Below are 89,471 nucleotides of genomic sequence, written 5' to 3'. Positions count from 1 at the left end.
GCAGAAGGTCGCCGCTTTTTGATGAGGTGCTCCATGTGCCTGTGCCTCAATCAGGGCATGAACGGTTTGATCTGATGGCACGTCGAGGACAGGCCCTGACCATTCGCCGAGCAATTCTCGCTGCTCTTGCGGTGATAATAATTGCATTTGATCTAACGATTGATCTGGCGCTGACACCATTTGTTCAATCAGATAAAGGAAATACTCCTTCCACTTCTCAATTGACGACTGATGAAAGATAGAAGAATTAAAATCAAACACAAGCTCAATCTGATCAGCAGATTCGTTTCCAGTTAAGGTCAAATCAAATTTAGCGATATTCTCTTCAAATGGTTGCGGAACAATATGAAGTCCAGCCATCGACAAGTCACGGATATCCGCATTTTCCATTGAGAACACCACATCAAAGATTGGATGACGGCTTGTGTCTCGAACCGTTTGCACTTGGTCCACCAATTCTTCAAATGGATACAGTTGATGTTCGTTTGCCTCTAACACGAGCTGATGAACATTTATCGCAAATTCAGCAAATGTCTGATGTCCTGCTGGCTTCGTTCTAAGTGCCAGCGTATTCACAAACATGCCGATCACAGATTGAATATCAGGATGGGTTCTGCCCACAATCGGAGAACCGATCATGATATCTTCTTGTCTCGAAAGCTTGCTTAAAAGGGTACTGTAGCAAGCTAGCAGGACCGTATAAGTCGTACTGTTGAGTGACCTGACCAACTCATCCAATTGTGCTTTAAGCGGACCATCGATCGTGAATGCGATGCGACCTCCTGCGAATGTCTGCACTTTTGGCCTTGGCAGGTCTTCAGGCAATGCCAGTACAGGCAGTTCTCCGTGTAATTGCTCCAGCCAAAATGCCTCTTCAGCATCCTTTTGTGCAACGGATTCCTCACTTTTTGACCAAACCGCATAATCCTTGTATTGAACAGGTAAGTCCTCTAGTTTGTCTCCTCGATACAAGATCGAAAGCTCATCAATTAAAATACCGACAGACGCACCATCTGAAATGATGTGGTGCATATCAATCAGTAAATAGTGTACATTTACGGAAACAGACACAAGACCCACTCTGAGTAGAGGTGCTCTTCCTAAATCAAACGGACGGATAAAATCATTCATCAATTCTTGAATATCTCGACCGTTCCCTTCGATTCTTTCAATATCCAAAAAGACATTTTCTTCAATTCGCTGAACAGGTTCATCCTGAACAAAATCAAAGCTCGTTCGGAAAGCCTCATGACGATGAACAAGCTGTTCAATGGCTTTTTCAAATCGTTTTTCATCAAATACGCCTTCAAGCTTTAAGACAGCTGGCATATGATAGCTTTGCTCAGCATTAGTCATTTTCTCCAGAACGTACAGTCTTTTCTGAGCAGACGTCACTGGATAATAGGCTGCCTCTTCCGCTTTCTCCACTCGCTGGATCTCCGTTAGATCCGCTTGATCAACCGCAAGAGCAAATGCCTCTAATGTTGGGGATTCAAATAAAGACTTCAAGGTGAGCTCCACCTGCATCTCTTCGTACAGCCTGTTCAGCATTTTCATGCCGCGCAACGAATGGCCCCCGCACTCAAAGAAATGATCGTGCCTGCCGATTCGCGGCACTTCAAGTACTTCCTCCCAAATGTGTGCCAACGTACGCTCTGTCTCCGATTGAGGAAGGACGTATTCATTTGCTGCCTGCTCACTTAGATCAGGCACCGGTAAAGCCCGTCTATCTACCTTGCCGTTACCCGTCAGCGGAAGCTCGTCTAATTGCATGAAGAATGCTGGCATCATATATACAGGTAATTCACGTCCTACTTGATCACGTAAATCAGCTAATGAGACAGAACCTTCTGCTGTGAAATACGCACATAATGTATCATTCGATGCTGCAATTACGACGGCTTCCTTCAGTTGCGGATGTCGCAGCAGCTGATGTTCAATTTCTCCAAGTTCAATTCGCTGTCCTCGAATCTTGACTTGATGATCGATCCGTCCAATGAATTCAATATCTCCATTTGACAGCCAACGTGCAAGATCACCCGTTTTATACATGTTCTCACCAGGGCGGAAATGATTCTCTACAAACTTTTCGCTTGTGAGTTCTGGCTGCCCATAATATCCTTTCACCAGTCCATCACCAGCAACACACAGCTCTCCTGCAACACCCGGCGGCTGCACATGACCAAATTCATCAACAATATAAATGGCTGTTTGGCTCACTGGCTTTCCGATTGGAATGGATAACGCCTGATCATCGATGTAATCCACAGGATAATACGTGGTGAAAATCGTGCTTTCAGACGGTCCATACATATGAACAAGCTTGTCCTCCCCAACCGTTTCAAGCGCTGACACGACATGAGGTACAGAAGCTCGCTCTCCGCCAAACAGAACTTTTCTTACATTCTTCAGGCTGTCTTTTTTCATATCAATGAGTAAGTGAAAAAGAGCTGTCGTGATCATTAAAATGCTCACTTTTTCTTTCTCGATCGCTCCAGAAAGCTTATTCATGTTTAAAATGGTGTCTTTGGGCAGAACAATAAGCTTTGCTCCGTTTAATAAAGAACCAAACACATCAAACATAAAGGCATCAAATACATAGTTTGAGAGGCTCATCACCGTGTCTTCATGATAAATGGTGAGATAATTCGATTGCTTCACCGTTCTCAAAATGTTCCGGTGTGTCACCATATTTCCTTTAGGCTTGCCAGTTGTACCAGATGTATAGGTCAAATTCGCCAAGTCCTCAGGTGAAATACGTGCATCTATATTGCTAGCTGATTGCTGATCAATAGTCTGATCTTCTGTTTCTATGATTGTTCCCTCAAAAGCAGTGAGCACCGAGCGATGACGCAGCACATAATGTGTCAGTAAAAATTGTGCATCGCTATCTGTCAAAAAGTGCTTTACGCGCTCATCAGGGAAATCGGGATCGATTGGTACATAGACACCGCCCGCCTTTAGTACAGCCAGAACAGACAACACCATCTCATTGGATCGTTCAAAGAATAAGGCCGCTTTCATTCCTTTTTCAAAACCATTTTCACGCAAATAATGAGCCAGCTGGTTCACTCGGTCATTCAGTTCTTGATAAGAAAGAACCACATCTTTACATTGCAATGCAGACTTTTGACCGTATTGCTGCACCTGTGCTTCAAATTGCGTCACAATAGTTTCATCCGCCGGATAAGGCGTAGGTAATGGGTTCCACATATTCAATTGAGCTTCCGCCTCTTGTTCAGACAGTAAACGATAGGAATGAATAGCTTCCTCCGGCGTTTTGACCATCTGTTCCAGAAGATAAACATAATGCTTGAGCATCTGCTCTGCTGTACTACGTTTAAATAATGCCGTACTGTAATCAAGAACGAAGGATAAACCATGACCCGACTCCATCGCTTGCAGTGTTAAATCAAATTTAGCAATGTGGAAATTGGTTTCTTCGACTTCGACTTGCATCTCTCCAATATACTGGGCTGTTGAATGATCCGGCGTCAGCGTAAAGACGGTATCGAACAACGGATGGCGGCTAAAATCTCTTTGCACATTCAGCTTTTCAAGCAACCTCTCAAATGGATATTGCTGATGCTCAAATGCCCGCATCGTCTTTTCCTTTACCTGCTCAATCAACTCCGCCATTGTTCTGTTCGGATCAACCTCTGACCGCAAAGCAAGCGTCTGGACAAACATGCCGATCATGTCATTCAGATCTGCATGCACACGTCCTGCTGTTGGTGTCCCGACCACAAATTCCTTTTGACCTGTGTATTTCGCAAGCAATGTATAGTAAGCAGAAAGCAGAACCGTATACAGTGTCGTGTGATGATTCGCTGCAAGCTCATGTAATTGATCTTTTAACGCTTCATCTATTTCTTTGATCACACGATCCCCTGCGAAGGATTGAACAGCTGGACGCTGATCATCTGTTAGCAGCTGTAAAGCAGGAATATCTCCCGAAAATTCTTGCAGCCAGAATGCCTCTTCTTTTTGAAAACCTTGGTGTTCTTGCCAAACAGCATAATCTTGATATTGAAGCTTAAGTGGCGCTTTCACCGATCCCTCATAAGCATCTGACAGCTCACGCAGCAGCAAATCGATCGAAAGACCATCCGAAATCAGGTGATGCATATCGAAAAAGAGCAGATGCTCCTGATCGTGTATTGACTGCAAGCCAATACGAAGAAGTGGTGCACACTCAAGATCAAAAGGTCTAACAAATTGCTGCATGTTCTCTTCCATCGTGCCGCCTGTCAGTTGCTCCATTTGAAATGGCACTGATGGAGCTATCCGCTGACGAGGGACACCTTTGATTGTATGAAAAGAAGTGCGCAGCATATCATGACGTGTGATCAGTCTTTCAAAGGCTTCAGTCAGCTTTTCTCGTTGCAGTGTTCCTTTTAACCTCACAACAGCTGGCATATGATATGCGTTGCTCTGCTCCAATTGACTCACCATATAGACGCGCTGCTGTGGAGGTGACAATGGATAATCGGCTGCAATCGGTGCTTTCGGTATGACCATTTGAGCAGATTTTTCCGCTTGCTCAATATAGGCAGCCAATGCGGCAATCGTTTGCTGTTCAAATAAAACAGACAACGGCACCTCTACTTGAAAAGCTCGCTGAATATGTGTGAGTACTGTCATCGCTTTGAGCGAATGCCCGCCTTGATCGAAGAATGAATCATATACACCGATCTTCTCTTGATCAAGAACTTCTTCCCACAAGCGAACAAGCTTCGTCTCCACATCGTTTCTAGGCGCTACATAAACAGCACTGCCAGCCTTGTCCCCTTTTAATGCGGCGAGTGCACGCCGGTCGACTTTTCCGCTTACTGTGAGTGGAAATACATCGAGTTCTTTAAAATAGAGAGGCATCATGTAAGCAGGAAGCTGCTGTTTGATAGCAGCTTGCAGTGTGTCCACTGACACACCTTCTTGATGGACCTGGTAATAAGCGCTTAACGCCTTTTCACCATCCGCCTCATCAACCACAAGTACGACAGCCTGATCGACTCCCTCTACCTGCTCCATCACCGCTTCAATTTCGCCTGTTTCTATGCGGTAACCCCTTATTTTCACTTGATCATCCATTCTGCCAAGATAATCAATCGTGCCATCTGGAAGCCATCTGACTAAATCCCCTGTTCGATACATTCGATCATGTGGAGAAAACGGGTCTGCTGTAAATACCTGCTCCGTCAATTCAGGTTGATTCACATAGCCTCGTCCAACACCTATCCCCGCAATGCATAGCTCTCCAGCAGCCCCCTTCACCTGTAATTGATTATGTTCATTTAAAATATAAATACGGTGATGACCAAGTGGCTTTCCAATTGAGACATAACGCTGTTCGGATAGTTCCCGCAGTTCATTGAGATCTAGGCGATGAACCGCCGCATCCACACACGTCTCTGTCGGACCATACACATTCCATAGAGCAAAGTCAGGCTGACTCATACGAACAGCTTCGATCAGAGACTGCGCCGCTTTCGCAGGCAATGCTTCTCCTCCAATCAACATGTGAGTCAATGACAGCCCACTCAAATCCGCTGCAAGTAAAAGCTGCACATGTGCCGGTGTTCCATCCACTGCTTCAATTTGATGTTTTTGATAATAAGCCGCTAACTGCACACCATTTCTCGTCGTTTCTCTTGGGACAATATGAAGCGTATGCCCAAATAAAAGGGCTGCAAAGATTTGTTTCACCGATGCATCAAAATGGAATGGTGCAAGAAGCGCCATTTGAAGCTCACTAGCACCCTGATACATTTCATGATGCAAAGCATGGACCAAATGATGCAGCTGAAGATGCTCGATCATGACGCCCTTCGGCTTTCCCGTCGTACCCGATGTATAAATCATATAAGCCAAATCCTCGGGTGCTATCTGATCTACGAGCTCAGGCAGCAAGCCATCATCTAATAAAATATGCTGCTGCACGATCATTTTCTCCGAGAGGACTGGGTACTGCTGAGCTAACAATTCCTCTGTTAACACAATGGAAGCACCTGAATCCTCCACAATAAATTGAATACGCTCCTCAGGTAATGCCGGATCAATCGGTACATACGCCCCGCCAGCCTTTAATATGCCGAAGATCGCCACCATGGCATCTACCGTTCGATCCATTAAAACAGCAACAGGTACATCACGCGAAATACCTTTCATTTGTAAAAATCGTGCAAGCTTTTCTGCCTTTTGAGACAGCTCACCATAAGTAAATGTTCCATTTTCCGCTACAACGGCAACCCGCTCTGCATACTTGTTTGCCGATTCATCAAATAACTGATGAACCGGTTTCGCTGCTGGTAGTTCAAACGATTCTCCCTCAGATAATTGCAGCAGCTCCTTTTGCTCACCTGCTGAAAGTAAAGGCAATGTCCCGATCAGCTGATCAGGCTGAGAAACCGCCGCTTCCAGCAAGATCGTGAACCGATCAAACATCTTACTCATATCTTTTTCACTGAATAAATCTGTACGGTAATCCAAATCAATGGTCAATGTATCTGTATCCCAGCGGTCTTTCACATGAATTGAAATATCATTCATTCCGCTCCCACTAAAAATCGGTTCAGTAATGAAAGACAGATTCTCTTTTTTCTGCCACTGCATGACCTGATATTCTAAAGAAATATCAAAAAGGCGCCCTGTAAACCCTTCTCTTTCTCGCAAATCATTCATAAGCAGATTGTAAGGATACTTTTGGTGACGCAATATCTTCATTTGATCCGCCATGACCTGTTTCACAAAATCAAGAAAGGTTTGTGACCCATGAACAGATGCGCGCATTGGGATCGTGGAGACAAACATACCAATCATCTTTTTTTCTTTGGCATTCGTCCGGTTGCCCATAAAGGTTCCAAGGACCACGTCCTCCATGCCGCTAAATCGATGTAAATATATATAAACAGTGGACATAAACATAGAAAGCATACTGACTTTCTGTTCTTCACAAAAGACACGAAGCTTCTCCTTCAAAGAATCTGGAATATCCCCTGAAAATCGCTCCGCATGTAAACCTATCTCGTATCCCTTATGCGGTTTTAAAGAAGCGAAATCTGGAATATGATCAAATTGCCCGTTCCAAAAAGCTTGGTCTTTTTGAAAACGTTTAGAAGATTCATAGGCTTGCTCATTCATCATGTGATCAACGAAGGAAATCTCCTCAACTGGCGAGATGTCTCCCCCGTGCAGCATGTCATGGTATAAGTCGATGATGCGATTTCCCATCAAGATAATAGAAATACCATCTGCCACAATATGATGCGCTTTACAGAACAGCCAGCACTCTTGATCACTGATTTGAAAGACCGTAAATTCAATCAAGGGGCTGTCAATCAACGGCATCGGCTCACGAATTTGCTCGTTCGCCCAAGCCCTCACATCCTCTTCACTCCAGCCTTTCACCAGGCGAATCGGCTGCTTCTCATATGGTTTGATATATTGAACAGGCTCCCCCTGTTCATTTCGATACACAAGCCTCAAACGAAGAGAGTCAGTTTGGCGAATGTACTCTTGAAGAACGTCAACGACCAAAGAGGGATTCAGACCTGATACCGATCTCAATCTGGCGAATCCACCCAAATTAGAAATACTTGTACCTGGATAAAATCTTTCCGTGTAGAATACTCTCTTTTGCGCATGTGTTAAGGGGTAATAAACTGTATTCATTCTTATCCTCCGCCTCTTCTATGTTTTCTCCACCAACATGAAACCTTGCACCCTCTATATCAAAAGAACCAAGTCTATTTCATTAAAATAGACGGAATAACGGAAAAGGAGCCCACCCCGAATAAAACGGAGAGACTCCCATTTTGATTCGGTAGCCTGCCGACCTTAGCAAAAAAACAACTTTTACCTTAGGACATGGCTTTGCGTCTCTATGTTTCCATAGATTTGCCTTTTTCTTCTTTTCTTTTAGATATTTTCTATTTACGTCCACTTTATATGAAATTATTGTTTTTTTCACCGAAAAATGGGTGTAAAGATTCATGCGTTATGCCGAAGGGATCACATCATAATTTACGATATTTACCGAAAATAACTAATAATAGTTGCGTATCACCGAAAATAATCGACTAAATACCGCAAAAATTTCATGTTTTCCCTTAAATTTTGCAAATATAACCGAAAATGTAGGAGAGAGGTCTCCTTTCGTTTCTCGCAATTTCTTAAATCTTAAGAACTATATTCCCTGAAACTCCGAAAATTTTTACCATAAAAACAATACAAAAAGAGCTGCCATTTCAAATGACAGCTCCTTGTTTCTTCATTATATTTACATCACCTTAGACAGACCAATCGTTTTCTCAATAATGAGCAACGCAATGATAGAAATGATAATAAATATGACAGATATCGCATTGACACTTGGATCAAAGGTTTGCTCAATGTAATTAAACGTCCTCACTGGAATCGTAATGGTTTGGGGAGAGGAGACGAACAAACTGATCGATATTTCCCCAAATGACGTCACAGCTGAAAACACTCCGCCTGCAATGATCCCTGGCTTAATCAAAGGCAGCGTCACTCGAAAGAATGTACGAATGGGTCCTGCGCCAAGATTCATTGAAGCTAGCTCAAGTCGTGGATCAAGATTCGAGACACTGACGCCTACCGTTCGAACCACATATGGAAAACCAATGATGACGTGACCAATGACTAGCGCCCACAAAGAACCTGTAAAGCCCATAGCTGTAAACAAATAAAGCATTGCAATCCCTAACACCACCTGAGGAATCATGAGAGGTGAAAGAATAAAGGCTTGGATGGCCTCTTTTCCCTTAAAGGAAAGCCTCGCTAAAGCATACGAAGCCATTGTTCCTAAAAGAACAGTAAGAGGCGTCACGATAAGTAGCAGAATGACACTGATACGCAGAGATTCCATCCATTCTGGATTTGACACCACCTCATGAAACCAACGAACGGAGAACGATGTCGGTGGGAATTCAGGAAATGCATTCGGGCTAAAAGCAGAAAGAACAATGACAAGAACAGGTATGGTTAAAAAGAGATAAACCAATGAGCCAGCAGTCCAAATCAGGATCGAAAGCAAGCGGTCACCAATTGACTTTTTACGCATGCATCCTCGCCTCCCAACGCTTCAATAGATAGCTTAGTAGACTGACCACCACAAGCACACACACCAACAAAGTAAACGACATGGCAGCAGCAAGAGGCAAGTTATAGACCTGCATGACTTGCTGATAAATAGACAGCGGCAATAGCGGCTGCATCCTTCCGCCGACTAAAAGCGGGGTGATATAGCTGCCTGCTGCTAGTGAGAAGACAATAATCGCTCCAGTGATCATGCCTGGAATGGTAAGTGGTAGAGTCACATGAAAAAAGGTTCGAATACGGCCAGCTCCAAGGCTCATAGAAGCCAGTCTTAAATGACGATCCATATCGGTCAAGCTTGTTGCGATAGGAAGCACTGCAAAAGGCAGCATGACCTGAACATAAGCAATAATCACCGCATTCATATTCCAGAGCATAGATAGCGGCTTCTCAATCACATGTAAATCTAATAACATGCCATTAATCAGACCATTTTGCGAGAGAAGAACGATCCATGCAAACGTCCGAATAACAACACTTGTCAAAAGCGGCGATACAAGTAAGATATAGAAAAATGCCCGTAGCCGTCGGTTAGGTGCCTTGACAAGTAAGTACGCTGCGGGATATGCCATCAATAAACAAATCACCGTTGTCTGCAAGGCCACCCACACTGTACTTCCGATCGCCTTCACATATGCATCTGTCGTGAACACATGAATATATTGAGAAAAGCTGTATGTTTGTAATGTATTCATCATCGAATCAACATCACGAAAACTGAGGACGAACATCATCACAAGTGGAGCCAGAAGAAATACAACAAGAAACAAACAGGCTGGCAGCAGCATAAACCAATGAAATCGTTGATTCTTTTTTTTGATTCGCATCACGTATGCACCTTCGAATCTAAGAAAACGACATCTTCAGGCTGCCAATTGATATGGACAGTTTCTCCAACCTCCGGCAACTGTGGAAATGCTGCATCTGATGCATGTACTATGATTTCACCTTTATCAAGCCCCACGACCAAACGTAATGAGTGCCCGATATAACTGACATCTGCTAAAACACCTGTGACATGGTTTGGCTGAAATTCCTCTTTGACAGAAGATATGCTGATTCTCTCAGGACGCAGCATGAGTAGATACTTCTCTCTCTTTCTTTTATGCCCTGCAGGCTTCAGCTGAACATGCTGTCCGTTTGACTGGGTTAAATGCGGAACAGTGAATGTGGAACCAGCTTCATCATACACTGCCTCAAATAGATTGACCTGTCCGATAAATTCAGCGACAAATCGATTGTTTGGCTGACGATACACTTCTAAAGGCGTCCCAATCTGCTGGATTCTTCCCTCTCCTAAAATCCCAATCCGGTCAGATAGACTTAAGGCTTCTTCCTGATCATGTGTCACGAGAATGGTCGTAATCCCGACATTCCTTTGAATATTTCGAAGCTCAGTCTGCATATTTTTTCTTAGTTTTGCATCTAGGTTGCTGAGAGGTTCATCAAGAAGAAGAACAGACGGCTGAATCGCAAGCGCCCTAGCAATGGCTACCCGCTGCTGCTGACCACCGCTCAATTGGTGCGGCATACGTTTCGCATATTCCTCCAATTGAACAAGAGATAAACTCTCCATGACCTTTTGTTTGATTTCTGCCTTCTTTTTCTTTTGAACCTTCAACCCGTACGCCACATTATCAAATACGGTGAGATGAGGGAAAAGCGCATAGCTTTGAAAGACCATACCCGTTTTTCTTTGATAAGGCGGTAAAGCTGTCACATCCTGATCGCCAATATAGACGACTCCTTTTGTCGGTTCTAAAAAACCGCCAATGATGTTTAATAACGTTGATTTTCCGCAGCCACTAGGGCCAAGAAGGGAGAAAAACTCTCCCTCATGCACCGTAAGACTGACATCATCAAGAGCAATCTGCTCACCGAAATGCTGGCTGATGTGTTCTAAATGGATTCCACTCATGCGATCACCTATTTTCCTCCGCCTAATACTTCGTTCCATCGATTTGTCCAATTACCAAGCTCCGAAGTCGCTGTTTCGTAATCTACCCAAGTCAGCTTGCTATAATAATTCTCTCCAACCTTCACTTTCCCCTTAATCTTGTCACCGTATTTCACATCAGAATTCGACATCCCATAATATGATTTTTCAGAGAAAGCCTCCTGAGCTTCTTTTCCGCTTAAATAGTTTAATAGTTTGTAAGCAGCTTCTTCATGCTGACTTCCTTTCGTTAAAGCCCAGCTCGCAACAGCTGCAACAGCGCCTTCCTTCGGATATGAGAAACCAATATCCATCCCTTCTTCTTCAAGGGCAAATGATCGGCCATCCCAATATGGAACTGCCGCAACGTCACCACGTTCTAACAAGGTTTGAATAGACCCTGGGTTATCGGGAAAAGCAGCTACATGCCCTTTTAATTGTGCTAGGCTTTTAAATGCTTTGTCGATATCCTTAGGATTCGATTCTGTTCCCCCTTGAGCGTGGACAAGTGCAGAGAAAAATTGCAAGCCGGCTGAATAGGTCGGAGAAGAAATAGCCACCTTCCCTTTAAGCTGACTGCTCCAAAGGTCTGTCCAGCTGTTTGGCTCCTGCTTGACAAGGTCTTTTCTATAAGCAATTCCTAGCTGCCCCATACTAAAGCCTGCTGCATATTGTTTTCCGTCAACAGTGAGCTTCTTTTGAACAGAACGATAAAGTTTTTTCACATTCGGTGCTTGATCTTCGTCAATAGGATTAAGTACGTTTGCTGCAATGCCTCTTTGAATCGTATCAGGCTGTAAAATCAGCAAATCATACGGTGGGTTTTTACCATTTGATGCTTTTAATTTCGTAAACCATTCAGAATCCGCCCCAGAGACGGTTTGAACTTTTATTCCCGTATCTTTTTCAAACTTTTCAAGGATTGGCTTAATATTCTTTTCCCAATCGCCGCCGTATACGCCAACGATGACAGTCTGCTGTTTGCTTTGATCCTGTCCATTTCCACCGCAAGCAGTCAGCAATAGAACCATTGATAGGATGCCTGCAAAAATAGTGATTAATCTTCTTTTCATGATTCATTTCCCCCTTTTTGTTCATTCATTTGACGAAGTGCTTGAATAACATCTGTCTTTGTTAACGGTCCATTTCTATGACTGAAATGGGTATGAACCGCATGTTTATAGTGCGAACGTTCATTAGCTGGGTATGAACGCAGCTGAATAGCAAGTTCGCTGCTTGCTTCGTCCGTCCATACTTTCTCATAAGCTGCTCTTTGTTCTCCAAAATCCCACACGACGTCAGTATCATCATCAATCTTTTCGCGAAGCCACTTGCTCTGCTCTTCGTCAATTTTCCATTCATTTTGGTCTCGATAGACTTTGACACCATATTGTTCCAGCGCTCGTTCTTCACTTAAAAGACCTGCTTCCACTTCCTGAAGGACTTTTTCTTTCTTTCTAGCAAATGGGTTCCCCCAGCCTCCTCCACTTGGTGAAACCAATTGAACAATATCGCCTTTTTCAAGACGCAGGACATCTATTTTTGGCTGGTCTTGTTTTTCCCCATTTGCTGTGATCAGCTTTACCTCACCAACAGCTCCCGCTCGGCCGCCCATTAATCCCCAAGGTTGAAACTTCATCCGCTCCATTCCTCGTGCTGTCACCATGGATTCAGGCTTGATCATCTCAAATTCCAAACCGATCGCATGCCCGCCTCTATTTTCTCCCGCTCCACCTGTGTTCGGCAGAAGCTCATATCGGTGAACATGAACATCAATATGCTGTTCCAAGCTCTCAATCGGTGTATTCTTTAAAAAGCCTGATGAATGATCAATACCATCCACTCCATCAGCACCTTTTTGAGCACCACCGCCTCCACCTAATGGTTCGACAACTGACATCTTCCTGCCTCCTGTTTGATCATCAGGAACAGAAAGAACAACAATGGCAGATTGACCAGCACCTGCTGCAGGTACTGCTTCAGGTAATAGTTTACCAATGGCGCCTAACACGACATTGTAAAGCCTCATCGTAATCGAATGCCGAATACCGACAGAAGCTGGATATTCTGGATGTACAAGCGTTCCTTTAGGAGAAATCACTTCGATTGGATATGTAATCCCACCATTGATCGGTATAAAAGGATCTTTACTAATGATGTAATTAATCAATCCTTGATATAGGAAGGAATGCTTCTGACCATTGGTGACAAGGTTAAAGGCCGTTTTTACTTGCGGGTCACACTCAGAAAAATCGAGCGTCAGCTTATTTCCTTTGACCGTTAACGTGATTTTCAATCGGATAGGCACGTCTGAGATCATATCATCATCCAAATAATCAGCGAATTCGCTCGTTCCATCAGGAATAGCTTCAATGACCTTTCCTGCACGATCCTCGGCTTGCTTCAGCAGGTCAATCATTCCTTGTTTCACTTCGTTTTTCCCAAATTTCTCGATCATTTCTTTTAACCGAATATCCGCTGTATTTACTGCGGCAATCATCGCATTGATATCCCCATCATTTAAATGACTGGTTCGACTGTTGGCTCTTAAAAAGGTACGAACGACCTGATTCTCTTTTCCACCTTCATAAATTTTCACTGGCGGTATTCTTAATCCTTCTTGATGAACATCCGTCGCAGTCGGTGAAATACTCGAAGGCACAAGTCCGCCCACATCACTTACATGAACAAAAGACCAGGCATAGCTTACAATTTCTCCATCTACAAAAATAGGTTTAATGATATGGATATCTGGCAGATGAGTCGCTAAACCATCTGTTGTATAGGGGTCATTTGTGATGATAATATCTCCTGGCTGCATCGGTCCGCTTTCTTCAATCGCTTTTTTTAGACTCAGCCCTAGAAAGATCGTCACACCGACTGTCTTCGGATAAACAAAGAAATCACCAGAAGGCGTGGCTAATGCTGTCGCAAAATCAGCAGATTCTTTTACGAAGGTCGTAAATGACGTCCGCTCAATGACATGCCCCATGCCTGATGCAATCGCATTAAAATAACTGCGCATCATCTCAAGCTTTGCTGGATCAGTTCTCATGTAAAGCCGCCTCCCTTGAAATCACTAAGTTTCCTGATGGATCAATACTGCCTAACCAGTTTGGTAGGATCAATGTTGTCGTATCATCCTGCTCAATAATGGCGGGTCCTTTTACGACAGAACCTACTGACAGAGTATCTCGGTTATAAACAGATGCTTCGTACTCTTTTTCTTCTATAAAGATACGTCTACATTCATGTGGCTCCAAAGACTGTCCGCTGCTTTCATGAACAGGAGAGAAAGGCAGCGGCGGCGTCTCGCCTATGACTCGAACTCGTAAATGCGTAAATTCAATGTTCGCCTGATCGTCTCTATGTCCATATTGACGCTTATGCAGTTTGTGAAATGCTTCAGTGAGTTGATCGATGTCTTGTTCTTGCCTCAGCCAATCAGCTGATAATGGCAATTCAATCTCAAATGCCTGCCCTTGGTAGCGTGCGTCCGCTAATAATAGAATAGATGTCTGGTTGATATGTTGAATGTTTTGCTGACTGAACCAATCAGTTGCTTTACGTGAAAGCATCTCATAATCTTGTTTTAATTGATCTATCGTATAGTCTTGTAAACATATTTTTTTAGACAACACCGCATCATGAATAAAATCAGCTGTGAGAGCACCTAACGCACATAATGTGCCAGGACTTGGAGGAACGACCACATTTTTTGCATGAATTTCTCTTGCAAGGAAATTTGCCACAACAGGTCCTGCGCCGCCAAACGCTAGCAAACTAAAATCTCTCGGGTCAAACCCTTGCTGCTCCATGACATTGCTTAATTCCGTGTACATATTGGCTACAGCTACTTGAATCAGCTGGTCAGCCGCCTGTTCAACCGTTTTATGAAGCTGATCTGCAATTGGCTGAAAAGCCATTTTCGCTGCAGACAGCTGCAATTGTAAATGTCCGCCGGCAAAACGTTCTTGATTGAGATAACCGCATATGAGAAACGCATCGGTTAAAGCTGCTTTCTCTCCCTTTCCATACGAAGCTGGACCCGGCTGCGAGCCAACGGATTCCGGTCCTGCTTTTAAAAGTCCGCCCTGATCAATCCACGCTACAGAACCTCCACCTGCTCCTATTGAATACATCGCAACAGATGGAAGAATGATAGGAAAACCTGAAAGCTGATTTGATTGGGCCATTGTAGGCTGCCCATTTTGAATGATCGAGATATCCGCACTTGTACCCCCAACATCAAAAGTGATCAGATTGGATTCGTTCGCAGATGCTGCGATTCTTGCTGCACCAATGACACCAGCTGCCGGACCAGAAAAAAGGGTTTTAACGGGTGAGGTTGCTGCACTTTCTGCATCCATCAACCCACCATTTGATTGCGTAATGTATGGAGAAGTTGGTACACCTTCTTCTTTCAAGCGGCTTTTCAATGTTTGTAAATACTGTTTCACCTTTGGTTGAATGTACAAATTGACAACCGACATCACTGTACGCTCGTATTCCCTCATTTGAGGCCATAATTCAGATGAAGTAAGGACTTCTAACTGCGGGTAATGATGGTTGATATAGGATTTTGCTTGTAATTCATGAACTGGATTTTGATAACTATGTAAAAAAGAAATGACAATACCTGCTAGCTTTTTGGATATGACCTGCTGGACAGCATCATCTAATTGCTGCAGATGGAGAGGTTTTTTTATCGTACCATCGTGTATCAACCTTTCAGAGATTGGATATACATGCTTTCGTGGTATCAATGGTTCTGGCAAACGAGAATTGAAGTCATAAGGAATGGGTAATCGTAAACGTTGTAGTGACAAAATATCTTGAAAACCTTCCGTCACAAAAAGAGCTAGATCTGCTCCTTTTCGCTGCAATAATGTATTAAGACCGATTGTCATTCCGTGTACGAGATATTGGATTTTGGATAAATCAACACCTCTCTCTTTTAGAAGATTTAGCCCATTGATAATCCCCTGGGCTGGGTCATCAGTCACTGTGGGTGTTTTGAGTTCGGTCAGCTCCCCTGTTGCTTCATTCATGAGCGATAAATCAGTAAATGTTCCGCCTATGTCTATTCCGAGCCGATAAGAGACATCCGCCATTTGTACTTCCCTCCCGCAATGTAAATGGAATCATATTTTGATAAATTACGACATTTTTTGATATTTGACTCCATATTATTAAAGCAGATCGGTCTAGTCAATTTTATTTTTTTAAAATTTCTGTATGTTAAAATCTTGAAATTAGCCCAAAAAGCAGTGATAAAGCCGTTTTGCATAAGCAGAATCATTTTATGAGCAGCAAAATTAAAATTTTTATGATTTTCTACAAATATGAAACAAGAAAAAACGATTAAAAAGCGTTTTTAGAACTTTAAAAGACGTTTTTTCAAAACCAGGAGAAATTGGTAAGTAATTCTGCTATACTTCTGTTTACAAAATAAGAAAGAGAGCTAGCATCTATGAAACTTCTTAAAACCATTCTCTTGCTTTTATTGATTGTCATTGGTGTAGCAACAGGCTATATCCAGCTGGAGCAAAGTAAACAAGAGACGACGAATTCATCTTACGATAAAACCATTCACTTTCCATCAGATCGTTATCCAGAAACAGCGAAGCACATTGAAGAGGCAATTGATGAAGGTCAATCCTCCATTTGTACGATTGATCGTAAAAATAGCGATGAGCAGAGAGACCGATCACTTCGTGGCATCCCAACAAAGCGCGGATATGATCGGGACGAATGGCCGATGGCGATGTGTAAAGAAGGAGGCACAGGAGCTTCTGTTAAATATGTACGTCCTTCAGATAACAGGGGAGCAGGCTCTTGGGTAAGTCATCAATTATCGGATGATCCTGATGGCACAAGAATTCAATTTATCATTGATTAGTCCCTTTCATCTTTTCTACATTAAAAAAAGTTTCACGTAACTGTATACAGGTATTTTAAACATTTTTTTCATGCCGATAATCCTTAAGGAGGGATACCCTACCTTATACCTAAAGGAGTCAAAAAGCATGAAGAAAAAGGGAAAACTGAGGCTTGGTGCCAAAATAATGGTGATCTTTTTAAGTGTCCTCATCGTATTTTCAGCGGTTGTTGGTTATGTGGTGAATCGCGAAATGACAGAGAACATCAAACAAATGGCCACCGAAAAAGCAAAAGGTGATTTAAAACTAGGATACGCCTACCTAAATGAAAAGGTTGCTGGCTCATGGCAGATTAAAGAGGACAAGCTATACAAAGGCGATACCCAAATCAATGATCATGACACATTGGTTGATCAATTAGCCAATTACACTGGAGATACAATCACGATTTTTCAAGGAAATACCCGTGTCGCCACGAATGTCATGGTAAATGGGAAACGAGCTGTGGGTACAGAAGTCTCACCTGAAGTAAAGGCCACTGTTTTAGATAAAGGAGAAAATTATTACGGAACAGCAAATGTTGCCGGGAAAGACTATCAAACGGCGTATATGCCCATCAAAGATGAAGCAGGCGAAACGATTGGTATTTTTTATACCGGTGCAAATCAAAGCATGATTTCACAAATGCTTCAGTCATTCTATATTCAATTTGTCATTGTCCTGCTGTTAAGTCTCATCGTTTCTGTTATCATAATTTCTATTTTCACAAAACGGATTCAGACACGCCTCAAGCACATGGCTTCTGCTATTAAGAGTGCAGGCGAAGGAAATTTGACAATCAATGTGACAGATCACGCAGGCGATGAACTTTCTGAACTGGCAGGTCATTTTAATAAGATGCGGGAAAAATTAAATCAAACCATTTTAAATGTCATGAATACGTCTGATTTAGTAGCCACCTCCTCTGAGCAGCTATCAGCTAGCGCAGAAGAAACGAGTGCAGCATCAGAAAAAATCACTCACACCATCCAGGAAGTTGCTCAGTCGTCAGAACAGCAATCGGATCAAATGACAGCAAGCGAACACACGATGATTCAAGTATCCAATGAGCTGACAAACATCACTAACAACGCGGGACAGATGGCAGCAAGAAGTCAATTCGCACAAGAAATGGCCCAAAAAGGTGTACAGAATATTGGAGAAGTGAACTCACAAATGACGTCTATTGCAAAATCAATTGAAGAGAATGGTACAGCGATTCAAGCACTGGAAACACGTTCAGTCGAAATTGATCATATTTCCAAAGTCATTACAGACATCGCCAACCAAACGAATCTTCTTGCTCTTAATGCAGCAATAGAGGCAGCACGAGCAGGTGAACATGGTAAAGGGTTTGCCGTTGTCGCAGACGAAGTGAGAAAGCTCGCTGAAGAATCTCAAGCATCATCAAACATGATTTCTCACCTCATTTCTGAAATACAAAAAGAGATGACTCATTCGACGAGTGCAATAAAACGAGTAAAAGAGGAAGCCGCTCAAGGGGCTGTTCTCATTTCTCATACAGAGGAATCATTTATTGATATCCAGCAGGCAATGAGAGAAATGGCAGATGGCATTAATCATTTATCAAGTGCATCACAAAAAATTGCAGCTTATACAAACGATGCGAAACAATCCTTTGCCTCAATCACAGAAGGCGTTAAACTGACAAGTGAACATTCACAGCAAGTAGCCGGTTTAACAGAAGAACAATTTGCTGCAATGGAAGAAGTAACAGCTTCCTCAGAAGCTCTTGCCCATTTAGCAGGAGACTTAAAAGAAATGGTCTCACAATTTCGCATCTAGATCCCTCAAACAGTAGCGCAAGACGGCGACAATCGTCTTGCTGCCTAACATTCCCTTTTTCACGTAAATCCATTAATAAAGGAGTTTTTTATATGAATGACTTAAATCAAACCCATTCCTTATCGATCTCCTATCACCAAATCACCGTATACGCTGGAAGCGATACACCCCCTGTGATTGATTGGACAGATGATGACATTCTTCAAGGATTCGCAACTGGAGATCAGGGTGTTTCTTTTGAAGGCGTGAACAATGGACAGGCTTTTGTGATCGTGACATTAAATGAAAATGAGCCGCCAGCATCCGTTGATAGAGTCATAACGGTGCCATTTACACATTCAAGCGATCAAGTTCATATCACAAGCGTCATGGCACAGGTTCTGTCTTTCTCCATTCCAAAAGGAGACTATCAGCTCACCTGCTACACCTCACATCAACCTGATCAAGATCTCTATTATTTTGATTTCCAAACTGTGTAGATCACGACTGGTCGTACTGTTCAAGCCACTTTTCCGCAAAGTCTACCGATTCTCTCACCGGTAATAAATACGAATTGGCAAGCCCGATTTGACCGCGATAATGGGTATATCCTGAATGTAAAAAATCACGACCAATCTGTTCAAATAGTTCTTCTCTAGTAATGATATCCTGATACTCTTTCCATACCCGCCATCCATTTTCTAAAATAGGGGCACCTCGCGTCATGAGGTCTTGCTGAGAGATTCTATATTCAGCTAAGTGGAAAGCTGTATGACTCTCAAATGACGTACCAATCAGCAGCACTTGAGCATCAAGATCGTACATGCGCCCAAGAGGCGAATTTTCTCCTAAACCATAAGAAAGCGCATGGTGTTTCAGAATTTCATGTTTCCTTTTCCCCCAAGCTGTGAATGAAAAATTAGGATGATTGCTTCTCGACACGCCTGGGTACTTCCAAAACGTTTCCGCTACCTTTCCCATTGCTGTTGGCGTCGTGTAAACCGGATCAAATGCAGGCATCGTCTCTTTGATCGATTTCCACCATGAATAGGGAACGGGCGGATCAATCCAATCGGCGGGGTCAGAAAGTTCTAGCGTTTGTGCCGGCATAACCAGTGTTCCCTCTTCTGTTAGGGTTTCCATTAATGCTTGTATGACGGCTACAGCGCCTCCATTCACCCAGCCGATAGATGATAAAGATGAGTGAACACATAAAATCATGCCTTTTTTCACACCAAGTTGAACCAAGTCTGCTTTGATTCTTTCCTTTGTCATCGGTTCAGCTTGATTTTCGATTAATTTTTGCATTATTGATTTCCTCCTGCGGCTCTTCTATTACTGATGGATGAGACGTTTAACCGCAATAGACAATTTATAATTTGCGTAATTTGTCAGCTCCGTTAAAAACTGATCAAGCTCATCATGACTGGAGAAATGTCCTTCGGCCATATAACAGCCCTCTCCACTTATTTTAAATAGATTCTTGATTTCTTCCTTTTGATGAAGAAACGACAGCAGTGGTTCATGATGAAGGCTTCGGGTATAGAGCTGCATAAATGTTTGGATGGTCTTCTGAGTCCGCCAATCTATCGAAATGGTATATGCTTCAATCACACCATCTTCTTCTAGCTTTAACACACGATTTGCAACCGCTTGACCGGTTAAATGAACTTTTTCACCTAGTGCTTTCATGGTTAATCGACTGTTCTTTGAGAGTTCTTTTAAAATGTCCATATCTGTTTGATCTAGCATTGGCTCACCTCTTTCAAAAATCAAGTCCTTCCGCTGAAAGACTTTCATGTTCCTCTGTCACATGAAGCTCTTTTAATATACTGTAAACTTAATCAGAAAAAAAGGAGGCCTTTTTGATGAAAATAACACTCATTCGCAATGCTACTTTATACCTTCACTATGGTCAGTCAACTTTCTTAATTGATCCCTTTTTAGGAGCAAAAGGAACATATCCACCGTTCCCTCATACAGCGAATCAACATTTGAATAACCCCATTGTCGATCTGCCTGTAAACATTGATTTAGACAAGATGTTACAGCCGGATGCTGTCCTGCTCACTCATTTACACGTGGATCACTTTGACGATGAGGCGAAAAGGGCATTAGCTCAAGATCAACCAATATATACTCAATCGGAAAAGGATCGTAAAGAAGTCAAAGAAGCTGGCTTCCAGCATGTCACATGCATTGAAGATGAAATGGATATTTGCGGTGTTCATATTAGACGTACAGGCGGGCAGCATGGAACAGGAGAAACCGCAAAACGGATGGGACAGGTCAGCGGTTTTGTTTTCTCTCATCCTGATGAACCTACCCTTTATATTGCGGGTGATACCATTTGGTGTGATGAGCCGAAGGAGGTTGTGGCTACATGCAAGCCAGATGTCATTGTGGTCAATAGTGGGGCTGCTCAATTTTTAGAAGGCGATCCGATTACAATGACCAAGGAAGAGATTTTAGACATTCACCGCTCTCAACCAAATGCTCAAATAATCGCTTGTCATCTTGAAGCTGTGAATCATTGCTTGTTAACAAGAGCTACATTGGAAGCTTACATTCAAGAGCATCATGCAGATCAAGCTATTTTTGTCCCTAAAGACGGTGAGACTCTCACCTTCAGATAGGATCGATAAACAAGATAAAACCGGCACCTCTTTGCCGGTTTCATCATTATGGTCGATGGTGCTGTGGTTTTTTCAGTAGTGGAACAAATCCGTTATTTTTTAAGTGATTGTAATGTTCATCCATTCGTTTCGTGATGTGTGCGCCTTGTTCCTTTGTTAACACACCATACTGAACGTATTTCTCAATGACTTCTTTTCGTTTAGAAAGAATTTGCTGCTCCAGCAATTCGATTTGTTTTTGTTGTTCTGTCGTTAATTTTACTTGATGCGTCACTGGACGCTTTTCCATTTGTGGTGTTTCTCCATGGGCCGTTTCCATATGAAAACCAAATAACAGCATCATTGTTAATAAGATCAAGCCACTTATTTTTTTCATCTCTTTTGTTCCCTCCTTTATTCGAATTTATTTTGTACGCCCTTTCCTTTTTTATACATTCTTTCACACGTCAAATTGCACATAATATTCTTACTTTTTCGCTTTTCGTCTGAAAACGTTGTCCTAACAGAAAAAGCGTGCTATGTTTTGTTTTGTATAAAAAATAGAGGAGGATTCTTAAATGAGTCGTTTTTATCATAGAAAATCTATATGGGCGATGCTTGTTGTGTCTGCTTTCATGCTTGTCATGTCTGCTTGCAGTCAATCAGGCTCATCTCAGTCTGGAGAATCAAAGTGGGATCAGATTCAAAAGAAAGGGAAAATCGTGGTTGCTACTTCAGGCACCCTTTATCCTACGTCTTACCATGATACATCTAACGGCAAGGATCAGTTGACTGGCTATGAAGTTGAAGTCGTCAAAGAAGCTTTTAAACGCCTTGACGTGAAAGTGGAATTTAAAGAAATGGGCTATGATGGGATGCTGAGCGCCATTAATTCTGGTCAAGTGGATGCCGCTGCAAACGATATCGACATCACAGATGACCGGAAGGATAAGTTTGCATTTTCAACTCCTTATAAATATTCCTACGGAACGGCTATCGTACGGAAAGATGATTTGTCTGGCATTAAAACTTTAAAAGATTTAAAAGGCAAGAAAGCAGCAGGTGCTGCAACGACCATTTACATGGATGTCGCCCGTAAGTACGGTGCAAAGGAAGTCATTTATGATAATGCCACAAACGAGCAATACTTAAAGGATGTCGCAAACGGCCGAACAGATGTCATTTTAAATGATTATTACTTGCAAACACTGGCTCTTGCTGCATTTCCTAAATTAAATATTACGATACACCCTGACTTGAAATACATGCCGAATGAACAAGGTTTTGTGATGAAGAAAGACAACACAGAGCTTCAAAAAGAATTGAATCGTGTCATAAACGACATGAAAAAAGACGGAACCATGAAAAAGATTTCTGAGAAATTCTTTAATCATGCAGACGTCTCAAAGAAAATTGATGCTGATGTCGAAGATGTCGACATTTCCAAATAAGGAGCCGCAATCGTGGGAGATATTCATTTAGAATATATATTTAATCCTGCACTGGCAAAGGCGTCGTTTCCGTTTGTCATGAAAGGCATCTGGCTGACGCTGCTCATATCCTTTGTGAGCATGTTTTTTGGCACGATTCTTGGCTTTTTTATTGCCCTTGCCAGAATGGCGAATACATGGGTTCTTCAGCTACCTGCACGGCTGTATATCTCATTCATGCGAGGCGTTCCCATTCTGGTGATTTTGTTTATTCTTTATTTCGGATTCCCTTATATCGGCATTGAGTTTACAGCTGTCACTGCTGCCATTATTGGGTTCACCTTCAATAGTGCTGCTTATATTGCAGAAATCAACCGAGCGGCCCTCTCCTCTGTTCCTAGTGGTCAGGTGGAAGCTGCTAAATCACTAGGTCTCAGCTATTGGCAAACCATGCGTGGGGTCATTTTGCCTCAATCCGTTCGCATTGCACTGCCACCATTGACCAATGTCATGCTCGATTTGATCAAAGCCTCCTCACTGGCAGCAATGATTACTGTGCCAGAGCTTTTCCAGCAAGCAAAAATTGTTGGCGGACGAGAATTCGATTATATGACCATGTATATTTTGGTCGCATTGATTTACTGGGGTATTTGCAGTGTGGTCTCATTGCTGCAAGACCATCTGGAAAAACGCTATGCGAAATATCTGTAACAAAAAAGAGCAGATCCAATCGATCTGCTCTTTTTTTATATTCAGCGTAGATAAGATCTGCACCTTCTCTTTAATGGATCAGCCATAACCACACATATAGCCCCAATAAAGTAAGGATCAATGTTGGGATGGTCAGAATGATTCCAGCTTTCATATATGCGCCCCAAGAGATATGGACGCCTTTTTTCTTCAAGACATGAAGCCACAGCAATGTCGCCAATGAGCCGATTGGGGTCATTTTTGGACCAAGGTTTGAGCCGATGACATTGGCATAAATCAGTCCGTCTCTCATGACGCCTGCTGTATCTGTGTGACCAATGGCAATTGCATCAATTAAAACGGTTGGAAGGTTGTTCATCACAGAAGATAGCACTGCGGCAAGCACTCCCATAAACATCGTTCCTGCAAGCAAACCATGCGATGCCCCTTGTTCAATCCAAGCGGCCAATATCTCTGTAAGACCGACATTCTTCAGTCCATATACGACGACATACATGCCGATAGAGAAAAATACAATGGACCACGGTGCTTCTTTGATCACTCGTTTTGTCGCCACTTGCGGACTTCTTTTCGCCAGCCACAAGAAAGCAAGGGCAATGCCTCCTACAATGATTGACACGGGAATCCCAATCAGTTCCCCGGCAAAATAACCAACAAGCAGACAGCCGAGCACATACCAAGACAAGCGGAACATGCGAACATCTCGAATCGCAGATGCTGGTTCCTTCGCCTGTGACAGATCGTATGTTTTTGGGATAAGCTTTCTATAAAACACATAAAGAACAAGCATGCTCGCTCCAAGCGACACAAGGTTTGGCACAAACATGTTCGCTGTATATTCGAGAAAGCCAATATGAAAATAGTCGGCTGATACAATATTGACGAGGTTGCTAATGACAAATGGCAAGGAGGTGGTATCTGCAATAAAGCCGCTTGCCATCACAAATGGCAGTACCATACGCTCATCCAGTTTCAACGCTCTCACCACAGATAAGACAATAGGGGTTAAAATAAGTGCCGCTCCATCGTTGGCAAAAAAAGCTGCCACCACAGCGCCAAGCAATGTTAAATAAATAAACATGCGGACACCGTTCCCTCTTGCGGCTTTTGCCATATGCAGTGCAGCCCATTCAAAAAACCCGATCTCATCTAAAATTAACGAAATGATAATAATGCCAATAAATGCAAAGGTGGCGTTCCATACAATTTGCGTGACTTCCCACACGTCGCTCAGATGAACGACACCAAAGGCAAGAGCCAGAATGGCTCCACCACATGCTGACCATCCAATGGTTAAACGTCCTGGCTGCCAAATGACAAGGACGAGGGTCATGATGAAAATCAAAATGGCCAAGGTGATTGATCCCAAAGGGTGGCCCCCCTTTCGCTTTTCTCATAAAATCTTTATCTATCATACAACGAAACGCAGCAGTTGTATGCCATTTTCGCATAAAAATCCGCAGGTCTCCCTGTGCACCTGCGGCTTCCATGATTATTGATCTTTTTTCATCAGCATCAATTCAATAAATAACTCACATCGCTGACTAAAATGACTCAAATCAATCGAGGTCATATCAAAGATTTGTTTCATTCGATAGTTTAATGTATTTTGATGAATAAACAACTGCTCCGCAGCTGGCTTTAGCTTGCAATTATTCAATAAGTAGACCTCAAGGGTTTTTAAAAAAGAGGTTTGGCTATCGCGGTCTTTTTCCTTCAAACGTAACAAATCTGGATTGAAGTCATTTTTCTTTTTTTGATGACTGTAAATCGAGTCTAAGAAACGGAAGACCCCCAGATTCTCGTAATCATAGGGAATCAGTTCCTGTCCCCCCACAATTTTCACAGCCTTCACGACCTCTATCGCTTCAAATCGACTTGTGCTCATTTTCATGACATCGCGATACTCTCTTCCCATCCCAATATACAAAGGGGATGGATGTGAATGCGTTTTCGATTGCAGATGAGCGATAACATCCGCGGCGGTCGCTTTCGGTGAGTGCCGGTCTGATAGACTGCCTAATATGACGACGATGTCTGCTTGAACAGAATAGACATGGTTCACCTTATCCTCTAGCTGCAAATATGTTCTAATGACATCCTTTACATCTTCCGCCGTTTCACTTTTGTTATCGGCAGCGTGAACAACCATGACGGTAAAGACAGCCGGGAGGGGAATGCTTAAGTTCTCAGCCTCCCATTTCAGCTCTTCTTCTGTATAAAAATGATCATCCATGACCTTTTTGAAAAATTCCTCAATTTTGCCTTCCTTTTTCTCCAGCTGTTTTTTATTTTTATAAATAACTTTTCCAACCTGAAAGGAAGCTTCGTGCAAAAATTGCAGCTCCTCCTGGGAGAGGGAATCCTCAATGTCCTGCACCCAAATAAAGCCCACAACCTCTTGTTTATGCTTTGCGCTCACAGCCACCCGGCGATTAAACCCAAGCTCCTCATGACCACTCACATAAAAAGGGTTAGAATCTGCGAGAAGCCGCTCGATCACCCCTGTTTTTTTTAACCAATCGACCACAGACCCTGGGCATTCCTTTGAGAAAATCGTTTGCTGATTGACTGGGTCAAACTGCTGAATGCTGTAAGAATTATAAGCAATCAGCTGACATTCTGTGCTTTCTAAAATGACTGGTTTTTTTAAATAACCGCTAATAAATGCTATTAATTTATCGACATCAAAAAATGTATGAAGCTTTTCTAATATCTCTTCCATCCCGATTGCTCCCTGAATAAGTGATACATTTATCATACTGCTTTCCAGTCAGATTTGTATAGAAACAAGTCGCAGACAAGCAAAAAAAGCATGAACCTGCCTGCACAGGTCCATGCTTTTCCATATTAAAACATTTCACTAATCGTTTTTGCCTGCATATGCAGTGCTAGGTAATCTGGACCGCCTGCTTTTGAATCCGTTCCTGACATTTTGAATCCGCCGAATGGATGGTATCCAACGATGGCTCCTGTGCAGTTACGGTTAAAGTAAAGGTTCCCCACATGGAACTCCTGCTTCGCACGGTTGATGTGATCACGATTATTGGTAATAACCGCACCTGTTAATCCGTATTCTGTGTTATTGGCTACTTCAAGTGCCTCATCAAAGCTAGAGACTTTCGAGAAGGCCAAGACTGGTCCAAAGATTTCTTCTTGCATCAAGCGGGACGTTGGCTCAAGATCTGCAAAAATGGTTGGGTGGATGAAGTATCCTTCCGAATCATCGCTCGTTCCGCCAGTAACTAGGCGTCCTTCCTGCTTGCCAACCTCGATATAGTCCGTAATCTTGTCAAAGGAAGCCTGATCAATGACAGGTCCCATGTAGACATCAGCAGATAGAGGATTGGCTGTTGTTTTCGTTTCTGTGATTTCCTTCACTCGCTCGATCACTTGATCATACAGCTTCTCGTGGACGACAGCGCGAGATCCAGCCGAACATTTCTGTCCTGAAAAACCGAAGGCTGATGTAAAAATGGCGTTAGCTGCTAGTTCAACATCTGCATCCTCATCTACAACAACTGTATCCTTACCGCCCATTTCAGCAATGACACGTTTTAAATGCTGCTGTCCTGGCTGTACTTTTGCCGCACGTTCAAAGATACGTGTCCCTACCTCTCTTGAACCAGTGAATGTAATGAGGCTTGTTTTCGGATGATCCACTAAGTAATCTCCCACCTCTGCACCGCTGCCTGGTACAAAGTTGACAACACCCTTCGGAAGACCTGCTTGTTCAAGCTCTTCCACAAAGCGTGCAGCGATGACAGGAGTAGCACTTGCAGGTTTTAAGACGACTGTATTCCCCGTTACGATTGGAGCTACTGTTGTTCCTGCCATGATCGCAAACAAGAAGTTCCACGGCGGAATGACGAGCGTCACGCCAGTTGGTGTGTACACGTATTGATTTCTTTCGCCCTCGCGGCTGTTCACTGGTTTGCCTTTCGCCAGCTCCAGCATTTGGCGGGCATAATACTCTAGGAAGTCGATCGCTTCTGCTGTATCTGCATCTGCTTCATTCCAAGGCTTTCCTGCTTCTTTTACAAGAAGTGCTGAATACTCATGCTTTTTACGGCGAATACTTGCCGCAGCACGGAATATGACGCCTGCTCTTTCTTCTGGAGAGGTATAGCGCCATGTTTCAAATGCTTTTGCCGCAGCTTGAACCGCTTGTTCCGCCTCTTCCTTCCCCGCTTTTGACACAGTTCCAACGACTTCATCCTTTTTCGCTGGATTGATCGAGACAATCTGGTCTTTTGTTTCGATTCTTTCTCCGTTAATCACTAGCGGATAGGTTTGACCCAGAGATTCAGTTACTTTTGCTAACGCTTGTTCAAACGCTTGACGGTTTTCTTCCTGGCTAAAATCCGTGAATGGTTCATGTTTATAAGGTGTTGTCATCTTTGTCACGCTCCCGTTTCAAATTATTTTCTCGTCATCCCTTTTAAAGCAAATGCAATGTTTGCCGGCCGTTCTGCAAGACGTCTCATGTAGTAGCCATACCACTCTCGTCCATACGGGGTATAGACCCTCATTTGATAGCCTTCTTTCACAAGCGCCTGCTGCGTTTCTGATCTCATGCCATACAGCATTTGAAATTCGAATTGACTTGTCTGTATGTTGTGTTTTTTCACAATATGTTTCGTGAACTCGATCATTTGATCGTCGTGAGTCGCAATGGCTGTATAATTCCCTGTGAGTAATTGCTTTTCGATCAGCTTTTGATAATTCTGATCGACGTCTTTTTTGTTTGGATACGCCACCTCGGCGGATTCCTTATAGGCACCCTTTACAAGTCTTAAAAATGGCTGTAACTCATTTAGGTCATCAAGATCCTTTTCTGTTCTGTACAAATACGCCTGCAAGACCGTACTGACATACTCATATTGAGATTTCATCTCTTTAAATATGTCCAGCGTTTTTTGACAGCGCTGTTCATCCTCCATATCGATTGTTACCATGATACGGTGTTTCTCTGCCGTATCTAAAATGCTTTTCATATTGCGATACACAAGGTCATCGTCAATATCCAAGCCAAGTGACGTCATTTTGAGTGATACGTGGGAATTGAGTTTCGCCTCTGCAATTCGCTGAATGGTTTGAATACATTCATTCGTCCGCTCATTTGCAATCTCTGCCTTTGTGACAAACTCACCAAGGTGATCGACCGTTACAGCCATACCTTGTTCATTTAATCGTTTGATGACAGGAATAGCGCTTTCAAAATCCTTCCCACCGATGATTTTCTTTGATGCAACAGCACTTCCCCAATTACGAGCAATATGGTTCAAGAGACTGCTCTTTGACAAAAACAAGAAGAAATTTCTTGTGACCGACTCCATAAAGGGCACCTCCCACTCTTTGTAAGCTATGTCTTTATTGTAAGGCTCATGAGCTGTCCGCTACAATATTTGAAGATGACAAAAATTCTGACTTTTTTTGTGGTTTTATCACAATAAGAGATCAAAAAGAGCCAGCCGCTAATCGGCTGGCTCTTGATCACTTACGCCCATACCTCATCAAGGGTAGACTGCAGTAGCTCATTTAATTCTTCAGTTAGATTGTCTTTCGGCTGATTGTAGCTTTTCACCAATTCATGAAAGTGAGCCAGCCCTTTGTCGATAAATGGATGGACATGCGCAAGACGGTTCTCTACATCTATCTCTACACCGTCCATTTTGCGTTTGAGCAGTTCATGAATTTCAGTTAAAAGCGGTCCATCCTCCACAAGCTCTTTCAGCAATTCATGAAAATCCATCGGCGGAACCGTCCGGTAGCGTTCAATCCACTGACAGGCAAGCAGCGGACGAAGTACATAAAAATACTTCTTGATTCGGACTTGCTCTCCTCGTAAATATTGACTCTCATTCCGCTTCGCCATATTGAGATAGTGATACATCAAAGCTGCAGGATAAAAGGCTCGATCCTTTAAGTTTCTTAGCTGCTTTGCCAACGAGAAGGATTCAGCATAGATGATGTCAGAAGACAGCCATTCCATGATGGACGGATTCGACTTATTGAATAAGCGCAGCGCCTTTCTAAGCTCCCAGCCGCTTATATCAAGCATGTCATCAATCGGCCGTTCAATGACATCACGATGCTCTTCCATCGCCCAATACCATTCCTTCCGAGGAACGTATAAAAAACGAACATCATAATCACTATCAGTCGAAGGAAATCCCCATGCCCTGCTGCCTGATTCGACTGCGAGGCAAATCTTTACGTCATACGTTTCTTCGATGATTTTCAGCTCTTCCTTAATTCTCTCTCTCAAGCGTCCACCAACTCTTTCTATAGAATTCTGCATGACTTCTTCACGTTTTGGGAAAATACGAATAAGACATATAAAAAAAGGAGTTGGACCTGATGTCTATATCTCGCATCATGAAATGGATCACCGGAATTTTTGAAGCTTGTCTTGCCATCCCTGTGATTGGAGGATTATTTGTTATCAGCAATGGTTATTCACCGCTCATGGTCATGCTTATTCTGCATATTATCACACTCGTCTTATCGAAGCGAGACCAAGGACCAATGATTGGAAGTATCATCGGAATTGTCACATCATGCCTCGCCTGGATTCCGATACTCGGATTCATCCTTCATATCATCACAGCTCTTGCCCTCATTATCACGGCGTTAGTGCCTGATGAGAAAACGAGACAGAATACGAGTTATTAAAAAAGAGGCCCTCCTAGAGCGGCCTCTTTTTTCTTTTATTTGAGCAAATGCTTTTGTAAGAAGGCGAGCTTCTCTGTTTGAAAAGCCGGGATATATTCGTGTCCAAAATAGCGATACACCTTCAAGTCTTTATCTGTTTCTAAATGGTTGTATGCCGCAAACACAGTAGATGGCGGGGTTATTTTGTCAATCAGACCGATCGCCATCAATGTTGGCTGTTTCACCCATCCAGCTAAATTGATTAAATCAAAATAGCTTAATGTCTCAAATGCCTTTTCCTCCGCTTCCGGATCACTATTTCTCCGAAAGTACGAATTGATTTCTAAATAAGGCTGCTCCAATGCCACATCCACTGCACGCTCGAAGTTTGATAAGTAAGGATAATCTGCTGCTACGACCTTCGGAATGTCTGAAAGGGCTGCAGCGGCTACCGCTAATGCACCTCCCTGACTTCCTCCAATCACGCCGATTCGGTGTTCATCTACTTCGGGGAAGGATTGAACCACTTCGAGTGCACGAACGGCATCTAAATAAACGCCGCGATAATAGTAAGTCTCCTTGGATAAAATGCCTTTTGTCATCCATCCCAAAGCGTGACCGCCTGGTGTCACTGCCTGATCTTCACTGCCGCCTTGACCGCGGACGAGCATACCAAATGTTGCATAGCCATGCAGCGCCCAGTTGACGATGTCGTGAATGCCGCCATCATAGCTGGCATTATAGCCATGAAAACGAACGAGCGCTGGATGCGGACCTGATTGATCTGGTACCGCGTACCAGCCTTCAATTCGAGAATGTCCAAAGCTTTGATACGTCAGGCGGTACACCTTGACCCCTTTCACTGGATAGTCATAAGCTTCAAGCGCTGGATCTGCCTCCACTTGACGCAGTTCTTCGAGCGATGCCTTCCAAAAGTCTGAGAAATCAGGACGTGCTGTTTTCTTTGGTTTATATTCTTTTAGCTCTTCTAGTGATAAATCGAACAATTGCATAACCTACTATTCCCCTTTGTTTTATTAGTTATATGTATCATAACACTCATTTCTCGATCGAGAAAGTCATTTAACAAAACCTTCTGACATTTCTATTGGCAAAGATGATGGAAACCTTTATGATAAAGAAACTGGCCATGAAGACTAGATGTTCTCAGGCAGAATCATTCTATACATATATTCATGAAGATGATCGATCGTTCATGAATTTTCACATGACATATAGCGAAAAAAGGAGGAACCCCTATGAAAATCGCCCTTATCCAAATGGATGTACAAATTGGAGAACCTAAAGTGAACTTTCAAAAAGCAGAAGCGTTTTTAGAAGAAGCGGTCCGCGAGCAGCCTGACCTGATCATTTTACCCGAAATGTGGAATACCGGATATGCGCTAGAACAGGCAGATCAGCTTGCCGATGTAAACGGAGAACGTACAAAACAGCTCTTCTCTTCCTTTGCCCGCAAACACCAAGTGTATCTCATCGCAGGAAGTATATTGAATAAGCGTACAGAAAATAAAGACACCACTAATACAATGTATGTGTTTAACCGTCAAGGTGAGCTTGTATTAGATTATAATAAAATTCATTTATTCCGCTTAATGGATGAGCACAACTATTTAACCGCTGGTGATCAGCTTGGTTTATTTGACTATGGTGAAGATGTGAAGATCGGCGCAATGATCTGCTATGATCTCCGCTTCCCGCAGCTTTCCAGAACACTTGTGAACAAAGGTGCGAAAGTGCTCGTCAATACCGCCCAATGGCCGTCAGCAAGAGTGGACCATTGGCGCAGCCTGCTCATCGCAAGAGCGATCGAAAACCAATCATTTATGATTGCTGTCAACCGGACGGGCACAAGCAGGGACACTGAATTCCCTGGACATTCCATGGTGATTGACCCACTCGGCCGTATCCTGCTTGAAACAAGCCATGACGAAGACATTTATTATGCAGAAATTGAGCTTGAGCTAGTGGATGAAGTGAGACAACAAATTCCTGTCATGACAGATCAGCGTCTGGACTTATATTAAAAAACGAAATCTTCGTGTTTCATTAAACGTTTGTTTAACCCTTTTCTATATAGAAAAAAGTCTACCATTGAGTAGACTTTTTATTTCGAGTATAAATCCCAGCCGTGTCCACAATATAATTAGTCCTTTATGAAGGGCATATATTTCACGACACACTTCAATCAAGCCTCGGCTTTTATCACATGCATGAATTACGGTGCAATGTCCTCTAATACTTTCTCTCGCGTTTCTATCATTTTAAAAGCAAGGATCGCCCCAATCACGGTAACACTTGCAAAGAGAATGAAAATGGTTGAAACACCACTCACCTCTAAAATAAAACCAATCATAATTGGAGCTATCGCTGAAGCTAATCTTAGCCAAGCTGTTGCAAATGCTGTTCCAATAACCCTCATACGTGTTGGATAAATTTCAGGTGTATATAAATATAGAAGAACTGTAATTGTCCCCATCATACCGTACGCAGCAGAGCCTAAAAAAATAACACTTTCTGGGGAACTTGCTCCGTTAATCCATAAAGCAGTTAATAAAGCACCTGTTATCATAAAAGCAATGGTTGCCCAACGCTTTCGTCCCACCTTATCGATTAAAAATGCACATGCAAATACCCCAATTGTTTGTAAAATGTTTGTTATCGATGCAGCTCTAAGCGAGTCCTCAACTGGCAAATGATACACTGTATTATAAAGACTCGGCAACCAGTTATTTAAACCATTTGACACAAAGTAGGCAGAAAACCATAATCCCCATACGATCAATGTTCGCCTACGGTAAAAAGTTGAAAATAGTTCTTTCCAGTCACCTTTTGCATTACTACTAGATACTTTCATCTGAACAGGCACTCGTTTATCGGTACTTGCTTCAATTTCTTCAATAATTCTTTCTGCGTCATCTAACCTACCTTTTGATATAAGCCAACGTGGGGATTCACGCAGCATGAAAAAAAATACAAAAACGATTAATCCTCCAATGCCTCCAATTAAAAACATCCATTTCCACCCAAAGCTAGGCACGATAAATGCGCCAATTTGAGCTGAGATCATTAATCCTAATGGAAAAATCATCTCATAAAGCATAAAGAATCTACCTCTTCCTTGCGCCCGAGACAACTCATTGATATATGATGCTGCCACGGGTACTTCTCCTCCTACCCCAATCCCTTGTATAAAACGAAAAATAAAAAGAGCCATAAAATTCCCAGAAAAAACGCAGGCGATACTCATGATTGACATGAGGAACACCGTCCACTTTGCACTAAATACTCGACCATACTTTTCAGCTAACCACCCAAAGAAAATGGCACCAATCGCTTGTCCTATATAACCAGCTCCAATAAGAAGACCAATTTGAGCAGGTGATAGATTCCATAGTCCGATCAGAACCGGGAGAACAAACGCTAAAGACAGGGCATCAAAAGCATCAAAAAAAGTGGCAGATCCCATAATGATACGAGGCTTTAAATGCCATCGAGAAAAAGGAACACTCTCCATCCTAGTCAATAATTGTGACGCTCTATCACCAGCTTCTCTATCTTGAGATACGATATTTTCATTGAATTCTGATGTCATTTTATCTCCTCCTTAATATAGAGGAAATGATGCAAAAGTACATACTGAAGCACGCCTCTAAGAAAACGCTTACATTAAATTGCAAAGTAAACTTTAGAGGTGATCATTTGAGTTTTCAGCATTTATCTTTTCATTTTTGGCGTACCTGTAGTGCCTCGATCTACATAGTGCATAGGAAAGATGTATTCCTTCTTCTCTAACTCCTTCTCTTCCAACAACTGTGTCAGTATAGATACTGCTTTTCTCCCCATCCCAATTAAATCTACATGAACAGAAGATAAAGAAGGCGTAAGAAAACTTGAAATAGGCACATCATCGGCACCAACGACAGACAAATCATGAGGTATCGACACATTTGCGTTATCTGCAGCTTTCATGACCCCCATCGCCAAAAAATCCGAAGAGCAAACAACTCCAGTCATGTGTTGGTTTCCTTTTAAGAATTCAGAAACCACTTCTACTACTTTTCCCCCATCAAATTCATCCAACTCAAATACAAGTTCCTTAGAAAATGGTATTCCTAAATATTTAAGTGTGCTTTCATATCCTTTGTAATACCTAACACTATGCATCGAACTCATTGGACCATTGACAAGCCCAATGGTTCGATGGCCTTTATTAAATAAGGCTGTCACTGATTGACGTACCCCTTCTTCATCATCTGGTCTCACACATGGGAAGGGAGAATCCTCCAGGTAACTTCCGACTACAATAATAGGAATTGCTAAACTTTTTAGCCAATCCATGCTTAATTCTTCATTTCTCGGTGAAAATAGAATAGCTCCATCCACAGCCTGCGTTTCAAGCAACCGTTGTTGTTGTACAGACGTAAATGACATCAACAAATTGAATTCCGTTTGATCTATTTCTTTCGCTATACCATCTAAAATCGTTGAAAAAAACGGATTATTCAAAATATATGAACCACGAGGGACCACTACAGCGATATTCCCAGTTTTTCGTTTGACGAGTCCTCTCGCTCCTAAATTAGGACGATAGCCTAATTCATCGATAACTTGCCTTATTCTTTCAGCCGTTTTTGCACCTACTCCAGGTTTACCACTCAACACTCGAGAAACAGAGGCTATGGATACACCTGCTTTTAATGCTACATCTTTAATACTTACTGCCACATTTCATACCTCCGGGAGTCTGTTGTTTTATTCTTTATTATAACCTGACTCACCTTCATCATGAAATCAATGGATTCACTCTTCACTTGTTTTTATTTAATGATATTTTCCTTGAGCAAACCCACTCTTTGTAAGCCTTGGCGAATCTCATCTTTCTCCTCATTAGTGAGAGGTAATACTGGCTTTCTAGCTAGTGAACTACTTATCAAGCCTCGCTGGAACATAGCTTCCTTCATCCGCAAATGAGATGTAGATGAAGGTTCATCCATTTTATATACAGCATGCTTTAGTTCAAATATTCTATCGTATACTTTATTAGCGGCTACTAGATCTTGTTCTTTTACACATTTGACAAGTTCAGCAATTAAATCAGGCACAAAACAACCAAAACCAACGAGCGCTCCATCAATACCTTGAATTAACGTAGGCAATAAATATTCATCGTGGCACGTAAGCAATGATACATCGGGCGCATGCTTTTTCAATGCCCGAACGTCCACTTCGTACTGAGCCATATCTCTTTGACCGATTTTAAATGATACGACATTTGGAATTTTTGACATTTCTAGTAATTGGCTGGTTGTATAAGAGGTTTTTGTCCATGTTGGATATTGATGTACGATGATTGAAATACCAATCGCTTCTGCAACGTCTCTAAAGAATTGAACAGGTGACTCAGGTTGCATACCGAATCTAAGCCATGAATGTGGCGGCATGAGAAGTATACCTTCTCCTCCAGCCTCTTCAACAGCTTTTGCATGTTGAATCGCTTCAATTGTCCCTTCAGCAGAAACACCAGAGATGACAGGAATTTCCCCTTTTAATTCGTCAGCTGCGATACGCACAGCCTCAGCTCGTTCATGAGGAAGTAATGTCATAATTTCTCCAGTATGTCCATTTACAACAATCCCATTAATGCCTTCGTGTCCTGCTACCCAACGGACAAGCTCACGAAATGCAGGTTCATCAATTGAATAATCTTCTTTAAAAGGGATCAATACAGCCGGGAATACACCACTCCATTTTTCTTTCTGTTTCATAAACAAATTCCTCCTCGCCTAATTTAAGTAAACGTTTACGGTAAGCGTTTACGTTAATAATCATAGAATGTTATTGTTGAAGATGTCAACAATATTTTTTATAAAATTAAAATAATTCAAAAAACTATTAGTGGAATTTAGATACTATTTTATTTTTCTAAAAAAAGAAATTAGGGATATATTTCGTTTATCACATCAACAAAAAAACCTCATCATCATTAGCTGGTTGGAATATGATCACTGCTTTTTTCAAAAGGTTATCTTCCGAATAATGGATAAAAACATTTTTATTGTTAAAACATAATCATATCTACAGAAAAAAGCCCCTTCATTTCTGAAAAGGCAACTTTTCTCTTCTTTTTCTCATCTGTCATCAAACATGGAAGAAACAAAATGCGTTTTTCAATCTCTTCTGCCTCGTGATCTAAAACGGGTTTTCTTTCTAAGTCATCATCAATTTCATTGTACATCATGCCAAATTCTATTTTATCGGTTTCCTGAGATAGTCATCAAGGAGTGATGAAACGTTTGTTTAACACCACTCATGATCTAATAGAAAAAAGTCCACCCTAAACGGTAGACTTTTTATTTCGAGTATAAATCCCAGCCAAGCTTGAGTGTGTCCACAATATAATTGGCAACTTCCTCAGCCTCTAGATGATCTGTTTCGACTCTTGAGTTATGAAGGGCATAAATTTCCCGACGTTCTTCAAACAGCTCTTTCATTTCATCAATCGTTCGATTATGGAGAACAGGGCGGTTTTCGATTAAAATATCAAGCCGCTGTTTCCAATTCTCCCAAGACAGATCGAGGAACAGAACCGTACAATGCTTCAAGCAGGCGCGTTTGATTTCTTCCTGTTTGAACGCACCGCCTCCAAGAGACACGATCTTCAGCTGTGTATGTTCACATAAATCGACGATATAATCCTTTTCAGCCTGCCTGAAGAAAGCTTCTCCTTTTTGCTGAAACATTTCTGGAATCGTCATGTTGTACTTTTTCTCAATCTCCTGATCCACATCAATAAAATCTCTATATAACTTTTTGGCGACAAGCTGCCCAATGGTTGTTTTACCAACGCCCATAAAGCCAATAAGGACAATATTTCGCTGTCTCACAGGGATCTCTCTATTGTTTTTCATGTTCGTGACACGTCCTCCTTACGATAAGGAATGCTACATAATGTTTCTATTATATGATAAATGGGCTGCGAAAAGATAGGCATTCTTAAAAATTGTGTTTGACGACGTAACCGAGCTGTTCGGAGAGCTTTTGTGCGCGCTCCTTCACTTTTTGCTGCAACTGAGGAATGACTTCTTCAGTAAATCTATGAGTTGGACCAGATATGGATAAACATGCCTGCACCTCGCCATGAATGTTAAAGATCGGCGCTGCCACTGCCGCGGATCCGACCTCCCGTTCATCAATACTGCAAGCAGTATACGTCTTAAGAATATGTGCACATTCCTTTTGCCAGTCATCTTTCTTCACGTTTTCAGCCTCAGACATGAATACTTTTTGTTGAAATTCTTCGCTTTGGAAGGCAAGTAAAACCTTTCCCCCAGCCCCTGCATATAATGGCAGCTTCTCACCGATCTTGACAAGATGTCGAATAGATTGAAGTCCTTCAGCTTGTTCAATACAAACCCGGCTTGTATGATCTAGCACATACAGATTGACGGTTTCCTTTGTTTCATCACGAAGGTTGTACATAAGCGGCTTTGCCAGTTCCCTCAATTTGATGGATTTCCCAGCAATGTAACCGAGCAGATAAAGCCTTTGACCGAGTCGATATTTGAGTGTATCTTGATTCTTCTCCACAAAATGATTCATTTCAAGTGCCTTGAGCAGTCTCGTCGTGGTGGACATTGCTAAATTCATTTCCTTTGAAATGTCCGTTAGCGTCAACTCTTGCCGTTCTTCGCTAAAACAATGAAGAATATCCAAAGCCCGCTGAACGGTACGCAGACCCGATTCTTCTTTTGACTTTTTATCAGCCATGTTCACTTTCTCCTTTTCCCTTTGATTTCTTATCGACATGAACAGCCAACTTTGCTATAATCCATTTTAAATGTTCCATTAGAAGAAAACAAATTCCATTAGACGGAATCAAAATAATCAATGTTGTTTGTCGGAGGAGATGTTCTGATGTACGTGATGATTTATACGCTTCTGATTAGTTTTTACATCGTCAATCAACTATTTCCTGCTCCCATTCTCTCCTATTTTGTTGGTTTACTAGCTGTCGCTTCGCTTACCATCTCTCTCAAGAAGGCCAATGGGCTTTATTTGAAAACAGGCGTTGTTTTTCTTTCAGTTGGTTTGATGTTATTCTTTTTGTCTGGTCAGCCTTTGCACACTTTTTTTCTCCATTTTCATTCCATGCTAGGCTTACTAGCTCTGTTTTTCATGCTGCCTTTTATTCATTCTCTCATACATGTTGGACACTTTGATACACAATTAAATAAGCTGCTCACCTTACATACGACTAATACAAAACAGCTCTATCGAAAGAGCTCATTTGTGACGCATGTCCTTGGAATGTTTTTAAATATCGCCACCATTCCCTTACTATATACATCTTTAAAACCTTCACTGGACTCCCTTAAAGAACATGTCAGACAGCGACTCTATACGCGCAATCTCTTAAGGTCCTATGCGCTTTGCCTAAGCTGGAGCCCTGTTGAAGTGCTGGTGAGTGTGACCATTGATGCTACCAAGCTGAAATATTATCAAATTGCACCTGTTACCTTTTGTTTAATGCTGATTGTATTGATGACGGATTGGATCCTATTTTCTCGCCAGAGCAAGCGATTACCAGATATCATCGAGTTAGAGAATACAAGCACCAATCCGAAGAGAATTAAGCGAAAAACCCTTCAGCTTGCTTTGATGCTGCTGAGTTTTATCACAGTTGTCTCGCTAGTTGATGTATGGGTTGGAAAAGGTTATTTATTCGCCGTTGTGTTAGCAATTATTCCATTTGCTCTACTATTCTCGTCTACCATAAAAAAACGAAAACAATATGTCGCTGTGTCCGTTCCTCATTGGAAGGAGCGCACGAGTCAACTCTCCAATTATATGTGTCTATTTTTAAGTGCCGGTTTCTTTGTCGATATGCTGCTCGTTACTAACAGTCTAAAGCCTGTTCAAACATTTATTGTCAGTATATCAGACCATGCGATATGGGTTTATTGTGTCATTGGCTTGTATTTTCTGATCACTGCTCTTTGCGGCTTCCATCCACTTGTCTCGCTTGCTCTGTTAGTGAGCATGTTGACGCCTGTCATTCATGAGCTGCCTGCACTTCCAATAGCGATCATGCTCATTACAGCTGGAACATCGACTGTCATGTTTAGTCCATTTAATGTTTCCGTCTCACTATTAGCAGATTTGATGAAGGTCAATCCTTACCGTATCACTCGCTGGAATATATGGTTTGCTGGCTTTTACATCAGTATGGGAATCATATGTGCAACGGTTATCACCGTCATCTTTTATTCATAATAAAAAGAGCTCATCATCTTGGGATGAGCTCCCAGATTGTTGACAAAGGGCTAAAATGATCTTTATTTTAGCCCTTTGTCTTCTTTTTTTAAGCGTGATATGAAAACCCTTGACGTCTAGGTAGGACGAGTACCGGAGAGCAGACCTGACAACGAATGCGAAGGTTTGTCTATACGCTGAGAGCTCATCACTGAGATGAGCTCTCTTTCACTCTATGGTTTTAATTGGATGCGTTCAATTTTACCTACGATGAATATGTAGGATAACGCCCCGCCTAATGCGACAAGGCTGACAAATAAAATACCTCCGTTATACGAGCCTGTCACGGATACGATCAAACCGATGATCAGCGGTGTGATGATCCCAGATAAATTAGCAAAAAAGTTAAACACACCGCCAGCAAGGCCTACCATCTCTTTCGGCGCTACCTCAGACAGCATGGTCCATGAGATATTTGACAGCCCTTGTGCGAAGGAAGCAATGGACAAAATGGTCAGTACAAGCGGAATACTTGTCGTGAAATTCGCTAACACGATGGTACTTGTCAGGAGCAAACCAACAACGACAGGCAGCTTCCTTGCCACATTGACAGACACACCCTTTTTGAGCAGCCAATCGGACACATAACCGCCAATCAGCACTCCAAAGAATGCCGCAATGTATGGAAGAGAAGCTGCAAAACCTACCTTTAGAAACGCCATATTTTTCGCCTCAGCTAAATAAGTAGGAAACCATGTTAAAAAGAAAAAGAGTGTGGACGCCACAGAAAATTGACCAATATAGAGCCCAATCAATTTGCGATATTTTAAAAGGGCGGCAAAGTCTGCCCATTTCAATTTCTCCTGCGAGGCCACTGTCAGCCCTTCCCCTTGACGAATCAACTCTAGCTCATCTTCATTGACTTTCGGATGTTCTTTCGGTTCGTGATAATACTTATACCAAAAAAAAGCAAATATAATACCGAGCGCACCTGCAGTGATAAATACAGTTCTCCAATCGAAAGTGGTCATGATCCAAAAAAGAAGAGGAGTTGCAAAAGCTAGGCCAACATATTCTCCAGCAGTGTAAACGCCTGTAGCAAAAGCCCGCTCTCTTCTAGGGAACCACGTTGTCACAATGCGGTTGTTGGCAGGGAATGCTGGAGATTCTGTAATTCCAATAAACAAACGGCAGCCGAATAAAAAAGCAAAGCTGTTTGCGAACGCCTGTAAACCAGTGAAAATAGACCAAGTAATGAGTGAAATACCATACGTAACCTTTGATCCGAATTTATCAAGAATAAATCCGCCTGGTATTTGCATGGCTGTATACGTCCAGCTAAACGCCGAAAAAATCAGGCCTAATAATGCAGGATTTAATTGCAGGGAAGATTGAATAGCTGGTGCAACAATTGACACACTGGCTCTATCAATATAATTAATGGCAGTAATAAAAAACAACAGAATCAATATACCAAAACGGGCTTTCGTTGGTTTCATATAAGTGGGCTGCAGTTCATTCCCCTTCAGTTCTGAATGCACTTTCATAACCATCCTCCTTTGTTTCCGCACCGTGCGGGTCGGTTGAGCGTCCTTAAATAACCCCTTTGTCTTCTAACTGCTTGCACTCTTCTTCTGTCAGTCCGAGCATGTTCGTTAAAATCTCATAATTATGTTCACCTAAATCAGGCGCAATATGGCGGATACTCCCTGGTGTTTTTTCAAACTTCGGAATGATGCCAGGGACTTTCACTTTTCCAAGACGAGGATGATGAACCTCGACGATATTCTCTCGTGCTTTGAATTGCGGATGTTCAAAGATATCCCGAATGCTGAGGATTGGACTCACAGGTACGCCGTGAGTATCTAAAATGTCCAATACTTCATCCCTTGATTTGGATGCAATCCACTGAGAGACGATGGTATCCATTTCGTCGTTATGCTTCAGCCTAGCTGCATTCACCGAGAATTTTTCGTTTTCTAGTAAATCTAATCGATTCATTGCCTCTGCCAATCGATTAAAGGTCGAATCTGTACTCGTCACAAGGACTAGATAATGTCCATCCTTTGTTTCGTAAGTGCCAGCAGGACTCGAATGACCGCTTAGCCCCGGTGAACGCTCGCGTACCTTACCAAGCTTGTCATATTCTGCAACCAAAAACTCCAGCATACGAAACACAGATTCATAGAGTGCTAGATCCACCATTTGCCCCGTACCTTCTGGATGTGTGTCCCGATAATACATGGCTGTCACAGCAGCAAACGCCACATAGATGCCCGCAATATAATCTGTCAGTGAAAAGGACGGACTGACTGGATGACGATCTGGAAACCCTTGAAGATACGTAAAGCCACTAAACGCCGTCGCAGGGGTTCCAAACCCCGCCTTGTCCTTAAACGGACCTGTCTGCCCATAGCCCGATACACGAATCATAATTAAACGAGGGTTGATTTCCTTTAATACATCGTACCCAACGTCCCATTTCTCAAGTGTTCCTGGACGAAAATTCTCAATAATTAAATCGACCTGTCCTGCAAGCTTTTTAAAAATGTCTTTCGCTTCTTCTTTGTGAAGATCAAGTGTGAGGGATTTTTTGTTCCTTGAGAGCCCTGACCATCTTAGCGGTTCACCATCCGCAAAAGGACCAACATGCCGCAGCGTATCCCCTTTTCCAGGAATTTCGACCTTGATGACTTCCGCACCAAAATCCCCTAGAAGAACTGCGCCATAGGGTGCAGCTATCATCGTAGAGACGTCTAATATTTTGATTCCTTCAAGCGGCGTATTCTTATTCATTGCAAGACTTCCTTTCATTCATGTGATAAAGGGCTAAAATGATTCCCGTTTTAGCCCTTTGTCTTCTTTCATTGGGACGTCAAACTCCTTGAATTGAGCTTTTTTGCCCAAGATATACAGCGGGTGATTCTTAATCCTTCGGCAGCTGTCCTTGTGGTGTATACAGCCAAATGAGCCATAAAGGTTCGTCCCCTGTATTCACATGCTGATGCGAGACACCATCTGGAATAAACATAAAGTCATTTTGTTTAAAGGACTGTCTTTCTCCATCACAAATGACCTCGCCAGATCCCCTAATCACATAATCAAACTCCTCTGAACCTGGGTGATTGTGAACAGAGCTTGCTTCCCCCGGCTCAAAAATGGTGAGACCTGCCATCATATGCTCCGATCCAACCGTATCTGGTGTAATGGTTTGAAATACTTTTCGAACCATTTGCTCTTCAGGATGATCTAAACCTAACCATAATGGATGCCCATCTTTAAACGGATTCAATACTTTAATTTTCATTGATAATTCCTCCTATTTTTTAATTCACACTGACATGTGAGCGTTTTGTATTTGGTGAATAAATATCATTAATATTCCAGTGACCATCGGTAGGCACAGGATCATTTTTCATTGCCACATCTATCACACACGGCTCTTGAGATGAGATCGCTTCGGCTAATGCCTCTTTGAATTCAGCAGCTCGGGTGATTTTTATCCCTTTCATTCCATAACCTCTAGCAATGGCGGCGAAGTCAGGAGAATAGCTCTCACCATCTTTTCTAAAGACCGTGCCATACGTCGTCTCATAATGTGCCATTTGTAAGCCAGCAATCGTCCCAAACGCACTGTTATTCATCACAATCCACACGACAGGTATGTTTTCTTCCACGGCTGTTGCCAGAACAGATGGGTTTTGACCAAACCCGCCATCTCCAACAAGTGACACAACGACACGATCAGGCTGTGCAACCTTTGCTCCAAGTGCTGCGGGTGCTCCGAATCCCATCGTCGCAAACCCACCTGGTGTTAATATCGTACCTGGTGTATACACAGGGAATTGCTGTCCTACTCCATTTTTATTCCAGCCAACATCGGTTGTAATAAAAGCATCTGCAGGCAATACTTCACGTACTTCCTGCAAAATACGCTGCGGCTTCATCGGGAAGGATTCATCTTGAATATTCGTCAAATTGCTCTCGCGAAATTCCTCACGATATGCAGCAATGTCTTTTTTCAATTCAGGTCGATCCAAACCTTCTGGCAGTCTTTCTCTCGCCACACGGTTCAGCACGGTTAACGCCTGCTTTAGATCAGCTACAGCTCCAATTTCTACTGGATAGTTCCGTCCAATTTCATTCGGGTCAATGTCGATATGGATCAGCTTGGTTGTTGAGAAGTTAAATGTATATTCCGATTCCCAAGAACTTGCATCCGCTTCAGCAAAACGTGTTCCTAAGGCGACAATGTAGTCCGCCTCTTTACACTGATCGTTGATGAACTTTGTGCCCCAAAATCCGGTCATTCCAAGGGTCATTGAGTGATCATCCGGCATCGCTCCTTTCCCCATTAAGGAATGGGCAACAGGGATACTGAGATGCTCAGAGAATGCCTTTAATTCCTCTGCGGCATCGGCTAGTAAAATGCCTCCTCCTACATATAAAAGTGGTTTTTCAGCCTGTAGTAATCGGTCCATGATACGATTTGCCGTATGATCATCAATAGATGGTTTCTCTATTGTGTGTGTATGATGTTCAATCTGTTTAAATAGAGATACATCTAAATCCTTTGAAAACACATCCATCGGAACTGAAATGAGTACTGGTCCAGGACGACCGCTTTCGGCTAACTGAAATGCTTTTGACAAAATCTCTGGGAATAACTCTGGAATGTCGACACGCCATGCTCTTTTCACAAACGGTCGATAAATTTCATATTGAGAAGCATCGGAATGAAGATTAATTTCTTGGTGTGGGTGCTTTCCGTAGTAATGACTTGGGACATCTCCTGCAATAACAACCATTGGAATGGAATCAAGTGCTGCATTCGCCACTCCTGTTGCCGCATTCGTTAGTCCCGGTCCTAAGTGACTGAGAACAACAGATGTCTGTTTCTTCGCTCTTGCATATCCATCTGCCGCGTGTGCAGCAATCTGTTCATGTCTCACATTCACAAATTTGATACTGCTTTTTTCAAGCGCTGATAGAAAAGCAATATTCGTATGACCACAGAGGCCAAAAATATGCTCGACTCCCCGGCTTTCTAAATACTGAATGACCTGTGATGATATATTCTTTTTCATATTTCTCTCCTCTCTTGGTGCCGCTATGACTCTAATACTCACTCATTCTTTGAAAACACAACAGATAAAACGGTATTCAACTCTTGTATTGCGACTTGACCAGGGGCTGAGCTTTCCTTCCCCACGGCAAAGGTCATCACTGACCCAAAAAGTCCGCCAATCATTCTTGTAAAAGTTCCATACTCTCCCATTGCCATTGAGATGAGAGGCACCTTCAATTGATTTTTGGCATTATTGGTTGCAAAGAGCAGCTTTAATGCATCCTCATATGAATGCGGCATCACAGCTATCTTTGCAATGTCAGCGCCAACCGATTCCGCATTAGCGAATATTTGCTCGAGACGAGTGATTTCAGGCGTACTGTCAAAATCATGATAAGAGACAATCAAGGTCACCCCATTCTTTTTGGCCGCTTGACTGACTTTCTGCATATATGTCACATCATGCATCAATTCATAATCAATGGCCTCCACAAGCTGAGTGGCACATATCGTTTCAAGCAGCGTCACCTTTTCTTCCGCTGAAAGCGATATTGCTTCGCCACCTTCCTTTTCAGAACGAATGGTGAACAAAATTGGAATTCCCTGTGCCTTGTCTTTCAGCCAATGAAGGGTCTCTAATACTTGTTCCTTATCATGGAGGTTCGTAAAAAAGTCCGCCCGCCACTCAATCACATCTGGTCTCTTCTCGGCTAACACCTCTAGTTCATGAAGCAGTTCTTCCTTTGTTTGCCCTATTAATGGAGTACAAACCATCGGCCGACCACCTGCCTGCACGACTTTCAGCTTGTGCTGAAATGCATTTCCATCCATACCTGCTTCCCCCTTATATACCTTCTGGAAGGACGACCATTTTGGTTTCCGTCATCTCTTCAATGGCGAAACGTGGACCTTCTCTTCCAATACCACTTCGCTTAATACCGCCATATGGCCAGTGATCCAATCTGAAATTCGATGTCCCATTGATGATCACGCCCCCAGTTTCAAGCTCTTTCGCTGCGTGTAACGCCACATCCAGCTGGCTCGTAAAGATTCCGGCTTGCAAACCGTAGCGACTATCATTTGCTTCTTTGATCGCTTCATTTAAATCTTCATAAGGAAGGATGCTGACAACTGGACCAAATACTTCCTCACACACGACTTTGGCCTGTTTCGGTGGGTTTAGCAAAATGGTTGGTCTAACGCTTGCTCCATTTCTTTGTCCTCCAGAAATGATGCTAGCGCCCATTTTCTCTGCTTCTTGTATCCAAACTTCTACACGTTTTGCTGCCTGTTCATCAACCATACAGCCGATATCACTTTCACTGGACAGTGGATCTCCAACGATAAGCTGATCCACTTTTGCTTTTAGTGTCTCAGTAAATGTTTCCAGGATTTCCTTGTGGACATAAATTCGTTGAACGGAAATACAACTTTGACCAGAATTACTGAAACCCGTTTTTGCGCAAAGGGATGCAGCTTTTTCAATATCCGCATCATGATGGACAATAGTAGCTCCATTTCCACCAAGCTCTAGTAGTACCTTTTTCAATCCAGCGGAATTAGAAATATGTTCCCCGCCGACTGCGCCTCCGGTAAAAGAAACAAGATTTGTTCTTTCATCCGTCACTAATTGTCTTCCGGCATCTACTCCACCGATAATGAGCTGCACGCTTTTTTCAGGGAATCCCGCTTCAAGCAGCAGTTTGACAAATGCTGTGGCAACCGCTGATGTTTGCGGAGCCGGTTTTAAAATAATGGCATTCCCTGCTGCAAAAGCAGGACCAATTTTGTGACAAATGAGATTGAGTGGTGCATTAAAAGGGGTAATGGCTAACACCACACCAACTGGCACTTTAAATGTCATCGCCATTGCTCCTTGTCCGCGAGATGATACATGACCAGGAATGGTCTCCCCTATTAATCGATTGGCTTCTTCGGCTGATTGCACTAACGTTTCAATAGATCGCGAGACTTCATCTCGTGTGTTTTTAAGCGGCTTTCCTAATTCTAAAGAAATGAGTTTCGCAAAATATTCTTTTTGATCTTCTAGCAATGTAGCTGCTTTTTTCAAAAGAGTCGAACGCTCTAACGCTGACATACCCACTAGTTGTTTTTTGATTTGCTGTGCAACAGTCAGTGCGTGTTCTATATCTTCTGTTGACGCTAAATAAGATGTGCCGATTGTCTTTCTAGAGTAAGGATTGATGATGTCCTCTTTTTCACGGTTTGCTTCAAGCCAATCTCCATCCACATATGACAACGCTTTCAATTCGCTCAAATTGTCTCACCCTCCTTCAAATGACGCGTTCCATGCCCAACGTAACGAACCAGTTTTTCTTCATTTGGACAAGGTCCTTTTACAAGGGCTCCCTTTGTTAGCTCCTCGTATGCGTGCGCCACAATGCCCATTCCTCTTGATAAGGAAAAGATGCCTTTTGCTGCTTCAGCCGGGATGTTTAATTCACATTGAATCGCAGCTGATACGCCATCTATGTTCATCGTTATTTTTTTCCCTTTTCGGTTTTCAAGTTCGTGCCTGATTGCCTCCGCTAACCGCAAGTAAATCCCACTAATATGACCGTGCTCGACATATGACTGACTCAATTCATATAAACGTCTCACCCGCGGATCATCATCATGCAGCTGATGGCCGATACCTGGTATCTTGGCTTTACGGGCTAACCAATCCTGACACACTTGCTTTGCCGCATATTTTACATCTTTGTTTTCATCGTAGATTAATTTTGCCTCGTACAGCATACGCATCGCCTTTTCGCCGGCACCGCCGTGAATATCACCTAATAGATTCATCCCTGTCGCTACAGAGGAATTAAATGAAATGCCACAAGTAACGGCCATTCTTGCTGCAGCAATAGATGGTGCTCTTGGTCCATGGTCTGCACCTGCGACAAGAACACTCTCAAAAAGGGCAGCTTTGGAATCATCTAGCAATTCTCCGACAAGCAATAAATAAAGCATCTGTGGATATGACAATTCGCCAATGAGCTCTTCAATTGGATACCCTCGTAGCTCAATTGAGTTTTTCTGAATATCACTAATCTCTGTCTCCCACCAAGCGCCCCCTTCTTTGTATATTTCCAGTGCACTGCGATTTTTCATTGTGTGACTCATTCCTTTAGCTTATTTTTGGAGATGAAGCTCCTCTTATTCCGTCTAGTGGAATCTGATTTCACTTTTTGGAATGTGATTTCATTGTAAGCGCATTCGTTTTTGCCGTCAATCTTTTTTCTGAAAATACAGTCATTTGGTGATAAATTAAGTGAATCGAACTAATCATTTCACCATCTTATCCAAAAATCCACCCTTTATTTAGTAAAACAGACGTAAGTAGATCGTTCTACTAATTTAATGAAACATGTTCTGCTTATTCTGTCAAATTTACTGAAACTAAAAAACCTCTCCATCACAGGAGAGGTTCAGATTAATGACAAAGGGCTAAAATGATGTTTATTTTAGCCCTTTGTCTTCTTTTCAGCGTGATTGAAAACCTTTGAAGTCTAGGAAGGACGAGCACCGGAGCGGAGCGAATTTGACATTCGTGAGCACCGGCGCGCAGGACTGACACCGAATGCGAGGGTTTGTCTACACGCTGAAACCTCTCCGTCACAGGAGAGGTTTCAGGCATTTTCTTATTTCCACCAGTCATCAAACATTGAAGCTGGTACTTGGCGTTTATGTTCTGATTGAACATAGCGTTTTTCAATTGCTTCAGCAGCGTGATCTGAAACTGGTTTTCCTTCTAAGTAATCATCAATTTCATTGTACGTAATACCGAGTTCTGTTTCATCCGTTTGCTGAGGCTTGTCATCCAGCAGATCGGCTGTTGGTTTCTTTAAGTACAAGCGTTCTGGCGCTTGAAGAGCTTCTAACAGCGTCCGTCCTTGGCGTTTCGTCAGACCTGTGAGCGGCAGAACATCTGCACCACCATCTCCATACTTCGTGAAGAAACCAGTCACTGCTTCAGCCGCATGATCTGTACCGAGGACAAGTAACCCTTCCTCTCCACCGATGGCATACTGTGCGATCATTCTCATGCGTGCTTTGACATTCCCTTTATTAAAGTCAGACAGCGGCTTGTTTGTTTCCTTTTGATACTGATCACTGAATGCAGTCACCGCAGGCGCAATATCATATTTCCACGACTTGTCCGGCTGTATAAATGATAGAGCCAGCTGAGCATCGTCTTCATCCTGCTGCACGCCATGCGGGAGACGAACCGCAATAAAGACAGCATCTTCTTTTCCTTCTTGACGCAGCTCAGATGCAGCCAGCTGAGCGAGACGACCAGCAAGCGTTGAATCCTGTCCGCCGCTAATGCCGAGGACGAAGCCTTTTGCGCCGGTTTTTTTCAAGTAATCCTTTAAAAATCCAACCCGTTTTTCGATCTCCTGCTTTGGGTCAATTGAGGGCTGCACATGCAACTCTTGGCTGATCTTTTTCTGCAAACTCATACACTTTTCCTCCTAAGCATCCTCTACATGAAGAGAACAGGTTTTACTCTCAATTTAATTGGTTTGACAACGATTTTAGAGTCTTCATTATAGCATGTTTTCATGAAGGATATTTTATTAGACGTTCCCCTTTTTCATAAATGATCAAACATTCACAAACGAAAGAGACCAAGGTCTTTTTTGACTGGCCTTTCATTTTCAATCAATTTCTACCCGTATGGATGTACAGCTTGCACCATTGCACTTTCCTATATCTGCTGGACATGCGGACACTGCCACAATGAGATCCATTTCTGCTCGGAGTCGAATGTAATCACCGGAGAGTGATTTTGGCAGTTCTACAGACAGCTTTCCTTTTTCATCAATGACTGTATTCATAAAGACATTAAAAGGATAGTACATATCTTCTTTCGGGATACCAAATGGCTCAAAGGCTGTACGAAGATTATCGTAGCATGTATGCATGACCTCTAAGTGTGTCCGGCCATATAAGAGCTGATACATTTCTTGCCGGCACGCAGGCATGTATAAATCATGGCATTCTACTGTATCTTCAATGACCGTAAACATCGGTTTATATAAATTAGAATAGAGCTTATCGCCTTTTTTCACTTTGGAAGAGAACAGGCTGTCCATTGTAGCGCCTTGATCAAATTTTTCATAAAAATCCTTTTCATGATAAGCCATCACATCTGCTACTTGCTGACCTTCGACATCGACTACTCGCATACATTGGCCTTTTCCTAAACGAAAGCCGTGTCCATCCTTTGGTAAAATCACATATTCTGCGTTCATCACATGCACTCCTTTCCATGACAGTATGCCCAAAACATCCCTTTGATCATGTATAAAAAAAAGAGGCGGTCACAAGCTAATGTCATTGAAATAGAAAGGTGTTGCACTTGCATTGAAAGAAGAACAATCTTTATCTTGGTGGCAGCTTTCTCTCATCGGAGTCGGCTGTACAATTGGCACTGGGTTCTTCCTTGGTTCCAGCATCGCCATTACAAAGTCCGGTTATTCCGTCTGCATTTCTTTTTTGCTTGCTGCAGTCGGCACATATCTCGTCTTTAAACATTTGGCTGCGATGACAGCCGAAAATCCTGATAAAGGGTCGTTTTGTTCTTATGCTCGTAAAGCATATGGACGCTGGGCAGGTTTTAGCAATGGCTGGGTGTATTGGTTTGCAGAAATGCTGATTACAGGGAGTCAGCTGACAGCGATTTCTCTTTTTACCCGTCACTGGTTTCCATCCGTTCCGCTTTGGGTGTTTTCGGCGATTTATTCCGCTCTCGCCCTGCTCGTGATTATCATTGGGCTTTCTTCTTTTCAAAAGACTGAAAATGTCCTTGCGGTGCTGAAGACCGGAGCGATTCTGCTGTTTATGATCCTTGCCGTCCTTGTTTTATGCGGTATTCTCACAGATCATAAACCGGCCCTCCATCTGCCAAACAAAGATCACGAATGGATGCCGCTTGGTCCGCTTGGTCTCTGGAATGGATTGATTTATGCGTTTTATGCATTTGGGGGAATTGAAGTCATGGGTCTGATGGCGGTTCATTTAAAGGACCCGAAGGGTGCTGCAAAGTCTGGACGAGTCATGCTGATCATTCTAGCGGTCATTTATATCGTCTCAATCGGACTTGCTCTCTTGCTTGTCCCAGTGACAGCCTTTAACGAGAACAGCAGTCCATTTATTACATCTTTAGAACCGTTCCATTTGTCGATCTTTCTTCATATCTTTAATGGCATTTTCATTATTGCCGGTTTTTCTACATTGGTTGCCTCTCTCTATGCGGTCACGACGCTACTTGGCACGATGTCGGAGCATCAAGATGCACCTGCTTGTTTTAAACAAAAAGACCCAGCTCATGTCAGATGGTCTTCGATTATCTTAACTGCTGCTGGATTAATTGTCTCGATTTTGCTTGCACTCTTTTTGTCCAAACACATCTATGAGCATCTCACAACAGCAGCCGGTCTTACCCTTCTGTACACATGGGTGTTCATCCTGTTCTCAAGTAAAAAGCTATCAAAGCCATCCACTCGCCAAACGTGCGAAATGATTCTTGCGCTGCTCTTAATTGGAGCCGCCGTTTCAGGCACATTGACAGAGGCAAGCGGACGACCAGGCTTTTTTATCAGTATTGGGATCATTGCAGTGATTGCCATCATGGTGCTATTTATGAAGAAAAAATGGAAACAGGATCAGACCGCATCATAATTTCATCATGTTTTTTAAAGCAGTAAATGGACATTTGGCGGAGTCGGGTTTCTCCGCCTCATCATCTGAGAGGAAATATTGCTTCCACTCTAAATTTTTCTGATCCCCGTACCATTTTAACGCAGGGTGTACGTCTACTTGATCATACGCCTTGAGCCGCTTACGAACAAGTTTGCTCATTTTTTGTCCAAATGTGGTCGAACCATTCATCTTCTCAAACACCCACCTTGGCTGAAACGCCATCATGACATAAGGGAAGTGACGGCTTTTTCTGAGCTTGTGAGCAGGTGTCGCGCATAAAATAAAATAAGGCTCCCCATGAAAGCAAAACTCCCATTCATGATGTTCAGGATCTGCCGGAATGTCATCAGGCCATTTCATTTCATCTTTTTGATGTAATCGTTGAACGAGCGACCAAAACTGATCCTCAAACTCTTCAATCGAACTTTCTTCCAAGTCCTGAGGCGTTTCAAAAAAGCAGATGAATGAAGCATATTGACCGGTTTGTCTTGAACAGCTTTGATAAGCCCTTAACAGCTCTGCAAGCTCATTGACTGCTTCTTCTCCCCTCGGGTCACCGACAAAACCATAACGTAAATGATCAAGGAAAAATCCTTGTCTTCCTGGTACACAAGGGAATGTATCTGCCTCATCTCCGACCATCTCTCCAAATTGTGTGAAAGCGTCCTGCTTCCATTCTTCTAGTGATCGTAGATTTTGATCAAGGCAACTTTTTGCATACAGCTGGGCCATTTCCTTCCACCTCGTTTTAAGCTTCTTTTTCATAGCCTATGAGGAAGAAGAACTCTGGTGACTGTCCTTCAACGACTTTCCTTGCGTATGACAAGATGGGGATTTCCATTCAAATTGAGCAGGTATTTGTTTCTTTTATTCTATGGTGGACGATCAGATTTCAAATATTATTGCTTTTTTAATATGGTTAACATTTTTGTATAAATATAATTATAAAAATAAATTTTATATCTACTTGTATTCAAAACGGTAATTCTCCAATATTCTAATGGACAGAAATCTCACTCAATTTTAATACATTGATATTAAACAAAGAAGGATGAAATTTTAAGATATTTAGATATCAAAATGATGTTACCTTAAAATTCTCTTAAAACCATTGATACTTGTCCCATTTTTAGTTATCCTTAATTTTGCAATTTAAGAAAAAGGAGGTAAGAATATTATGTTTATTTCTTTAAGAATAGAGAATCCCACGTCCAAAAAATAAGAGCTGTAAGAAAGCTAAAAAGATACACTTTAAAACTAATAAAAACAACAAGACCATAATCAATATATAAAGCTAGTATTGAACAAACAATAAAAGCTAAAACAAAATAAATAATTAAGTGAAGCAAATTAAACTTTTGAGGGTTTCGATGTAAGAAGAATTGTATTGGTGTAGCAAAAACGACGTACGCAAAAAAAATAAAAATACTTGTCACTTCAAAGTTTCCTAAACTAATATTTGTTGGGTTAAATATAAGAATATAAGAAAAAGTAGCTGTTATAACAGAGAGTATCATCATACAAATATACTTAAAAATAGGCTTGAAAATTCGCATTGAAACTACCCCTTTTCATTTAATTTATTTACGAACGGAGGATCCTAAAATTGAAAAGAAAATTTATTTTATTATTATTTATGATATTTTTATACCTGTCAATCCCAACCAATACATCTCATGCTAAAGGTATTTCGAGTTTAGAAAAAACTGTATCGAACGGCCAAGTGACTCTAAAATTAAATGAACCTGGTGATACATATAAATTTATTAAGAATGGACAATTAGTTTATAAAGGCCCTTCTAACACTTTTAAAAGTGATATCTCCAACATTGGAGATAAATATAAAATTGGAATTTATCAGAAAAATAAATTAAAAAAGGTTATTACTCTCAACGTAATGAACGACAAACAGGAAAAGAAAATTCAATTAGCTTCAGTAAAGAACAATGAAGATTCATATGCTGAAAAGCTAATGGACGATAAAATTAAAAATAGTCATATAAATGTTGAAGCAACTGCTGATAACGTAAAGTTATCTTGGAATCACCTTCCTGACGAGGATGGAATATTTGAAATATACAGGGACTACAAAAAAATTGGGGAAACAACAAATTTAAGCTTCATAGATGGTAATGTGACAAGCGGGAAAAGGTATAACTATTCAATAAATGTTAGCGTAAAACCATCAAAAGAACAGCAAAAGGAATTTTTGAAAAGAATTAATAAGATAAAATCAGTTACAACTCTATCTAGTAAAGCAAAAGAAGAACTCATGGATATTGAAGGTTCACTCTCAACAATAGTAGATATACCTAAAAACGAAGAAGGCTATTTAAACTCTAAAAAATCAGTATTAAATGAACTAATTGCTGATAAAAAATCTGAAATATCTACACTTGCAAAATTACCAAAAGATAATATGTACAATTTTTCTTATAGAACTTTTATTCCTTTCAAATCCGTAGCTGACCCTAAACCTGAATTTAAGAAAACATTTTTAAAAGGTGATAATAGAGGGTTTTCAGCCACGTCTAATAAGTTTAGGACTGAGTCAAGCGTTAACGCCCAATTCACTGGACCAACCAACATTAATATGTTTAAAACTGTATCACCATCATTAAGGTGCAAAGACGCAGCATGTACAAAGGTATTAGCTAAAAAAACAGCAAGCAGTTCAGGGATAAAACTATATATCGATAGCAAACAAAAAAGTTTTCTTCAATGGACTGTTGTACATTCTGTTGGTATACCATTTGGATCTTACTATCCTAAAATTGATTACAGCTATAATGTTGGAATGACTAAAGGAATGGCATATATTTCTGGAAAACATGATAAAGCTCCAAATCACGAGTTTTATATAAGCACGCCCAAATCTTCTACAAGTACCACAATCTATAAATACGCTGTAAAGTCAAAAAATGATTTTCAGGAATTATGGTTTCTAAAAGCTAAAAAATCTTGGAAAGTGGAGCTTTTTTAATCTATTAACAACACGAAAAGCCCTGTACACAAAACAGGGCTTTTCGTGTTCCAATCTTTTAAGTAAAAAATTAATTTTAAACTATGACCTTCAGAAAGTAATTCTGCATAAGACTACCCAATCAACGCCATAATCCCTTGATACCCAAAATAGGCGCCGAAACCAAGTAAAGAAAGACCTGCCAGAACGGATAAGCCGTGCAAAATCCGTTCATTTAAATACCGTCTAAACGTACTGGCGAGCAGCGCCATACAGAAATCCCATAAGAGCATGCCGATGAAAATAGCGATGCTGTACATCAGCATTTGGGAAGCCCCATACTTTTCGATCGTATTGGCCAAAATACTGCCATAGATTCCAAGCCAAAATAAAATACTGAGCGGATTGGAAAGAGAAATGAAAAACCCTGTCATGAACGAATGTCCGACCGATGTGTTTCCTCCGTCCTTTTTCGGGCTCTCCTGCAAATTGATTTTACGAAGGCTTTCAATACCGGTATAGGTCAGAACGAAAAAGCCGAACAGCCACAAAAAAGTTTTCACAAGAGGTGCGGTCAAAAGCTGGGCGACACCAAAATATATGAGGACCATATAGACAATATCCGCAGCCATAGCCCCCACACCAAAAATCCATGCGTGCCAAAACCCACTTTTTATCCCTCTGTCGATCTGGGCTGCATTGACTGGCCCAACAGGCGCTGAAAGTGACAACCCTAAAAAGATATAACCAAAAAACACCGCCACATAGACGTCCTCCTTTTGATGCTGACTTGTACATGTTATTCAAACCTTCTGTGTTTTAGTACAAGTCCTTTGTCATCTTTTCAGTTGGACTTTTAAAAAAAAGGACGATCAAATTGGATAAGCTGCTTACCGATCTGCTTTCAGCGCTGACTGCTGCGGAAGAGCCGTTTCTTTTTTTCTGGAGCGATTCATTTGAATCGCAGCTGCAAACAGAAGAACGGCTAAGAAGGCGAAAACAAAGATGGCACTTGTCGCTCCTGCCCATTCAAGACTAAATCCAATGAAAAAGGACAAGCAGGCTCCACCTAAACTCGCAGCAGCAATAAAATAACTCGTTGCTTCGTCGATAGCATTTTCAATCATTAATGCAGAGGCAGTCAGCGCGATTGGAAACATGCCAGCTGCGCACAAACCAATGAAAAAGATGAGAATCAGCTGTGCGGCTATGTGGGTTGTCAGTGCAAATACAACGAGCAGCAGGATCATGAGAGCCGCACTTAGCTTTAAAAAACGCAGCGGCTGCAGCTGATCTGCTTTTCTCGCGATCACGGTTCTGCCGATGACAATCGCCGTCCAAAAAGTGGAGACAGCAAAGAGACCCCAATTGTCTCCCCCTTTTTCCAGCATGATCGACGGCAAAAAGTTCGCAAAGTTCGTTTCAATTCCTGCGTAGAAAAAAGCAAAGCATATCATGAGCACGACAATCATTCGATTGCTGCGATCAACAAGTAAAGACGGTTTCTTCTTCTCTTGAGAAGGAGCAGCCATCTGCCCACGAGGCAATTTACTCATAAAGACAAGCCAGAGCATGAGGAAAAATGTCAGCGCACCCACCTGGAATAAAAACACATAATGCCACGTCTGTTCTGTGACGGTCAGCAGAATCAAAAGAGGGAATAGCAGTGCACCTAATCCAAAAAAGACTTCCATGATGCTAATTCGCTTTGCACTGTTTGCCATTGAAATCACATACGCCCCCGCTGTTGTCTCAAGACTGCCCGCACCGCTCCCAAGAAAAAAACCTGCCAGCACAAGCGTCGTCCAGCCTGGCACCAAAAGCCCAAGGAGAAGTGAACCGATCATGAGCAGCAGTCCCATGGTCAAAACAGCGCCATAGCCTTTTTTTCTCACAAGAATGGGGGATAAAAGAACACCTGTCAAAAAACCAATAAACTGAAAAAAGATTAAAGAAGATAATTCCCCGGGACCCTTATCATAACTAGACAGCAAATAAGGAGTTAAGCTTCCAAAAAACACATGAATGGTCCCAATAAAAAAATAAAAGACACAGCCAAAATAAAACACCTTTTTCATCTTTTCACTTCCTCTAAAAAGGAGCGGAGTTGAAATTCTCCGCTCCACCTCTTTAATATGCCTGGGCAGAGACGACAGCCTCTTCCCTCTCGAAGCATGTATTTAACGCAGCCTGCGCGCGAAACCCATCTTCAAAATCAGCCACCTTCATATGAGATGGGTATGGATCTGTATTCACCCAATGCATTAGTTGATCACGAAACGTATCGGACCATCCATAAAATTCATTTGGCGGATCAGTCAGCAGGGTTTGCGGCATTTGATGACGTTCTACACTTAAGCCATCAGTGATCTCATATTCGTTTTTCATGTTCGTATGGTATTTGAATACCTTGTCATGGCCAATCACTTCTACACTAAATCCGCATTCCTCAGGCTGCGAGCTTTTGGACGTCACCAAATGAAAGAACACTTGATTCTCCATTTGCCCAAAAATTTCGGTATGATCATCCACCTCTACCTTTTTCTCTTCTTTTTCCTTTACATGTGTCAGCATCTTCGTGTTAAGAGATTCTTTTTTCATTCCACTGCCAAATAAGTACCACAGCATATCAAACAAATGAATGCCAAGATCCCCTAGTGCACCGCTTGTTCGAAGACTCTCGCCGCTGTCTCTCCATGAAAATGTCTTTCTTCTGAGGGCACTATTTTTCTTAAAATGAGTTCTAACCGTTAAAATTCGGCCCAATTCACCATTGGCAATCAAGTTCTTCAAAATATTCACAAAGGATAAGTAACGATAGTTAAAGCCCATACCGGCCTGAACCTGGAACTGTTTGGCTGTCTCCACCATTTCCTTCGCTTCTTTCAACGAGACAGCCATCGGTTTTTCACATAAAATCGGCTGTCCCGCTCTTAGCGCCTGAAGGGCATGGTCCTTGTGACAAAAGTTAGGGGAAGCAATAATCAACCCATCAGATGCATCGGCTAGCGTATCGATACTTGAATACACCCGTCCGCCGTACTGTTTAATGAATCCCTGTGCTACTGATTCGTGCAAATCATAGACGCCGGATAATTCTGCACCTTTGATCGTTGATAAAGCTCTTGCATGTGCTTTTGCAATATTCCCTGCTCCAACAATTCCAATTTTCTTCATGAATGTGCCTCCTCATGTTTATACATCACTGTTTTCAGTGTTTCGTAGATTCCTTTTGCATACCCATGATGACAAATTTGGTGATGGTGCCGTTTGGCCTCGGCCGTCGCATTTTGGACGAGAAACCCGTGCGTGACGGATTGAAGCATACGCAAATCGTTCCCACTATCACCAAAGGCAAAGCCTTGGTCTATTGATAGATCATATTGACTCAGCATAAAGCGGACAATTTCATCCTTCCCTGTCCCGACTGGTAAAAAGTCGACATCATAGCAATCCGCAGGATCTCCTGCGAGCGGGTTGCATTTGTTGATATTTACCGCCACACCCCGCTCTTTGGCAAGTGTTTGTATGAACGAGAGATGATGAAGATCTGTCCGTTCATCCTGCTCCTGATAATAGAAATTTTTCTTATATCCTGAGCTGCCCAGCTGTGTTTGCGGCCTGAGGGTAATCCCCTTTTCACGTACGGTTTGCAGGATATCTTCGATTTTTTCATCTGAAAAGCCCTGCGCATCCAGCCGTTTCATCCATTCCGCATCTGGCTGTCCAAAATGAGCATCCGACGTATATACAATCTCAGTCCCTAAGTTCGACGCAATGAAATGCGGAAATTGACTGAAGCCACCTTTTTCCATTTTGCTCGTGACAGAATCGAGACTGCTCCCCGTCACCCAGCCCAGTATGAGCTGTCCTGCTTCGCTCTTTTCTGCCACAAATGCTTCCAGCTGCTTTACATCCTCTCTCTGCTTCTCTGTCATTCCGTGAGAATAATAGGTTTCATCAAAGTCACAGAAGACGATCCACTGCGGGTTTTCCGGCTGATTCAGCAGCTTTTTACTGAAAGGAAGATTTGATAACATGATGGACCCCCTCGATGACTTTCTCCTGATCTTGCAGCGGCATTCCCGGGTAAAGCGGCAAATGGAGCAACTGCTGTGCTGCTTTTTCCGTATGCGGAAGCGTCGTTTGTTTATATTTTTGGGAGACAAGATTTGTTTGATGCTGATGCGATAGAATTGGGTAATAGACATCAGTCTCAATGCCAAGCTCTAGCAATTGCTCCGCCAGCTCATCTCGATCTCCTTTGATCACCCTGATAGGAAATAGGTGCCATACATGATCATCTGTCAGCTTCGGAAGCTTGATGGTTCCTTCATCCTCAAGCGTTTGTAGCTGATCAATGTATCGCTTTGCTAAGTAAAAACGCTTAAAGTTTTGCAAACTTAAATACTTCATCCGTTCTAGTCCGATCGCTGCCTGCAAGTTATCAATCTTGGAATTAAAGCCGTAGTCACTGCGTTTGACATTTTTCTTTCCTACTTCAAACCCATGATAGCTGATCTCCATGCATTTTTCGGCTAAGGCTTCATCATTTGTGGCAATGGCTCCTGCCTTTCCGCAGACTCCAAGGTTTTTGTATGGGTTAAAGCTGAGAACAAGTCCATCTCCAAATGCCCCAAGGCCGCTGCTGCCAATCGCCTGACAGCCATCTTCAATGATTTTTAGACCATGCTGCTTCGCAATCGCCGAAATGGCCTCCATATCCGCTTGCTTTCCATATAAATGAACCGGCAGAATGCATACCGTCTTATCCGTGATATGCTTCTCTATTTCACTCGGTGCCAGGCAGTAGGTGTCTGGGTCAATATCGGCATAGACTGGAACAGCCCCAATAGCAAGCACTGCATTTTCTGTTGCAGCAAAGCTATTGGCTGGCAGAATGACCTCGTCTCCTGGATGGACGCCTGCTGATATGAGGCTGATCATGAGGGCATCTGTCCCACTTGATGTGGCAATGACATATTTTTTCCCTAAATACTCAGCGAGCGCTTTTTCAAAACGTGGAATATATGGCCCTGAAGTAAAACGGCCAGAATTCAATACTTCTTTCAGTACCTGCATAATATCATCGATCTCATCCTCTGAAATCAGTTTATCAACTGGCAGGAACGGTATCTTTTTTTCCTTATTTTGTTTATAATGGAAGAGAATTTTTTCCAAACCTGTGTGCTCAATATCTTGTTCAAGGAACGTCACCAGCTTTTCATTCGCTAGATGCTTTTCTACTGAATCAGACTTTACTTGAACACCTTGATTGATCATATCCAGCAAAGGTAGATAATCCTTGCTTTTACCTGATACCTTCGTCAATATTTGCATTCCATTCCCTCCAATTAATCAATTCCATTTGTTAATATTTAACTTGTTTCACATTGTAAATGATGTTATCGATTTCAGAACAATAACTTTGTGTAAAGGATTTGTTAATATGTGTACAATTTATGAAATTGCCAAGCGCTGCGGGGTTTCAACCACCACTGTTTCCAGGGTGCTGAATCATCATCCATATGTGTCAGAGGAAAAGCGTCAGCACATTTTACAGGTGATGAAGGAAATGGAGTATACACCGAGTTCAGCGGCTCGCACCCTTCGTTCACATCAGACAAAGACCATTGCTGTGTCTGTCCCGGCTGTGGACCATCCTTTTTTTGCACAATTGATTAAAGGCATTTCAAAGGAAGCACTGGATCAAGGGTATAAAGCTATCGTGCTCCAGACGTTTTACCAAGAATCACTAGAGCTTGAAGGGCTTCAATTATTAAAAAGAAAAGAAGTAGATGGCGTCATATTGGGGGCATTAGAAAATAAGTGGGAAAAGATCGAGCCATTTTTATCAAACGGCCCCATTGTCATGGCAAATGAATATCATCAAACAGCAGACATCCCGATTATTGGATACGATGAGCGCGAAGCCGCCTATAAGGCTGTTGATTATTTGATTCGGTCAGGGCGTAAATCGATTGGATTTTGCTTTGATACAGAAAGTAGTGAGGCACAGAAACAAAGAAGAAAGGGCTATCTGGATGCGCTTTCTGCTCACGGTTTGCCGCTAAATGAAGATTGGCTGTTTGGGGAGGCCTTTACCATTGAAGACGGCTTTCGCTTAATGGATTTGATCCATGGCATGCCGGATACACCTGATGCCATTTTTACCGGCAATGATCAAGTCGCAGCAGGACTCATTAAACGGGCCATTTCATATGGTTATCAAATCCCCGAGGATCTAGCGGTTATCGGCTATGACAACCAAGACATTTGCGAGGTGACGGCTCCAACGATCACCACCATTGACATCCCGATCGTAGAACTTGGTCAGCGGTCTGTGCAGCAAATGATTCAGCTTCTGCAAGACCAAAAACCATTACAGCGTGATCATATCCAACTGCCTACTCGGCTCGTGACAAGAGAATCTACATAAACAAAATAAGACTGAGAGCCATCTCAGTCTTTTTTAAAACCTATCTATGAACCTATACAAATTGAGCAAGAATGAATGTCCATATACACACGATGGCAAGCAAGATGAAGCTGTACTTCACTGTCTTTTTGAATAGCTCAGATTCTTTACCTGTTTCTCCAACGGCTGCTGTAGCGATGGCGATTGATTGTGGAGAAATTAACTTCGCCATGACACCACCGGTCGTATTCGCCCCGATTAACAAACCTGCCTGTGATCCGATTTGAGAAGCAGTGACCGCTTGAAGGTTACCGAATAATGCATTGTTACTCACGACAGACCCCGTAATAAACACGCCGATCCAGCCAAGCACCGGGCTGACAAGCGGGAACAAATCGCCTGTTTTGGCAAGCGCAAGACCAATTGCAGAGCTAAGTCCGGCAAAGTTTGCCAAGTTGGCAAAGCCCATGACAAAACAAATGGTGAGAACAGGTACCCACAGCTCCTTCACCGCTGCTTTTAAACAGGCAGCGCCTTCTGTTAACCTAATATGTCTGCTAAACAATCCTGTCAGCATGACCGCAATTAAAATAGCAGTACCTGTTGCACTAATGACATCTATTTTAAAGATCGCATCAATGGGTGTTTCTGTTTGTGCAATTGGTGGTAATTTCACAATTTGCTGATGTAGAAACGGCATTTTCACTAAAATCGTCGTCCAGTTGAGTGGTCCTCCTACAGCAAACAATGCTTTAAATGCTGGCAGACTCCATACAGTAATAACGGCAGTTAAAATATAGAACGGAGACCATGCTTTCAGGATTTCAACTCCGCGATACGTTTGTTTTTGTTCAATGGCTGGCGCTCCTTCTTCACGATAAATGTGTTTTGGCTGCCATTTCCGAAGAAATAAAGCCAAAATTCCCATACTTGCTAAGGCTGAAATAATGTTGGCAAGCTCAGGGCCCATCGTCACCATCGTCACAGCTTGCAAAATCGCATAGCTTCCACTGACAACAAGCAAGGCTGGCAGCGTTTCTTTGATCCCTTTGAAGCCGTCTACAATCAGAATGAGTAGAAACGGGATACAGAAAGAAATAAATGGGATCGTATACACAAGGGTTTGAGATAAAGCGAGCGGCGTCATATTGCCCATTTGCGCCCCTGTAATGACTGGGATGCCCACTGCACCAAACGCGCCAGACGCAGCATTGGCAATTAAACAGAGCATTGCGGCTTTCAGTGGTTTAAATCCAAGCTCTGTTAAAAGGGCGGCACTGATCGCAATCGGTACCCCAAACCCAGCTGCTCCCTCTAAAAATGCGTTAAAACTAAAACCAATTAATAAGAGCTGAAGACGTTGATCTTGAGAGATTCCAGCAATACTAGAACGAATGACATCAAATTTCCCAGATTTCACAGCAATTTTATAGAGCCATACGGCCATGATGACGATATATCCAATCGGCCAAAGCCCATTAGATATACCGAGCAGTACAGCAGATAGTGCCTTCTCAATTGGCATATGAAAGAAGAAAACAGCTGTCACAAAACTGACGATTAAGGTAAAACAAGCGGCTAAAACACCTTTTAACTTAAATACAGTTAAAGCAAGTAGGAAAAACAAGATTGGAAGCATTGCGACCAATGCACTCACGAATTCATTACCAAACGGATCATATATTTGCTGCCACATAGTGATTCATCCTTTTCTGCTCAGATAGGTTGCCTTTGATTGATTAAAAATGAGGAGCCAAAATCTCTTTTAACACATTCACACTGTGTGCGAACTTTTCTTTTTCCGTCTCGTTCAGTGCAAGCTCCATAATTTCTGTTGCACCATTTCTGTTCACAAGGGCAGGTACACCAATGTAGACATCTTCTGCTCCATACTCTCCATCTAAATAAGTGCTGACAGTCAAAATGCTGTTTTCATTGTGCAAGATCGCTCTTGTGATGCGGGCTAAACTCATCGCGACGCCGTAGTAAGTGGCACCTTTTTTCTCAATGATTTGATAAGCGGCGTGACGCACATTTTCCATGATTTCATCCAAATCTTCTTGTTTGTATTGATCATTTCTCTTCATTAATTCTGTAATCGGTACACTCCCGATATTCGCATGACTCCAAACAGCAAGCTCTGTATCACCATGCTCTCCAATGATGTACGCATGCACGTTGTGTGCCGCTGCTTCAAAATACTCACTTAGCATGTATCTAAATCTTGCGGTATCAAGAGTGGTCCCACTACCAATCACTCGTTCTTTTGGAAGTCCACTGAATTTCCAAGTTGCATATGTCAAAATATCAACAGGGTTTGTGGCAACTAAGAAAATGCCATCGAATCCGCTTTTCATCACATTGTCTACAATGCCTTTAAAGATATTTAAATTTTTCTCAACAAGATCAAGTCTTGTTTCACCTGGTTTTTGGTTCGCTCCAGCACAGATACACACAATATCTGCATCCTGACAATCCTCATAATCTCCAAACCACGTATTCACAGGATGCGGGGCAAATGCTTTCCCGTGGTTTAAATCCATTACGTCACCCATTGCTTTGTCTTGATTCAGATCAATCACAACCAATTCATCTGTGATCGCTTGATTTATTAATGTAAAGGCATAACTACTGCCGACGAAACCTGCTCCAATAAGTGCTACTTTGTTTACTTTTTCGTTTGTCATTTATCTCATCCTCCTAAGTAAAACTAGGTTGCTTTTTGTTTGTGAAGTATTTCACATTCTTATTGTGCAATACTTCACAAACTTTTGCAAGGGGGTTGCTTTAAAAAAATATGTAGCGAATTTGTGAACACACTTATTGTGGTTTCAAACCGCTGTCTCCATACATATTTCCATAAGAAAAAAGCTGCCAAACTCTCTTCGGCAGCGTGATACATATTTAATAAGGTCCCCAGTTGATCATTACTCCGATACAGATAAACACAAGACCGATGACAAACCAAATGAGCGCAAGCGGCACCATAAAACGCAGCCACTTCACATAAGGAATACCACTTGCAGCAAGCACAGCCATCAACACACCTGAAGTAGGATTGATACAGTTGACTACTCCTTCACCGAGCATGACCGCTTCTACAGCTACTTGTCTAGTGATGCCCATTAAATCAGCCAGCGGCGCAAGAATCGGAATAAAGACAACAGCTTCTCCGGACCCTGATGAAATCAAAAAATGAAGAAGCGCACTTGCAATATACATCCCGATCGCACCAGCAATTGGACTAAATCCTGTTAGCATACTCGCCAAACCATTGACCACTGTATCAAGCAATTTACCGTTTTCTAGAATGACTGAAATGCAGCGCGCCATCCCGACAATAAGTGCACCGTATACAAGGCTTTGACAGCCAACAATAAACGTTTTCGCAATATCATTGGCTGCTAATCCGCCGAGCAGTCCAGCAGCGATCGCCATAAAAATAAACACACCCGCCATTTCCTTATCGGTCCAGCCAAGCTGAAGCGCGCCATATAAAAAGCCTCCAAGCGACAAACCACACACCACTAAAATCAGCTTATGTCTGCTGGTAAAGGCAGGCTTGTCCACTGATTCCGCTTCAGCTCCTCCAAGCCCCTTAGCAGGAAACCACTCACCCCCAAGAAGGCTTCCCTTTTCTTTATTCTTCAGGCGTCTTGTATATAAGTAGATGTACACAATACTAGAAATAAGAAAGCAAAGATAAATAATGACACGAAGGCCAATACCAGAAAAGATCGGCAGTTCTGCAATCGTTTGAGACAAACCTAATGGAGATGGGGATAAAATCGTTGCGTTAAATCCGGCATAACAGCCGATGTAAATGACCGCCGCTCCCGCCACAGCGTCCCACTTCAAGGACCGTGCCACAATGATGCCGATCGGAATAAAGCCAATGACAGAGTTCACGACAATTCCGGTCGTCCCAAGCACCGAAAATAGTCCTCCAACAATACAAATGAACAATAATTGCTTCGTTTGAAAACGGCTGATGACATGGTGAATCATCCCGTTAATTGCACCTGTCTTCTCCAAGATTGCAATGGTTCCGCCAGTAAATAAAATCAGAAAAATAATAGAAGATGACCCCACCATTCCTTCTTGAATGGCCGTGAAAAAGCCAACCGCACTCACTGGTGATTGATCAATGCGGTGATAGCTGCCAGGAACGGCTGTTGTGATCTCCCCAGATGTCTTTCGGTCAAACTCTCCCGCTGGTACAAAATATGTTGCAATGGTACAAATTAGTGCAATCATAAATAAGAGCACATAGGCATCCGGCATTTGAAGTGTTCGTTTTTGTTTCTTAGGTGCTGATACTGTCGCTGTTTTCATCAGTCAAAACCCCTTTGTCCCGATCGAAATTTCACTTAATATTCTGAATAATCAAATGATGTGTTATATTATAAACACTGATGATATTTAAGATCAATATTATTTCACTAAAAGAATGTTTTGGCAGATTAGCTGTCAACAAGGAGGCTTCGCATGACAACTTTGACAAACGAAATGAAACAAACCGTGACAGACATCTTTGAACACCTGCATGCCCACCCAGAAATAAGCTGGGAAGAGACGAATACAACTGCTTATATCGAAGACATATTAAAGAAAATGGGCTGCAAGACACGAACATTTGAAGACTGTACAGGGGTGATCGGTGAAATTGGAGAAGGCGTACCAGTGGTCGCTGTGAGAGCCGATATTGACGCACTTTGGCAGGAAGTAGATGGTGAGTTTCAAGCCAATCATTCATGTGGCCACGATGCGCACATGACGATGGCGCTCGGCACCTTCATGGCATTAAAGGAAAAAGAACGACCGAACGGCACGATCCGGTTCATTTTTCAGCCAGCTGAAGAAAGAGGCGGCGGCGCTCTGAAGATGATTGAAAAAGGTGTGTTAGCAGATGTCGATTACTTATACGGAGTGCACGTGCGCCCAATTCAAGAAACATTAAACGGACGCTGCGCTCCAGCGATTTTACACGGGTCCAGTAATCATTACATCGGGACAATTATTGGAGAGGAAGCGCACGGTGCACGCCCACACCTCGGTATCAACGTCATTGAAGTCGCTGCTACCCTCGTGCAAAGACTAGCGCATATACATGTCGATCCAAGAGTAGCACATTCTGTGAAAATGACCAATTTGAATGCAGGCGGCGGCAGCTCGAACATCATACCTGGAAAGGCTTCTTTTACATTAGATGTGCGGGCACAAACAAACGAAGTGATGGATGAACTAGAAAAGGAAATTGAAAGAGCATGTCATTCTGTAGCGGACGCCTTTGGCGCTTCTATTACACTTTCAACAGATCATCGTTTGCCTGCTGCGACATTAAATGAGGATGCCGTCCTGATCATGTCTGATGCGATTGAACACGTTTTAGGCAAAGAACATCTCGATCCACCGATCGTGACAACAGGCGGAGAAGATTTTCACTTTTATGCAGCAGAAGTCCCGCATATCAAATCCACGATGCTCGGATTAGGCTGTGATTTAAAGCCAGGGCTTCATCATCCTTATATGACATTCGATCGCTCTGCTATCTTTACCGGCATTGAGATTTTGACTGAGGCTGTATACAAAACGCTTCAGCAGCATTCATCGTAAAATAAAAAAGCCACCCGTCTTTTCTTAAAGCGGGTGGTTTATTTGATCACGATCATTTAAGCATTCAAATCTGTCATCGCTGGGACGTTGATTTCTTTCACACAGGATACCCTTGATAAATGAATCACGCATCTCGCAAGCTCTACAATATCTTGTACAGGTATTCTCGTTTCATCATATAGGGTGATGGCTTTTTCCGCTCCATCTTCATATGGGACTTCCGCCGCCAGCTCTCCTGGATTGATACAGGTGACGGATATTTTATCCTTTCTCACATGCTCTCTAAGTGCATTCACGATCCCACGCAATCCAAATTTAGACGCTACAAAGGAAACCTGTGGTAGGTTCGTATGGTCGAGTCCCGCAGTCGAGCCAATCACGATGATTTTTCCATTCTCAGATTTCCTTACATGCGGAAGCAATGCTTGGATGTATGTAATGGTTGAGGTAACATTCACATTGATTAAATGAGCGATATCCTCTGGCTGGTCCTGATCGAAAGAATAATCGTCTTCAAAGCCTCGTTTCTCCCATAAACCCACGTTATAAATCAGTACATCAATGGTCTTGTTCTCCAATGCTTCGAGCATAAAAGGGATATGTGTTTGGCTTAATAAATCGATTTTCAGCCACATTCTATGTACTCCGTCATCTATATTCAAACTGCTTGGTTCACTTCGCGACACAATCCAAACTGTATCTCCACTTGAAGGAAGACCTTTCACAAAAGCATCCCCTAATCCTTGACTTGCACCGAATATGATATAGTTTTTACTCATTATTAGCTCCTCCTTCTATGGCTCACGAGCTTCCAGTCGTACAACAGCTCAGCTGTAAGCGTTTTATACCTATATCATACAAGTTCTAAGACACAGTTGCCCCTTTTATGCCTGTCTTCACTTCCTCATAGCATGACTACCTGATTTCTTTTAATTCTGCTGGTAACTCACGCGCCTCTACAAAGCATTTGATCATTTCAGTAAAGAGGTCTTTCCTTTCAAAAGTAAACGTATGTCCAATGTCTGGAACGATGAATCCTGCTGCCTTTGGATGTGCATTCGTTATTTTTTTCGCTGACCGTTTCATGATGCCTCTTTCTTTTTCTCCCACTGTCACAAGAATCCGTGCTTTCGCTTGCTGAAACGTGTCTGGGAGCTTGTAATGAAGGTTTTCTTGAAACATTGTATGAAGGGTTCCCTTTTGCAAATGTTTCGAATCAGCCGCATAATGTTCCAGTACATGAGTTGGAATTCCCATCTTTTCAGCTTGGAGCTGGATAAACCAATCTTTCTTTAATAACGGGTACGTAAGAGGTAAAATGGGCTTCACCATCAAATAGAGCCACGGCAATGGCATCACAAGGGCGCTATTGATCACTGCTATGTCTACGATGTCTGGCTCTCTCGATAACACATCAACGGCAATCTGTGCACCTAGAGAGAATCCAACGAGAATGACTGTACGGCCGTGCGCATGCTCCTCAATCCATGAGATGATCTCACGGGCGCTTTCTCTCATAGAAAACGACTGTTCATTTGCTCTTGTCCCGTGACCGATGAGATCAGGGGTATAGCAATCATATCCTTCTTTAAATGCTTCGATCTGTTCCTGCCACATCCAGCTGCTTACTCCTCCGCCATGCAGGAAAATCATGATTGGCTTATCCATCATCGACAACTCTTCCACCATCCTTATGTATAAAAAAAAGCAGCCGCTTTTTGAGCAGACTGCTTTTTCCATATGCTCCCTTCTATTATAAGGGAACGATCACATCATTGGCTATTTTTTCAAATCCTCAATGGAATTCACGTTCTTCATATAAGTCGGAACAACTAGACCCATTCGAAGACCCTTCATGCTTGTACCGAGATCATCATATTTTCCTTTAAACTTCGCTGCATACGTTTTATGCGTATTTGGCAGCCAAGCAGATAATGATGCATCAGCACTTCCAGTTGCAATTGCTGTCCACATTGGACCTGCTTCAACCTGAGTCAAGGTCACTTTAAAACCAAGTTCACGCAATACTTCTGCTGCAACATTGGTACTTGCAATCTCACTATCCCACGCAACGTAGGCAAGATTGACCTTGTCACCATTTGACTTTTTCACGCCTTTTGTCCATTTAGCCACTTGATCTTTATGCTTTTTCACATATTTAAGGGCAGCATCCTTTGGTTTGGTACCATCTTGGATATCAATCATGACTTCGCCCATGTCATCTTGAGACCATTTAAACTGACTAAGCATTTTGGCAGCTTCCGGCTGATCCTTTGCAAATCCTTTACGTGAAATGGTATGAATTTCTTCCGCTTCACCGTAAGATTTCTTTGGATCATCTAAATATTTTAAATCATAGCGGGTAAACATCCAGTGAGGATTCCAGCCAGTAATGATGATTGGCTTTTTACGATCATAAGATTTCTTCAACGTCGCTGTCATGGCTGCACTTGATGCAGACACAACCGTCCAATCCTCTAAGCCGTAATCCTTTTTCGCTTGATCCGTTAGAGCCATAATACCTGAACCCGGATCAATCCCGATAATGGTTTTATTGACCTGCTGTGCTGCACTCGAATTTGAATCTGATTGTGCACCACAAGCGGCTAGTAAAAAGACGAGCAGGGCGGTCATCCCAATGTAGAGAGACTTTTTCCACATTAAGCATTCCCCCTGGTTTTTTTCGTTTTAATGTTTTGTGTAATACGATCCAGTGTAATTGCAACAATGACAATGGCGATACCAGCCTCAAAACCAATACCTGTTTTCAGCTGTGTCACAGCACTGTATACTTCAGAACCAAGTCCTGGCGCACCTACCATTGCCGCAATAACGACCATTGATAGGGCAAGCATGATACTTTGGTTAATCCCTGCTAGGATGGTTTTTGTTGCAAGCGGAAGCTGAACTTTGAATAAACGCTGGAATGTCGTTGAACCAAACGCTTCTGTCGCTTCAATTAAATCTGCTGGTACTTGTTTAATTCCAAGAATCGTCATACGAATCGTTGGCGGCATGGAGAAAATAACCGATGCCACAACCCCAGGAACAACTCCAATGTTAAAGAAGAAGATCGCTGGTAATAGATAGACGAACGCAGGCATTGTCTGCATTAAATCTAAAATAGGTGTCACAACTTTACGCACAGTTTCCTTCTGTGATGCCCAAATACCGATCGGAACCCCGATCACGATGGAAATGGCCACAGCTGTCAGAACGAGTGCAAGAGTTTGAAGCATTGGCTGCCAGTAGCCTAAGTAGTCGATCAGCAAAAATCCAATAAGTGTGAAAAGAGCAACTCCTCTTGTGCTGATCCACCAAGCAATTCCGGCAAAGATAAGTGTTAAAATAATGGATGGAATCACGCCAAGTACTGCGACAATCCCATTAACCGTTCCTGCTAATCCATTTGTGATCCCATCAAAGAAACCACCAAAGGTTAATGTTAACCAGTCAACAAATCGATCGATATAATCCGCGAACGGAATTCTAGGTAAATCACTCATACTAAACATCTTATTCTACCTCCTGTGCAGAAGGCTCTTGTGCTTTGGTTTCTTCTGGGTTGTCAGACATGTTGATATACTCATCATTACCTGATAATGCACCAATCAATGCACCTCTGACCACAATACCCTTCATTCTGTTTTTCTCATCTACAACTGCAATTGGAATGTTTGCCGCATCAGACACCGCATCAAAGATCTCTGTCAAATACGTCGATTCCAATACCGTCGTGAATTCTTTATCAAGAACCGTTTCAAGTGACGCGCCCGCTTCTGCCGCTTTTTTCGCTGCTTGTGCAGAAATGACACCTAATAAATGCTTTTTCTTATCCACTGCATAGATAGACGAAATTCCAAGGTTCTTCATGAGCGTGAGCGCAACACGTGCCCCTTTGTCGATCTGAACTGTTTCTGCACGTTTCATAATATGACCAGCGGTTAATACTTTAGAAAGATCCACATCTTCAACGAAACGTTCAACATATTCGTTAGAAGGGGTCATCAAAATCTCTTCTGGTGTCCCAATTTGAACAATATTTCCATCCTTCATGAGAACAATGCGATCGCCAATGCGAAGCGCTTCATCTAGATCATGGGTAATGAAAATAATCGTTTTTCCTACAGACGTATGAAGCTCAAGCAATTCGTCCTGCATATCTTTACGAATTAATGGATCTAGTGCACTGAATGCTTCATCCATTAATAAAATGTCAGGGTCATTTGCTAGTGCACGTGCCAATCCAACACGCTGCTGCATCCCACCACTTAATTGATTTGGGTACTGCTCTTCAAAGCCTTCAAGTCCAACAAGCTTTAAAGATTCAAGCGCTTTAGATCGGCGCTCTTCTTTCTCTACACCTTGCAATTCAAGTCCGTACTCTGTGTTCTCAAGAATTGTACGATGCGGGAACAATGCGAAGTTTTGGAAGACCATGCTGATCTTTTTCCGTCTCACTTCACGCAATTGATCCTTTGACATATTTGTTATCATATCCCCATCAATATATATTTCTCCGGAGGTTGGTTCGATTAACCTATTTAGCAGCCTCACAAGTGTGGACTTTCCGCTCCCTGATAGCCCCATGATGACAAATATCTCGCCGTCATAAACATCAAAATTTGCTCGATTGACACCAACAGTTGCGCCGGTCTCCTTAAGGATATCTCTTTTTGTTTTCCCTTTTTCAAGCATTTGAGATGCTTTTTTAGCATTTTTACCGAAAATTTTAGATACATTATTTATCTTGATTTTGATATTTCTCTCTTCAGAATTCATATTTTCCCTCCAAATTAGCATCTTTATAACCGTAACATAAGCGTTATGATGCGAACAATCTTTAGAATTCGCTTATTTCCGCACAATATGTATGAATTCCATATAGAGGTCTGGTGATTAGAGTTTATACGCCGTATTACTCTTAAATCCTATAGAATGCTTCATAAACTACATATTTTACGGGGTATTTTCTCTCATCAGACAATATTTTACTGGAAATTCCTAATTATGCTAAAAAATAAGTCGAATGCTCATGACACCGGACTTTTTCATTCATGGGTGAACCATTCCTCTGAACAGGATTTACCCGAAAATGGTCACGTAAAAACCTTTTCTCTCAAATTTTAATCAAATGAATAAAAAACTGCCTGCAACTTTTGTTACAGACAGCTTATTTTTTTAGGACTCTAGGGCAGCCCGCTTAATATTATCTTGAAGCTCAAGCATACGTTTTGTTCCATCTTCGCGTAATCGTTTGTTTTCCTCTTCGATCTGCTTCGTCTCTTTCATCCCTTGTACAATCGTATTAAAGGAGGATTCGATCGTTTCAATGTCGATACTTGGACGTCCGGATAACTTGGCAATCTCAACACTTTGACTAGAGATATTTTCAGCATTTCGCTTCAGCATTTCATTTGTTCTTCTGTCCAGCTCACTCATTGAATCAGCCACAAGCTTTTGTCTCTTCGCTGTGACAGCTTGAATGATTCCATTTTTGAATATTGGAATGGTGATGATGAAGGCAGAGTTGATTTTTCCGATCAATTTCGTATTACCACGCTGCAGTAAACGGATTTGCGGTGCCGTTTGGAGAGCCACCATCCGTGCCATATCAAGGTCATATACACGCTCTTCAAGCGCTTGAATACCATTACGAAGCGTATCCAGCTCCATTTGTGCCAGCTGGTTTCCACTAGCCGCTTTTTCTTCATAAGAAGGAACCAATTGCTTTAGTTCTTCGATTTTCATTTGACCTGCTACGACATACTTTTCAAGCTCCATATAGTATTGAATGTTATGCTCGTACATTTCTTCAAGCGTCACAGTCGATTTGGTCATTTCGTCTTTATATTTACTGATTTCCACATTGATTTTTTCAATTTCTGCACCGAGAGTTTGATATTTACTGAAAATCTTTTCAATCATGCCGCCGCCACGCTTAAAGATTTTTGACAATAAACCACCCTTTGGTTCATCAAAATCATTTTTATCAAAACGATCCATAATCTTTCCAAGCTGCGTAAGCATCGTCCCTGAGTCTGTAACGCTTGTTGAACGCATCATGGAAAGGATACGGTCAGAGAACTTAGAGATTTCGACAGCAGGCTGCTTTCCGTATTCAAGCAGCTCCAGCTGATTTTTCGCATCAATCTGTCTCGCAATGTTCTGTACTTCTGGTTCATTTCGAAGCTGAACGCGAATGTCGTCTGCCTTCTCAATGTTGATTTCCTCTTTATCAATTGAAATGATGTCATTTCCGTTTGTATTTGTCATAAGCTTTGATCTCCTTATCGGTTTTTAATGGATTGAAATAACTTTCTGACGATGGACGGCTCTTTAAACTCTTGGTTCATGACCATTTCATCGAGCCAATGTATATCAAATAATTGGTCATCTATATACCGCTCTATACACTGATATCCCGCCGAATGATACACGAAGAGATCCACACCCATTTCATTCAGAAAAATCAGGGCAGCCGCATCAGAACGAGTCAGCTCACCATTGTATTCCGTATGGTATAAAATCACTTTCGGTACGGTTTGTGCATAATCAAAGGTTTGAATGAGTTCAATGAGATCCTGGCTAATATGCAGAACCTGCTTGAATAAATAAATACGAACATCTAATTCGGTCTCTTGGCCTTCTTTTAATAGCTTCGGATGCTGACAGATTCGAGATATCGCCTCTGCCATCGCACGCTGTGTGCCCTCATATAAATGAGAAAACTGCCACACATTGCTTTTCATTAGTAATTCAGGATCAATCTCTCCCGCAGGAGAAAGTGCATGCTGATAATGAAATTGATAATTCGAAGACACTTCTTTCGTAAAAGGGAAATGGCGAATGATCTTTGTCTCTTTCCCCTCCATTAATGTGTGGATACGATCCCAGTATTCACGCTTGTCTCGCGTGACCCCCATCATTTTCGCAAAAAGATTCGGAATCTGTATCGTGTCCCGGTCTGCTTTGAAATTAGGGCGGATAAAAGATCGTTCCTTTGCAATTAAAAACAGCTCGTCATACGTTGTCTTTAACGTAATGGAATGAGGTGTATGATCTCTGAATTGCCACGGCTTATACAGCATTGAATCTTCTGTGTAAAGCACCTCTTCAAGCTCTCTTGTTGAGCGGTACGCCACCGTGGATTTCCTCTCAGGCTTTTCAGTAGGGAACGGTTCAAGCTTTGAAGTCCCCGGATACTGATCAATAAAAGTCAGCTTTTCTTCTGGATCTAATTCGCGGAACGGATCCTTGCCTTCTGGATGAAATAACACAACATCACAGCCAATCAGCATGACATAATAAAGAAAATAAAGCTGACTTTTATTCGCCTCTCCATACCAAATGACTGCCGGCATTTTTTCTTCTACATTTACTTCCTTCAGCCATGGTCCTAGATGGTTATTTGAAAACTTCACCACATCTAGTAGGACGCGGCGAAAATCGGGATGCTGAAATCCGCCCTCATGTAGCTGTTTGAAATGCTCAAACACCTTGATCAAAGAAAGGCGGATATGCCGGTTCATCACAGGATTTGGATGGCGTACAATCAGCTGTTCGCCATCTAAAAAAGCCACAAAGCGATTCACGGACAATCCCTTTTCTTCTTGGTTAATTAAATGAATCCGTTGGAGAGCTTGAAAATGCTCCGGCTCAATATGGCGATTGAGTGTTTCACTTAAAATATGCATGCCATCTGTTTCAAATAATTCATGTAAATAAATAAAATAATCGGTTGCATCATGCGGAGTTCCAAGGACCCGGGCGGCGAGACGCGGCAAGGATAACGTATGCTCGTCCTTTATATAGCCATCTCGTTCAGGGAGCGGCTTTTTCAGCACGTTTTTCCAGGCTTCCTGATCCGCCCGTGTATGGGTAACATTGATTTCTTTATAACTCACGCCGCTCCTTCCTTTCTCCTAGATTTTCTCGAATGCTACTACTATCATATCATTCAGCCTTCTACTTCTGCTATCGAATCGAAGGCTTTTTTGCAGTGTTCATCAGCTCGATGACACAAGCGGTGATTTCATCTGCCGCAGCCATGCCAGATGCTGCCGTCGGCTCAAGTGATGGGTCAAAGTCGAGAACTTCCCCATGCCTTGGGGCAAAGCCCGTATCCGCCTGACGTATGAGATCTGCATCTAACAGGGAATCGCCCGCACCATATACGTATTCAAGCGGAAGCCTTTCCTTTAGAAAAGCAACAGCAGCCCACTTATTGAGCGGCTGTGGAATAAAATAAAGCTTCCGGCCCTGAAGTGAAACCTGCCAGCCTCTCTCCTCGCCCCACAGCTTCAATTCAGCAAGCGGAATGTGAGAAAGATACTCGTCTTTCATGATCAAATAAAGAAATCTTCCTTCCGCTGTCCGGGTGCGCTTGACCCATGCCGCAACCGGAAGTTCAGAGATGGCTCGCAGCATATCTCTAACTGGCATACACTCTCTGAGTCTCTCATCTACAATCGCCTGCCAATCCTCAAGCGGCTTACCGTGATGGAGGATGCAGCCGCCATTTGTCGTGACGGCATACTCCGGTTTGAGCTCTTGTTGAAAGAAGGTGATCCGTTCATATTGTGCAGTCGTTCTTGTCGTCACTGGGATGAACCAGCCTGTTTGATGAATCCTCTGTAAGGAATTCTTCGTTTCAACAGACATATAGGAAAGCGGCCGTTCATCTAGCACCTCAACTAAATCATATGATCCCTCATACGTATACTGCTCAAGCATTCGATGTGAGTATATCAGCGTCCGGTCTAAATCACTGGCAAACGCAAATGTTTTCATGACGATTGCTCCATTGGGCGAATTAATCCGCAGCACGTGTAAGACATATTCGCATATTCAATGACTGGAACGCCTCTGTCCTCTGCCAAAAGCAAAATATGCTTCAGCTTCTCCTGAGACCCAGGCTGAATCAGGATTTTCCAAGGGATTCTTCTGAGCAGCACACGAGTCGTCTCACCAACACCTGGCTTAATCAAATGTGTATTTTCAATTCCGAATTCCTGACCGATTGCTTCAATAGATGTCATCCCCCGCCAGTCAGCAGGCGCCCCCTGCGCGAGAATAGTCTCTGCTTTTTCTTTTACATTTGGTCCGAGACAAGAAAATGCTTCTTCAATCGTATCCACATACAGATTGGACACGTCCTCATCCAGCAGCTCTTCGTAATATTTGGCTCCATGGAAATCATCGGCATGAATCCAGCGGTTGTTTAATACCGTTCGACTAACAAGTCCTGACACCGTCGAATTCAGGCAAGCACTCGGAATGAGGAAATCCTCTCTTGTGCCGTATACATTTGTACAATAGCCAGGGTCAGCCAGTACAGCCAGCTCACTAGAAAGACGAATCCCATATTTATTTTCAAAATCAATCACAGCTTTTTGAAGCTCTTTGGAAATAGCACCTTTTCCAGTCCAGCCATCAATAAAGGCAACCTCAAAGCCTGGATGTTCTTTGAGCATATAATGCAGCGCATTCTCGTCTATTCCTCGGTCTCGAATAATAGAGATGCTGTAATGAGGCAGATCGAGACCATACGTCTTGCGAATATATCGTTTGATAAGCACCCCGATCGGTGTACCAGCCCGCGCCAAGCTGCAAAGCACGGTGTGGAAGCCTCGCTTTTTCACAATTTGTTCTGCCACAACGGCTACTGCTTCCGCTACCTTATGCTTACTTTCTTCAAGAGATTGATAGAATAAGGTCATATATGATGCCGTCGGCTTATATTCAATTGGCAGCATTTCTGAATAATGCGCACCGCTCTGAATAGAACGTTCTCGCTCCTCAGTACTTTTCTCCATTTCAATTGATGATAAGTCCTTGAGTAAGAAGGTTACATCCTGCTCTGGATAGCTCCCCATTTTTGTATACACATTAGCCATTCACCTTCACCTCGTCTGATAAAGTCACAATATGCACATGCTTTACATGCCGCTCGGCAAATAAGTGAACAAGCGGAAGCAATGCCTCCTGAGAGACCTTTTTCTCGAAAAAGAGAAATACATCATCGTATTGATCTTTTGGTATGTTGTACACGTAGTGCTGAATTCGAGCATCCTCTGGACTCACAAAGGCAAACCCATTCTGAACAGCGTATCCATCCCTTTCGACCGGATGGATCGGGCTTCTCGTCGTTGAATGATAGAGAACGCCTTCCCCCATATGTGCGGCCAGTCTCATCGGCACATACATCAGCTCACCTGTTCCTAAACAGAGTGTCTGTTTCCCTTTTCGCTCCTGCTTTAGTTTCAGCCCAGCCTCAGCAGCTGCTTGGTCGATGGCTGCCGTATCCGCTGCGGTTAAACCAAAACGACCTGTTTCATGTATATATGGCGTATGACCAGCCAAATTTGTTGCATGAGAAAGTGAATAAGGAACTTGCCTAAAGAAGGATTGAAGGGAATGAAAAGAGAGATCTGGTCTATTCTCTTGTTCAGTGATTTCATATGAATAAGCAGGCTCATCTAGTGTTTTGCCCCGAAAAACCATCTGCCCTCTTAATAAAGACAATGCTGTGATGTGAATACCAAGCTCTTCTTGAAGCTGACGCATGGCTTCCTCGTGCTCCTCTGTCCGCCAATCCAAAATGGAAAGAATGGTATAAGAATTCCGCGGGTACTTTGCATGAAGGTCCCGAATGATGTTGATATTTGTGCGGCCTGTCGTGACTTCATCATCCACTAACACAATGGGGCGGTCTGTACGAAGTAATGCTTCGTCGGCATAACAAAGCTGATCCGTTGCATGCGAATGCTCTTCTTCAAATACCAATGCAGGATCAAGATCTAGCAGCTGTTCACGTGTCGTATGAATGTAAGATGCTCCTTCTATCACGTCAAACACACCATGACCAAGTGCTGTTGCCGTTTCAGCAAAACCGATCACGATAGGCTGTTTGCCTACCGAAAGCTTCTCTTTTTTAAGCGCTTCATAGGCTTCGGTTAACGTCGTGTGATCCTCTGTCTTGAGTGCCTCTACTAGACGGTCTTGAAGCAGGGGCGTCTTGCCCGTTTGCTCTTTTGCATAAGCCATTGCCAAAAGACCCGAGACAAGGAGCGGTTTCACTGGATGAACGGGAATATGTTTACCGAGCACCTTACTAACAAATAAAAAGGCTCGTTTTTTATTCACCCTTGCCGCCATCTCAAAAAGATGCTCTTTTTCAAGCTGAAGCACACCTTCTTTGAGGTCAAGGTCAACCTCCATATGTTCCAAGATGTTCAGCGTATGCTGCTTCTGCTTCTGTGAGTATGTCGATATAGCTTCTATTTTCATGAAACACCCCGTAAATATCTGACTTAATTAAAATGTGCTCTGCCCATCGATAATGGGGCTTCGTTTCATTCATCTTATTAGAGAATGCACTCTTCATCACGCCAACTGTACCATCTGCATGTTCCAAAATGCTTAATGCATCCATATACTCTTCCTTTGTCACAACGTACATGCTTTGAACTGGCTTTAGATGTGTTGGATGAATCACTGTCTTTCCATGTATGCCGTTTGCTACATCCAGCCTTGTCTCCTTGAGTAAGCCTTGTACATGATCAAACTCAGATGAAAAAGACTCGACGCCCTTAGAAAGCGCACGGATGAATGGCTTCTGTTCTTTTCGTACCGGGCCAAAATGTTCCCATACAGCACCAGATACCACAAAAGAACGGCCAAAATAATTGATGATGTCTGTGATCAAATCAGCAATGAGCCTGATCTCATAGATAGTGGTCTCGCGATCACGGCGAATGCCATATAACCCACAAAGATCTGTTGCCCCAATGCGAATATTCAAAATATAATCCTCGTCATTCAGCATGATCTGCTTTAACTCAGACAACACCGCATATCTTGTTTCTTTTTCTAATAAATCGGGTGTTTCCAAAATGGGCATTCCATAAAGTTTCATTTTCGTTTGTGCCGAAGCCCGTTTCAGGCTGTCCAAATATTCCTTTGCATTATGAACGGAACACTTCGGGAACACAAAACCCGTAAGTAAATGAAGAGATGAACCGAGCAAGTCTGCCATTTTGAGCAGCTGCTTCGGCGAACGAACCCGAATAAATAAAAGCGGCAAATGTTCAGCCGTTTCAGGACAATGAGTTAATTTCTCCTTGAGACTGGCCAATTGTGCCACTACATTGCGTTCGGCCATGTCCACTTCTTGATCACCGATGGCATCCTCTAAACAAAACACAACAGAGCAAAGCGCTTCATATTTCTGCGAAAGCAGCATGTCTGCTACATCCTGTCTTGTCGCAGGCATATACAAAGTAGCACCTAGTGCATGCGCAAGTACATGCTTTGGCGTCAATGAATGAATCGCCGCCGGCCGCTTCAAAAAAATATCGTGCTGCCTCGCCTCTGATAAAAACCGAAAATATCGCATGCTGTGCCACCTCCTGTTGTTAGAGAAAATTGAGCAAATGACTTGATGATTCAAAAAAGGATGGAGCCGCTAGTCAACTCCATTCCTTTTTTGGTCCTATTCTTCTTTTGAAGCCGCAGCTTCGTTTGTCACATCTTGATGTTTCTTCTTATTGATTTTATGAACAATAAACGTTCCGATAAAGGCTAAGATGATAATCGCAAAGAATACGAGATGCGGGATTTCAATATGAGCAGCACTCAATGCCATTTTGGCTGCGATAATCCCAATGAGAATAAACGCTGTATTCTCAAGCTCTGGTATACGGTCAATGAGAACAAGGAATAACTGTGCTACTGTACGCATCATCAGAATGCCAAGCATTCCGCCTAATAGAAGAATCCATACTTCCTCAGATACAGCGAATGCAGCAAGAATACTGTCAACCGAGAACGCAAGGTCCATAATTTCTACAGAAATAACGGTTGCCCAGAAGACACCAAATACACGTATCATCCAGCCTTCTTTTTTCAATTCCTTCGCTTCGTCATCTCCATCACCTAACCAGAAGTGCTTAATGACAAGCCATGCTAAGTATGCAGCTCCTAGAACCTTAATCCACCAGAACTTAATGAGCAGCATCCCTACGCCAATGAATAGAAAACGGAAGAAATAAGCGCCAATTAATCCGTAGGTTAATGCCTTTTTACGCTGCTTTTCTGGTAAATGTTTCACCATGACAGCTAGTACAAGTGCGTTATCTGCTGATAACAATCCCTCAAGCACAACTAGGGTCCCTATGAGCCCCCAAGAGACAGGGTCTGATAATACCTCTGCCCACATATGCCAATCAAAAAACGAGGCATACGTGTCCAACATATGTTTCAAAATGTCCAACTGGTTTTCCTCCTATAAGTGTAGAAGCATCAGCAGGCTTTCGCCTGCTGCTATTCTTGATCGCTGTTTCTTTCTCACTTTGGAAAAGGCCCTCATATGAGTCATTGGCAGCGCCTCTCGAATTGATTTGTTTCTCTTTTTTACACTTCTAACCCATAATTTTGACAAAGAGCTGCAAGTCCGCCAGAGAATCCGCTTCCGATTGCGTTAAACTTCCAATCGCTTTCGTGTCGGTACAATTCACACACCACGACAGCCGTTTCAATTGAGAAGTCTTCCCCTAAATCAAAGCGAATCAATTCTTCCCCGCCCTCTTCATTTACAACACGAACAAATGCATTCGAGACTTGTCCAAAATTCTGGCTGCGCGTCTCTGCATCATGGATCGTAACTGTAATTCCGATACGATCAATGTTAGCAGGAATTTTTGAGAAATCAACGAGAATTTGCTCGTCATCTCCATCTCCTTCACCCGTTCGGTTATCACCTGTATGAGTGACACTGCCGCTCGGATGCTGAAGATTATTATAGAACACAAAGTCTGTATCTTGCTGACAACGATTGTTTGCATCCACTAAGAAAGCCGAAGCGTCCAAATCAAATTCGGCTCCGCCAGAATATTTATTCGTATCCCAGCCAAGTCCGATCATTACTTTTGTCAGCCCTGGGTTGGTTTTTGTTAAATCGACACGTTGTCCTTTTGAAAGCTGAATCGCCATATTCGTTTCTCTCCTGTCTTTAAAAATATGAAAACTAGTCGTTACCCAATATCTAAGCCAAAGTCCGTTGCAATACGTGCAAGCCCGCCTTGATAGCCTGATCCGACAGCTGAGAACTTCCATTCCCCGCCATGACGGTATAATTCACCTACAATTATCGCTGTTTCTATTGAGAAGTCCTCTGCCAAATCATAACGAATGAGCTCTTCATTTGATGCCGCATTTAAAATACGTACATATGCGTTAGACACTTGTCCGAAATTTTGACTGCGTGCTTCTGCATCATGAATCGTAATGACAAATGAAATCTTCTCAATACTCGCTGGCACAGCTGAAAGGTCGACATTGACCTGCTCGTCATCTCCGTCTCCTTCACCAGTGCGGTTATCGCCTGTATGTACGACACTCCCGCCTCCACCAGTTGTTTGATTGTAAAAGACAAAGTCAGATGGGGAGCTCGCTTTACCTGCCGCATCTAAAAGGAATACACTTGCGTCTAGATCAAAGTCTTGTCCGCCGTCATACTTATTTACGTCCCAGCCAAGACCTACTACCACTTTTGTTAAACCTGGATTCGTTTTTGTTAAATCAATTTTTTGACCTTTCGCTAAAGAAATTCCCACTAGGAACCTCTCCCTTCTGGTTAAATGTAGTTTCTCGTAATATCGGCTAGCTTCGCATCATTTGTACCATTTCCAACAGCCGCAAACTTCCAATCATTCTCGTGACGATAAAGCTCTCCGACGATTAATGATGTTTTTCCTGCATACTCATCTTTTAAATTATATTTCACTAATTCTTGATTGTTTGAACGATCAACGATTCGAATGTAAGCATTCTGAATCATACCAAAGTGCTGGTTTCTTCTAAGGGCATCATAGATGTTCACCACAAACACCAATTTATTCACATTGCCTGGCACCTTGCTTAAGTTGACGAGGACTTGTTCGTCATCTCCGTCTCCTTCTCCTGTCAGGTTGTCACCTGTATGCTCGACACTGCCGCATTTGCTTTTCAAGTTGCCAAAATAAATCAAATCTTTATTTTCAACAAACTTATCATTTTTCAGCATGAGCACTGAAGCGTCACAATCAATATCAGCGCCGCCTCCTCCGCCAAACAGCTTTCCTAAAAAACCGCCGCCTTGTGATACAGGGTCCCAGCCAAGTCCAACAAGAATATTCGTTAGTCCTGCTTTCCCTTTTGTTAAATCAATACGTTGACCTTTTTCTAATGTAATCGCCAAATCAATCACTCCTCCAGCATAATAAAAATCTATTTATTAAGCGATGGACCCTATTAAAATCATCATACATGAAAATTCGACAAAATTCATGAAATGACATTGGAGCCTCTTACTCTTTTTTCTATTTACTAGTATATACGATCTATGTTCATGATAGGTTTCAACAACATAATATTTTTTTAAAGAAATATCCATGTCGTAAACGAAGTGTTTCATGTGAAACATTGTCGAATGCTTCCGGTAAATAGTCTTTACTGTTGAACGGAGTGTGGGCAAGGTTTCATATGTTGATATAGAAAATATCCTTGCATTCGTTTGGAGGATAAACCCTTTCGTTTCCTTCCATCCATGTATTTCTTTATACTTGTGAATAGAGAACATTCAACGTGTTGATGAAAGGATGTTGATGATGCCATCACTTCATATATTAGATCAAGTCGCCATTCCTAAGGGTCAGACAGCGCAGGAGACATTGCTTCACACAACGCAGCTGGCTCAGCTTGCAGAAGCACTTGGGTATGAGCGCTATTGGTTCGCTGAACACCACAGCACAAGAGGGCTCGCTAGTACGGCGCCTGAAATATTAATGGCTCATATTGCAGCTCATACATCAACCTTGCGTACCGGGTCTGGCGGCATTTTACTTCCTCAGTACAGTCCTTTTAAAGTAGCAGAGGTCACGCGGCAGCTTGAAGCTCTTTATCCTGGACGGATTGAGATCGGTGTCGGCAAATCTCCAGGCGGGATTGAAAGGACGAGACTCGCTTTGACGGACGGCGTGAATAAAGATCTGTCTCAGTTTGACCGCCAGCTGAGGGATCTTCTTTTTTACTTATCAGACAGTCTGCCTTCCGGTCATCCGCATGCAGGGGTGAAAGCGTCTCCGCTTGTTGATTCTCATCCGCCAGTTTGGCTGCTTGGACTAGGAGAAAATAGTGCCAAGCAGGCAGCAACGCTTGGCATCAACTATATTTTTGGCCACTTTATTCACCCTGCACGCGGCAAGCAGGCTTTTGAGACGTATCGGTCACACTTTTCTCCGTCTGTTTTTTCCCGCCAGCCACAATCTATGTTTGCTGTCTTTGTGATCTGTGGTGAAACAGATGAGGCGGCTGACCGGATCGCCAGCAGTACAGATTTATGGCTGCTTCGTGTTGAAAAGGGACTAGATAGCCGCGTTCCTTCTTTAGAAGAAGCAACTGAATATCACTACACCGCACAGGAAAAGAAAAAAGTGTTACAAAACCGCCAGCGAATGATTGTTGGCTCGAAGCAAACCGTGAAAGATCAATTACAGATCTTGATGGATCGCTATCAAACGGATGACATCATGATTCTGAACAATTCATTTGATCCACTAGAAAAACAGCGTTCCTTCAAACGAATAGCAGAACTATTTTGAAGCCAATCCTCTTGGCTTCTTTTTACATTGTCATAAAAAATGGGAAATGTAACATAGAGATGTCAAAATCCTTCCGTCTGTCATCTGATCGCAAATGTGTCTTCTAATCGTTAGCGAACTGTAAACGCATGAAAGGTGTACCTTTTATATAGTAGAGGTACATATTGAATGAACGGTTTACGATGCTGAGAAGGAAGGAGATGATAGGCAATGAAAAATAGACTCGATTGGGTAGATGCGGCAAAGGGAATCGGCATTCTGCTGGTGGTCATGGCACATGTACCCATTCCAGATTCGTTAAAACAATTCATTTACTCTTTTCATATGCCACTTTTCTTTTTACTATCAGGCATGATGTTTCGATCATCCTCACGCCCTGCTATGTCATTTATTCAAAAGAAAGCCAAAAGCTTACTCTTGCCCTATCTGTATTTCTCCATCATTACGTATGTTTTCTGGTTCTCCGTTACCCGTTTTTTCGCATTCAAAGGGCAAACGGATATTGATCCCTTCGTTCCATTTACAGGTATTTTTATATCCAATGCAGATGAAGCAAGGCTGACACATAACCCAGCGATCTGGTTTTTAACGACGCTCTTTTTAGTGGAAATCTTCTTTTTCTTTATGCACCGCCTGACAAAAGGAAAACCCACCGCCTTGATCTTCCTGACTGTTCTTTGCGGAGGTGCTGGATATGCTTCTACGTTGCTTTTAGATCAAAGTCTTCCTTGGAATGCCAATGTTGCCTTGACGGCTGTTGTGTTTTATTCAATTGGATTTTTGGCAAAGCAATGGTTTGTGGAATTAAAAACAGATCCAACTCTTCTGTTATGTACAGGTCTGCTTGTGCTGACGGCTTATATGCAAAGCTTTAATTCACGGATCGATATGCGTGTGAACGACTATGGCGATCTATTTATTTTCTATGTATGTGCACTGCTCGGTTCAGCTGCTGTTATTTATTTAAGCTTTAAATTGAAAACATCCCCTATTTTGACGTATCTCGGACGAAATTCCATTGTCATTCTCGTCTTGCAGTTTGCCGGCATCGATATCATGAAAGCATTTGTTTATTATGGACTTGGCATCAATATTGCTGATACAGCGCAGCTCTCTTGGACACTGTTTTATACGATCGGCACATTGCTGCTCATGGTGCCATGCATCTCCTTCCTAAGCAAGTATCCTATACTGCTCGGCAAACCAGCCAAAGCAGCACACCGCTACGAACAAAAAACATCCGCCGGCTAATCGGGCGGATGTTTTTCTATTAATCATTCATTTGAGAAGGATAAAGCGTCATTCCTCCATCTACAAACAATGTGGTGCCTGTGATATAGGCAGCTTCTTTGGATACGAGGAATGCAGCGGCGGACCCAATCTCCTTCGGATCACCAAAGGCTCTCATCGGAATCTTCTCGAGCTGCTTTTGTTTTTTCTGTTCATCCTGCAAATCATCATTCGATTCGGTTGCCATTGTACCTGGCGCAATCGCATTGACCCGAATGCCCGCTTCAGCATAATCAAGAGCCAGCGTCTTCGTCATCATATTCATTCCGCCTTTTGAAGTGGAATAATGAACATTGAACGGGCGCGGAATCTCCTGGTGTACACTTGATATATTTAAAATCGATCCTTTGATGTCATGCTCCATCATATAGGCGATTGCAGCCTTTGCCCCTAAAAAAGCACCTGTGATATTCACATCAATGACTTTTTGCCATTGGTCCAGCGTCATCTCATGCGGCATCGTTTCTTCGCCATTAAAGCCTGAATTGTTGACGAACACATCCACTGCACTGAAATGTTCCAATGCCGTATCCATTATGGCTTGAATCCCTTCCTCTTTGGAGACATCAGCATGTACTTTCACCGCTTGACCTCCGTGCTGCTGAATGGCTTGTACCGTTTCTTCAGCACCATCTTCATCACCTTTATAGTTCACAACCACATTCATTTGCTCCTGACCAAACCGCAAGGCAATCGCTTGTCCAATTCCTTTAGAAGAACCTGTGACAATGGCTGTTTTTCCTTTTAAATCTTGATACATCTTCATTCCCTCCAATCACGTGCTTCATCTTGTTGATACACAATGGTTACCCATTTTGAAAAAAAGAAAAACACAATCCCCTCTATTCGTTCCGAGAGGATTGTGCTGTTAAACAATCTAAAAAGTGTTATAGACATTTTCACACGTTTCAGCTGTAGGCTGATAAAAACAATGCGACTTATACCTTGCCACAAACGGCTGATTGTACCAAGTGGGTGGACAATTTCCAGGCGGTTTAAAATACCAAAGGCTGAATTTTGCAGGCCAAAATCGTTCTCCGTTAATGTTCCTCCGTGCAAGTGTTTTTTCAGTTTCTCGTGCACGTTGATAAAAGTAACCATGTGTGACCGCTTCGAATGCATGCTCCTGATAAATCATTTGTGGAATCGTACGCAGCCCTTTAAAGTCAGAGCAGTTGGCACGTAAACGATTGATGCCGACATTTCCTACGAGCAGCATCCCTTGCTTCCCTTCGCCTTCTGCTTCCGCTCTCAGCAGTCTGGCCATTAAATCGATATCAGAGCTTGTCGCTCTTACCACTGCCATACATCCACCTCCTTCTCATTTCTCTTTTATTTTATGTGGCGTTTCTGTGTAGATGACTGCCATTTTGACATGAAAAAGCACGTTCAGTGTCGACAGCCTGTCTAAACATCTCAAAATTTCGCTGGACATGTGTCTATCTGTCAACAACACACAAACCAAGTAATCATACACATAGCAGGAAAAAATATTCATTACCATAGACTCATTTACAAGTCATAAAAATCCTTCTAATTGCTACACCTTCTTCAAAAACAGTCATTTGAACCTATTCAATAATCCGACTCAAAACCTTAAAATATAAAATGTTGAGTTTTTACAGGAGATATCAAACGATAAAATACACATTTCTCCTCTCAACTTAGTGTCATTTTTACTACTTGAAGCTCATCATCCTCCGAAACGCACTGAGGTATTGACAGTACTTTCGCTTCATTCTACAGTAAAAAACATACAGTATTTTTCTTTTTGTGCAAAAAGAATGATATGAACTACAGCTTTTCAATGAAATTCATCATAAACCCGAGGAGGAAATCATGTCATGTTTAAAAAGAAATTATCCCTGTTTCTTCTAATGTTGTGTGTAACTGTTATCGCTGCTGCTTGTAGTGGTGGAAAAGACAAAACAGCTGCGAAAGAAAACGATACAAAAAAATCCCTTGATGCAGCAGAGGTAAAGGTAGAAAGTGCTGAGTACACATTACCACCTCAATACGATACATCTGTACAGGATGATCAGTATGTACTAAAAGTGAACGTATCTGTAAAAAACATCAGCAAAGAACCTCTCAATGTTGATAAAAGCAACTTTACGCTTTACCAAGATGACGCACAGGTGTCTACGATTTCTCCAGATGACTACAACGAAGTATTATCTTCAAGCTCTCTAAATGCAGACAAAGTATCAAAAGGCGGTCTTTTCTATGTTGTTGATAAAGATAAAGACTATCAGCTTGTTTACACAGAGCCAGGCAGTGGATCGAAAAAAGATGACAAAACACTAGAGTTCGATATTAAAGGAAAAGACTTAATGAAAAAGGCAGATACGCTTCAAGCATCTGCAAAAGCTCTTTCTTCTTATATTGATGTCATGATTTTTGGTAAGAAAAACGAAGATTTCGAAAAATTAACTGGCGATAACAAATCAACAGTTGTGAACGAATTTGATAAATCATTCAAACAAGGCTATATCTCTTCCTCAGGTATTTCTTCTAGCTCAGCGAAGGACGAAAACCTTGATAAGCTTCTAAAAGCTGTGAAAGAAACATTAGCTGAAAAATCAAAAGTATCAACAAAAACAAAATCCATCAGTGGTGATAAAGCAGTCGTGACTGTAACCCTCACACCGATTGATGCAAGCCCACTTGTCGATCGTTTGAAAGAGAAAGCAACTGAGTTCTACAGCAAAAACCGTACAGCGTCTTACGATGATGCACAAAAATATTTACTTTCTATCTATCCAGAAGAGTTTAAAAAATTAGGACCATCATCTTCTGAAGAAACAGTAGAAGTCAACATGAAGAAAAATGATATCGACCAATGGAAACTTGATTTGAACGATTACAAAACAAGCTCATTAGTTGAGAAATTCATCAAGAACTAACAAAAAAACCCCGTTCCCCGGGGGTTTTTTGTTATGATTTATCATTTGGTTTGGCGAACGTAAACCCCCTCTATCATAAAAAAACAGAATATAGTCAAGTTATCTTACCCTTGACAACATTTCTTTCTATAATCAGTGTTCCATTTCTTTAGCTTGATCACTATGAGATATTCAATCCTGATTATTCTTTTTTGTACTTAAGATGTTTTTCTGCTTATTTGTGTTAAAGATGAAATATAAACTCAAAGTAAAAAAATGTACTCCTCATTCTTTATTTCTATTGAACTATATTATAAATCTAGCTTCTTTCCTAACTCATTATAAAAGTAAACCATCATTTTCATTCACCAACTCTTATTTTCTATTTAAGTTATTCCTTAATAAAACTCTTCGAAATATAAATAATTCCATTTTTATAAAATATTCAAAAAAAGGTTCTATATGCTCAGTTTAAGGTGATTTTAAACTTTTTATCATTGTGATTATGCTAGAATTAGTAACCACTTCAAAGAGAAAATTTACCATAAAATTAAATCATTTTTTAAGGTAATCGCTAGGATGAAGTCAAAAAAGGATATTTGGTCTATTTCTTCTAATCAGGCAAAAGGTGTTGCAGCTGGAGCTAATCGAAATGATAAACCAATAAATGAAGTAGATAAATACGATGGTAAGCCCAAGAAAGGCTATTATTATCACTGGCATCCCTATAAAAGGACTCCAAAAGCTCATGCTTTCTACGGAGGGCCTGTTAAATAGTTAATAGAGGTGAATAATGTATAATTACGAAAAGCTATACAAACAGTATTTATATAAAAAAGATCAATTGATTTTTACTAAAGAACAAGTCGTTGAGATGATAACGTCTAAATTTAAAGCTAGAGAATTTTCAAAAACAAAGATTTTAGATTTAGTGAATGATGATCACTTTGAATATACTAAGATATATAAATGTTTTGTCATTGATGATCCGAGTCTATTGATTCAATTGTTTTCAAATGAGGAAAAAAAGAATCATCGTGAAGAAATACTTGATAATCGCGAACATCCCTTAAATCCCAAGAGAGTCAAAGAATGGGAGTATAATCACTTATTGCTTGATGAACAAGAAGGTAGAAGAATTGATATCATTTTAGAAAGTAAAGATGGGTTATATATTTCAGAATCTCAAGTAAGAGCTAGTTGCGAAAAGCTTGATAGGTATATAAATGCTTTAATTGTAGGTGCAATTATTGAAAATGGGTTAGAAGAATATCCAGTTGATATTCATGACGAGTATTTTCAATTTTATTTAGAGAACTTGGATCAATTCGGTTTCTTAAACTGAAAAATACAGTGATCGGCATTCACCTGAAAACGCCCTCTATCATAGAGGGCGTTTCTTTATTTGGCAAGCATCCATTTCTCTTTCATAAACAAACTTCTCACGATGACAAACAAGATGACGACTGCGAGAGCCGAGGAACCGAGTGTCAAGGTGATGGACATTGGATCGATGATACCAAACATCAATTGTTTACACAGTGCGTGAATATTAAGGAATGGGATCGCAAAGTAATACGTATCTAGCTGCGTAGCACCCGCTCTCATGGTAAAGAACATTGGGATGACACCTAGTGTAATGATCATGGACATGTACGACTGCGCTTCTTTGACTGAGCCAGAAATCACGCTGAGCAGCAATTCAATCATGGATACCATGAAGGAAAAGATGATTAACGCCGCAAACATGACGGCGATAATGCTCCACATTTGATCACCAAAGTTTAGAGCCTGCTTCAGTTTCTCTGTAAAGAGCAGCGTGGATAAAAGCAGCATGCCGATCGCCACAATTCCGCTTAAAATACCGAACATGGAGACAGCAAGCCATTTTCCGATGAGAATCTGGAGTCTGCTGGCAGGTGTCAGGAACAACGCTTCAATGGATTTCCGGTCTTTTTCACCCGCTACAATATCAAGCGCAGCTGGCAAAGCGCCAGAGATGACGGAAGTTACCAAAATCATCGGAAGGAGAATCGACAAAAGCATAGCGGTCATTCCATTTTCCCCTTCTTCGCCTTCTTCTACATCAACGGACTGTACCTCAAACGGATGAATCACGGACGTGTTGATCTGATCGTTTGCTAAACGCTTTTCCACCACTTGGTTTTGATACTGCTCCAGCAATGATTGCAGCATTTGAACCGTTATGACCGAATCATCGTCCGTTGTATGCCCATGGATTTTAATTGCAAATGACTTTTGATGCTGAAGCATGTCGTCCGCATCTTTCGGCATTTCTAGGTATGCATTTGCCTGACCATCCTTGACGGCTTGCTGCGGGTCATCAAATGTTTCAAGATTGATGTTTTTGACCTCTTTGATCATTTGATTCATGTCGGATGGAAGCTTTTCATTGACTGCGACCGT

General features: G+C 42.2%; 76 protein-coding genes and 1 riboswitch (1 of these 77 only partly in view). Of the genes, 18 read left to right on the top strand and 58 right to left on the bottom strand.

Annotated features, from left to right (window positions below; genetic code table 11):
• From BA70_RS08525 to BA70_RS08495, 7 genes are all read right to left on the bottom strand, one after another.
• The coding region (locus tag BA70_RS08525) for a non-ribosomal peptide synthetase (protein WP_034320750.1) at window positions 1–7,671 on the bottom strand (7,671 nt) is incomplete at its 3' end.
• Between the two features lie 147 nt (window positions 7,672–7,818).
• Window positions 7,819–7,911, bottom strand: a riboswitch (cyclic di-GMP riboswitch).
• Between the two features lie 367 nt (window positions 7,912–8,278).
• Complete coding sequence (locus BA70_RS08520; RefSeq protein ID WP_034320747.1) at window positions 8,279–9,082, bottom strand: ABC transporter permease; 804 nt, start codon at window positions 9,080–9,082, stop codon at window positions 8,279–8,281.
• On the bottom strand, window positions 9,075–9,944 hold the full coding sequence (locus tag BA70_RS08515) for an ABC transporter permease (protein WP_034320744.1): 870 nt from the start codon (window positions 9,942–9,944) through the stop codon (window positions 9,075–9,077). Before BA70_RS08515 ends, BA70_RS08520 begins: the two co-directional genes overlap by 8 nt.
• Window positions 9,944–11,035, bottom strand: a complete 1,092-nt coding sequence (locus tag BA70_RS08510; protein WP_034320741.1) for an ABC transporter ATP-binding protein — start codon at window positions 11,033–11,035, stop codon at window positions 9,944–9,946. The genes BA70_RS08515 and BA70_RS08510 overlap by 1 nt, the downstream gene beginning before the upstream one ends.
• An 8-nt stretch (window positions 11,036–11,043) precedes the next feature.
• Window positions 11,044–12,126, bottom strand: coding sequence for an ABC transporter substrate-binding protein (locus BA70_RS08505; protein ID WP_034320738.1), 1,083 nt, complete (start codon window positions 12,124–12,126; stop codon window positions 11,044–11,046).
• Window positions 12,123–14,108 carry a hydantoinase B/oxoprolinase family protein gene (locus tag BA70_RS08500; RefSeq protein ID WP_034320735.1) on the bottom strand — a complete coding sequence of 662 codons (1,986 nt, stop codon included), beginning with the start codon at window positions 14,106–14,108 and terminating at the stop codon, window positions 12,123–12,125. Before BA70_RS08500 ends, BA70_RS08505 begins: the two co-directional genes overlap by 4 nt.
• A complete protein-coding gene (locus BA70_RS08495; RefSeq protein WP_034320731.1) occupies window positions 14,098–16,167 on the bottom strand; it encodes a hydantoinase/oxoprolinase family protein in 2,070 nt (689 codons plus the stop codon). Before BA70_RS08495 ends, BA70_RS08500 begins: the two co-directional genes overlap by 11 nt.
• 359 nt (window positions 16,168–16,526) lie before the next feature.
• On the opposite strand from BA70_RS08495, the gene BA70_RS08490 reads away from it, so the two are divergent.
• From BA70_RS08490 to BA70_RS08480, 3 genes are all read left to right on the top strand, one after another.
• Window positions 16,527–16,955, top strand: a complete 429-nt coding sequence (locus BA70_RS08490) for a NucA/NucB deoxyribonuclease domain-containing protein (protein ID WP_034320729.1) — start codon at window positions 16,527–16,529, stop codon at window positions 16,953–16,955.
• 127 nt (window positions 16,956–17,082) lie between these two features.
• On the top strand, window positions 17,083–18,780 hold the full coding sequence (locus BA70_RS08485) for a methyl-accepting chemotaxis protein (RefSeq protein WP_034320726.1): 1,698 nt from the start codon (window positions 17,083–17,085) through the stop codon (window positions 18,778–18,780).
• A 92-nt stretch (window positions 18,781–18,872) separates the two neighbouring features.
• Complete coding sequence (locus BA70_RS08480; protein ID WP_034320724.1) at window positions 18,873–19,259, top strand: competence protein ComJ; 387 nt, start codon at window positions 18,873–18,875, stop codon at window positions 19,257–19,259.
• Between the two features lies 1 nt (window position 19,260).
• Here the strand turns inward: BA70_RS08480 and BA70_RS08475 are convergent, their stop codons facing one another.
• Together BA70_RS08475 and BA70_RS08470 are read right to left on the bottom strand one after the other, a co-directional pair.
• Window positions 19,261–20,067 (bottom strand): AAC(3) family N-acetyltransferase, encoded by an 807-nt coding sequence (locus BA70_RS08475; protein WP_034320722.1) that lies wholly within the window; start codon window positions 20,065–20,067, stop codon window positions 19,261–19,263.
• A gap of 27 nt (window positions 20,068–20,094) precedes the next feature.
• A complete protein-coding gene (locus tag BA70_RS08470) occupies window positions 20,095–20,511 on the bottom strand; it encodes an Lrp/AsnC family transcriptional regulator (protein ID WP_034320777.1) in 417 nt (138 codons plus the stop codon).
• A 116-nt stretch (window positions 20,512–20,627) separates the two neighbouring features.
• Here BA70_RS08470 and BA70_RS08465 point away from each other — a divergent pair, with 116 nt between their 5' ends.
• Window positions 20,628–21,395, top strand: a complete 768-nt coding sequence (locus BA70_RS08465; RefSeq protein ID WP_034320719.1) for an MBL fold metallo-hydrolase — start codon at window positions 20,628–20,630, stop codon at window positions 21,393–21,395.
• A 46-nt stretch (window positions 21,396–21,441) separates the two neighbouring features.
• Here BA70_RS08465 and BA70_RS08460 read toward each other — a convergent pair whose 3' ends face one another.
• Window positions 21,442–21,771: a YckD family protein gene (locus BA70_RS08460; protein WP_034320718.1), complete on the bottom strand. Its 330-nt coding sequence runs from the start codon at window positions 21,769–21,771 to the stop codon at window positions 21,442–21,444.
• A 181-nt stretch (window positions 21,772–21,952) separates the two neighbouring features.
• Between BA70_RS08460 and BA70_RS08455 the strand changes: the two genes are divergently transcribed.
• Entirely contained in the window at window positions 21,953–22,825 is an 873-nt protein-coding gene (locus BA70_RS08455; RefSeq protein ID WP_034320714.1) for a transporter substrate-binding domain-containing protein, read from the top strand.
• 12 nt (window positions 22,826–22,837) lie between these two features.
• A complete protein-coding gene (locus BA70_RS08450; RefSeq protein WP_034320711.1) occupies window positions 22,838–23,515 on the top strand; it encodes an ABC transporter permease subunit in 678 nt (225 codons plus the stop codon).
• Window positions 23,516–23,585: 70 nt separating this feature from the next.
• Here the strand turns inward: BA70_RS08450 and BA70_RS08445 are convergent, their stop codons facing one another.
• The 5 genes from BA70_RS08445 to BA70_RS08425 form a co-directional block, all read right to left on the bottom strand.
• The gene (locus BA70_RS08445) at window positions 23,586–24,884 is read right to left on the bottom strand and encodes an arsenic transporter (protein ID WP_034320708.1); all 1,299 of its coding nucleotides are present in this window, start codon (window positions 24,882–24,884) and stop codon (window positions 23,586–23,588) included.
• 123 nt (window positions 24,885–25,007) lie between these two features.
• On the bottom strand, window positions 25,008–26,240 hold the full coding sequence (locus BA70_RS08440; protein WP_034320705.1) for a PucR family transcriptional regulator: 1,233 nt from the start codon (window positions 26,238–26,240) through the stop codon (window positions 25,008–25,010).
• A gap of 125 nt (window positions 26,241–26,365) precedes the next feature.
• Window positions 26,366–27,913: an L-glutamate gamma-semialdehyde dehydrogenase gene (gene pruA, locus BA70_RS08435; RefSeq protein WP_034320702.1), complete on the bottom strand. Its 1,548-nt coding sequence runs from the start codon at window positions 27,911–27,913 to the stop codon at window positions 26,366–26,368.
• A gap of 23 nt (window positions 27,914–27,936) precedes the next feature.
• Window positions 27,937–28,854, bottom strand: coding sequence for a proline dehydrogenase family protein (locus BA70_RS08430; protein WP_034320700.1), 918 nt, complete (start codon window positions 28,852–28,854; stop codon window positions 27,937–27,939).
• 161 nt (window positions 28,855–29,015) lie between these two features.
• Window positions 29,016–29,819 carry a nucleotidyltransferase domain-containing protein gene (locus BA70_RS08425; RefSeq protein WP_078061678.1) on the bottom strand — a complete coding sequence of 268 codons (804 nt, stop codon included), beginning with the start codon at window positions 29,817–29,819 and terminating at the stop codon, window positions 29,016–29,018.
• Window positions 29,820–29,878: 59 nt separating this feature from the next.
• Here BA70_RS08425 and BA70_RS08420 point away from each other — a divergent pair, with 59 nt between their 5' ends.
• Window positions 29,879–30,193: a hypothetical protein gene (locus tag BA70_RS08420; RefSeq protein WP_012008865.1), complete on the top strand. Its 315-nt coding sequence runs from the start codon at window positions 29,879–29,881 to the stop codon at window positions 30,191–30,193.
• A gap of 35 nt (window positions 30,194–30,228) precedes the next feature.
• On the opposite strand, the gene BA70_RS08415 is transcribed toward BA70_RS08420, so the two are convergent.
• Window positions 30,229–31,185 carry an acetylxylan esterase gene (locus tag BA70_RS08415; RefSeq protein WP_034320693.1) on the bottom strand — a complete coding sequence of 319 codons (957 nt, stop codon included), beginning with the start codon at window positions 31,183–31,185 and terminating at the stop codon, window positions 30,229–30,231.
• A 246-nt stretch (window positions 31,186–31,431) separates the two neighbouring features.
• Here BA70_RS08415 and BA70_RS08410 point away from each other — a divergent pair, with 246 nt between their 5' ends.
• On the top strand, window positions 31,432–32,217 hold the full coding sequence (locus BA70_RS08410) for a carbon-nitrogen family hydrolase (RefSeq protein WP_034320691.1): 786 nt from the start codon (window positions 31,432–31,434) through the stop codon (window positions 32,215–32,217).
• A gap of 191 nt (window positions 32,218–32,408) precedes the next feature.
• On the opposite strand, the gene BA70_RS08405 is transcribed toward BA70_RS08410, so the two are convergent.
• From BA70_RS08405 to BA70_RS08380, 5 genes are all read right to left on the bottom strand, one after another.
• Complete coding sequence (locus tag BA70_RS08405) at window positions 32,409–33,785, bottom strand: MFS transporter (protein ID WP_034320688.1); 1,377 nt, start codon at window positions 33,783–33,785, stop codon at window positions 32,409–32,411.
• 122 nt (window positions 33,786–33,907) lie between these two features.
• The gene (locus tag BA70_RS08400; RefSeq protein ID WP_034320685.1) at window positions 33,908–34,918 is read right to left on the bottom strand and encodes a LacI family DNA-binding transcriptional regulator; all 1,011 of its coding nucleotides are present in this window, start codon (window positions 34,916–34,918) and stop codon (window positions 33,908–33,910) included.
• Window positions 34,919–35,010: 92 nt separating this feature from the next.
• Window positions 35,011–35,958, bottom strand: coding sequence for a dihydrodipicolinate synthase family protein (locus BA70_RS08395; protein ID WP_034320682.1), 948 nt, complete (start codon window positions 35,956–35,958; stop codon window positions 35,011–35,013).
• Between the two features lie 585 nt (window positions 35,959–36,543).
• Window positions 36,544–37,101, bottom strand: coding sequence for a shikimate kinase (locus BA70_RS08385; RefSeq protein WP_034320676.1), 558 nt, complete (start codon window positions 37,099–37,101; stop codon window positions 36,544–36,546).
• 85 nt (window positions 37,102–37,186) lie between these two features.
• Window positions 37,187–37,960: an IclR family transcriptional regulator gene (locus BA70_RS08380; protein ID WP_034320673.1), complete on the bottom strand. Its 774-nt coding sequence runs from the start codon at window positions 37,958–37,960 to the stop codon at window positions 37,187–37,189.
• Between the two features lie 147 nt (window positions 37,961–38,107).
• Here BA70_RS08380 and BA70_RS08375 point away from each other — a divergent pair, with 147 nt between their 5' ends.
• The gene (locus BA70_RS08375; RefSeq protein WP_239646645.1) at window positions 38,108–39,466 is read left to right on the top strand and encodes a hypothetical protein; all 1,359 of its coding nucleotides are present in this window, start codon (window positions 38,108–38,110) and stop codon (window positions 39,464–39,466) included.
• 212 nt (window positions 39,467–39,678) lie between these two features.
• Here BA70_RS08375 and BA70_RS08370 read toward each other — a convergent pair whose 3' ends face one another.
• From BA70_RS08370 to BA70_RS08330, 9 genes are all read right to left on the bottom strand, one after another.
• Complete coding sequence (locus BA70_RS08370) at window positions 39,679–40,992, bottom strand: MFS transporter (RefSeq protein ID WP_034320671.1); 1,314 nt, start codon at window positions 40,990–40,992, stop codon at window positions 39,679–39,681.
• 46 nt (window positions 40,993–41,038) lie between these two features.
• On the bottom strand, window positions 41,039–42,241 hold the full coding sequence (locus BA70_RS08365; RefSeq protein ID WP_034320668.1) for a CaiB/BaiF CoA transferase family protein: 1,203 nt from the start codon (window positions 42,239–42,241) through the stop codon (window positions 41,039–41,041).
• A gap of 130 nt (window positions 42,242–42,371) precedes the next feature.
• On the bottom strand, window positions 42,372–42,752 hold the full coding sequence (locus tag BA70_RS08360; RefSeq protein WP_034320665.1) for a cupin domain-containing protein: 381 nt from the start codon (window positions 42,750–42,752) through the stop codon (window positions 42,372–42,374).
• Between the two features lie 19 nt (window positions 42,753–42,771).
• A complete protein-coding gene (locus BA70_RS08355) occupies window positions 42,772–44,532 on the bottom strand; it encodes a thiamine pyrophosphate-binding protein (RefSeq protein WP_034320662.1) in 1,761 nt (586 codons plus the stop codon).
• A 38-nt stretch (window positions 44,533–44,570) separates the two neighbouring features.
• A complete protein-coding gene (gene aroD / locus BA70_RS08350; protein WP_034320660.1) occupies window positions 44,571–45,344 on the bottom strand; it encodes a type I 3-dehydroquinate dehydratase in 774 nt (257 codons plus the stop codon).
• Window positions 45,345–45,357: 13 nt separating this feature from the next.
• A complete protein-coding gene (locus BA70_RS08345; protein ID WP_034320657.1) occupies window positions 45,358–46,791 on the bottom strand; it encodes an aldehyde dehydrogenase family protein in 1,434 nt (477 codons plus the stop codon).
• The gene (locus tag BA70_RS08340) at window positions 46,788–47,645 is read right to left on the bottom strand and encodes a citryl-CoA lyase (protein WP_078061677.1); all 858 of its coding nucleotides are present in this window, start codon (window positions 47,643–47,645) and stop codon (window positions 46,788–46,790) included. The genes BA70_RS08345 and BA70_RS08340 overlap by 4 nt, the downstream gene beginning before the upstream one ends.
• Before the next feature lie 518 nt (window positions 47,646–48,163).
• Complete coding sequence (gene nadE, locus BA70_RS08335; protein WP_034320652.1) at window positions 48,164–48,985, bottom strand: ammonia-dependent NAD(+) synthetase; 822 nt, start codon at window positions 48,983–48,985, stop codon at window positions 48,164–48,166.
• Window positions 48,986–49,183: 198 nt separating this feature from the next.
• A complete protein-coding gene (locus BA70_RS08330) occupies window positions 49,184–49,780 on the bottom strand; it encodes a DUF1989 domain-containing protein (protein WP_034320650.1) in 597 nt (198 codons plus the stop codon).
• A 112-nt stretch (window positions 49,781–49,892) separates the two neighbouring features.
• Between BA70_RS08330 and BA70_RS08325 the strand changes: the two genes are divergently transcribed.
• On the top strand, window positions 49,893–51,209 hold the full coding sequence (locus tag BA70_RS08325) for an amino acid permease (protein ID WP_034320647.1): 1,317 nt from the start codon (window positions 49,893–49,895) through the stop codon (window positions 51,207–51,209).
• Here BA70_RS08325 and BA70_RS08320 read toward each other — a convergent pair.
• Together BA70_RS08320 and BA70_RS08315 are read right to left on the bottom strand one after the other, a co-directional pair.
• Window positions 51,204–51,962, bottom strand: a complete 759-nt coding sequence (locus BA70_RS08320; protein ID WP_034320644.1) for a YqcI/YcgG family protein — start codon at window positions 51,960–51,962, stop codon at window positions 51,204–51,206. The two genes, BA70_RS08325 and BA70_RS08320, sit on opposite strands and share 6 nt — an antisense overlap.
• Before the next feature lie 449 nt (window positions 51,963–52,411).
• Window positions 52,412–52,747, bottom strand: a complete 336-nt coding sequence (locus BA70_RS08315) for a UPF0715 family protein (protein WP_239646646.1) — start codon at window positions 52,745–52,747, stop codon at window positions 52,412–52,414.
• Between the two features lie 89 nt (window positions 52,748–52,836).
• On the opposite strand from BA70_RS08315, the gene BA70_RS08310 reads away from it, so the two are divergent.
• Entirely contained in the window at window positions 52,837–54,213 is a 1,377-nt protein-coding gene (locus BA70_RS08310) for a DUF3238 domain-containing protein (RefSeq protein WP_239646644.1), read from the top strand.
• A 113-nt stretch (window positions 54,214–54,326) separates the two neighbouring features.
• Here the strand turns inward: BA70_RS08310 and BA70_RS08305 are convergent, their stop codons facing one another.
• From BA70_RS08305 to BA70_RS08285, 5 genes are all read right to left on the bottom strand, one after another.
• Window positions 54,327–54,956, bottom strand: coding sequence for a LysE family translocator (locus BA70_RS08305; protein WP_034320638.1), 630 nt, complete (start codon window positions 54,954–54,956; stop codon window positions 54,327–54,329).
• Window positions 54,957–55,082: 126 nt separating this feature from the next.
• Window positions 55,083–56,270, bottom strand: a complete 1,188-nt coding sequence (locus BA70_RS08300; RefSeq protein WP_034320636.1) for an MFS transporter — start codon at window positions 56,268–56,270, stop codon at window positions 55,083–55,085.
• Window positions 56,271–56,322: 52 nt separating this feature from the next.
• Window positions 56,323–57,369: a Gfo/Idh/MocA family protein gene (locus BA70_RS08295; RefSeq protein WP_034320633.1), complete on the bottom strand. Its 1,047-nt coding sequence runs from the start codon at window positions 57,367–57,369 to the stop codon at window positions 56,323–56,325.
• Window positions 57,366–58,232 (bottom strand): HAD-IIB family hydrolase, encoded by an 867-nt coding sequence (locus BA70_RS08290; RefSeq protein WP_034320631.1) that lies wholly within the window; start codon window positions 58,230–58,232, stop codon window positions 57,366–57,368. The genes BA70_RS08295 and BA70_RS08290 overlap by 4 nt, the downstream gene beginning before the upstream one ends.
• Complete coding sequence (locus BA70_RS08285) at window positions 58,207–59,532, bottom strand: DegT/DnrJ/EryC1/StrS family aminotransferase (RefSeq protein ID WP_034320628.1); 1,326 nt, start codon at window positions 59,530–59,532, stop codon at window positions 58,207–58,209. The genes BA70_RS08290 and BA70_RS08285 overlap by 26 nt, the downstream gene beginning before the upstream one ends.
• A gap of 109 nt (window positions 59,533–59,641) precedes the next feature.
• On the opposite strand from BA70_RS08285, the gene BA70_RS08280 reads away from it, so the two are divergent.
• Complete coding sequence (locus BA70_RS08280; RefSeq protein ID WP_034320625.1) at window positions 59,642–60,631, top strand: LacI family DNA-binding transcriptional regulator; 990 nt, start codon at window positions 59,642–59,644, stop codon at window positions 60,629–60,631.
• Between the two features lie 52 nt (window positions 60,632–60,683).
• On the opposite strand, the gene BA70_RS08275 is transcribed toward BA70_RS08280, so the two are convergent.
• From BA70_RS08275 to BA70_RS08265, 3 genes are all read right to left on the bottom strand, one after another.
• Entirely contained in the window at window positions 60,684–62,306 is a 1,623-nt protein-coding gene (locus BA70_RS08275; protein WP_034320623.1) for an L-lactate permease, read from the bottom strand.
• A gap of 43 nt (window positions 62,307–62,349) precedes the next feature.
• Window positions 62,350–63,297, bottom strand: a complete 948-nt coding sequence (locus BA70_RS08270) for an L-lactate dehydrogenase (RefSeq protein ID WP_034320620.1) — start codon at window positions 63,295–63,297, stop codon at window positions 62,350–62,352.
• 217 nt (window positions 63,298–63,514) lie between these two features.
• Window positions 63,515–64,945 (bottom strand): YfcC family protein, encoded by a 1,431-nt coding sequence (locus BA70_RS08265; protein ID WP_034320617.1) that lies wholly within the window; start codon window positions 64,943–64,945, stop codon window positions 63,515–63,517.
• Between the two features lie 153 nt (window positions 64,946–65,098).
• Here BA70_RS08265 and BA70_RS08260 point away from each other — a divergent pair, with 153 nt between their 5' ends.
• Window positions 65,099–66,226 (top strand): M20 peptidase aminoacylase family protein, encoded by a 1,128-nt coding sequence (locus BA70_RS08260; RefSeq protein ID WP_034320614.1) that lies wholly within the window; start codon window positions 65,099–65,101, stop codon window positions 66,224–66,226.
• Window positions 66,227–66,282: 56 nt separating this feature from the next.
• On the opposite strand, the gene BA70_RS08255 is transcribed toward BA70_RS08260, so the two are convergent.
• From BA70_RS08255 to BA70_RS08185, 15 genes are all read right to left on the bottom strand, one after another.
• Complete coding sequence (locus tag BA70_RS08255) at window positions 66,283–67,005, bottom strand: SDR family oxidoreductase (RefSeq protein WP_034320612.1); 723 nt, start codon at window positions 67,003–67,005, stop codon at window positions 66,283–66,285.
• A gap of 136 nt (window positions 67,006–67,141) precedes the next feature.
• A complete protein-coding gene (locus BA70_RS08250) occupies window positions 67,142–67,894 on the bottom strand; it encodes an alpha/beta fold hydrolase (RefSeq protein WP_239646643.1) in 753 nt (250 codons plus the stop codon).
• 111 nt (window positions 67,895–68,005) lie between these two features.
• Window positions 68,006–68,887 carry a glycine betaine ABC transporter substrate-binding protein gene (locus BA70_RS08245; RefSeq protein ID WP_034320606.1) on the bottom strand — a complete coding sequence of 294 codons (882 nt, stop codon included), beginning with the start codon at window positions 68,885–68,887 and terminating at the stop codon, window positions 68,006–68,008.
• Complete coding sequence (opuAB, locus tag BA70_RS08240; protein WP_034320771.1) at window positions 68,887–69,732, bottom strand: glycine/proline betaine ABC transporter permease subunit OpuAB; 846 nt, start codon at window positions 69,730–69,732, stop codon at window positions 68,887–68,889. The genes BA70_RS08245 and opuAB overlap by 1 nt, the downstream gene beginning before the upstream one ends.
• A gap of 10 nt (window positions 69,733–69,742) precedes the next feature.
• Window positions 69,743–71,008 carry a glycine/proline betaine ABC transporter ATP-binding protein OpuAA gene (gene opuAA, locus BA70_RS08235; RefSeq protein ID WP_034320604.1) on the bottom strand — a complete coding sequence of 422 codons (1,266 nt, stop codon included), beginning with the start codon at window positions 71,006–71,008 and terminating at the stop codon, window positions 69,743–69,745.
• 399 nt (window positions 71,009–71,407) lie between these two features.
• Window positions 71,408–72,502, bottom strand: a complete 1,095-nt coding sequence (locus BA70_RS08230; RefSeq protein WP_034320601.1) for a toxic anion resistance protein — start codon at window positions 72,500–72,502, stop codon at window positions 71,408–71,410.
• A gap of 14 nt (window positions 72,503–72,516) precedes the next feature.
• Window positions 72,517–74,133: a YceG family protein gene (locus BA70_RS08225; protein ID WP_034320599.1), complete on the bottom strand. Its 1,617-nt coding sequence runs from the start codon at window positions 74,131–74,133 to the stop codon at window positions 72,517–72,519.
• Between the two features lie 70 nt (window positions 74,134–74,203).
• A complete protein-coding gene (locus tag BA70_RS08220; protein ID WP_034320596.1) occupies window positions 74,204–75,019 on the bottom strand; it encodes an HAD family hydrolase in 816 nt (271 codons plus the stop codon).
• Complete coding sequence (locus tag BA70_RS08215; RefSeq protein WP_034320594.1) at window positions 75,016–76,125, bottom strand: cysteine protease StiP family protein; 1,110 nt, start codon at window positions 76,123–76,125, stop codon at window positions 75,016–75,018. The genes BA70_RS08220 and BA70_RS08215 overlap by 4 nt, the downstream gene beginning before the upstream one ends.
• Window positions 76,118–77,449, bottom strand: coding sequence for a phosphoribosyltransferase family protein (locus BA70_RS08210; RefSeq protein ID WP_034320591.1), 1,332 nt, complete (start codon window positions 77,447–77,449; stop codon window positions 76,118–76,120). The genes BA70_RS08215 and BA70_RS08210 overlap by 8 nt, the downstream gene beginning before the upstream one ends.
• Window positions 77,439–78,626 carry an HpcH/HpaI aldolase/citrate lyase family protein gene (locus BA70_RS08205; RefSeq protein ID WP_034320589.1) on the bottom strand — a complete coding sequence of 396 codons (1,188 nt, stop codon included), beginning with the start codon at window positions 78,624–78,626 and terminating at the stop codon, window positions 77,439–77,441. Before BA70_RS08205 ends, BA70_RS08210 begins: the two co-directional genes overlap by 11 nt.
• Window positions 78,627–78,722: 96 nt before the next feature.
• Window positions 78,723–79,502: a TerC family protein gene (locus BA70_RS08200; RefSeq protein WP_034320586.1), complete on the bottom strand. Its 780-nt coding sequence runs from the start codon at window positions 79,500–79,502 to the stop codon at window positions 78,723–78,725.
• Window positions 79,503–79,642: 140 nt separating this feature from the next.
• A complete protein-coding gene (locus BA70_RS08195; protein ID WP_003216935.1) occupies window positions 79,643–80,221 on the bottom strand; it encodes a TerD family protein in 579 nt (192 codons plus the stop codon).
• Between the two features lie 41 nt (window positions 80,222–80,262).
• A complete protein-coding gene (locus BA70_RS08190) occupies window positions 80,263–80,844 on the bottom strand; it encodes a TerD family protein (RefSeq protein ID WP_034320584.1) in 582 nt (193 codons plus the stop codon).
• 20 nt (window positions 80,845–80,864) lie between these two features.
• Window positions 80,865–81,467: a TerD family protein gene (locus tag BA70_RS08185; protein WP_034320581.1), complete on the bottom strand. Its 603-nt coding sequence runs from the start codon at window positions 81,465–81,467 to the stop codon at window positions 80,865–80,867.
• Window positions 81,468–81,876: 409 nt separating this feature from the next.
• Between BA70_RS08185 and BA70_RS08180 the strand changes: the two genes are divergently transcribed.
• Both BA70_RS08180 and BA70_RS08175 read left to right on the top strand, forming a co-directional pair.
• Entirely contained in the window at window positions 81,877–82,869 is a 993-nt protein-coding gene (locus BA70_RS08180; RefSeq protein ID WP_034320579.1) for an LLM class flavin-dependent oxidoreductase, read from the top strand.
• Between the two features lie 210 nt (window positions 82,870–83,079).
• Entirely contained in the window at window positions 83,080–84,120 is a 1,041-nt protein-coding gene (locus BA70_RS08175; protein ID WP_034320577.1) for an acyltransferase family protein, read from the top strand.
• Window positions 84,121–84,139: 19 nt separating this feature from the next.
• Here the strand turns inward: BA70_RS08175 and BA70_RS08170 are convergent, their stop codons facing one another.
• The gene (locus BA70_RS08170; RefSeq protein ID WP_034320574.1) at window positions 84,140–84,919 is read right to left on the bottom strand and encodes a glucose 1-dehydrogenase; all 780 of its coding nucleotides are present in this window, start codon (window positions 84,917–84,919) and stop codon (window positions 84,140–84,142) included.
• Window positions 84,920–85,036: 117 nt separating this feature from the next.
• Window positions 85,037–85,465 (bottom strand): cell wall hydrolase, encoded by a 429-nt coding sequence (locus tag BA70_RS08165; protein WP_003217242.1) that lies wholly within the window; start codon window positions 85,463–85,465, stop codon window positions 85,037–85,039.
• Between the two features lie 538 nt (window positions 85,466–86,003).
• On the opposite strand from BA70_RS08165, the gene BA70_RS08160 reads away from it, so the two are divergent.
• The 3 genes from BA70_RS08160 to BA70_RS08150 all read left to right on the top strand — a co-directional run bounded on the left by BA70_RS08160 (window position 86,004) and on the right by BA70_RS08150 (window position 88,389).
• The gene (locus BA70_RS08160; RefSeq protein ID WP_034320570.1) at window positions 86,004–87,065 is read left to right on the top strand and encodes a DUF4352 domain-containing protein; all 1,062 of its coding nucleotides are present in this window, start codon (window positions 86,004–86,006) and stop codon (window positions 87,063–87,065) included.
• A 558-nt stretch (window positions 87,066–87,623) separates the two neighbouring features.
• Window positions 87,624–87,821 carry a hypothetical protein gene (locus BA70_RS08155; protein WP_034320568.1) on the top strand — a complete coding sequence of 66 codons (198 nt, stop codon included), beginning with the start codon at window positions 87,624–87,626 and terminating at the stop codon, window positions 87,819–87,821.
• A gap of 16 nt (window positions 87,822–87,837) precedes the next feature.
• Window positions 87,838–88,389, top strand: coding sequence for a hypothetical protein (locus BA70_RS08150; protein ID WP_034320566.1), 552 nt, complete (start codon window positions 87,838–87,840; stop codon window positions 88,387–88,389).
• 56 nt (window positions 88,390–88,445) lie between these two features.
• On the opposite strand, the gene BA70_RS08145 is transcribed toward BA70_RS08150, so the two are convergent.
• A protein-coding gene (locus tag BA70_RS08145; RefSeq protein WP_034320563.1) for an ABC transporter permease crosses the window boundary here: on the bottom strand, window positions 88,446–89,471 show its 3' portion. Its footprint extends 150 nt past the window's final position; only the last 1,026 of its 1,176 coding nucleotides appear in the window; its start codon lies off the right edge, out of view — the gene reads right to left on this strand; its stop codon occupies window positions 88,446–88,448.

The sequence above is a fragment of the Bacillus zhangzhouensis genome (assembly GCF_000715205.1).
Classification (GTDB): Bacteria; Bacillota; Bacilli; order Bacillales; family Bacillaceae; genus Bacillus; species Bacillus zhangzhouensis.
Note: the sequence above shows the minus strand (reverse complement) of the source record. Positions and strands in the feature narration are given on the sequence as shown.

Coding starts and splice junctions, on each gene's coding strand:
- BA70_RS08520 (WP_034320747.1), bottom strand. CDS start 9,082: ATGCGTAAAAAGTCAATTGGTGACCGCTTGCTTTCGATCCTGATTTGG.
- BA70_RS08515 (WP_034320744.1), bottom strand. CDS start 9,944: ATGCGAATCAAAAAAAAGAATCAACGATTTCATTGGTTTATGCTGCTG.
- BA70_RS08510 (WP_034320741.1), bottom strand. CDS start 11,035: ATGAGTGGAATCCATTTAGAACACATCAGCCAGCATTTCGGTGAGCAG.
- BA70_RS08505 (WP_034320738.1), bottom strand. CDS start 12,126: ATGAAAAGAAGATTAATCACTATTTTTGCAGGCATCCTATCAATGGTT.
- BA70_RS08500 (WP_034320735.1), bottom strand. CDS start 14,108: ATGAGAACTGATCCAGCAAAGCTTGAGATGATGCGCAGTTATTTTAAT.
- BA70_RS08495 (WP_034320731.1), bottom strand. CDS start 16,167: ATGGCGGATGTCTCTTATCGGCTCGGAATAGACATAGGCGGAACATTT.
- BA70_RS08490 (WP_034320729.1), top strand. CDS start 16,527: ATGAAACTTCTTAAAACCATTCTCTTGCTTTTATTGATTGTCATTGGT.
- BA70_RS08485 (WP_034320726.1), top strand. CDS start 17,083: ATGAAGAAAAAGGGAAAACTGAGGCTTGGTGCCAAAATAATGGTGATC.
- BA70_RS08480 (WP_034320724.1), top strand. CDS start 18,873: ATGAATGACTTAAATCAAACCCATTCCTTATCGATCTCCTATCACCAA.
- BA70_RS08475 (WP_034320722.1), bottom strand. CDS start 20,067: ATGCAAAAATTAATCGAAAATCAAGCTGAACCGATGACAAAGGAAAGA.
- BA70_RS08470 (WP_034320777.1), bottom strand. CDS start 20,511: ATGCTAGATCAAACAGATATGGACATTTTAAAAGAACTCTCAAAGAAC.
- BA70_RS08465 (WP_034320719.1), top strand. CDS start 20,628: ATGAAAATAACACTCATTCGCAATGCTACTTTATACCTTCACTATGGT.
- BA70_RS08460 (WP_034320718.1), bottom strand. CDS start 21,771: ATGAAAAAAATAAGTGGCTTGATCTTATTAACAATGATGCTGTTATTT.
- BA70_RS08455 (WP_034320714.1), top strand. CDS start 21,953: ATGAGTCGTTTTTATCATAGAAAATCTATATGGGCGATGCTTGTTGTG.
- BA70_RS08440 (WP_034320705.1), bottom strand. CDS start 26,240: ATGGAAGAGATATTAGAAAAGCTTCATACATTTTTTGATGTCGATAAA.
- pruA (WP_034320702.1), bottom strand. CDS start 27,913: ATGACAACACCTTATAAACATGAACCATTCACGGATTTTAGCCAGGAA.
- BA70_RS08430 (WP_034320700.1), bottom strand. CDS start 28,854: ATGGAGTCGGTCACAAGAAATTTCTTCTTGTTTTTGTCAAAGAGCAGT.
- BA70_RS08425 (WP_078061678.1), bottom strand. CDS start 29,819: ATGCAGAATTCTATAGAAAGAGTTGGTGGACGCTTGAGAGAGAGAATT.
- BA70_RS08420 (WP_012008865.1), top strand. CDS start 29,879: ATGTCTATATCTCGCATCATGAAATGGATCACCGGAATTTTTGAAGCT.
- BA70_RS08415 (WP_034320693.1), bottom strand. CDS start 31,185: ATGCAATTGTTCGATTTATCACTAGAAGAGCTAAAAGAATATAAACCA.
- BA70_RS08410 (WP_034320691.1), top strand. CDS start 31,432: ATGAAAATCGCCCTTATCCAAATGGATGTACAAATTGGAGAACCTAAA.
- BA70_RS08405 (WP_034320688.1), bottom strand. CDS start 33,785: ATGACATCAGAATTCAATGAAAATATCGTATCTCAAGATAGAGAAGCT.
- BA70_RS08395 (WP_034320682.1), bottom strand. CDS start 35,958: ATGAAACAGAAAGAAAAATGGAGTGGTGTATTCCCGGCTGTATTGATC.
- BA70_RS08385 (WP_034320676.1), bottom strand. CDS start 37,101: ATGAAAAACAATAGAGAGATCCCTGTGAGACAGCGAAATATTGTCCTT.
- BA70_RS08380 (WP_034320673.1), bottom strand. CDS start 37,960: ATGGCTGATAAAAAGTCAAAAGAAGAATCGGGTCTGCGTACCGTTCAG.
- BA70_RS08375 (WP_239646645.1), top strand. CDS start 38,108: ATGTACGTGATGATTTATACGCTTCTGATTAGTTTTTACATCGTCAAT.
- BA70_RS08370 (WP_034320671.1), bottom strand. CDS start 40,992: ATGAAAGTGCATTCAGAACTGAAGGGGAATGAACTGCAGCCCACTTAT.
- BA70_RS08365 (WP_034320668.1), bottom strand. CDS start 42,241: ATGAATAAGAATACGCCGCTTGAAGGAATCAAAATATTAGACGTCTCT.
- BA70_RS08360 (WP_034320665.1), bottom strand. CDS start 42,752: ATGAAAATTAAAGTATTGAATCCGTTTAAAGATGGGCATCCATTATGG.
- BA70_RS08355 (WP_034320662.1), bottom strand. CDS start 44,532: ATGAAAAAGAATATATCATCACAGGTCATTCAGTATTTAGAAAGCCGG.
- aroD (WP_034320660.1), bottom strand. CDS start 45,344: ATGGATGGAAATGCATTTCAGCACAAGCTGAAAGTCGTGCAGGCAGGT.
- BA70_RS08340 (WP_078061677.1), bottom strand. CDS start 47,645: ATGAGTCACACAATGAAAAATCGCAGTGCACTGGAAATATACAAAGAA.
- nadE (WP_034320652.1), bottom strand. CDS start 48,985: ATGAGTTTGCAGAAAAAGATCAGCCAAGAGTTGCATGTGCAGCCCTCA.
- BA70_RS08330 (WP_034320650.1), bottom strand. CDS start 49,780: ATGAACGCAGAATATGTGATTTTACCAAAGGATGGACACGGCTTTCGT.
- BA70_RS08320 (WP_034320644.1), bottom strand. CDS start 51,962: ATGGCCCAGCTGTATGCAAAAAGTTGCCTTGATCAAAATCTACGATCA.
- BA70_RS08315 (WP_239646646.1), bottom strand. CDS start 52,747: ATGATACTCTCTGTTATAACAGCTACTTTTTCTTATATTCTTATATTT.
- BA70_RS08300 (WP_034320636.1), bottom strand. CDS start 56,270: ATGAAAAAGGTGTTTTATTTTGGCTGTGTCTTTTATTTTTTTATTGGG.
- BA70_RS08295 (WP_034320633.1), bottom strand. CDS start 57,369: ATGAAGAAAATTGGAATTGTTGGAGCAGGGAATATTGCAAAAGCACAT.
- BA70_RS08290 (WP_034320631.1), bottom strand. CDS start 58,232: ATGTTATCAAATCTTCCTTTCAGTAAAAAGCTGCTGAATCAGCCGGAA.
- BA70_RS08285 (WP_034320628.1), bottom strand. CDS start 59,532: ATGCAAATATTGACGAAGGTATCAGGTAAAAGCAAGGATTATCTACCT.
- BA70_RS08280 (WP_034320625.1), top strand. CDS start 59,642: ATGTGTACAATTTATGAAATTGCCAAGCGCTGCGGGGTTTCAACCACC.
- BA70_RS08275 (WP_034320623.1), bottom strand. CDS start 62,306: ATGTGGCAGCAAATATATGATCCGTTTGGTAATGAATTCGTGAGTGCA.
- BA70_RS08270 (WP_034320620.1), bottom strand. CDS start 63,297: ATGACAAACGAAAAAGTAAACAAAGTAGCACTTATTGGAGCAGGTTTC.
- BA70_RS08265 (WP_034320617.1), bottom strand. CDS start 64,945: ATGAAAACAGCGACAGTATCAGCACCTAAGAAACAAAAACGAACACTT.
- BA70_RS08260 (WP_034320614.1), top strand. CDS start 65,099: ATGACAACTTTGACAAACGAAATGAAACAAACCGTGACAGACATCTTT.
- BA70_RS08255 (WP_034320612.1), bottom strand. CDS start 67,005: ATGAGTAAAAACTATATCATATTCGGTGCAAGTCAAGGATTAGGGGAT.
- BA70_RS08250 (WP_239646643.1), bottom strand. CDS start 67,894: ATGGATAAGCCAATCATGATTTTCCTGCATGGCGGAGGAGTAAGCAGC.
- BA70_RS08245 (WP_034320606.1), bottom strand. CDS start 68,887: ATGTGGAAAAAGTCTCTCTACATTGGGATGACCGCCCTGCTCGTCTTT.
- opuAB (WP_034320771.1), bottom strand. CDS start 69,732: ATGAGTGATTTACCTAGAATTCCGTTCGCGGATTATATCGATCGATTT.
- opuAA (WP_034320604.1), bottom strand. CDS start 71,008: ATGAATTCTGAAGAGAGAAATATCAAAATCAAGATAAATAATGTATCT.
- BA70_RS08230 (WP_034320601.1), bottom strand. CDS start 72,502: ATGACAAATACAAACGGAAATGACATCATTTCAATTGATAAAGAGGAA.
- BA70_RS08220 (WP_034320596.1), bottom strand. CDS start 75,019: ATGAAAACATTTGCGTTTGCCAGTGATTTAGACCGGACGCTGATATAC.
- BA70_RS08215 (WP_034320594.1), bottom strand. CDS start 76,125: ATGGCTAATGTGTATACAAAAATGGGGAGCTATCCAGAGCAGGATGTA.
- BA70_RS08210 (WP_034320591.1), bottom strand. CDS start 77,449: ATGGAGGTTGACCTTGACCTCAAAGAAGGTGTGCTTCAGCTTGAAAAA.
- BA70_RS08205 (WP_034320589.1), bottom strand. CDS start 78,626: ATGCGATATTTTCGGTTTTTATCAGAGGCGAGGCAGCACGATATTTTT.
- BA70_RS08195 (WP_003216935.1), bottom strand. CDS start 80,221: ATGGCGATTCAGCTTTCAAAAGGACAACGTGTCGATTTAACAAAAACC.
- BA70_RS08180 (WP_034320579.1), top strand. CDS start 81,877: ATGCCATCACTTCATATATTAGATCAAGTCGCCATTCCTAAGGGTCAG.
- BA70_RS08175 (WP_034320577.1), top strand. CDS start 83,080: ATGAAAAATAGACTCGATTGGGTAGATGCGGCAAAGGGAATCGGCATT.
- BA70_RS08170 (WP_034320574.1), bottom strand. CDS start 84,919: ATGTATCAAGATTTAAAAGGAAAAACAGCCATTGTCACAGGTTCTTCT.
- BA70_RS08165 (WP_003217242.1), bottom strand. CDS start 85,465: ATGGCAGTGGTAAGAGCGACAAGCTCTGATATCGATTTAATGGCCAGA.
- BA70_RS08160 (WP_034320570.1), top strand. CDS start 86,004: ATGTTTAAAAAGAAATTATCCCTGTTTCTTCTAATGTTGTGTGTAACT.
- BA70_RS08155 (WP_034320568.1), top strand. CDS start 87,624: ATGAAGTCAAAAAAGGATATTTGGTCTATTTCTTCTAATCAGGCAAAA.
- BA70_RS08150 (WP_034320566.1), top strand. CDS start 87,838: ATGTATAATTACGAAAAGCTATACAAACAGTATTTATATAAAAAAGAT.